The following is a 115,343-nucleotide window of genomic DNA, read 5'->3' as shown; positions in this document are numbered from 1 at the left end:
GAGCCCGTGACGCGGTGCCCCAGTTCCTTGGCCAGAATGGCCAGCGACCCCATAAAGGTGCCGCAAATGCCCAGTATATGGATATGCACGCAACAGAATCCTGTTCTACATCGGTTTGGGGCATGATACCCGTTTTACGGCCAGGGCCGCACCCGTTTAAATCTGCATAAATTTGCCGCCAAACCATGCAAATGGCCACCAAGTCCCGTATAATTTTGCGCCGAAACTCCCCTCCAGAACCCTAAAGGTTTAAGCAGAACAATGCAGCTCCTGAGCCAGTTCCTGAAACACCAGAAGACTGACGAACAACTGGTCGAATTGATCAACACGCTGATGGTCGCATGCAAGGAAATTGCATTGCAGCTGCGTGAAGGTGAACTGGCCGGTGTATTGGGCACCACCGACAACACCAATGTGCAGGGCGAAACCCAGAAAAAGCTCGATGTCATCGCCAACGATGTACTGAAAAAGCTCCTGCTGGACAACCCTCTGGTGGCGGGCCTGGCCTCTGAAGAGGAGGACGATCCTGTTCCCGGCAACCCGAATGGCCGCTTCCTGGTGACCTTCGACCCGCTGGACGGCTCGTCCAACATCGACATCGATGTATCGGTCGGCACCATCTTTTCGGTGCTGGAACTGACCCCCGGTGAAGACCCGGCGCTGCACAAAACCTACCTGCAGAGCGGCCGTCGTCAGGTCGCCGCGGGCTACGTACTTTACGGCCCCTCCGCCGTACTGGCGATGACTACCGGCCAGGGCGTGAACTTCTTCACCCTGGCCCACACGGGCGATTTCATCCTTACCCGTGAAAACGTCCAGATTCCGCCGACGACCCGCGAGTTTGCCATCAACATGTCGAACCAGCGTCACTGGGAACCGGCCATGCAGAACTACATCGGCGACCTGCTGCTGGGCAGCGATGGCCCCCGCGGCAAGAACTACAACATGCGCTGGATCGCCTCCATGGTGGCCGAAGTGCATCGCGTACTGACCCGCGGCGGCATTTTCAGCTATCCCTGGGACGCTCGCGAACCGGCCAAGCCCGGCAAGCTGCGCCTGATGTACGAAGGCAACCCCATGAGCTTGCTGATCGAACAGGCCGGCGGCATCGCCAGCACCTGTTACGCCCCTATCCTGGATGTCCAGCCGAAAGAGATACACGAACGCGTATCCATCGCCCTGGGCTCGAGTGAAGAAGTGGAAGCCCTGCTGAGCTACCACAGCACGGACAAATAACTTACCCGGATGCACAGGGCCAGGCGGCCATAAGTCGAATATAACTGACTGGCCGTCTGTGACTATAATCCCCCACTGCATTCAGTCCCGACCTTTAAACTGCTAACAGGAAGATACGCATGAGCTTTGCTAAAGTGCCTGCCGGTAAAGACCTGCCGAACGATTTGTACGTGATCATCGAAATTCCGGCCCAGAGTTCCCCGGTGAAATACGAGATCGACAAGGACGCCGACGCTGTCTTCGTTGACCGTTTCATGGCTGCTCCCATGTTTTACCCGGCCAACTACGGCTACATCAACAACACCCTGGCCGATGACGGCGATGCGCTGGACGTGCTGGTTCTGACGCCGCACCCGGTCATCACGGGCTCCGTGATTCGCTGCCGTCCTGTCGGCGTGCTGAACATGACCGACGAAGCCGGCGAAGATGCCAAGCTGATCGCCGTGCCCCACGAAAAGCTGAGCCAGGCCTACAACGACGTCAAGGACGTTGAAGACCTGCCCAAGCTGCTGCTGGATCAGATCTCCCACTTCTTCGAGAACTACAAAACTCTCGAAAAAGGCAAGTGGGTCAAGGTTGAAGGCTGGGCGAATGCCGATGCCGCCCGCGCAGCCATCGTTGAGGCCGCCGCTGCCTACGAAGCTGCCAAGTAACCCTTGCGCTTCCTCACCGGGCGGTTGCTTGCAACCGCCCGACACTGCTTTAACCGTGCTTTAAAACCCCGCCAAAAACCGACACTCAGACCAGCACCCGCCGCAGCCTCAGTCGTCAGAGCGTGCCCAGATTCAGCTCACCGCTTTCCACCACATTGACGTAGGGCAGATAAGCACCCAGATCCAGCCGTGCATTCAGCTCATAGGCCACGCTGTCACGCCTGGACTGCAGCAGATCGGTCAGTAATCTGAAACCATTCAGCAGGTCCGCCGTAGCGGTCACACTGAAGTCTGCCTCACCGTAGGCCGGCACCTCGGGCAGATCATTGGCCACGCCATTGAGCAGTTTGCGCCCTTCCAGCGACACCTGATAACTGATGCCCTGCAGGCTGATCGCCTCCCGGTTGGGGTTGATAATATGCAGCCCGATCAGAAAACGCGGCGCCATGCCCTCGGAGGGCACGGATCTAAAAGAAGTTACCGAAACCTGCGGTTTCTCGAAATCAGACTGCACCGCGGCACAGCCACCCAGCATTAGTATCCACAGCACCAGCAGTGCCCGTTTCAGGTTCAGCATTGCTTGAGTCTCCAGCGTGTTCGTTACAGGGGCCACCTCTAGCAGCCTGTCGAACTGGGCCGATCGTAGCGAGGGAAAGTCCGTTTTGAGGCAGTTTTTGAGCTCTTTTGAGGCAAATAGTGGTTCTATTTAACAAAAAAGAGGACGAAAAATGACCAAAGTCGGCTTTTTCGCAGTAGATCAGTGGTAAGTCCGACAGGCTGCTAGGGTGGCTGGTGCTGCACAGTATCGCAGCCCCCGCTCAAACACCACAGCGACACCCCAAGCTGATACCTGCTACCTACTGCGTCCAGTCGAGAATGACCTTGCCACTGAGGCCGGACTGCATGGCGGCAAAGCCCGCCTCGAACTCATCCACCTTGAAGTGATGAGTAATGACCGGCGCCAGGTTGAGTCCGCTTTGCAGCATCGCCACCATCTTGTACCAAGTTTCGAACATCTCACGCCCGTAGATCCCCTTGATCTCCAGCCCCTTGAAAATCACCTGGTTCCAGTCAATCGCCGTATTCCCCGGGGGGATGCCCAGCAGGGCGATCTTGCCGCCGTGATTCATGTGCGCCAGCATGTCGGTGAAAGCCGCCGGCACGCCGGACATCTCCAGCCCGACATCAAAGCCCTCCAGCATGTGCAGGTCCTGCATCACATCAGTCAGCGACTGGCGCTGCACATTTATCGCGCGGGTCGCCCCCATCTGGGTCGCCAACCCCAGGCGGTAGTCGTTTACATCGGTGATCACCACCGTACGTGCCCCCACATGGCGGGCGATGGCCACCGCCATGATGCCAATGGGGCCTGCCCCCGTGATCAGCACATCCTCCCCCACCAGGTTGAAGCTCAGCGCCGTATGGGTAGCATTGCCGAAAGGATCGAAGATGGCCGCCAGGTCGTCGGATACATCCGGCGGAATGCGAAACGCATTGAAGGCGGGAATCACCAGATACTCGGCAAAGGCGCCCTCGCGGTTAACCCCCACTCCCACGGAGTTGCGGCACAGATGACGCCTGCCGGCGCGACAGTTGCGACAGGCACCGCAGGTGATATGCCCCTCCCCCGACACCCGGTCACCGGTCTCGAAGCCGCGTACCTCCTGGCCGATCTTGACGATTTCCCCCACATACTCATGCCCTACGTGCATGGGCACCGGTATTGTTTTTTGCGCCCAGTCGTCCCAGTTCCAGATATGCATGTCGGTGCCGCAGATGGCCGTCTTGCGGATTTTGATCATCACATCGTTATGCCCGACCTTGGGCATGCGGGTACGGATTAAACTAAGCCCGGGGCCGGCTTCCAGCTTGGCCAGCGCTTTCATGGCTCTATCCTCGACTGTATGCTCAAGACTGTATCCTCATGACAACACCCCCAGCGCATGCCCCACCCGGGCAAAGGCGCCTATGGCGGCATCGATCTGGGTATCGGTATGGGCAGCACTCATCTGGGTGCGAATGCGCGCCTTGCCCTTGGGTACCACCGGGAAGCTAAAACCGATCACATAGACGCCTTCCTGCAAGAGTGCATCAGCCATGCGTGCCGCCAGGGCCGCATCACCCAGCATGACGGGAATGATCGGGTGACCGGCACCGCCAAGGGTAAAGCCCGCCGCCTGCAGACCTGTGCGAAAACGTGCCGTATTGCGCTGCAACTGAGCCCGCAGAGCCGCGCCCTCGGCGCTTTCAAGCAGCTGCAGCACCCGCAGTGAGGCGCTGACGATACTGGGTGCCAGGCTGTTGGAAAACAGATAGGGCCGCGACAACTGACGCAGCAGCGCGACTATTTCGCGCCGCCCGGCGGTAAAGCCACCGGACGCCCCTCCGAGCGCCTTGCCCAGGGTGCCTGTGATGATATCGACCCGCCCCTCAACGCCACTGTGCTCCACGGTGCCGCGCCCACCCTTGCCGACAAAGCCCACCGCATGGGAGTCATCCACCATCACCTGGGCACCATAGCGCTCGGCCAGATCACAGATGCCCCGCAGGTCGGCGATCACACCGTCCATGGAAAAGACCCCGTCGGTGGCGATCAGCTTGAAGCGCGCCCCCGCGGCATCGGCGGCTTGCAACTGCGCCTCCAGGTCCGCCATGTCATTGTTGCGATAGCGGTAGCGGGTCGCCTTGCACAGACGCACGCCATCAATGATGGACGCATGATTCAACTCATCGGAGATCACCGCATCCTCAGCTTCAAGCAGTGTCTCGAACAGGCCACCATTGGCATCGAAGCAGCTGGAATAGAGAATGCAGTCCTCGGTACTCAGAAAGGCCGACAGCGCGACTTCCAGATCCTTGTGCGATTGCTGGGTACCACAGATAAAGCGTACCGAGGCCATACCAAAACCCTGGCGCTCCAGCCCCCGGGCGGCAGCCTCAACCAGGCGCTCATCATTCGCGAGTCCAAGGTAGTTGTTGGCGCAGAAGTTAAGTACCTGGTCGCCGCCGGCCAGGCGGATCAGGGGCGACTGCGCACTGTCGATCACCCGCTCGGTCTTGAAAAAGCCCTCGTCACTCAGTGTATCCAGCCGACTCTGCAGCCGGCTCAGAAAGGCATTGTCCATGCTGTACTCCCGCCATAGGCGAATTTCGGGAAAAAACCTGCTGCCAAAACCATAGCAGCCCGCAACCTTAGTCACATGGCTCCCGCGCAAGGCTGGCCAAAGTTCCCGTTTAACTTTACTCTCAAGCACTATCCGTCTGCGGTTGAATAAGGAGTACCCATGGACCTGAATCTGTCGCTCTACCAGACCCGAGTCATAGGCGCGCTGATCGAGAAGGAGATCACCACACCGGATCAGTACCCGCTGTCACTGAACGCCCTCACCCTGGCCTGCAACCAGAAAAGCAACCGCGACCCGGTGCTGGACCTGGATGAAGGCACTGTGCAGCAAACCCTGGATGAACTGACCCAGATGCGCCTGGTCAAGGACGAATCCGGCTTCGGCAGCCGGGTACAAAAATACAAGCACCGCTTCTGCAATACCGAATTCGGCGTACTGCAGTTCAGCGAACAGGAACTGGGCATCCTCTGCGTCATGTTCCTGCGCGGCCCGCAAACCCCCGGCGAACTGCGCACCCGTACCAACCGACTCTGCAGTTTTGACGATGTACTGAAAGTGGAGAAGGTACTGTACAAGCTTATGACCCGGGATGACGGCCCCTTTATCGTCAAGCTTGCACGGGAACCTGGCAAACGGGAGTCGCGCTATGCCCATCTGTTCAATGGCGATATTGAGCCGGGCCAGAAGGCACCGCCTCCCCTGTCGGAGCCCGGCACTGTGCGCGAACCCGAAGACAGCGGCCGCATTGAACAACTGGAACAGGAAGTCGTTGAGCTCAAAGCCAAGGTTGCCGAGCTCGAAGCCCTGCTCGAAGAGCTGACCACCTGATAACCGCAAGCGAGGTACAAGGGGAAAGGGGAAAGGGGAAAGGGGAAATAAAAAATAACAGCTACGCCTGCGCAATAAAAAAGCCGGAAGGGTTTCCCCTTCCGGCTTTTTTATTCGGTCAATTAACAGTGACCTTTCTTGTGCTGTCCCGGCGGGCAAAAGTGCCCACCGTTATGATGATGCTTCTTGTGCTTCTTATGTTTGTGGTCGTGATCATCGTCGTCGTAGTAATAGACTTCGCGGCGCTCATAACTGGATTCACGATAATCACTGCGATGACCCTGAGTATTAATCGAGGTACCCACAGCCGCGCCGACACCGGCTCCGATGATGGCGCCATCACGACCACCCACTTCAGCCCCCAGGGCACCGCCTACTGCACCTCCCAGGGCACCACCGATGGCGGAGTCAACAGTCAGGCTGTTGCCGGCCATTGCCATGGCGGGTAGCAGCGATACAAGCACTATGGCAAACAGAGACTTTTTCATGGGAATCTCCTTCGGGATATCCAGCGTTGTGCGAAACAAAGTCATGCAAAAAAGCTTAATGGAAGCGTTGAATGAACAGCAGTCTCAAGAGTGTAAACAGTTTTAAACTGTGTAGCCTGAGCCTTATTGAAGCAAGCTTCCCTTTTAAATCAGCACCCACTTGAATAGTGCTCATCTAAATAAGACAGGTAGCAATTCGATCAAATAAAAACTGCAGCCCCTGCCTCTCAATAGCGCCTATTTAACAACAGCGACACTGAACAAAACATGAAGGCGCGCATTTTAAACCCGCCCTGCTGCAGATGCCAGACGTCTCGATATACCGACACAGAGGTCGCATACAGATGTTCGGCGACCGCTGCGGGGCTGGCCAGTTTTCCCAATCGGGTCCATGATGATGGCCGGACAGCATTGCGTGGAGCTTTTTGTAGCCAGCCGCGCCAAAGGGAACCAGTCGCCATTGGCACTGTCCCTCTAATGCTCCCGGGCAACTTCAGACCAACCTACCGAGAAGGACCTGTGACCCATGCTCAAACTTCACGGCATCGCACTCAGCAACTACTACAACATCGTCAAGCAGGCCATGCTGGAAAAAGGCATCGCCTTCGAAGAAGTCAGCGCTCCCCCCTCGCAGGACATGAGCTTTCTGGCTAAAAGCCCGATGGGCAAGATCCCCTGCATAGAAACACCCGAGGGTTTTTTGTCCGAGTCACTGGCCATTGCCGAGTACCTGGAAGAAACCCACCCGACCCCAAGCCTGTTGCCCGGCGATGCCTATCAGCGTGCCAAAACACGCGAGATCATCAAGTGTGCAGAGCTGTATCTCGATGGGCCTGCGCGGCGACTGCTGGGGCACGTGATCTTCGGCGCCCCGCTGTCACAGCAAGCCCATGAAGAGGTTCGCCCCGCCCTAGAGAAGGGCATGGCTGCCCTTAAACGCATGGCCCGCTTTGATCCCTGGGTCGCAGGCTCGGAATTCAGCCTTGCCGATATTGCCCTGCTGCATATCATGGGCCTGGTGCTCGCCATCACCAAACCCGTATACGACTGGGACATGCTGGAACAGGAACCTGAACTGGCCGACTGGATGCAACGTGCTGCTGCGCGGGAACACAGCCAGACGGTCATTGCGGCCCAGCAAAAAGTCCGCGACGCCATGGCGAAGAAAAGCTAGGTTCGCGCTGCACTGCAAAACGCCGGCCCTGGGGCCGGCGTTTTGCATTATGCGGGAGTACTCAGTCAAGCCCAGCGCACAGGCCCCCTGCTGTCAGTCACGAAAACGTGCACAGGCCGACCAGTTATTCATCAACAGGTAGTAGGTGACACCGGCTGGAATAAGGCTGGCATACCAGGAAATGGACGAGAACCAGAGCGCAATCACGGCACCGACGAGGGACGCAATGATGGCAGCATAGTTCACACCCCGGTAAGGACCCTTCTCGTCATAGAGCTTCGAAATATCCAGAGTGCGGCGACGCAGGATAAAGTAGTCCACGACCATCACCGCGAAGATCGGCCCCAGAAAAGCAGAGTAAGTCTGAACAAAGGTTTGCAGACCCGCTGAAGACTCTTCCTTCACCAATTCCCAGGGGAAGGTACCAAAGGCCGCCAGACCCACCAGAATAGTGGCAGTGCGAAACTTCAGCTTGAACACATCCATCAGGATATAGGTGGGAGGCACCACGTTGTTCAGCACGTTAGTAGTAACCTGGGCAAAGGCAATAAACAGCAAGGTGGTGATCAGCAGTGCCTGGTTGTCCACCGCACTGGCGAACACCTGAATGGGGTCGGATACACCGGTAGCACCTGAGACCATCAGGCCGATCAAACCCATGAACAGAGTACAGGGCAAAATAGACATGGCGTACAAGGTGGCTAGCAAACCGGGGCCAGTGCCCTTTTTAAGCTCGCGTGAATAGTCACTCACGTTCAGCATCATGGTGCTGTAGATGCCCAGGAACAGCATGGTGGCACCCCAGAACGGCAAGCCCCAGGTACCCTCGATATTCACCAGGTTGGTGGTGATTTCATCGCCGTAGCGATTGATCACGCTGTAGAACATGTACACCAGCGACGCCAGGATGAAAACGCTGCCGAAATTTTCCAGCCACTTGATGCCCTGGAAACCGAGCATCGACAGACCGATCTGCAGAAACTGGAATACCACAAAGTAAAACACCAGATTATCAAAGCCAAACAGACTGGCCGAAACAGCGTTAATGGCACCGGCGCCGATCCAGCTCTGAAAGCCGTACCAGACAATGGCCGGCACTGCCCTCACTAGCCCCGGGAAGCGGGTACCGGCAAAGCCAAAGGCACTGCGCGCCTGCACCATAAAGGGAATACCGTACTTGTAACCAGCAGCGCCGTTGAATGCCAGGGCGATACCGATGACGAAACAGCCGATGGCGATGGCCGCACAGGCCTGCAACAGGTTGAGCGTACCGACGATGCTGGAACCCATGGCAAAGGTACCGATGGAGACACAGCCACCGAACCAGGCTAGCAGGTAGGAAACCCGCCCCATGATTCGGGTTTGTTGCGGCGCCAGCGATTCCTCGCCGGCGGCCTTGGTGTGGGCCGGCTCATCCACCATGGCGGCTCCCGTTAATGCTTGTTCATTTTGCATGATGCTTCCTCATACAACGGGTCTTGGCCCGTATTGTTATTATATTGCAGCTAGGCTGTTTGCTTCCGCACACCCAGCACGACTCCGGTTTACTCGATCACCTTGTTACACGTCTTCTTGTACAGCGGTTGTCACTAATACTGCTTTAGCCAAAAGCTCAGCGCCCAGGCCCGGACAGATACTCGAACTGGCCACTAAAGGCCTTGGGCCGCGGGAAGGCGAGATCCCCGTGTTTGCTGGTACCCAGCCCCAGGCTGACCAGTGATTCCGCCAGTTTCATGGCCGCGGTGACACCCTCGACGATCGGCAGCCCAACTTCGCGACTGATTTGCTCGCGCAGGTCCGCCATTCCACCGCAACCCAGCACGATGGCGCCTATGTTGTCTTCCGCCTTGGCGCGCAGGCATTCCTCGATGATCCTATCCAGCGCGGCATTGCCACCGTCTTCCAGATCCAGCACCGGAATCTCCGCCGCCCGAACCCGCCGACAGTGATGGGCAAAGCCGTAGGACTGCAGCAGGTGTTCGGCGATGATGCCGGTGCGACCCAGGGTCGTGACGATGGAAAAGCGGGTGCTGATCAGCGTGGCCATGTGAAACGCAGCTTCTGCAATCCCGATCACCGGCGCCCGTGTCAGCTCCCGTGCCGCCAGCAGCCCCGGATCACCAAAGCAGGCAATGATGTAGGCGTCTGCCTGCTCGAGTTCGCCGGCTCGTACTTCCTCCAGTACGCCCACGGCGCTGATGGCCTCGTCAAAATGGCTCTCGATAGACGCAGGACCACTGCGCGGATTGGTGGCAACCACCCGGGTGCCAGGGGCCGCTATCTGCTGTGCAGCCTCACCGATTTTCTCGGTCATGCTCGCCGTTGTATTTGGATTTATTACGCGAATTTGCATCGTCACTCTCTCGCTTGGTTGAGGTGCCTGTGTAGTTTTACAAAAAAACAATTCAATACACAATATTTAAAACATAATCGTTAACAATAATGTTTTGTGATAATAAGTTCGGTATCGCAGACCGTTCAAACGCCAGGCCAGGCCGCCAGAAAGACCGTAAAGCCTTTCGCATCAGTTGGTTAAAGATAAGGAAAGAGCCTGAAAACCGGCGTAGCACCAGCGCCAGCAGCCCCATTTACATGAAGCGTCTGCATGAGAAACCACGATCTGTGATAAAAAACTCTCGCTATCGCACACGCAATACCAGGCCCCAAACCTAAGAACGCGGCACTAGGCAAGGGATGCACTGCGTTCCAAATCAACATCACCTATGCTGTGTTAAAGGCTTTGGCGCAGGCTCTCACTCAAGCCAAGAGGTTAGGTTTGAGCGATAGCAGCGGCGACCCAGGCTTAACAATCAGCATTAGCAGGAGGCGTGCGTCATGTTCCTGAAACAAAAATCCACGGGTAACATGGTGGAGGTTCTCGCCCTGACAGACCTGTTCAATCCATTTACGCTCTCCATTTCCGGCCGCTACAATCATGGCGAGGAAGCGCAGGATCCCGAGGACTTCGACAAGGGCGATCTGATTTTCCTCTCCGGTGAAAGCCTGCCGCGCTGCTGGACAGACTCCCATTACCGCGACGATGAGCTCAGGCGCTGAGGCGATTAGCAGCCTGTCGGACTTAACACTGATCTACTGCGGAAAAGCCGACTTTGGTTATTTCTTGTTCTCTTTATTGTTGAATAGAACCACTATTTGCCTCAAAAGAGCTCAAAAACTAACTCAAATCGGCCTTTCCCTCGCTACGACCGGCCAAGCCCAACAGGCTGCTAGATTCCCTTGCCTCCGCCCCTGCCAGAGGCTACCGTCTGACCACAGCTGCAGCACGCAAACGCCCCTCATGGACGCCAGGCTGCACACACATCATCAAAAACTGAACAGGAGAGCCAGATGGGTCTGGGTGCATTACTGAAAAAGATATTGGGTGCAGGCGACAGCGGCCAGGGCGAGAAAGCCGAAAGCCTCGGCGAGCCCATTGAATACAAGGGATATGAGATCTTTCTGCAGCCGCGCAGTCTGGGCGGGCAATTTGGCGTCGGCGGCCTGATTCGCAAAACAGTGGATGGCGAAGTCCGCGAGCATGTCTTTATTCGCGCAGATCAGGCCCCCAGCCGAGACCTGTGCAACGAAATCACCCTGCAAAAAGCCAGGAACGCCATCGATACCCTGGGCGACAGCCTGTTCCCGAAAAGCTGAGCCCCTGCCGGATGGACCTGCAGCAGGGTCTGCCCAGACTTCTGTCTCTATCATCACTGCCAACATTCAACAAAAGAATAAGCTTATCGCTAAATTGAATATGCGCTAAGCTGATGTCCTCCTGTCAGCCAAGTACCCGGTGCGCCATGCAACGTTATTTCCCCATACTGCAGTGGCTGCCCGGCTACAAGTGCGCGGACCTGGCCGCCGATCTGCTGGCGGCCGTTATCGTTACCATCATGCTGATTCCGCAGTCACTGGCCTACGCCCTGCTGGCGGGCCTGCCGGCCGAAGCCGGCCTTTACGCCAGCATACTGCCGCTGATCGCCTATGCCCTTTTTGGCACCAGCCGCACCCTGGCGGTGGGCCCGGTGGCCGTGGTGTCACTGATGACCGCCGCCGTGGTGGGACAGATCGCACTGCAGGGCAGCATCGGCTACCTCAACGCGGCCATCCTGCTGGCACTGATCAGCGGCCTGATGCTGTTGACCATGGGGCTGCTGCGACTCGGATTTGTCGCCAATTTTCTGAGTCATCCGGTGATATCGGGGTTTATTTCAGCATCTGGCCTGATCATCGCCGCCAGCCAGCTGCAGCACCTGCTGGGGGTTGAAGCCTCGGGGCACAACCTGTGGGAACTGCTGCAAAGCCTGTGGCAAAGCCGCCACGATATTCACACCATCACGCTCGCGCTTGGCGCCGGATCTGTGCTGTTTCTGCTGCTGGTACGACGTGGACTCAAGCCCGCACTGTTACGCCTTGGATGCCCAGTATCGCTTGCGGACCTGATCGCCAAAGCCGGCCCGATTATCACCGTGATCGGTGCCACCGCCCTGACCGCCTGGCTCAATCTGGATACCCAGGGGCTGCGTATTCTCGGCGCGGTACCGGCCGGCCTGCCCGCGCTAACAATTCCTCATGTGTCGCTGGCGCTGCTTGAGCAGCTATGGCTACCGGCACTGCTGATCAGCACCATCGGCTTTGTAGAGTCCGTTTCGGTGGCGCAAACTCTCGCCGCCAAGCGCCGCCAGCGCATAGATCCGGACCAGGAACTGATTGGCCTTGGGGCCTGCAATATTGCCTCCTCGCTGTCCGGCGGCTTCCCGGTGACCGGCGGCTTTTCCCGCTCAGTGGTAAATTTCGATGCCGGGGCCGCCACCCCTGCCGCAGGCGCCTTTACCGCGGTCGGGATTGCGCTGGCGACACTCTTTCTGACACCACTGATTTACTTCCTGCCACTCAGCGTACTGGCCGCGACCATCATGGTGGCCGTACTCAGCCTGGTGGACCTGGGTGCCATTGCACGCACCTGGCGCTACTCACGCCATGATGGCCTGGCGCTACTGGCCACCCTGTTGGCAACCTTGCTCACAGGCGTGACCTCGGGGGTTATCATCGGTGTTGTGCTGTCACTGCTGCTCTACCTGCACCGCACCAGCCGTCCCCACAGCGCCATTGTCGGCCGGGTACCCGACAGCGAACACTTTCGCAATGTACAGCGCCACGCGGTGGAAACTGACCCGGCGCTCTGTATTCTGCGCATCGATGAAGGGCTCTATTTTGCCAATACCCGCTTTCTGGAAGACCGTATCTACGCTCAGATGGCGACGCAGAAAACACTGCGGCACCTGATTCTGATGTGCCCTGCGGTGAACCATATAGACGCTTCGGCACTGGAAGCACTGGAGGCCATTAACGCCCGTCTGCAGGACGCAGGCATTGAATTGCACCTGAGCGAGGTCAAGGGGCCTGTGACGGATGCGCTGCGCAACAGTGACTTCCTGCAGCACCTGAGCGGGCGCATCTTTCTGAGCACCTACCAGGCCTGGAAAGCTCTTCACGACAGCCTGCCCGACTGACGGCTAACCGACCACTTCGTCACCGGCGGGTTCATGCTGTTTTTGCTGCTGCTGAATCTGCCACAGGTGCGCATAGCTGCCGCCTTGCGCCAGCAGCGCCTCGTGACTGCCCTGCTCAACGATACGTCCTTCCTGCATCACGACAATATGGTCCGCATCGACGATGGTGGACAGGCGATGGGCGATAACCAGGCTTGTCTGGCCGCGGGAAACCTCGCGAATGGCCTGCAGAATACTGCGCTCCGAACGGCTGTCCAGGGATGAGGTCGCCTCGTCGAACACCAGAATGGGCGGGCGCTTGAGAATGGTGCGGGCGATGGCGACGCGCTGCTTTTCACCGCCGCTGAGCTTGAGTCCACGCTCACCCACCAGGGTATCGTGCCCGTTGGGCAGGCGGGCGATAAAATCATCCAGATGCGCCAGCCGAATGGCTTCTTTCACCTCAGCTTCGGTGGCATCAATACGGCCATAGCGAATATTTTCATAGATAGAGGCGTTAAACAGAACCGTATCCTGCGGCACTATGCCGATGGCGCGGCGCAGGGAGTCCTGGCTCACCGAGCGGATATCCTGGCCGTCAATCAGCACAGTACCGGCGCCCACGTCGTAAAACCGGAACAGCAGCTTTACCAGGGTCGACTTGCCGGAGCCGCTGGCCCCCACCACCGCCACCTTCTGTCGCGGCCGCACACGCAGGTTGATGCCATCGAGTATCTGCCGCTCAGGCCCATAACCAAAATCCACCGAACGGAACTCGATCTCGCCGCGACTGATCTGCAGCGCTTTGGCTTCCGCAGCATCCTGGATCGCAGGCGCCCGGCGCATCAGGGCAAACATGCGCTCGATATTGGCCAGGGAGCCCTTCATTTCCCGATAGACGAAACCCAGAAAATTCAGCGGCATAAACAGCTGCATCATAAAGGCATTGATCAGTACGAAGTCGCCCAGCGTCATATTGCCTGCTACCACATTGCGCCCGGCCAGCACCATCATGGCGGTCATCGCCAGACCAATAATCAGCGCCTGACCGCCGTTTAGAGCAAAGAGCGTCAGGCGATTCTTGCGCCTGGCCACTTCCCACTCCTCCAGATCCCGGTCGTAGCGGCCGGCTTCGTAGCCCTCGTTGGTGAAGTACTTCACCGTTTCGTAGTTCAGCAGGCTGTCCACGGCCCGGGAGTTGCTTTGCGAATCGGCCTTGTTGGCAGCCCGCACATAACCGGTACGCCAGTCCGTGGCGACCACCGAATAGGCTACATAGGCCACCACGGCAACCAGTGTAATCAGGGCAAACCAGGCGGAATAGTTGTACAGCAGCAGGCCTATCACCAGGGCAATTTCCAGCAGTGTCGGCACTATGTTGAACACCATGAAACGCATCAGGAAACTGACGCCGGACACGCCGCGCTCGATATCCCGCGACAGGCCGCCGGTGCTGCGATTCAGGTGAAAATCCAGCTCCAGCGCATGCAGATGGTTGAATACCGCAAGGCCAATGCGACGCATGGCCCGCTCGGTTACGCGACCGAAGAGGGTGTCGCGGATCTCGCCAAAGAGCACATTCACAAACCGCACCGAGCCATAGGCCAGCAACAGGCCCAGGGGCAGCGCCACCAGGGTGCCGGCACCGGCGTCCATGGCATCCACTATATGCTTGAGAATAAAGGGCATGCCGACGCTGGCAACCTTGGCCGCCACCAGACAGCCCAGCGCCAGCAGAATGCGGCTGCGGTATTCCAGCAGATAGGGAATCAGCGCCTTGAGGGTTTGCAGATTGATGCTGGAATCGTCCGCCTCCGGATGATAGGAGCGATGTTTCATAGCGCGGCCCTGCTGATGGGTGAAAAGAGTCTGAGGTCAGCCATCATACCCGCTGCGGCGCGCAGGGTAGACGCAGGCTCAGTAATAAGTAGCAGCATGAGTCAGAGGATTCATCAGGGAGTTGAGCTCAGGACCCGTCACAGGAGCACGGCAGGGTCAGTCACTGGAGGTTGTCTCATCCTGCGGAGACTGCCAGCCAATACTCTGGCCAATCACATTCTCCAGCAGCGCGATCTCCCGCGACAGCTCGCGCGACAAGTTGATCATCATGAGGCCAAAGTCGGCGGGGAACAGCGTATGCAGATCGAAAAACAGCGCGCTGCCGATCTCCAGCACCACCACGTCCTCGCCAGCCACCGCGGTACCTGAACGGGCGTGCAGCCCAATCATGCCATCGAAACCCAGCAGCTCGCCGCGCTGAAAATGCCGCGTCAGTACATCCTGCCCCTCGGACTGCTTGTAGAAACTCAGATCCCCGTGCAGCACTACATAAAATTCGGCCGCAGGATCCCCTGCGCGGTACAGCAGGTCACCCCGATGCAACTGCAACAAACGCCCGCCGCAGAGCAGAAAGCGCACCGAGTCTTCGGACAGGGCACCAAAGGTGGAGAGTTCGTGAAAATAGGCTCGACCGAGCCATTGCGTGACAAAGTCGACATCCAGCGTTTTCATCTGCAATATCCTGCGTTGTCCTGTCTATAAAACAGCTGAGTGACAACTTTGACTATAGTGCCTCAAACGCAGGATATTCCAGCAATAACCGCGCGCCCCTGGCAATGCCCAGGCACGCAGGGAGTGTGGCAAATACGTGCTGCGCTCAGGCCCGGCGCAACTGTGCCGCCGTCAGGGTATTGCGCAGCAGGCAGGCCACCGTCATGGGACCAATGCCACCCGGCACCGGCGTCAGGGCGCCCGCTACGGCGCTGGCGGCAGCAAAATCGACATCGCCGACCAGGCGGCCGTTGCCGGCCTCGTCTTGCAGCCGATTGATGCCCACATCCAGCACAGTGGCGCCGGGCTTGATGTGATCCGCCGTAATCATGCCGGGACGTCCCACGGCCACCACCAGAATATCCGCCTGGCGACACTCCGCGGCCAGATCGCGGCTGCGCGAATGCACAGTCGTCACCGTGCAATTGGCGTTGAGCAACAACTGGCCCATGGGTTTGCCGACGATATTGGAGCGACCCACCACCACCGCCTTGAGACCGGACAGGTCACCGAGGCGGTCCTGCAGCAGCAACAGGCAGCCCAGTGGCGTACAGGGCACCAGTGACGGCTGACCGGCACTGAGGCGCCCGACATTAACGGGATGGAACCCATCCACGTCCTTGGCAGGATCTATAGCCTCGATCACTGCCGACTCGTCCAGCCCGGCGGGCAGCGGCAACTGCACCAGAATACCGTCGACGGAGTCGTCCGCATTCAGTGCGTCGATCAGGGCCAGCAGCTGCGCCTGGGTCGTGGTGACATCCAGCAGGTGCGCAAAGGACTCAATACCGGCTTCCGCGGCCTGGCGCACCTTGGTACGCACATACACCTGACTGGCGGCATCAGACCCCACCAGCACGACCGCAAGCCCGGGCCGACGCCCCTCTACAGCGCTAAATGCCTCTGCCCCGCTTTTGACTTGGCCCCGCACCTGGGCGGCAAAAGCCTTGCCATCAATCAGGGCGGCCTTAGGGCTGGTCAGTTGCTGATGCTGTGCGAGTTCGCTCATCTGTTGTTCCCTTGTTCTGCAGGTTGTCATGGGCCCGCGCAGGCCCATTAGCACCCAGCTTCTGTTCTAAAAAACGACGGTGCGCAGTCCGTTCTGAAACACGCGGCGGCGCACATGATACTTCACAGCACGGGCCAGTGTCTGGGCTTCCATATCACGACCAACCTGGGTCAGGTGCTGCGGGTCATGGCCATGGTCGACGCGCTCCACCATCTGCTCAATGATCGGGCCTTCATCCAGATCCCCGGTTACATAGTGCGCCGTGGCACCGATCAGCTTCACACCGCGCTCATAGGCCTGGTAATAGGGTTTGGCGCCCTTGAAGCCCGGCAGGAAGGAGTGGTGGATATTGATGCAGCGCCCGGCCAGTGCCGTGCACAGCGTATCGGTCAACACCTGCATGTAGCGCGCCAGCACCACCAGCTCGGTGCCGGTGTCTTCGACCAGTTGCAGCAAGGCCGCTTCCTGCTCGACCTTGCTGGCCTTGGTCACCGGCAGGTACACAAAGGGGATGCCCTCACGCTCGGCCATGTAACGCAGATCTTCGTGATTGGATACCACCGCCGTGATCTCGATATTCAGCTCGCCGGTGGCACGGCGATAGAGCAGATCACGCAGGCAATGGTCATATTTGGAAACCATGATCAGCACCTTGGCAGGCTCGGTGGCATCATGGATTTCCCACTCCATATCAAAGCGCAGTGCCGTAACCTCGAACGCCGCTTTCACCTGTTCAACACTGGGCTTCTGGCTACCTTCGAAAACGAACTCGATGGTCGAAAAAAAGCGCCCCGTGTTCAGGTCATCGTACTGATGCAGCTCCTTGATAAAACAACCGCGATCCGCCATGAAGTTACCTATGGCGGCAACGATACCAACGCGGCCGGGGCAGGATACCCGGAGGATGTAAGCGGGCTTGTCTTTCATTAGGGTTCTCTTTGTCTGGTAATACGTTGTACAGGCGCACCTATCTTACCAGCCTCCCAGGCTCGATGGTGACTGAGAGCGAAGCCATCCTTCGCCACCGCGCACAAAAAACCGGCCTGCCCACCTCATAACCACAAAAGGCCGCAATCATCCGACTCCAGCCTTATATCCAACCCCATGAGCGACACCCGCGCTCCTACCCACGACCTTCGCTGCAGCTATAAAGAGCGAGCCCGACGCTTTACACTCTTGCTGCTCACTGCTCAGCAACAAAAAAGGCCCGAAATCTTTCGACTTCAGACCTTTTTCGTTTAGCTAAAAATTACAAATATTCAGCGTCTAAATATGCTAGCGGGGACAGGATTTTAACCTGTGACCTTCGCCCGGGGTTATAAAGAGCGAGCCCGACGATTTTATTTTTTCCGTACAAACACAAAAAAGGCTCGAAGTTTCATCAACTTCGAGCCTTTTTTGTAAAGCCAATAATACTAATTACCGACTTAAAAATATGGTAGCGGGGACAGGATTTGAACCTATGACCTTCGCCCGGGGTTATAAAGAGCGAGCCCGACGATTTTATTTTTTCCGTACAAACACAAAAAAGGCTCGAAGTTTCATCAACTTCGAGCCTTTTTTGTAAAGCCAATAATACTAATTACCGACTTAAAAATATGGTAGCGGGGACAGGATTTGAACCTATGACCTTCGGGTTATGAGCCCGACGAGCTACCAGACTGCTCCACCCCGCATCAACGTGGGGCGTATAATATAGAGGCCCAACCGCAAGCGCAACCCCCTTATCGAGCCCTCACACGCTTTATTTCGAAAGAACCGCTCAAAACCAACAATTTCATGATTTTAAACGAAAAATACCTGCAGCCCTTCCGGCATCCAGCCCCTCTCCAGCCCAGGAAGCGGGGACAGGATTTGAACCTATGACCTTCGCCTTGGGTTATAAAGAGCGAGCTCGGCGTCTGCTTTGCCCCTCTACTAACGACAATCGAGTAGGAGGAGGCCTCACGGCCTCCGTCCTCTCACACCACCGTACGTACGGTTCCGTATACGGCGGTTCATGTCATACTTTTGAGCCGATGGTATTGAGCCATTAGCGATACCAGTCCGATTCGATCAAACACCTTTTTTGGCAACGCCTGATTCAGATGCGAGGCGCCTGAGTTCCACCACGGGCCCCGCCCATTGGTGGCACTGCGCCACGCGCGTTCTTCAGACAACCCCAACCGCATCAGCATCTTGGCGCGGGTGAACGGGCGCTTCCACTGACGCCACAGGATCTTGCGCAGGTGGCGGCGGATCCAGCCGTCCAGCTGCTCAAAGACCCCCTTCACGTCCGCATGTCGGAAGTAGTTCACCCAGCCCCGCAGTTTCGGGGACAGCATCTCCACCGTCCGGTAGATCTTCCGTCCCCGGCCTTTGCGGAACGCCAGCTTCAAGGCGCTCTTAAGCCGTTCAAGTGGTTTTTCGGCGACCTTCAAGCGGATATTCCGCTGGCGCGTGTCGACCGTATAACCGAGGAAGCTGCGCTTCCATGGCCGGTCCACCGCGCTCTTGGCACGGTTTACCTTGAGCTTTAGGCGCGTCTCGAGGAATCCGGTCAAAGAAGCCAGAACACGCTCGCCGGCTCGCTGACTATGCACATAGATGTTGCAGTCATCCGCGTAACGACAGAAGCGATGCCCTCTGCGCTCCAGTTCCCGATCCAGATCGGTCAACAGGATATTGGACAGCAGCGGCGAGAGCGGGCCGCCTTGCGGCGTGCCTTCCTGCCGCACTGCCACTATCCCACCCTCAAGAATGCCGGCCTGAAGATAGGCCCGGATCAGCTTCAGCACCCCTTTGTCCTTGACCCTGCGTGCAACCCGGGACATCAGGATGTCGTGGTTCACACAGTCAAAGAACTGCTCCAGGTCGACGTCGACCACCCAGCGGCGACCTTCTTCCATATAAGTACGGGCTTGCTGGACCGCTTGCGCGGCACTGCGGCCCGGACGGAAGCCGTAGCTGTGCGCCGAGAACGTCGGCTCGAACACTGGGCTCAGTACCTGATGCAATGCCTGCTGGATCAGGCGGTCGAGGACACTGGGGACGGTCATCGCGAACTGCACTGGCGCACAATGCGGTTTTGGGATCGGCCACCATCACCCACCCTTTCCATCCCTTGCACGGACGCTACCTCGAAGCCCTAAAGACCCGGCGTGTCTCCGGCATCGAGACACTCATGCTCCGGCACCCGGAGCTCGCCACCTTCGCCGTACCTCGCGAATGGACCGACTGGGGCGAGCCATCGCCCGGCGGCACGCCTGATGGACCTGCCCTGCTGGCCGAGTTCGACGCACTGCTCCAGCTTGCTGAACTTGTGGAAGCCCTGGCGCCCAACAGGAGGGTTGACGAATGAGCACAGCTGAACCAATATCAGACCAGTTAATAACGTGGTCTGATAGGCATGCAGGACAAGGCCTCGGCGAGCCTGCGCCGGCGCCGCAAGGCGCTACTACGTCAGCTTCCGCCATTGGAAGCCGTGCTGCGCGGCTCGCTCATCGAACGCTACAAACGCTGTGGCAAACCCGGCTGCAAATGCGCCAAAGGCCCCGGTCACGGCCCCAAGTATTATCTCTCCGTCAGTCGCACCGGGGCGCGGCCGCAGATGGATTACGTGCCGCAGGACTATCAAGCCCAAGTGACCGCGTACCTGGACAACTACCGGCGCATTCGCGAGATCCTCGACGAACTCTGTGCGATCAACCGCGAACTGCTCCACCGCCGCGAGGCGTTCTGAGCCATGCCGGCGAGCGACGCCCCCACGACGCTCACCGAGACCCTCGACTTGGCCCTAGCCACCACCCTCATCGCCAACATGCTCGAAGCCTGGCTCGATCAAGAGACCCCATTCTGTGCGAACGAGGAGGCCTGCGATGAGTGCAACAGTGACCGAGCAACACCGGGCGAAGCCCGCGTACATCTATATCTGCCAGTCGACGATGGGGCAGGTGCGCTTCCACCAGGAAAGCACCGAACGCCAGTACGGGCTGCGGGAGAAGGCCCAGGCACTGGGATGGCCGCCGACGGCCATTCGGATCCTCGACAAGGATCTGGGGGTGTCGGGCGCGCAGATGAGCGGACGGGACGACTTCAAGCGCCTGATCGCGGATGTCTCGATGGGCCAGGTCGGTGCCGTCTTTGCGCTGGAGGCCTCACGACTCGCCCGCTCGAACCTCGATTGGCATCGCTTGATCGAACTCTGTGCCCTGACCGCCACACTGGTCATCGACGAAGACGGCAGCTACGACCCTGCCGACTTCAACGATGGCCTCCTGCTCGGGCTCAAGGGCACACTGGCGCAGGCAGAGCTGCATTTTCTGCGCGCGCGCCTCCAGGGCGGCAAGTTAAACAAGGCCAAGAAGGGGGAGTTGCGCTTTCCACTGCCGGTCGGCTTGTGCTACGACGACCAGGGGCACATCGTGCTGGACCCGAATGAAGAAGTGCGCGGGGCGGTGCGCCTGGTGTTTCAGCTGTTTCACAAAACCGGCAGCGCCTATGCCGTGGTACAGCGCTTTGCGGATCTGGCGTTGCGTTTTCCCAAGCGCGCTTACGGCGGCGCCTGGGATGGCAAGCTCGTGTGGGGACGCCTCAGTCACAGCCGTGTGCTCGGCCTGTTGAAAAATCCGAGCTACGCCGGGACCTATGTCTTTGGCCGCTATCAGTCGCGCCGGACCGTCACCCCCGAAGGCGAGGTGCAGCAGGGCAGCCAGGCCGTACCCCATGCGGATTGGCTGATCACCTTGCCGGACCATCACCCGGGCTATATCAGCTGGCAGGAATACCAGGACAATCAAACGCGCTTGGCGCAAAACCGCACCAACCGCGAAGCGAGGGTCTTGAGCGGTCCGGCACGCGAAGGCATGGCCCTGCTCCAGGGACTTCTGCTCTGTGGCTGCTGCGGGCGTAAGCTTACCGTGCGCTACCGGGGTAACGGGGGGCGCTACCCTGCCTACGAGTGCAACTGGCGACGGCGCGAGGGACTGGCCACCGCCGCCTGCATGACACTGCGCTGCGAGGCTTTGGATACGGCGATCGCAGCACAGGTGCTGAGCGCGCTGCGGCCGGCCCAGCTCACCTTGGCAGTGTCGGCCCTCGAGCAACTGGAGGAGCGGGACGCGGCTGCGTTGCGGCAGTGGGAGATGCGCCTGGAGCGCGCCGCCTACGAGGCTCAGCTGGCCGAGCGACGCTACCAGGAGGTGGACCCAAGCAATCGTCTGGTCGCCGCGACCCTGGAACAACGCTGGAACGCCGCCCTTGAGCAGCTCGAAGCCCTCAAAGCCCAATACGCCGAGCAGCAGCGCTGTGAGGCGCGGGTGGCTACGGCTGAACAGAAGGCCAAGGTGCTGGCGCTCGCGCAAGACTTTCCCCGCCTGTGGCGCGCGCCCACTACGTCGGCGAAGGACCGCAAACGCCTGTTGCGTCTGCTTATCAAGGACATCACGGTCGAGCGGGCCCGAGGGGAGCCGCAGGCGCTGCTCCACGTGCGCTGGCAAGGGGGCGCTTGTACGGATGTGGTGGTGACCCTCCCGTCCAAGATAGCGGACCGCCTGCGTTACGGCGCCGAGACCGTTGAGCGCGTACGCGTATTGGCGCAGACGCTCAGTGACGTCGACATCGCCCAATGTCTTAACGAGGAGGGGCTGCTCAGCGCCAAGGACAAGCCTTTTACCGCCGCCATGATCAGTTGGATCCGCTATCGTTACGCGATTACGCATCCCGACCTCAAGCGGCCTGAGGAGCTATCCGTCAAGCAAGTCGCTGACCGCTTTGGCGTCAGCATCCATGTGGTCCATTATTGGATTCAGCATGCTGTAATCAAAGCACGGCAGCTCAGGCGCGGAGCGCCCTACTGGATTGTCCTGAACCCCCAGCAAGAAAACGAGCTGGAGACCTGGGTCCGCCACTCCGCCAAGATCAAAAAAGGTGAAGGCATGCAAAAGCCTACTGCAGGAGGTGCATTATGAAACCACCGTCGGAATGCCCAGCATACGGACACCGCCACCGGGCTTGGGGATCTCCACTTTGCGCACCGGTTGCGGACGGTAACGCCCGTCCAGCAGTAGCTGTTTGATCTGGGGCCAATGACGTTGCAGGTAGGGCTTGAGCGCCGCCACTGTCATGCCATCAACCCCGGGGGCGCCCTTGTTGCGGCGCACCCGATCGAAGGCCCGCAGCATATTGCCACGGGCCAGTACCGCCGACATCAGATCGACATCGGCCCCGCTCGGAAGTGGGTCTGTCTCCGCTGTGACCGGCATCGCCTCAGCCGGGGACTCTGACGGGTTCCGCCCGCCATCCGCGTCGGTGAGCAGCGCCTTTTCAGCGGCTGTATCTGCGATGTTCAGGGTCATCAAGGCACAGAGCTCCCGATTCGTATGACATGTTCAGCCCTTCAGTCTGCGGTAACAGACCTACTATGGCGTCTGCTGACATCTGCTATCCCATCCGGCCGCCTCGCGACGGCCGTAGCCAGAGGCAGGACAGCAGAGCTCCCAGGGTAAGACACGTGACCTTCACACTTATACCCGCCGCATTTACGTCCACCGTTTCCGTGCAAGAATGGGGCTTTGAAGATAATTGCCTCCTCACCCACGGCGACCGCCTCCTATGCGATTTCTGTTCGTCGGGCCAGTGCTTTGCCTTCGGCTTCCTTCAGATTCCACCTCGCGGTGGACACCCTTGCCGTTCGGCTAATCGTTCCCCTTGCCGGGCCGATAGTGGACTTTCACCACCAAGTCATCCGGCCGCCACCACGCGTACCGGAACAGCGCCAATCAAGGCGCTACGCGCCATGCCTGGCGCACAATAACAAAAAAAGCCTGAGGCTTTTCAACTTCAGACCTTTTTTTGCAAGACCAATAATCAACAATTATTGATCTCTAAATAGGGTAGCGGGAACAGGACCTGAGCCTATGACCTTCGCTTCCGTTATGAAGAGCGAGCCCGACGCTTTTTGCCCTCACTGCTCAAAAACGAAAGAAGGCTGGAATCTTTCGACTCCAGCCTTCTCTCTAAATATGGTAGCGGGGACAGGATTTGAACCTAAGACCTTCGCTGCAGTTATAAAGAGCGAGCCCGACGTCTTCTTTGCTCCTCTACTAACGACAAATAACAAAAAAGGCCTGAAGCTTTTCAACTTCAGGCCTTTTTTTTGCAGAACTGATAACTTTCGATTACCAACTCTTGAATGTGGTAGCGGGGACAGGATTTGAACCTATGACCTTCGGGTTATGAGCCCGACGAGCTACCAGACTGCTCCACCCCGCATCAACGTGGGGCGTATAGTATAGAGGGCTTCACTGATGCGCAACCCCCTTTGCCAATTTACCTGAAAAAACAGCCAATTAGCCCTATTGAAGCGAGTCGACTAGGCTTCCGGCTGCTCAATACCAACGATAACCCAGTCAGCATTCTCAACCGACATGTCACGCTGCAGATGCCAGACTTCGCTGAACTCGGTGGTCTGATCGGACTCTTCCTTCAGCCAGCCGTAGAAGTTGATACTGGCCACCACGTGATCCTTGTTATCAATAAAGCCCGCCAGCTCTGCCATCACAGACACCACCTCGGTCTTCTGCGCGCCCTCCTTGCCACGTTCGGCCTGCAGTTCGGTGAAGAGTTCGGGGGAGACGTAGCTGCGGATCTCATCCCAGTTTTGCTCATCCCAGCTCTTCTGCAGGTGGCTAAAGTGTTTCTGGGCCCCCACAACGAAAGCATCACGGTTGAACCAGTGCGGCGTTTCAATTTCAGTGCTACCAAGACCCGCACCGAAACCGCCGGCCGGCGCCGCAGCAGGTTCTGCCTGGGCATTGGTGCGCGCCATCGGCTCGCTGTAGGAGTTTGCGGCACGATCCTGTACCGGCGCACCACCCGCGCCGGCATAGGCCGGTGCGTTCTGGCGCCGGAACATGGAAAACAGCTTGAAGGCCGCAAAGGCCAGCAGCGCGATAAGCACAAAGTCCATCATCTGCATGCCGTCAAAGGCGCCGCCCATAAACAGGGATGCCAGCAGACCACCGGCCAGCAGGCCGCCGAGCATGCCGCCCAAACCGGGCTTGCGCGGTGCCGTCGCAGGCGCGGCTGCTTTTTGCTGCGTAGTTGATGAAGTGGCAGCCGGCGCTGTCGTTTTCTTGGGCATAGAGAAGCTCTTGCCAATACTGCTACCGCCGCCAAAACGCTTGGCCGCGTCGGCCCCTGGTGCCAGCAGGGTAAAACTCAGAAAAACGGCAAACATGATGGTCATCAGCTTTTGCATGAAGACTCCTGTGAATTGGTTGGTCTCAGGTTACGCAGTGTATCAGTAACCACGGCCAGAAAAATGCCCCCGAATATTAGGGCTATGCCGATAAAATGAAAAGCCTGAACCTGCTCTCCAAGGAAGATTACCGACATCAGCAACCCAAACAACGGCATTAGGTGGATAAACAGACCCGCCACCGGGGCCCCAAGTTCCGCAACGCCACGATTCCAGCACATATAGGCCAGAATCGACGGAAATATCGCCATGTAGAGCACCGTCGCCCCTGTGTGCAGCGAAAGCTCTGGCATGCGCCCCTGGCTCAGCTCCAGCAATGCCGGTAGCCAGAGTACCAGCGCCCCAAGCGTAATGGTAATGCCCAGAAAAGACATACCACTGAGCTCAGCCGGCTTGTAACGCAGCAGCACCGAGTAGAGTGCCCAGTCGGCCACGGCGGCAAATATCCACAGGTCGCCGCGGTTAAATTCAAGGCTGAGCAGGGTCTCGATACTGGCCTGACTCAACAACACCAGCACCCCGCACATCGACAGGGTGACGCCCACCCACTGCCGCCCGCTGACGGCGTGGTGCAAAAAGACCCGGCTGATAATCAGAATCAGCACAGGAATCATCGAGTGCATCAGGGTGGTGTTGGTCGCCGTCGTCGTCTGCAGACCGGTATAAATGAGGGTATTGAAGCAGGAAACGCCCAGTATCGACAGCAGCAGTATGATGGGCCAGTTGGCGCGAATCACCGGCCATTCGCGCCTGATACGCGGCAACACGAAGGGCAGCAGTATCAGCATGGCCAGGGTCCAGCGCGAGGCGGCCAGGCTTACGGGCGGGAACTCCAGATGAATCGCCCGTGCCATGACCGAATTTCCAACCCAGAACAGCACGGTAAACACCAGCAACAGATGAGCCATCAGCCTTTGGCTCCCAGATTCAGCAAGCGCGACAACAAGGTATCGTTATTTTCCCGCCCGGTAAGCAGGTATTGCAACAGATTGTAATTATTCACTGTCCACTCCATTTGATGCAGCGCTTCACTCAAGCCACAAAACAGTAATTCGTCCCCTTCCTGCAACTCGCAAAGCTCGCCCGGCAGCAGGCGTACCTCGGCGCCACGCCGGTGCATCAGCGCCAGACAGCTCAGGCTGCGGGTGCGATCCCGCGGATCCTTCATCAGGGTGCGCAGTTTCAGCGCCTGCTCTGGCTGCAACATCAGCAGCGCCGGGGTTTCTTCCGGGCACAGCCGAATGCCCCAGCTGTCCAGCTCCCGATCCCCCACTACATGACTCATGCGATTGAGCAGCACATGGGCCCAGACATCGTCGTGTTCACGCAGCATGCGCTCGATAAACACCGGCAGCAGGGGCGTCTTGATCTGCGCCAGAATGCGATTGGCGATAATCCGGCCGGGCTCCATCACAAAGTCCGCCCGCGAATTCTGAAACACCAGATCGTTCTCGCCCAGATTCTGCCGTACCACTGTAATCAGTTTCGGGTTCAGCGCCCGCGCCGTCATGATGATCGACAGGTTGTCGGCATCGTGAAAGGTCCCAGCCACTAAACCGACGGCATCGCCAACGCCGGCGTCCTGCAGCGTCACCGCCTCGGTGCCTATGCCCCGCACCCGGTGCAGCGGCTGCGCAAGCTCGTCACTGCCCTCATCGATCAGTGTCAGCTCGACACCGGCCTGGCGGAAAGCCCCACAGAGCGCGCGACCAAAACGGCCATAACCGCAGATAATCCAGCGCCCTTCACGACGCTTGCTGACCGTCGCCATATGCCGGTGCAAAGGATTCAGCAACCAATCGTACACCAGGTGGGTGTAAGGGGCGTGGGTGGTCAGCACCAGGTATTCGGCATAGGAGCGAAACGGATCCACTACCAGATCGGTGCCAAAGGAGTCGAGGTTTGAGGTCGTCACATCGGATTCGGTGCGACTGATCACCATACGCTCGGGCACCAGCACCTTGCTGGCAATGGCAATGGCCAGGTTCGCCTGATCATCATTGGTCAGCGCCAGCACACCGATACAGTGGCGATGCCGCAGCCCCGCATCGTGCAGCGTATCAGGCAAGGAAGCGTCGGCACACAGGCGCGGCACCCGAATCGACAGGCCGTCCATCTCCAGACCATCGATGCGCTCCTGTTTCAGATCCAGCACCACGGTGCGGATTTCCCGCGCCGCCAGTTTCTTCACCACCAGGGAGCCGGTAACACCGTAACCGCAGATCAGGTAAAAGGGCTCACGCAACCGGCGCACCTCGTTGACGAAGGAGCGCCGGCGCATCAGGCGCCCAAAGGCGGGTTCCTGCACCAGCGTCAGCAGGGTACCGATGCTGTAAAGCCAGGCGATGACGGTGGCGTAGATGCAGGCCATGGTCCAGAAGCGCTGGCCATCGGTAAAGGGGTAAGGCACTTCGCCAAAACCGATGGTCGAGCCCATAAAGGAGACAAAGTAAAACGCATGAAAGAAGTCCATGCGCCAGGGCTGCCCCTGGTCATCCTCTCCCGGGATCAGCACCAGCCCCAGCACGGACACCGCATAGACCACGATAAGGGTGATCAGCGGTGCCCGTAGCCGGCGCAGCAGTATATAGATGACATCGTTCATCGCAGGCGCCTGTCAGCGCCGGACCATCACGGTCTCGACCACCAGCAACACCACCGAGAGGATATTGGCCATGAGGGCACCGCCCGACAGCGAGACCACACTGGCCAGAATCAACTCGTCGACACCCCCGCCCACCTGGGCGGCATAACCCCAGATAACGGCGGCAGCCACCAGCTGCAGATCCGCCACCAGACTGGTCGCCAGCATCATGGCGCCGACATGGGTCCGATCACCGAACTTCAGCACAGTGCAGATCAGGCTGATCACCAGGGCAGCATAGAGCTCGTACACATTGTGGTGATTGGGATTACTCGTATCACCGACAAAAAACCCAAAGTTCAGCGTCAGCGCCAGCACGATAAAGAAGGCAAAAATCACTTTCTCACGGTTCATGGAATTCCCTTGCGTGATCGAAAGGCCAGGTAGATGCCCGATTGTATCGACTGTAGCCCGTCGCTGCCACGCGCGGCGCCACCCCGCGTACAGAATTCTGCCGGTGCTGCCGCCTTGGCAGTCAGACAAAGGCACGTGCGAACTTTGCGCCCGGGGCACAGTCACAAGGCTCACAACTCTGAGTGACAAGTCATCTGCAGGCTCATAGTATGTTGACCCTGTTGCCGGCACCCAAGGACTCCGAGACGCCATGAGACAAACGAACTTCGCCGCCCCCCTGCTGTTGCTGTTTTTCTGGCTGTTCAGTCTGCCGGCACTGGCCCAGAGCCAGATAAGTGTCAGCCCCAACGACAATCGCGACTACCTGAACTTCACCCTGGACAACCAGCTCAAGGTGCTGGTGATTTCAGACCCCGACACCGACAAGGCCGCCGCCTCGCTGGATGTGGACGTAGGTTCCAATGCCGATCCGAAAGCGCGCATGGGACTGGCCCACTTTCTGGAGCACATGCTGTTTCTGGGCACCGAAAAATACCCCGAGGCCGGCGCCTATCAGGCATTTATCCGCGCCAGTGGCGGCAGTCACAACGCCTACACATCCTATGAGAACACCAATTACTTCTTCGACGTCAGCGCCGAAAACCTGACGCCCGCGCTGGACCGTTTCGCCCAGTTCTTTATTGCGCCGCTGTTCGACGAAACCTACGTGGACCGCGAGCGCAATGCCGTCAACTCCGAATACCAGAGCGGCCTGCGTGACGACGGCCGCCGCATCTGGAGTACCTACAAGCGCCTGACCAACCCGCAGCACAGCTTCAGCCAGTTCAATGTTGGCAACCTGGATACCCTGTCCAACGACGAACCCGGCGTACTGCGCCAGGACCTGCTCGACTTCTACCAGCGCTACTACTCCGCCAACCTGATGACACTGGTGGTGCTGGGCCGCGAGCCCGTCACAGAGCTGCGGGCACTGGTTGAAGCCCGCTTTGCCGCCGTAAAAAACTTCGATGCCGCTCCCTTTCACGACCCAGCCCCGCTTTATACGCCCGGCACCCTACCCGCGAAACTCGATATCCGCACCCTGGACGATACCCGCGAACTGAGCCTGAGTTTCCCGTTGCCGCCGGCCAAGGACTACTGGTCCCAAAAGCCGCTGTATTACCTGTCGAGCCTGATCGGCTATGAGGGCAAGGGCAGCCTGCTGTCGGCCCTCAAGGCCCGGGGCTGGGCCAATGAACTGGGTGCATCCCAGGGTATGGATCTGCCCAACGCCTCCTCACTGGTGGTCAATATTGACCTCACCGAGCAGGGCTTTGAACACTACCAAGAGGTAACAGCGCTCTTTTTCAGCTATGTGCGCCTGCTGCGTGAGAGCGGCATCGACGAGCAACTCTACGCCGAAGAGCGCCAGCTAAACGCCACCCGCTTTCGCTTTGTCGAGCCCAGCTCCCCCGTGCACTATGTGCGCCAGCTGGCCCGCGGACTGCAAGAATACCCGGCCGCTCACGTGCTGGATGCAAACTACCTATTGGCCGACTTTGATGCCGAGCTGATCCGCCGTTTTCTGGCGCCGGTACGCCCCGATAACATGCAGCTCACGCTGCAGGCACAGGATCTGGACACCGACCAGGTCGACCCCTGGTATCAGACCGGCTATCGCATCACGCCGCTGGCCGATGCCCAGCTGTCGCAGTGGCGCCGCAATCCTGCGGGCGACGACAGGCTAAGCATCCGCGCGCTAAACCCCTACCTGGCGCAGGATCTGGAGCTCAAGCCCCTGGCACAGCCTGCCAGCCCCCGACCCAAGGCGCTGCTGTCCCAGGCCGGGCTTGAGCTGTGGCACCAGCAGGACAGTGAATTTCGCATCCCCAAGGCCGATTTCTACTTCTCGCTGCTGTCAGAGCCCGCCAATGCCGATGCCCAGGGTGCCGTACTGACGGCGCTCTATACCCGCATGGTGAACGACCAGCTCAACGAAACCCTGTACGACGCTGCGCTGGCGGGGCTCTCGGTCAGCCTGTATCCGCACATGAAAGGCCTCAGCGTGCGAGTCTCCGGCTACAACGAGCGCCAGCCGGTGCTGCTGGACGCCCTGCTGCAGGCCATGATCAAACCGCAGCTGGATGCCGACCGCTTTGAGCTGATCCGCCGCCAGTACGCCCAGGAACTGACCAACGAGCGCAACGACACGCCCTATAGCCAGACCACCGGCGAGCTTTACAACCTGCTGCTGCCACAGTGGTCCAGCGAACAGAAGCTCAGCGCACTGCAATCGATTACGCGCTCGCAGTTAGAGAAATTCGTACCCAGACTGCTGGCCAACACCCGCCTGCGCGTACTGTCCCACGGCAACCGTCAGGCCGATGAAGCCCTCGCCATGGCGCAAACCGTCAACCAGGTACTGCGCAGCAACGCAGAGCTGGCCGAGCCCGCCAGTATCAACGTCGTGCAGCTGAGTCCGCAGGATGCACTGGTGCAAACGCTGGAGCTGGAACACGAAGATTCTGCCGTCACCCTTTACCTGCAGGGGCAGGATACCGACCTGGGCACCCGCGCCGCCTATATGCTGCTGGGAGAAATGCTGTCGTCACCCTTTTACAACGAACTGCGTACCGAACAGCAGCTGGGCTATGTCGTTTTCGCCAGTTCCATGTCACTGCTGAATGTGCCCGGACTCGCCCTGGTGGTACAGTCGCCGGTCGCAGACCCGCTGACGCTGGAGCAAAAGATGGAGCAGTTCCTGCGGGATATCAAACCGCTGTTCAGCCAGCTCGACGCCGCCGCCCTGGCGGAGGTCAAGGCCAGCACCCTGTCTCGCCTGCTGCAAAAGGAAACCAGCCTGAGTCAGCGCAGCGGGCGCTACTGGCAGGAGCTGGATCGGGGAGAGCTGGGGTTTGACAGTCGTGAGCAACTTGCCGCCGCCATCGAAGCGCTCAGCGTTGCGGATCTGCAGCGCCAGTTCGCTACGCTCGCCGAACGCAGCCTGCTGGTCAGAAGTTTTGGCAAGAGCATTCGCGCCGAATTCAAGGCCCAGGAAACAAACAGGCGCGCCGACACTGCCATCAGCGCCCTCAAGGCGGCGGATGCCTTTGTGCCGGGTGCCTGATGGCGCATAGCTGTTATCTGGCAAGGAAATCGTGACTAAAAAGAATGGCGGCGGCGGAATTTGGCCGCCAACGCCAAGCGCCCTGCCCGGCTACGTTCTGAAGCCTTCAGGTTCAGTCTGACAACTGTTCCGCCGCCTCAAGGTAAGACGTGCCAGGCTCGGCCTTGATCTGCTCGAAAACACGGTCTTCACCGCTGGGCGCAGCGGGCCTTTTTACAGACCCTATCAACACTTCAGTGGCTTCAGGCACCTTGGCATAGGGCACTATATGGGGCGCCGGCAGGCCGGACCCCGCGTCCACTGGCCGGACTTCAGGCATGTCTTCACCATCAAGACTGCCACGCGCCTTGTTGTCATACACGCTTCGCCCACTCACTGTACCTGCCGAAAAGCCCCGTGGCTCGGTCAGCGCATAGGGCAGCACTTCTTCGCCCCAAAGCGACGGCGCCAGCAGGCTCAGCAGAGCGAAGCCAAGCGCCAGGGCTCTCATGCGTCCATGCCATCCATCGGGTAGATGGCTTCGGCATAGACATTCAGCTCCTCCAGAATGCGGCGCTGCTCGTCGGTGCGTTCCGGCGCCTGATAGAGTGTATTCAGCCGCTCATAAAACGCCGTCATCCCCAGATAGCCATCACTGTTGTCACCGAGTAGTTTGCGCTGGCGGTACTCTTCCCAGTGCAGTCGCTCATCATCACTGAGGCTGGCGGGGAAATTGCGCGCCTTGTAGCGCAGCAGCATTTCTTCCAGCCGCGGATCCTGAAAGGCCAGCTCCAGCGCGCCAAGCTCCTGGGGGTCGCAGGTGCGAATCCGCGCCATGGCCGACTTGTCGGCCTCGCCAAAGAAACCGCCGCTGTAGAGCATCTGATCAGGATCGGACGGCGTATCAAAATCACTCTCGCCGAATACTTCTGCCAGGGTCGACTGCAGACCGTCAAAGCTGCGCAGGATCTGCAAGTGCGTACGGCAGCTATCACCGTCAATCTGCAGCCGCTTGGCTTCAACCGCCGTCAGCATGCCCGCAGGCGCAACAATGGGGCACTTGTTGATATGTACCTGCTTGAGCGCGATACGGGGTGCACCCGGCTCAAGGTCGTCGCTGCGGGTATACATCAGGCGACGAATTTCCGCCGCCGGCAAACTCAGCAGCGGCGTCGGATCAACCCGCAGATCCCACACGATCACGCTGTTGCGATTGACCGGATGCCCCGCCAGCGGTGCGACTATGGCGCAGTTGCCCCATTCCACCGGGTAACGCGACGATACATGCAGCACCGGCTTGTGCGTGGCCACGTCGAGCAGCGCCTGCACCGAACGCTTGCCGCGATTTTTCAGTACATAGTCGTACAGTTTCGGCTGGCGCTCGCGCACGAGTTTCGCCATGGCGATGGTGGCATAGACATCGGACAGCGCATCGTGGGCATGACCGTGGTCAATGCTGTTGGCGCGGGTCAGATCCTCGAGACGCAGGCTCGGCGTACCATCATCGTAACTCGGCCACTCGATACCCTCGGGGCGCAGCGCCCGCGTCAGACGCAGCATGTCGATAATGTCCCAGCGCGAACAGTCGTTCTGCCACTCCCGCCCGTAGGGGTCGTAGAAATTGCGGTACAGAGTGTAGCGCGTGACCTCGTCATCGAAGCGGATACTGTTGTAACCCACGCCACAGGTGCCCGGGCGGGCCATTTCAGCATGAATCCTGGCGATGAACTCTGCTTCGCAGACACCGTCTACCAGCGCCTGCTGCGGCGTGATGCCCGTAATCAGGCAGGCGTCGGGATTAGGTAAAAAATCATCCGCCGGCTTGCAGAAAAACATCACCGGCTCTTCGATGATGTTCAGCTCCATATCGGTACGTATGCCGGCAAACTGAGCCGGGCGATCGCGTTTGGGGTCGGCACCAAAGGTTTCGTAATCGTGCCAGAAGAAAGTCGGCGTGGCGGAGACAGACATCGAATCGATAGCTTCCCTGATAAAAATGATCAACCCGACGGCAGACGCCACATCGGATCCTGTTTAGACTATGGGCCTGCGCCCTGAAACAGTCTGCATTAAAGCCTAACAGCTCGGGCGGCGTCGATCCATTTCAGCTGCCGGGATGGCCGCCAGCACAGGGATAACCATGTCGAAGAAGAAATCTGCCTCCGCTATAGCCGCCGAGCTACCGGCCGAAATGCCCTGCCCCTGCCAGAGCGACAGGCTGTATCGCGATTGCTGCGAGCCCGCCATTAGCGGCAAGCAGCCAGCACCGACCGCGGAAAAACTGATGCGCTCACGCTACAGCGCATTCGCTCTGGGGCTCGCCTCCTACCTGATCGATACTCTGGCACCGGAGCGGCGCCAGCCGGGCGAGCGTGCTGTACTTAAAAAACAGTTCAGATCCACCCGCTGGATAGGCCTGCGGATTATTGAAGTTCAGGCCGGTGGCGAGCAGGATAGTACCGGCACTGTGGAGTTCGAAGCCTTGTACATCAGCACTGACGAGCCCGGGCGGCTGCACGAACGCTCGCGCTTCAGGCGTGACGACAAAGGCCGTTGGTACTATGTCGATGGCGACGCCAAATTCCTGCCCGCAGCGACAGTTTAACGGCGAGGAGACAACAGGATTGCTACTCGGTTCCTGTGTTTGGCCATTTTGCACACATGTCAACTCTTTCGCTGCCATCCATGGCGTCTTAGAATAGCTAGCTTTCGCGCTGCAGCATAACGAGATCATGCTGCCCAACCCTTATGCCGGGACCCCCCTACCAATGTTTGCGAAGTTTTTCAGGCCCAAGTGGCAAAGCAACAAGGCGGACGTACGGATACGTGCAATCAGCACTCTGCTGACGGAACACCCCGATCAACTGGAAATACTCGCCAGGCTGGCTCAGATGGATCAGAGCCCTGAGGTGCGCAAGGCTGCAGTGGCACGGCTGCAAAAGCCCGAGCTGCTGCTGCGTGTCATGGCCAGCGAGCAGGACCCGTCCATCCGGCACGTCGCCACCGACCGCCTGTGCAAACTGGTGGCCAGTGAAGCCAGTACGCTGTCACCGGAGCAGCAACTGTCCTGCATTGAGGATATCCAGGATCAGGACCTGCTGACCCATATAGCATTGCACACCGGCCAGGCCGCGCTGCAACAGGCCGCCCTGTTACGGGTGCACGATGAAAGCAATCTTGAAGTACTGACGCTGAATGCCCAGAGCGCGCAGATGCGGCGCCTGGCAGCCGAGCGGCTGGAAAGCGAAGCCATACTTGAGCGCGTCGGCCGACAGATGCGCCAGCGTGACAAGGCGGTCTACCGGGTCACCCGGGACAAACTGCAGCAGCTGCGCGATCAGACCCGTGCTCAGGATGCCTTGCAGACCGACAGGCTCGAGCGCGTGGAACGCATGGAGCAACTGGCCGAAGGCGAATTGATGCCACTCTACGGCGCGCGTATCGATGCCCTGAGCCAGGAATGGCACAAGCTCGAAGTCTGCGCAGACGAACTGGAAAACCGTTTTCAGCAGGCTCTGCTGTGCTGCCGCGAACGTGCCGCTATTGTGCAGGCCGAGGCGGATGCCAAGGCACAGCAGCAGCGCGACCAGGCCGCCTACAGGGAAGCCTGCGCGCAGTTGCTGCAACAGCTCGAAGTGATCGAGCAGAGCAGCCGCGAAGCCCTGGCAGACACCCGTCTGGACACCGCCGCCCTGGATATCGAACTGACCACCTGGCAGCAGCACTGGGACGCCCTGAACCATACAGAGCGCTCCGGTGACGCGCAGGATCCCGGCAAAATTCTCAGTCGCATCAAGAGCACAGCCGGTAGCGCCACAACATTGCAGCAGTGCCAGACCGACCTGCAACGCCTGCTGTCGCAACCGATTGAAGACGCAAGCCCGGCCGTACTGCGCAAGCAGCAACAGCGCATCAGCAACCTGCTGCAGAAAATAAACTGGCCCCAGGCACTGCCGCAACCTGAAGCGCTAAAACAGGCGCAACTGCGTTTGCAGGCCATAGACGCACGCCACAAGGCGCTGCACGAGCAAGAGCAGGAACTGGCGCAAGACCTGCAGCACCAGCTCGACAAGCTGGAGCTGGCCATCAAGGACGGCCACGTCAAACAGGCGGGCAAGTGCCATGACCGTGCCGCCCAGGCGCTGGAGATGCTGAACGGCAATACTGCCGCAGCGCTGGATCTGCGATTCAGGCAACTGCATGCCCAGCTGCTGGAACTAAAAGACTGGCAGGGCTACGCCGTAACGCCGAAAAAAGAGCAACTGTGCGCCGACATGGAAGCCCTGATCGACAGCGAACTTGAGGTCACCGAACTGGCCGAAGCCATCCGCCGCCTGCAACAGCAATGGAAACTGCTCGATAGCACAGACCCTTTCCACGCCCAGGCGATTTGGCGCCGATTCAAGAAGGCTTCGGACCTGGCCTATGCGCCCTGCGAAGCCTACTTCCAGGCACAGGGCGAGCGCCGGCGCCAGAACCTGGTGCAGCGCGGCGTGATCTGCGATCAGCTGGAAAGCTACATCGCCAGCATCGACTGGGAACAGGCCGACTGGAGCGCTATCGATACCATCAGCCGCGCCGCCAAGGACGAATGGAAACATTATTCCCCGGTCGACCGCGGCCCCGGCAAGCAGGCACAGGAGCGCTTCAATCAACTGCTGCAACAACTCGATGCCCCGCTGCACGATCACTATCACAGCTGCCTGGAGTTCAAGCGTGAGCTGGTCGAACAGGTCGAGGCACTGTGCGACGCCGAAGACCCGCAACAGGCCGCTCAGCAGGCCAAGCAATTGCAGCAGCAATGGAAGGATGCGGGCAAAACCTTCCGCAGCCAGGAACAGCGACTGTGGAAGCATTTTCGCGCCCACTGCGACACCCTGTTTTCGCGTCTGGGTGACAGCCAGCAGCGCGATCGCAAGCTGCGTGTCGAACAGCGCGAAATAGCAGAACAAATTTGCCATCAACTGGAGCAGCTACTGGAAACGCCGTGCAGTCGTGCGCAGCTCGAACAACTGCTGCCAGAAAGCATCGCCCACTTCAGCGAGCTGGAGGAAGACTTCAGCCTGCCCTACCTGCGCCGTTTTGACGATGCCCGCCAGCAGCTCGAGCGCCAGCGCGCCGATCTGGCGCAGCTGCAGGATACCAGCGCCTATACAGCGCTGCGCCTGCGCATAGAGCTGTGTGATGAGCTTGAGGACCAAGTATTGGCGCAGGACTCAGACCCCGCTGTATTGGATCAGCTGCAGGCACGTTGGGAAACCCAGGACAACTGCTGCACTGACTATGTCGAGCTGATCGAACAGCGCTTTGCACTGGCCCGACAGGTGCACCAGGAACCCGAGCTACTGCCAGAGCTCACCGAGGCCGCCGGTCTGCGCCTGCGCCAGCTGTGCATTCAGCTGGAGATAGCACTGGGACTCTCGTCGCCCGAGGATGACCAGGCGCTGCGACTGGAATACCAGATGCAGCGCCTGCAGCAGGCACTGGAACAGCAGAGCGAAGCTGTCACCACAGCGGACCTGCAGCGGCTGGAATACGAGTGGCGCTGCGTGCCCATGGCACGGCGCCACCCGGATCTGGTACAGCGCTTTTACAACCCGCTGGAAGGGCTGCTGTAAGACCGCCAACCACAGGCGCTCAGACATAAAACAGCAAGGCACAAAAAATCCCGCGAGCAGCGGGATTTTTTTATTTGAGCCCAAAACACTGGCCGAAACCAGCACTCGGGCGCGTCCTGTATCAGGACATGTGCAAGCCGCCGTTCATCGACAGATCAGCACCGGTGATATAACCGGACTGCTCATCAGCGACAAAGGCCACCAGACGGCCGATCTCTTCCGGCGTACCGAAACGACCCACAGGGATAGTCGCGGTAATCTTGTCCTGAACATCCTGTGCAATGGCTGCCACCATGGCAGTCTTGATATAACCCGGCGACACAGTGTTAACCGTGACACCCTTGCGCGCCACTTCCTGCGCCAGCGCCTTGGTGAAGCCATGGATGCCGGCCTTCGCAGCCGAGTAGTTGCACTGACCGAACTGGCCTTTCTGGGCATTTACCGAGGAAATGTTGATAACTCGGCCCCAGCCCTTGTCCAGCATGCCGTTGATCACGACACGGGTCATGTGGAACATGGAGTCCAGGTTGGCGGACATGACTTCGTCCCACTGCTCCCAGGACATTTTCTTGAACTGGCCGTCACGGGTAATACCCGCATTGTTAACCAGCACATCAATGGTACCGCCGGTCTGCTTCTCCACGTTAGCAATACACTGCACGCAGGATTCAGCGTTGGTCACGTCACCGTAGGCGATCATGATTTCATAGCCGGCCTTGCGCTGTTCTTCCTGCCACGCCTGCGCTTTTTCGTGCTTGCCGCCGCTGTTGTAGCCTGCAACGACCGTAAAGCCCTGATCAACCAAAGAACGACAAATAGGCGTACCCAGACCACCGGTACCGCCGGTAACAAATGCTATTTTCTTGCTCATATACGCATCCCCATAGTGTCAATTTCCCTTTTTATAAGGCGACTTATAATTTTAGTGTCTATCGCTTAGCTCGTCCCTAAGTCAGACGACAATAATACCAACCCAGTGGCCAAATCAACTTCATTTGCTACAGGCGGATGACAATACCCGTAAAAATTTACGGATATATGACAAAAAGCAAAGTTCGCAGCCAAACCTGCACCCGGCCAGGTCTCCGACGGCCAAGCGCGCTTCTGATACAATGCGCACCCCAAGCTCCTTAAGCCCGATACTTTCTAACGCCATGAACCTGATTCTGCTGTTTGACGACGACTTTATCGCGCCTGCCAGAGTGCGCCTGAGCGACCGGCGTTACGCCCACATCCGCGCGGTGCAGCAACCCGAGGCAGGACAGACACTGAAAGTGGGGCTGCTCAACGGCGCTATCGGACGCGCCCAGGTACTGCGCGTCGATGACCAGAGCATTGAGCTGGAAACCTGTCTTGATCAGATGCCGCCGACAGCGCTGCCGCTGACACTGATCCTGGCGCTGCCAAGGCCCAAGATGCTCAAACGCACCCTGCAAACCATCGCCACCATGGGTGTTAAAAAACTCTGCCTGATCAATTCCTACCGGGTCGACAAGAGCTACTGGTCCAGCCCCTTGCTCGCCGACGCTGCCATCCGGGAGCAGCTGCTGCTGGGGCTGGAGCAGGCCGGCGACACCCAGGTACCCGACGTCTCGCTGCACAAGCGCTTCAAACCCTTTGTAGAGGACGAACTGCCTGCCATCGCTACCGATACCCGCGCACTGGTAGCTCATCCTTACGAGGCGTCTGAGTGCCCACCCGCCGAACAGACACTCACGACGCTGGCCATAGGGCCGGAGGGCGGATTTATCCGCTATGAGGTGGAAAAGCTGCAACAGGCAGGACTTGCCCCCATCCATGTCGGCCAGCGCATTCTGCGCGTTGAAACCGCCGTGCCGGTATTGCTGGCCCGGCTGTTTCCGCCGCTTTGATACACAGCGGCTTAGGGGCATGCCAGTGCATGCGCTCGCGCCGACTTTCGCTCGCGCCGGTTCCTGGTCCCGGCTTTTGTTGGCACAGCTGCGTGGCTAGACCCGGCCCCTCCAAGTGAGAATAATACTCATCCCCCTTGACAGGCCCTGGAATATTATTAAGAATTGTTCGCATTATCTTTTACACAAATTCTCCGGACAAAGTGAGTTCCCGCATGAAAAGCTCCCGCACACTCCTTGCCGCCGCTACGCTGACATTGGCCAGCACGGCGTCTATCGCCCAGGCCGCCAACGAAGTCAATATTTACTCCTACCGCCAGGCATTCCTGATTCAGCCTCTGCTGGAAGAGTTCAGCAAGGAAACCGGCATCCAGGTCAATCTGGTTACCGCTGGCAAGGGCTTGCTGGAGCGCCTGGAGCATGAAGGTCGCAACTCCCCGGCAGACATCCTGCTGACCGCAGAAGTCGGCCCGCTGTACGATGCCACTGAGAAGGGGCTGCTCAGCGCCGTAGAAAGCGACGCCCTGAACGCAGGCATCCCGCAGCACTACCGTGACCCCGAAGGCCGCTGGTTTGGTCTGACGGCCCGTTCACGCATCATTTATGCCTCCAAGGATCGTGTGCAGGAAGGTGAAATCAAGACCTACGAAGACCTGGCTGACCCGAAATGGAAAGGCCGTATCTGTACCCGCAGTGGCAAGCACACCTACAACCTGTCCCTGATCGCCTCCGTAATTGCACACCACGACGAAGCCTACGCCGAGCAGTGGCTTGAAGGCCTCAAGGCCAACCTGGCACGCAAGCCCCAGGGTAACGACCGCTCCCAGGTCAAGGCCGTGAAGGAAGGCGTCTGTGATCTGGCGCTGGGCAACTCCTACTACTTCGGCAAGATGCTGACCAACGAAGACCAGCCGGAACAGAAAGAATGGGCTCAGTCCGTCAACCTGGTGTTTCCGAACCAGGATGACCGCGGCGCGCACATGAATATCTCCGGCGCCGGTGTTACCCAGTATGCACCGAACCGCGAAAACGCCATCAAGCTGATCGAGTTCCTGGCCGACAAGAAGGCCCAGACGATTTACGCCGATGTGAACTCCGAGTTCCCGGTACGCCCTGGCACGCCCAACTCGGCCCTGATCGAAGAATACATGGGCAACTTCAAGGCCGACGAGATCGACCTGAATAAACTGGGCCCGCTGCGCGCAGTCGCATCCCGCCTGGTCGACAAGGTCGGATTTGATAACTGATCCGGCAGCGCCGAGCAGGATCGCCCCCACGGGCGGCCCGGCTCGACATTAGCAAACGAAAACGATAGCCTGCCCGGCCCTGGATCAGGAAGATTATCGATGAAGACAGCCACCGCCACCCTGGCGTACAGCCCCACACGCCAGCCACGTCCGCGCCTTGCCGGATGGTACTCGGCGGCCTGGGGTATTGCGCTGATGGTGGCGCTGCCGGTGCTGGCGGTTTTCTATCTGGCGCTCTTCCCGGACGAAAACATCTGGGCGCACCTGGCCAGCACTGTGCTGCCGGTCTACGTCATTACCACCCTGGAACTGATCATCGGGGTTGCACTGCTGTCCATTCTCGCAGGCGTCGGCAGTGCCTGGCTGGTTACCATGTACAGTTTCCCCGGCAAGCGTTTATTTGAGTGGGCGCTACTGCTGCCCTTTGCCGTGCCCGCCTACGTTATTGCCTATGTGTATACGGACCTGCTCGAATTCGCAGGCCCGGTACAGGGCGCACTGCGGGCGCTGTTTGGCTGGCAGAGCGCACGGGACTACTGGTTCCCGGAAATACGCAGCCTCGGCGGCGCTATCCTGATGCTCTCCCTGGTGCTCTACCCCTATATCTACCTGCTGACCCGCGCGGCCTTTCTGGAGCAATCCGTCAGCCTGCGCGATGCCAGCCGATTGCTGGGCTGCAATGCCTGGCAGAGCTTTTACCGCGTCTCCCTGCCCATCGCTCGTCCGGCGATTGCCGTGGGCGTCTCCCTGGTGGCCATGGAAACCATCAATGACTTTGGCACCGTGGACTATTTTGCCGTCAAGAGCCTGACCGCCGGCATCTACGACACCTGGCTGAACATGGCTAACCTGGGCGGTGCGGCCCAGATTGCCAGCCTGATGCTGGTGTTCGTGGTTATGCTGATCACCCTGGAGCGTATGGCGCGGGCCCAGCAGCGCCATTTTCACAGTGCAGACCGCTTCAGTACCCTGGAGCCCAGCCGCCTGCAGGGTGCCGGCGCCCTGGCCGCCAGCGTCTTCTGCCTGCTGCCGGTACTGTGCGGCTTTATCGTGCCCTTCGCACTGCTGAGCTGGTATGCCTCCAGTTACCTCGACCAGCTCTGGTCAGAGGACTTCCTCAGCTATGCCAGCCACAGTTTTACCCTCTCGCTGAGTGCTGCCGTGCTGTCGATCGCCCTGGCTGTAGTGCTGGCCTATGCCAAGCGCCTGTACAGCGAAAGACGCGCCCTGCTGTTCGCCGTACGCTTCTCCAGCCTGGGGTACGCCATGCCGGGCGCCGTACTGGCGCTGGGCGTGATTATCCCGCTGGCGGCGTTTGACAACGCCGTGGACGATTTCATGCGTCGCACCTTTGATATGTCCACCGGACTGCTGCTCAGCGGCACCACCTTTGCCATTATCTTTGCCTATGTGGTGCGTTTTCTGGCGGTCTCCAACGGCGCGGTGGACAGCTCGCTCAGCAAGGTAACCCCGTCCATGGACATGGCGTCCCGCTCACTCGGCCAGAGCGCTTCGGGGACATTGCTGAAGGTACACCTGCCGCTGATCCGCGGCGGTCTGATGACCGCATTGCTGGTGGTGTTTGTGGATTGCATGAAGGAACTGCCGGCAACACTGATTCTGCGCCCGTTCAACTACGATACGCTGGCAACCTTTGTCTATCAGTTTGCGTCCGACGAAATGCTTGAGCGCAGCGCCCTTGCGGCGCTGCTGATTGTGCTGGTCGGGGTCTTGCCGGTGATACTGCTGAGCCGCTCGATCACCGCCAGCCGACGCCAAAGCGAGGCCTAAAGCCCAAAGTAAAAAGTTAAAAGTTAAAAGTGGTTCGTAGCAGCCTCAGCTAACGCATTAGCCCTGGCGCTCGATCAAAGGCCAACGATCACAGGTCAAAAAAGGCGATCGGGCGGTGTACCGAAACCTGCAGATGCACCTGCTCGCCCACCTCAAAGTCCATTTTTTCACGCACCTCGGACTCAACCCTGCGCCCGTTCGGCAATTCCAGTGTATACAGGGTCATACCACCCAAAAACTCCCGCGTCAGCACCTTTGCCGGTACCGTGCCTTCCGACGCCGGCCTTATGTCGGCCGGGCGGACAAACAGCTGTACCGCACTGCCATCGGGTGAGCAGAAGGGTTCTGCGAACTCCAGCAATCCAAGCTCGGTGCGCACACAGGTGGCACTCTCACACACGCCATCAAACAGACTGCCCTTGCCGACAAAACCCGCCACCAGCGGATTCACCGGCTCATAATACAGTTTTTCGGCGCGGCCCCACTGCTGCAGCTCACCACCCGCCAGAATGCCCAGCTGATCACTGATGGCAAAGGCCTCTTCCTGGTCGTGGGTCACAACGATAGCCGCAATATTCTGATGCTTCAGAATATTGCGCACTTCCAGCGACAGCTGCTTGCGCAGCTCGGTATCCAGGTTCGAGAAAGGTTCATCCATCAGCAACAGTTGCGGCCGAGGTGCCAAGGCCCGAGCCAGCGCAACACGCTGCTGCTGCCCACCGGAAAGCTCATGCGGGTAGCGCTTCGATAAATCCGGCAGCTGCACCAGCTCGAGTACTTCGGCGACGATGCGCGCCTTTTCCCCACGCGAAGCCGATAGCAGCCCAAAACTGATATTTTCAAGTACATTCAGATGCGGGAAGAGTGCGTAGTCCTGGAATACCATGCCCATCTGGCGCTTTTCCGGCTCCAGCACAAAGTCCGCTGTAGAAACGGGCATGCCATCAATCCGGATGCAACCCGAACGCAGCCGGTTAAAACCGGCCAGCGCCCGCAACACCGTCGTTTTGCCGCAACCACTGGGGCCCAGCAGACAGGCGATCTCGCCGGCAGCCACCTCGAACGACAGGTCCTTGACCACGACATTGTCCTGATAGGCACAACTGACCGATTCGACTTCCAGCAACTGACTCATGCAAATCCATATTGGTTCGGGTTTCAAACAGGCGCGGTGCTCGCCGGCATTACAAACGTCGCCGAAAAACCGGGCATTCAAAATTGTGCTCGCAAATGATAAATGAAAACAATTCTCAATACAGCCTGATTTCGAGCCCTGCCATGGCAAGCGCGGCAATTATCAGCAACCAAAGCACCAGAGCCCGACCCACCAGACGCCGTAACGCGCCCATTTCCTCGGCGCCGCGCTGCGCCAGGTTGCCAGCCAGATCGCGACTGCCCGCATAGTCACCAATGGCACCAAGCCCAACCCGGAACAGCCATTGAATATCGTTGCGTCTATGGGACAGGCGCAAGAGCGCAAACCAGGCACCGCTTCCACTGCCTACTACGAAGAAACTAAAACCCAGCAACCGGACCGGAAGCCACTGCACCCAGTAAGCCCATGCGACAGGCCTGATCGTTTCGAGCTGCGGCTGTACCAGTACCGCCAGCAACAGGCCGGGAATACCTGCCAGCCAGAACCAGAACAGCGGTACAAAGAGCGTCAGCAGCAACTGCTGCAGGTAACACTGGCAAATACGGTAATGCAGACGCTGCGGCCGCTCAGGCGAAACATGGCCATGAAAGCGAATTTGCTCCGCTGCATGGGCAGAAGCCGCACTGTAATCCCCACGGACCCAGAGATCCGCATATTCCAGCAACAGGTTGCCAGGGGTCGAGCGCCCCAGCCAGTAACTCAGTAGCGCTGTTTCCAGCAGCAGTACCGGCAGGCCATAGGCGAACTCCAGACTCAACAGCAGCAGCGCCTCGAGGCACAGCGACAGAAACAGCCAGACAATCAGCCGGTCCCGACTGGAACCTGCGGCCGGCTGGTAAGGCTGGCTGTGCGGCTGGAACAACAGCCGGCTGAAGAGTAGCGCGCCCAACAGTGCCAGAAATTTCATCGCCGCACCCCTTGCTGCGATTGAGCATGCAGCAACTGGGCGCGAAACCGGGCCCAGTCAAACGCAGGCCCAGGATCCGTCTTGCGCCCGGGCGCTATATCGGAGTGCCCCACAATGCGGGCGTCGGTGATGCCCGGGAACCTTTGCTGCAACTGACGCGTTACCTCCACCAGAGATGCATACTGGGCATCGCTGTAGGGCTGATCGTCGGTGCCCTCCAGCTCAATGCCGATGGAGAAATCATTACAGTTTTCCCGCTCCTCGAAGCAGGACCGGCCGGCGTGCCAGGCGCGCTGATGCAGCGGCACGAACTGAATCAGGGCACCGCTGCGCTCAATCAGCAGATGGGCCGACACCTCCATACCTTCAATACTCTGGAAGTAAGGGTGGGCCTGCCAGTCGAGCCGGTTACAGAAAAACTGCTCAACAGCGCCTGTGCCAAACTGCCCGGGCGGCAGGCTGATATTGTGTATAACCAGCAGCGACACCTCGCTGCCTTCAGGGCGCGCATTATGATTTGGGCTCGCCACAAAACGTGCGTTCGAGAGCAGCCCTGCAGGCTGCGGCTGCGCATTCGCCATCAATTACCCCTATTAGCAGCATCCGGATTGGGCTAAAATTCTGCCTAGTTTAGCACCACTCGCCTTTCCATTGCTGTTGCAGATCAAACACCTATGCTGACCCAACAAGACCTGAAAGACACTATTATTCAAAGCGTTGCCCTGGCCCTGGCCGAAGATATCGGTGACGGCGACATTACCGCCCGCCTGATACCGGCAACCCAATCCGGACACGCCCGCGTGATTACGCGCCAGAATGCCGTGGTCTGCGGTACCGACTGGGTTAATGAGGTATTTCGCCAGGTTGATCCCGCCGTGCAACTTAGCTGGCATGTGCGCGATGGCCAGAGCGTTGTGGGCGACCAACTGCTGTTTGAAGCCAGAGGTGCTGCCCGCTCCCTGCTCACAGCCGAGCGTGCGGCGCTGAACTTCCTGCAGACCCTGTCCGGCACGGCCAGCATCAGCCGCCACTATGCAGATCTTGTAAAGGATACCGGTGTGCGCCTGCTGGATACCCGCAAGACGCTGCCGGGCCTGCGCAGGGCACAGAAATACGCTGTCAGCTGCGGTGGCTGCTTCAACCATCGCATAGGCCTGTACGACGCTTTCCTGATCAAGGAAAACCATATTCTGGCCTGTGGCGGCATAGACGCGGCCATCCGCACTGCGCGCGCCAATGAGCCCGGCAAGCCGGTTGAGCTGGAAGTGGAAACCCTGGCACAGCTGGAAGAAGCCCTGGCTGCCGGTGCTGATATAGTGATGCTGGATAACTTTAGCCTGGACGACATGCGCACCGCGGTAAAAATCACTGCAGGCAAAGCCAAGCTGGAAGCCTCAGGCGGCATCAGTGAAGATACCCTCTACGCCATCGCTGAAACCGGCGTCGATTACATCTCCATCGGCGCCCTGACCAAGCATTGTCAGGCGGTGGACCTGTCGCTGCGGCTGGTTTAAAAAACAGAGAAAGGATAAAGGGGAAAGCCGCGGTCAATATTTGGCGGCGCAGTTATTCGCCCACAGAGCGATCCAACATCACCAACAGGTTTAAACTCAGCCCGTAGGTCGGGTTAGCCCGCAGGGCGTAACCCGACATGATGGGGATGGCAAGTCGCCGCAGGGCGTTGGGTTACGCTGCGCTAACCCAACCTACAGGCTGCCAAATCAACCCCGCCAGGTGCCTACGGCTTGCAAGACGCCCTGCCAATCAAATCCCAGTTATCGCTCTGGCGGATTTTGTCCAGATCATAGACTTCCACCGACGTGCCGGTAATGCCCTGCTGCTGCAGCAGGTTGCAGACATCGGCCGCCGCGCTGTCTTTGGGCTGGCCGTCCGCCAGCATCCCCACCGCCAGTATGGCCCCGTCCTGCCACCAGACCGGGCGGGCAGGAAAGCGGGGATCCTCGGTCAGCTGCGCTTCCAGTGCAACACGTACACTCTCAGGCACGGGTTCGGCCTGCCGGTTCAGGTAGAGGGTTACGCCCACGGATAACGCTATAAGTACAAGCAGAATTATTCTTTTCATAACACCAAAGCCTGAACTGAATTTGAAAAATAGGAAATTATACTTTGGTGGACAAATCGGCAGCCATACATTCAGAACTTAAAATCAAGATAGAACTCGATTTGAGCATCGAAATAAAAACATCGTTGGCAAATAAAAAAGCGAAGCGGCAATTACCGTACTGGGCAGATGCAAGGTAAACCACCCCAGCACAATCGTATGCGCTATTGCGGTAGATACCTTCCCCCTCAAACCTGATAAATGAAACAGCTGTACAGCAAAAACCCCGGACGATGCCGGGGTTCTTGGGATGGGGTCAACCCCATATGCTTAATACTTTATTACGGCCTGCAGGCGCTTGGCGCGACTTCAGGGTTATCCTGAACCAGCATCCCTGCAGCAGCAACAGGTCCCATCGACTGATCACACACCCAATCAACTTCAGAGCCGGCATCCATATTACCGGCTACAGTGAGCGTTTTCCCTTGGATCTTCTTGGCTACACCGGTAGCTTTATATGTTGCTGTAAACAAACAAACCGCAGGTGAAGTGGTATCTCCAATAACAGTCACTTGAGCAACATAGCTACCATCAAGATCCGTATTGAGATCAATAGCAGCATCACCAGCAGAAGTACTATTTGTATTGAGGGGACAAACACCATTGTCCGCATAATATTCCTGCGCCGCCACTTTCAACCCATCCGTAATCGTCAGCGCTTCAGACGCCTGGCTGCGTGCCACATAGTCCTGGTAGGCCGGGATTGCCAGCGCCGCCAGGATGCCGATGATCGCAATTACGATCATCAACTCAATCAGGGTAAAACCCTTTTGCACCATTTTGATCGATCTGTTCATTATATTTTTCTCCAGCGAGTTTTCCATTTCGATCGACTGCCGCGACCCAGGATTCATATCAGATCCCGATCCGACCGACTGTGCGACCCATCCACCTGACCCAGCATTCCAATGAGCCTGAGACCCTATTTCCAGACCCGAGTTACCCCCAAGCGTCTCCAAGCCCCAGACCACCGACAGCGTACTCTCAGATCGTATCATATCTGTTACAGTACGGTGATCTTGGAACAAGTATAGTCTGCATTTTCAAAGAGTCACGCAAGTGCTATGTTACATCCTGATCGTGCTCAATAACGGACTGGTCAGCTAGTCAGCAGGTACTAGGGAGTCAAGGTGAACGCTTTTCAACCTCTCAGCGGTCTCGCCAAGCGACTGGTAAATGACGGCGTGTTCTCAGCCGAAGTCGCGGTCGATGCCATTGCCCAGGCAAGGGCCGCGCAAAAGCCCTTTATCAGCCATATTATTGAGCAGCGCCTGGTAAGTGCACACCGGGCGGCCTGCGCCGCATCCGATGAATTCGGCCTGCCATTGCTTGATCTGGATGTCATCAGCCGCGAAGCCCTGCCCCAGGGCCTGGTATCCGAAGCCCTGATCAGCAAGCATCACGCACTGCCGTTAATGAAGCGTGAAAATCGGCTCTTTATTGCCATCGCCGACCCCACCAATATCCAGGCGCTGGATGAGATAAAATTTCATACAGGCACCACAACCGAAGGCGTCATTGTCGAAGAAGACAAGCTGCGCCGGCTGATTGATGCCTTTCTCGACAACCAGCACAGCGCGCTGGACGATCTGGCGGATACCGACCTAGACCACCTGGATGTCGGTGATCGCCCGGAAGTCGACATTGCCGAAACGGCGGAAGAAGCCGCCAACGATGCCCCCATCGTGCGCTTTGTTAACAAGATACTGCTGGATGCCATCAAGAATGGCGCATCCGATATCCACTTTGAGCCCTACGAGAAAAATTACCGCATCCGCAGCCGCATTGACGGCATATTGCAGGAGGTTGCCAAACCTCCAGCCAACCTGGCACCTCGCCTGGCAGCACGCCTGAAGGTTATGTCCCGCATGGATATCTCCGAGCGGCGCATGCCTCAGGATGGCCGCATCAAGATGAAGATCTCGGCCAAGCGCGCCATCGACTTTCGTGTCAACAGCCTGCCAACCCTGTGGGGGGAAAAAATCGTACTGCGAATTCTGGATCCTGCCAGTGCCAAGATGGGTGTCGATGCCCTGGGTTTCGAGCCTGACCAGAAGGAAATATTCCTGGCAACGCTGTCCAAGCCCCAGGGCATGATCCTGGTGACAGGCCCCACCGGCAGCGGCAAGACGGTGACACTCTATACCGGCCTGAATATTCTGAATGACGCAGAGCGCAACATCTCCACCGCCGAGGATCCGGTGGAGATCAATATGGAGGGCATCAACCAGGTTCATGTGAACACCAAGGTTGGCCTCACCTTCGCCGAAGCACTGCGCGCCTTTTTGCGCCAGGATCCCGATATTGTCATGGTCGGCGAGATACGTGACCTGGAAACCGCCGAGATTGGTATCAAGGCCGCCCAAACCGGCCATATGGTGCTCTCTACCCTGCACACCAACAGCTCTCCCGAAACCCTGACGCGCCTGCGCAACATGGGCGTGCCTGCGTTCAACATCGCGACCTCGGTCACGCTGATCATTGCCCAGCGACTGGCGCGGCGACTGTGCGAATCCTGCAAGCGACCAGCAGACATTCCCGAGACCGCCCTGCTGGAAGCAGGCTTTAGCGCCGAACAATTGGAAACGACTACACTGTTTGAAGCCAACTCCGAGGGCTGCTCCAAATGCAACCGGGGCTACAAGGGCCGGGTCGGGATTTACGAAATGCTGCCGATGAGTAACGAAGTGGCCAACGTCATCATGAACAACGGCAACTCACTCGATATTCTTCGTGTCGCCCAGGCCGAGGGGTTTCGCACTCTGCGACTGTCCGGGCTGATCAAGGTTGGCAAGGGCCTTACCAGCCTGGAAGAAATGAACCGGGTTATCGTTACCTGAGCCTAAGTCATTACAGGGATTACTATGGCCACAAAACAAGTCAAACTGCAGACATTTGTCTGGCAGGGGCGAGACAAGAGCGGCAACGTTACCAAAGGCAAGCTCGATGCTGCCAATGTCGCCACCGCACGGGCCCAATTGCGTCGCCAGGGCATTACGCCCAAAAAGGTTGGCAAAGAAAGCATTTCCATATTCAGCAACCGCAGTAAAGCCATCAAACCGCTGGATATTGCGTTCTTTACACGCCAGATGGCCACCATGCTGAAATCCGGCGTGCCGCTGCTGCAGTCCCTGGAGATTGTCGCCGGTGGCTCTGAAAAAGACAAAATGAAAAAAATGCTCTATGACATTCGCAATGATGTCAGTGGCGGCTCGGACTTCTCCACCGCGCTCTCCAAGTTTCCGATATTCTTTGATGACCTCTACTGCAACCTGGTCAAGGCCGGTGAGCAATCCGGCGCCCTGGATGCCATGCTGGATCGCATTGCCACCTACAAGGAAAAAATCGAAGCCCTCAAAGCCAAGATCCGCAAAGCCATGACCTATCCGATAGCGGTCGTGGTGGTTGGTATTATTGTCACCGCCATACTGCTGGTTAAGGTGGTGCCTGTATTTGAAGAGCTGTTCACCAGCTTTGGCGCCGACCTGCCCGCTTTTACCCGTTTTGTCGTCACACTGTCGGAGGCGGCGCAGAAGTGGTGGTTTGTGGTTCTGCTGGGAATTGCTCTCTTTGGTTACCTGTTCCAGAGCACGCACCGAAAATCACAGAAATTTCGTGATTTTATCGACCGTGCTATCTTGAAGATCCCAGTACTTGGCAAGATATTGCACAAGGCGGCTATCGCCCGCTTCGCCCGCACCCTGGCAACCACCTTCTCCGCCGGTGTACCTCTGGTTGAGGCGCTCGACTCGGCCGCAGGCGCCGTTGGCAACGTGGTCTATCGCAACGCCATCATCCAGATTCGTAACGGTGTCTCCACCGGCCAATCCCTGAAAAATGCCATAGAGATGACCGGTATCTTCCCCAATATGACCATTCAGATGATCGGCATCGGTGAAGAAGCGGGCTCCCTTGAGATGATGCTCGACAAGGTCGCTGAATTTTACGAGCGGGAGGTGGATGATGCGGTAGACTCGCTCTCCAGCCTGATGGAACCCATGATCATGGTCGTGCTGGGCACCCTGGTGGGCGGCCTGGTTATTGCGATGTATCTGCCCATATTCCAGCTGGGTAATGTTGTCGGTTAAACTTGCAAGCCTGCAAGTTTAACCGTAAACCCGAAACTCTCCCGCAGTGTCTGCGTTTAATGCCAGGCACTGCGGGCCTGTCAGAATCCATTTATGCAGATTGAGTTATTCAATACACAGGGCCTGGAGCTTACGCTTCTCGGGGTCACACTGGCGTTTGTATTTTCACTGCTGGTCGGCAGTTTCCTTAATGTCGTTATCCATCGCCTGCCCCTGATGATGGAGCGTGAATGGCAGGCCATGGCGGCAGGCGCCGACTGTAGCGCCGAGGAAACGAGCGCTAGCAGCTTTAATCTGGCGACTCCCGCATCCCGCTGCCCCCACTGCCAGCACCATATCCGCTGGTATGAAAATATTCCACTGATCAGCTATATGGCGCTGCTGGGCAAATGCTCCGCCTGCTCGGCGCCGATCTCGCTACGTTACCCGGTGGTCGAACTGCTAACCGCCCTGATCAGCACCTTTGTGCTCTGGCACTTCGGCTTTAATTCCGTCGGCTACAGTCTGGTGGCACTGAGCTGGGCCCTGATCACTCTGACGTTTATCGATATTGACCACCAGTTGCTGCCGGACCGCATCACCCTGCCACTCATCTGGCTGGGGCTGATCCTCAACAGCTTTACACTCTTCACAACACTGGAATCGGCCCTCTGGGGCGCGGTGATTGGCTACCTCGCGCTCTGGTCTATCTACTGGCTGTTCAAGCTCATGACCGGCAAGGAAGGCATGGGCTATGGCGACTTCAAGCTGCTGGCGGCACTCGGCGCCTGGTGCGGCGTGGAACAGCTGCCACTGATTATTCTGATGTCCTCGGTAGTAGGCATCCTGCTGGCCATAGTGCTGATGCTGCTGCGCAAGCACCAGATGGCCAACCCATTGCCCTTTGGCCCCTACCTCGCGATTGCCGGCTGGGTCGCCATCATCTGGGGCCGCCCTATCACCGAAGCCTACCTGCAACTATTCAGGCTCTAAGGCATGAAATTGACTAAGTACAACAGGAGACACCCGCTATGTTCGTTGCAGGCCTGACCGGCGGCATTGGCAGCGGCAAAAGCGCTGTCGCCAGGCTGATTCAAGAACAGGGTATTGTGGCGGTTGATGCCGACCAGGTAGCACGGGATCTTGTAGCACCGGGCGAGCCTGCACTGGCGCAGATCGCAGAACGATTTGGCGCCGACATATTGCAGCCCGACGGTGCACTGGATCGCGCCGGCCTGCGTCAGATCGTTTTTGCCACACCGGAAGCACGTCTCTGGCTCGAAGCGCTGCTCCACCCGCTGATTCGCCAGCGCATTCTGGCATCACTGCAGGAGGCAACATCCGCCTACAGCCTGCTGGTGTCGCCACTGCTGCTGGAGACCGACCAGCACAGGCTGGTGGATTACGTCGTAGTGGTGGATGTACCCGAAGAAACCCAGCTGCAGCGGACCATCGAGCGGGATCAAAACAGTACGGATCAGGTGAGACGTATCATGGCGGCGCAAATGGATCGCCAGGCAAGGCTTGCCAGAGCCGACAGCATCATCGACAATTCAGGCAACCTTCAATCCCTGCGCGCCGCAACACTGCAACTCCACAAGACGTTGCTGCAGCGGGCGCAAGACGCGAGAGATTCATGACGATTAGCCAGCCAAAAACCAGCGGCAAGCCAAAGACCATCAAGTGCCCGCAGTGCGGCAAGCCCAGTGTATGGAGCCCCGAAAACAGTTTCCGGCCGTTTTGCAGCGAGCGCTGCAAGCTGATCGACCTTGGCACCTGGGCTAACGAGGAATACCGCATTCCCACCGCGCCCTCGGAAGACGACTACAGCACCGGCATGGACGATGACGAGCGCCCCCATACGCCTACACGGCACTAGTCTTCGCTTAGGCTAGCAGCCCCACCATTCGCTGATGGCCGCCACGCCCTGGGCTCCTCGAGCCCAGGCTGCATCCAGATCCTTATCGCCCATTCCGCCCAGCGCATAGACCGGCAAGGTCGCCTCGCCACACAGGTCGGCAAAGCCCTGCCAGCCAAGCGGTCGGGTATCAGGATGTGAATCCGTGTGCGCCACCGGCGACAGGGTCACAAAATCCAGCTGCAATTCAGCGGCACGCGCAAGCTCTGCAGCGTCGTGGCAGGAGGCACTGAGCCACTCGCCTTTAAACGCATCACGCGTACCCAGTTGCGCCAGACGATGACGATTCAGATGTAGCGCCTGAGCTCCCAGGCGGTTCGCCAGCGCCAGATCACAATTCACGCCAAGCGTTGCCCCCGCAGCATCACAGAGCGGCAGCAGCTGCCGATACAGCTCGCAGAAGTCCGCCTCAGCCAGTTCCGGTGCCCGCAACATGACCCAGCGCAGCCCACAGGCCAGCGCACGCTCGGTACGGGCCAGATAGTCTGCAGCATCCGTAGCGGTACCGGTAATCAACATGCGAGCAGGCAGCTGGGCCGCCGCAACTATAGGTCTGTTGGCAGCCGGGAAGCTGTAATCGGACAACTGCTGCGCACTGACCCAGCGCACCGGCTGGCCTTCGCGGCCATGGGCCTGGCCATCAAATCGATCCACCACAAATACATCCAGCAGCACCGACTTGTCGGCGTAATGGTGCGGAATCTGAATCAGAGGACGGGCGCTGCGCACGCGAATGCCGAGCTCCTCAAAGAGTTCGCGATCCAGCGCATCGCGCACCGGCTCTCCCGCTTCAACCTTGCCACCGGGAAACTCCCAGAGCCCGCCCTGGTGCTTGTCGTCGGGCCGGCGGGCCAGCAGGATACGCTGATCCCCATCCAGAATCACAGCCGCGGCAACGTGAATCAGACGCCGTTCTGTTTTGCTCATGCAGGGAGGCCTTCGATATGCACGCGTGTTTGCAGCCTGCTAGACAGGCTGCCAAAGTACCCAGAACGGGCACCCTGGCGCGAGTCAGTCAGTTAGCTGCGGTAGTCCGCATTGATACGCACGTATTCTTCAGAAAAGTCTGTCGTCCAGACCGTTTCCGTCGCCTCGCCGCGGGCCAGCAGCACGCGGATCAGGATCTCTTCCTGCTGCATGACGCGCTGCCCGGCCGCTTCCGTATAGCCCGGGGAACGGCCGCCGTTCTCGACGATACAGACATCACCCAGGTACAGGCGCAGCGCATCCAGATCAAGGTCTTCGATACCTGCACGTCCGACGGCCGCCAGAATACGGCCCCAGTTCGGGTCGCTGGCAAAGAGTGCGGTTTTCACCAGCGGCGAATGGGCGATGGTATAGGCGGTCTGCAGGGCTTCGGCGCTGTTACGCGCGCCTTCCACCTGCACAGTGACAAACTTGGTCGCACCCTCGCCGTCACGCACTATGGCGTGGGACAGCTGCAGCAGTACCAATTCCACCGCCGCCGTGAACTGTGCCAGCAGATCTGCGTCCTGCTCATCTACTACCACGCCACTCTGGCCGGTCGCGACCAGCATGCAGCTGTCATTGGTCGAGGTGTCACCATCAATGGTAATGCGGTTGAATGACTTGTCCGCCGCAACGCCGAGAATGCGCTGCAGCAGCGGTGCAGCTACAGCCGCATCAGTACCTATATAGGCCAGCATGGTGGCCATGTTCGGCATGATCATGCCGGCACCCTTGGAGATGCCGGTCAGGCTTACGGTCTTGCCACCAAACTCAAACTGGTTCGAGGCTGCCTTGGGGCGGGTATCGGTGGTCATGATGCCGCTGGCAGCATCTTCCCAGCCATTGTCATCCAGTGCCGCCAGTGCCGCCGGCAACGCCGCCTCTATTTTTTCCACCGGCAGTTTTTCACCGATAACGCCGGTGGAAAACGGCAGCACGCGCTCAACCGGCAAAGAGACCAGCTGTGCCAGGGCTTCGCAGCAGCGGGTTGCATCCTGCATGCCTTCGCTGCCGGTGCCGGCGTTGGCATTGCCGGTGTTGGTCAGCAGATAGCGCGGGGCGCAGGCGAGATGGCGCTTGGCGATCTGCACCGGTGCTGCGCAAAAGGCGTTGAGGGTAAAAACGCCAGCGACAGTGGCGCCCTCGCACAGCTCCATCAGTACCAGATCCCTGCGGCCTGGTTTCTTGATGCCCGCCGACGCAGTGCCAATACGCATACCCTTGATGGGGTGCAACCTGGGTAAAGTTCCGGGACCTACAGCCATAACCACCTAATCCTCAATAGACGCCAGACAGGCAGTACCGGAAACCTTGTTTTTACCGGAACCGCCTGCGGGTGCTTAGCTCAATTGACCGTGACACTGCTTGAATTTTTTGCCTGAACCACAGGGGCAGGGATCGTTGCGTCCGACCTTGGGTGCTTCGCGCACGAAAGTCTCAACCTGGGCATCATCTTCCACCTCGGTACCCGCCTCGCCCGCATTAGCCTGCTGCGGCGCATCTTCCTGCATGGCGCTGCTCGCGGCATGCTGGTAGCTCATCTGCTGATTCTTTGCCTGCTCGCGACGCTGCTGCTCGACCACATCCACTTCTTCGGGCTGGCGCACCTGTACATGGCTCAGCACCTTGATCAGATCGCGCTTGATATGCTCAAGCAGCTCCTGGAACAGCTGGAAGGCTTCGCGCTTGTATTCCTGCTTGGGATTCTTCTGGGCATAACCGCGCAGGTGAATGCCCTGGCGCAGCTGATCCATGGTCTGCAGATGCTCTTTCCACAGCGTATCCAGTACCTGCAGCATGACCTGCTTCTCGAAGGTGCGCATGCCCTCGGCACCCACCAGAGCTTCCTTTTGCGCATAGCTTTCGCTGATGGCGGTCATGATCTTCTCGCGCAGGCCGTCTTCGTGCAGACTATCGTCTTCGTCCAGCCACTGCTGCAGCGGCAGCGCTATGGCGAACTCGCTCTGCAGGGACTTCTCCAGCCCCTCGACATCCCACTGCTCGGCCAGGCTTTGCGGTGCTATACATTCGCTGATGGCAGCGTCGACCACCTCGGCCCGTACTTCGGCCACGATATCGGAAATATCATCACTGGCCATCAGTTCATTGCGCTGACGGTAAACCACGCTGCGCTGATCGTTCGCCACATCGTCGTATTCCAGCAGCGATTTGCGGATATCGAAGTTGCGGCCTTCGACCTTGCGCTGTGCCTTCTCGATGGCGTTGCTGACCATCTTGTGCTCGATCGCCTCACCGCGCTCCATCCCCAGCGCCTGCATGAACTGGCGCACCCGCTCGGAGGCGAAGATACGCATCAGGTCATCTTCCAGCGACAGGAAGAAACGCGAGGAACCCGGGTCACCCTGGCGACCGGCGCGGCCACGCAGCTGGTTGTCGATACGGCGCGACTCATGCCGTTCGGTACCCAGAATATGCAGACCACCGGCCGCGACCACCTGATCATGACGCGCCTGCCAGGCCAGCTTGACCGCCGCCAGCTCCGCGTCTGTCGGGCTGTCCAGGTCGGCAATTTCCGCATCCAGCTTGCCGCCCAGCATGATGTCGGTACCACGCCCTGCCATGTTGGTGGCGATAGTCACGGCACCTGGGCGACCGGCATCGGCGATGATGCCCGCTTCCATAACGTGGTTTTTGGCGTTAAGCACGCTGTGCTTGAGGCTCTGCTTGTTAAGCAGCGCCGAGATCAGTTCGGAGGATTCAATCGAGGCCGTACCCACCAGTACCGGCTGGCCCTTTTCCTGGCACGACTTGATTTCCTCGATGATGGCTTCGTACTTTTCTTCCATGGTCAGGAAGACGATATCGTTCTGGTCCAGACGCGACACAGCACGGTTGGTCGGAATGACCACCACATCCAGACCATAGATCTGGTTCAGCTCGAAGGCTTCTGTATCGGCGGTGCCGGTCATGCCGGACAGCTTGCCGTACAGGCGGAAATAGTTCTGGAAGGTGGTGGACGCCAGGGTCTGGCTTTCAAGCTGAACCTGAACGCCTTCCTTGGCTTCAACGGCCTGGTGCAGACCTTCAGACCAGCGTCGCCCTGGCATGATGCGCCCGGTGTGCTCGTCGACGATGACCACCTGATTGTCCTGCACTATGTAATCGATATCGCGCTGGAACAGGTTGTGCGCCCGCAGTGCCGCCAGCACATGGTGCAGCAGGCTCAGGTTGCCAGGCGCATAGAGGCTCTCGCCTTCGCCCAGCAGCTTGTTGCTGACCAGAATATCCTCCACCAGCTGGTGACCGGCTTCAGTCAGCTCAACCGTGCGGTTCTTTTCGTCAACGACAAAGTGTTCGTTGATGACCTGAGTATCGTCCTTGGGGTCGATCTCGCCTTCAAAACGCTTGAGTTCGGGAATCAGGGTATTGATGGTGCGGTACATCGCCGAGCTGTCTTCGGCGGGGCCGGAAATGATCAGCGGGGTACGGGCTTCGTCGATCAGGATGGAATCGACCTCGTCGACCACGGCGAAGTTGAAGTCGCGCTGCGCCTTGTCGGCCAGGCTGAAGGCCATATTGTCGCGCAGGTAGTCAAAGCCGAATTCGTTGTTGGTACCGTAGGTAATGTCGCTGGCGTAGGCATCACGCTTGACCTGCTGATCCTGCCCCGACAGCACCACGCCGACACTCATGCCCAGGCCTTCATAGAGCGGACGCATCCAGTCGGCGTCGCGACGCGCCAGATAGTCGTTGACCGTAACCACGTGCACGCCTTTGCCACTGAGGGCATTGAGGTAGACCGCCAGGGTTGCCACCAGCGTCTTGCCCTCGCCGGTGCGCATTTCAGCCACCTTGCCTTCATGCAGGGCGATACCGCCGACCATCTGCACATCGAAGTGGCGCAGGCCCAGCGTACGTTTTGAGACTTCCCGCACTACGGCAAACGCCTGCGGCAGTATCTGTTCCAGGCTTTCGCCCTGCTCCAGCCGCTGACGAAACGCGACTGTCAGGTCCCGCAGTGCCTCGTCACTGAGCGGTTCCATTTCGGGCTCAAACGCGTTGATCTGTTCGACGATCTTGCCCATGCGCTTGAGTTCCCGGTCGTTCTTGCTCCCGAAAACCTTCTTCAATAGTGATGTCAGCATAATCCGAATTTCAACCAGTTGAATACAAAGACTTTTACGCGCGTGCCACGAAAAACGACTCGACATTCTACCCATATTGGGGCGCCGAGTAGAATTTTAAACGTAATTATTTTGCGACAGTGCGCAAACCTCGCCGCCAGAAAACAGTCAGGCCGGGCAAGAGCCCGGCCTGACTGAGTGCCGCCCGATGCAAAAACTGCCCCGCTCAGACCGCCTGCGCCGCCTTGGCGTAGGCGATCGGCGCCTGGGCATCGTCGCCCTCGAAGGTCACGATATCCCAGGCATCCTGGTTTTCCAGTAACTTGCGCACCAGCATATTGTTCAGATAATGACCTGACTTGTGACCCACAAATTCACCGATCAGGCTCTTGCCCAGCAGGTACAGATCACCCACCGCATCCAGAATCTTGTGTTTGACGAACTCATCATCGTAGCGCAGACCCTCGCTATTCAGAATGCGATGATCATCCACCACTATCGCATTGTCGAAGCTGCCGCCCAGGGCCAGGTTTTTCGAGCGCAGGTACTCGATATCACGCATAAAACCAAAGGTACGGGCCCGGCTCACCTCGCGCACGAAGCTGGTGCTGGAAAAGTCCAGGCAGGCTTCCATATTGCGATCGCTGAAGGCCGGGTGATCGAACTCAATGGTAAAACCGACCTTGAAGCCATCGAAGGGTTTGAAGGTGGCGACCTTGTCGTCGGCGCTAAAGCTGATCTCGCGCTTGATGCGGATAAACTGCTTGGGCGCATCCTGCTCCACAATGCCGGCGGACTGTATCAGGAACACGAAGGGCGCGGCACTGCCATCCATGATCGGCACTTCCTCCGCACTCAGCTCCACACAGGCGTTGTCGATCCCAAGACCCGACAGGGCCGACATCAGGTGCTCGACGGTCGCAACCCGCGCGCCACCAAATGACAGATTACTCGACAGCGTGGTATCCACCACCAGGTCCGCACGGGCCTCGATTTCCACCACCGGATCAAGATCGACGCGCCGAAACAGAATACCGGTATCCACCGCAGCAGGCTTGAGCGTCAGGTACACCTTCTCCCCGGTGTGCAGCCCGATCCCCGACGCCTTGATGCTGGTCTTCAAAGTACGCTGTCTGATCATGCTCGTAGCCAGTTCCGCCCGCAGAGGCGGCGAATAGTAACAAAGGTGAGTTGAGCGAGGCAAACCAGCGCCGGCCTGTATGGCCCGGCACACCGGCTTCGTTCACCCACCCGGGTAGCCTGCATCAATCTGCCTGACGGCGCAGGAAGGTCGGGATATCCAGTGCGCTGTATTCAGACTGCGCATTGTTGCCACCCTGGCGCAGCGATCCGCGGGGCGACTCGCCATCGGCGGGAGCGGCGGGATCATCCAGCATGGCTTCCTGACGCTTGCGACGCAGTACCGTCGGCAGTTCGATATCGTGCATGTTCAGGGCAGCATCGGGCTTGTAATTGCTGTTGCTGCTAACCACGCGAATTTCATCGGGACGCTTGTCCAGACCCGTCGCCACCACGGTCACCTTGAGGTCGTCCTTCATTTCCGGATCTATAACAGTACCCACCACTATGGTGGCGTTATCGGAGGCGTATTCCTCAACGATGTTACCCACTTCGGTAAATTCGCCCAGGCTCAGATCCAGACCCGCGGTGATGTTTACCAGAATGCCGCTGGCCCCCTTGAGGTCCACATCCTCCAGCAACGGGCTCTTGATGGCCGCTTCCGCCGCCAGGGTTGCACGGTCTTCGCCGCGGGCAATGCCGGTCCCCATCATCGCCATACCCATTTCGGACATGACAGTGCGCACGTCGGCGAAATCGACGTTGATCATGCCAGGGCGGGTGATCAGATCGGCGATGCCCTGCACGGCGCCCTTGAGCACATCATTCGCCGTATTGAAGGCGTTCAGCAGGCTGCAGTTGCGACCCAGCACCTGCATCAGCTTCTCATTGGGAATAATGATCAGGGAGTCGACCGAGTCACGCAGTTCACGAATGCCCTCTTCGGCAATCTTCATGCGTTTTTTGCCTTCAAACGGGAACGGCTTGGTCACCACCGCCACGGTCAGAATGCCCAGTTCACGCGCAACTTCGGCAACGATAGGCGCCGCACCTGTGCCCGTGCCGCCCCCCATGCCGGCGGTAATAAACACCATGTCGGCGCCACGGATCATATCCGCAATCCGCTCGCGGTCTTCGATGGCAGCCTGACGGCCGACTTCCGGATTGGCTCCGGCACCCAGGCCCTTGGTCAGCTCATTGCCAATCTGCAGCACCGAGCGCGAAGCGGAGTTGCTTAACGCCTGGGCATCAGTATTGGCACAGATAAACTCAACGCCATCAACGTCGCTGTTCAGCATGTGATGTACGGCATTGCCGCCACCGCCGCCCACACCAACAACCTTGATTATTGCGCTTTGTGGTACGTTATCGAGTAATTCAAACATATCCCCTTCCTCCGTTATAGCGCCTGCCAACTACATTCCGGCACCGTCAAAATACTAATAAGTTGTGATTCCGAGGCCGTCTGGCGCCTCAGAAATTTCCCTGAAACCATGTTTTCATGCGACCCAGCATCGAACCCACGCTGGGCAGTTCGGGCATCTGGATCTGGCGGCGCCGTGATGGCAGTTCCTGCATGGAACTGCGGGGCGACACTGCCGGTAACCTGTTCGTCGGCGACTGGTACTGGTGCTCCTGACGGGCGTAGTGCAGCAGACCGGTACCGGTGGCATAAATCGGGTTTTTCAGCACGTCTTCCATGCCGAAGACACCACTGGGTACCGCCAGGCGTACCGGCATATGGAAAATTTCCTCCGCCAGCTCCACCGCGCCTTCCATCTTGGCGCTGCCGCCTGTCATCACCAGACCCGCCGCCACCAGATCCTCAAAGCCGCTGCGGCGCAGCTCGGTCTGAATCAGCGAGAACAGCTCGTCGTAACGCGGTTCCACCACCTCAGCCAGTGCCTGACGGGACAGATCTCGCGCCGGGCGATCCCCCACGCTCGGCACCTTGATGGTTTCATTCACGCCGGCCAGCTGGGCCAGGGCGCAGGCATACTTGATCTTGATCTGCTCCGCGTGCGGCGTCGGCGTACGCAGTGCCATGGCGATGTCATTGGTCACCTGATCACCGGCAATCGGAATCACCGCTGTATGCCGAATGGCGCCGCCGATAAAGATGGCGATATCGGTGGTACCACCGCCGATGTCCACCATGCAGACACCCAGTTCCTTCTCGTCGTCGGTCAGCACCGCATAGCTCGAAGCAAGCTGTTCAAGCACCACGTGATCAACTTCGAGCCCGCAGCGGCGGATGCATTTTTCGATATTCTGCACCGCGTTGATGGCTCCGCTGACCAGATGCACCCGCGCTTCCAGCCGCACGCCGGACATGCCCAGGGGCTCGCGAATACCTTCCTGGTTATCGATCAGGTATTCCTGCGGCAGTATGTGCAGGATTTTCTGATCCGCCGGAATCGCCACTGCCCGCGCCGCATCAATGACCCGCTCCAGGTCGTGTTCGGTCACTTCCCGATCCTTGACCGCGACTATGCCGTGGGAATTCATGCTGCTGATATGGCTGCCGGCAATTCCTACGGTCACCGAGTGAATCTTGCAGCCGGCCATCAGCTCCGCTTCTTCCACCGCCCGCTGGATCGAGCTGACGGTGGATTCAATGTTTACCACCACGCCACGCTTGAGACCGCGGGAGGGCTGAGAGCCGACACCGATAATTTCAATGCGTCCGTCCGGGCCGACTTCGCCCACCAGGCAAACCACCTTGGAGGTGCCAATATCGAGCACCACGATCATGTTGCTGTCGGACATAGTTCTAACCCGCTTTCTCGTCTGTATCCGGTTTGGGCCGCCATTTGACGGCCACACCGTTGGTATACCGAATATCTACCTGTTCGATCTGCGTCGCGTGCTCCGCAAGCCCCTGACGGTAGATCTGAATAAATCGTGCCAGCCGCTCGGTTACCCGTTCACGGCCGACAACCACCCGCATGCCGTTGTCCAGCTCCAGCGTCCAGGCGCCCCGCGCCTCCAGCGACAGGCCACTGAGCTTCAGCCCGGCGCTCTGGAACATGCGGTTAAGATCATGAAACTGTGCCATCACCCGACCGGTATCACTGGCGGGCCCGTTGAGCCGTGGCAGCGCCACGTACTCAGGTTTCAGTTCGGGCCAGAAAATATCGCCCTCATGATTCAGCAACCCCTTGTCACCCCAGCGCGCCACCGGCACTTCCTCGTCGATGCGTACCTCGATCGCCGGTGGCCAGTCCCGCCGTACCTTGGCACCGCGCACCCAGGGCTCATCCAGCAATCGCTCCTGCACCCGGTTCAGATCCAGCTGCAGCAGCGGTGCATTCAGCCCCGCCGCCAGACGCTGGGCCAGCTCCGCCTTGTTCAGATGACGCGCATCGCCGAGCACCCGCACCTCGGTCACCGGCTGGTCCAGCCAGCGCCACACCTGCTGTGCCAGCGCAGTGCACAGACCGGCAAAGATCGCCAGCGACACCAGCACCAGCATCGAGCGCAGCAGTCCGCGCCTGGCGCCGGCAGACACCGCAAGCACCTGGGCATCCGGCACCGCACTGCGCGATGCCTGCCGCCCCTGCATCATCGCTGTCACTCAGCGCCTCGCAGTATCCGCACCACCAGCTCCTCAAAGCTGATGCCGGCCCGCTGCGCCGCCATGGGCACCAGGCTGTGATCGGTCATGCCGGGGGCGGTATTCACCTCCAGCAGATGGAACTGACCCGCAGCATCCTGCATCACGTCGATGCGCCCCCAGCCGCGGCAGCCGATCACCGCGAAGGCTTCGCAGGCCAGCGCTGCCAGCGCCTCGCTCTGGGTATCATCCAGACCGTGCTCAAACAGGTAACGGGTGTCATTGGCCTGATACTTGGCGTCGTAGTCATAAAACTCGTGCGGTGTTTCAAGGCGGATCACCGGCAGCGCGGTGCCATCCAGCACCGCCACCGTGAATTCGGCGCCGGTCAGCCACTGTTCGGCGATAACACTGCGGTCGTAGCGCAGCGCCTCGCCCAGGGCACTTTCGAACTGTGCCCGGTCGCGCACCTTGCTCATGCCCAGGCTCGAACCTTCATGGGCCGGCTTCACCATCACCGGGTAACCAAGGCGACGTTCGGCTTCATCCAGCATCTGAACCGAGGACAAGACCGCAAAGGGGGCTGTCGGCAGACCCGCACCGACAAACAGCTGCTTGCTGCGCAGCTTGTCCATGCCCAGCGCCGACGCTTCAACGCCACTGCCGGTATAGGCAATGCCGAGCATTTCCAGTACACCCTGGATCACGCCGTCTTCGCCGCCGCGCCCGTGCAGAATCAGAAAGGCCCGATCAATGGGCTGCGCCTGCAGCTGGGTTACCGGACAAAGGTCCTGGCTTTCACCATAGAGATCGATACCAAAGGCATCGACGCCGGCCCGGCCCAGCGCACTCAGCACCGCCGCACCGCTTTTCAGCGACACCGCGCGCTCGGCGGAATTCCCACCCATGATGACCGCCACCCGCCCAAGCTCTGCGGCCTCGGCGGCGGAAATCTGAAAATCGGCGACATTCGCCATAGTGCTTCCCCCGTCAGTCATGGGTCAGGCTCAGTGATTTAAGGTCATGCGCCAGGGCGGTGATATTGCCAGCACCCTGAGTCAGCAGCAGATCGCCGGGGCGCAGAATATCGCGCAGCACCTCGGCCACCTGCTCGTTGTTCTCGATATAAACCGGGTCGACGCGGCCACGCTGGCGGATACTGCGACACAGGCTGCGACTGTCGGCACCGGTCACCGGCTCTTCGCCAGCAGCGTAGACTTCCATCAGCAACAGGGTGTCGACCTCGGTCAGCACCTGCACGAAGTCCTCATACAGATCCCGGGTACGGCTGTAGCGGTGCGGCTGGTAGATCATCACCAGCCGGCGCTCGGGCCAGCCGTCACGCACGGCGCGGATGGTGGCCTGGACTTCACGCGGATGGTGGCCGTAGTCATCCACCAGCATGGCGCTGCCGCCATTGACCGGTACATCACCCAGCACCTGAAAGCGCCGACCGACACCCTCGAACTGTTCCAGTGCCCGGCAGATGGCGGCATCGCCGATGCCCTCGTCTGTCGCCACGGCGATGGTCGCCAGGGCATTGAGCACATTGTGCCGACCCGGCATGTTCAGGCTGATCTCAAGCTCGGCATGACCGTCCGGGCGCTGCACCCGAAAGCGCGTGCACATGCCGTTCTGACGCACATCGAAGGCCCGATAGTCGGCATCATCATTAAAACCGTAGGTCAGCATGGGGCGACCAATGTCGGGAATGATGTCGCGCACCACCTCGTCATCCGTACAGAGCACCGCCAGACCATAGAACGGCAGATTATGCAGAAAATCGACAAAGGTCTTTTTCAGGCGATTGAAGTCGCCCTCATAGGTATCCATGTGGTCGGCGTCGATGTTGGTGACTATGGCCACCATGGGCTGCAAGTGCAGGAAGGACGCGTCGCTTTCATCCGCTTCAGCCACCAGATAGCGGCTGCCGCCCATCTTGGCGTTGGTGCCGGCGCTGTTGAGACGGCCACCGATCACAAAGGTCGGATCCAGCCCGCCCTCGGCCAGCACTGAGGCGATCAGACTGGTGGTGGTGGTCTTGCCATGGGTGCCGGCCACGGCGATACCGTGGCGATAGCGCATCAGCTCGGCCAGCATTTCGGCGCGGGGAATGACCGGTATCCGGCGTTCGCGCGCGGCCATGACTTCAGGGTTCTGTTCATTGACTGCGGTGGAGGTCACCACCACATCGGCCCGTTCAACATGCTCCGCCGCATGGCCGATAAAGACCCCCGCGCCCAAGGATTCCAGCCGCTGCGTGGTGGCAGACGAGCGAATGTCGGAGCCAGTAACGGCATAGCCCTGGTTCAGCAACACTTCGGCAATGCCACACATGCCCACACCGCCGATGCCGACAAAGTGGATGCTGCGGATACGCCGCATTTCGGGTACTTCAAACACTGTCGGGCTCTTGTGCATTCGGTTACTCACTTTCAAACACTGTCAGGCTTTTACGCATTAAATGACTCACTTCTCGATGTCCTGACAGATTCGCACCACAGGCTCGGGTACTTCAAACTCTGTCGGACTCTTGTGCATCTGGTTACTCACTCTCAAACACTGTCAGGCTTTTGTGCATCTGGTTCATTTCATGGTTTCCAGGCAGATGCGCGCCACGTCGCGGCTGGCGTCCGGCCGGCCCTGGGCACGCGCAATCGTTGCCATGCCAAGCAGCGTGTCCCGGCTGCTCAGCTGTTCAAGTAGACTTTTCAGCGCCGTCTCATCCAGATCCCGCTGCTGAATCAGACGCGCAGCCCCCGGGCCCGCCAGGTAAGCGGCATTGCCGGTCTGATGGTCATCGACTGCAAACGGGAAAGGCACCAGCACCGCGGCGACGCCTGCGATGGACAGCTCGCTCACCGTCAGAGCTCCGGCCCGGCACAGCACCAGATCAGCCCAGCCATAGGCCTCATCCATGCGATCAATAAAGGGCACAACCTCGGCCTCGACACCACATTCCCGATACAGCGCCTGGGTCTCATCCAGCAGTTTCCTGCCGGTCTGATGCCGCACCAGCGGCCGCTGCTCGGGCGCAAGGGATGCCAGCACTCTGGGCAGCAGGTCGTTAATGGCACGGGCCCCCAGACTGCCACCCACCACCAGCAGACGCAGTGGCCCGGTGCGCCCCTGCATGCGTTCTTGCGGCGGTGCCAGCTCAAGGATGGCACCGCGTACCGGGTTGCCGGTCAGGGTAACGTCACGGCCGGCACCGAAAGCGCCACCGAAGGCTTCGAGCACTCGTGTCGCCATGCGCGCCAGAATGCGATTGGTCATGCCGGCGGTAGCGTTCTGTTCGTGTATCACCAGCGGGCGCCCCTGCAAGCGCGCCGCCAGTCCGCCGGGGCCTGCGGCAAAGCCGCCCATGCCCAGCACCAGGTCCGGCTGGTAGCGACGCAGCAGACACCAGGCCTGCCATAACGCCCGCACCAATCGCAGCGGCGCCAGCACAAGGCTCAGCCGGCCCTTGCCGCGCAGGCCGGCCACATCGATATAGTGCAGCTCAATGCCGGCCGCCGGTACCAGCTCAGACTCGATGCCCCGCCTGGTACCCAGCCACTCCACCTGTACGCCTTCACGCTGCAGCTCCTGCGCCGTGGCCAGCGCCGGGAACACATGGCCGCCCGTACCGCCGGCCATAACCAGCACCTTTTTACCCTGCCAGGCCGTCATGCCACGGACTCCGTTACTTGCGCACCCGTACCGGCACGACGACGCCTGCGCGAACGCGGCGCCTCGGCCGCCAGACGCTTGGTTTTAAGCTCAAAATCGATTCGCAGCACTATGGCAATCATGGCGCAGCACACCAGCAAGCTGCTGCCGCCGTAGCTCAGCAGCGGCAGTGTCAGCCCCTTGGTGGGCAAGGCGCCGACATTCACGCCTATATTGATCAGCGCCTGGCCTGCGAAGATAAAGCCAAATCCATAGGCGGCGTACGCCATGAAAAACTCTTTCTGTTTCTCCGCCTGACGCCCGATCAGGAAGACCCGCGTCACCAGCACCACATAAAGACAGATCACCAGCAGCGCGCCTATCAGGCCAAACTCCTCCGCCAGCACCGAGAACACGAAATCGGTATGGGCTTCCGGCAGGTAGAAGAGTTTTTGCACACTGCTGCCAAGGCCGGTACCGAACCAGTCACCACGACCAAAAGCGATCTGTGCCTGGGACAGCTGATAGCCGGCACCAAAGGGATCGGACCAGGGGTCCTGGAAGGATTTCAGGCGTTCCATACGATACGGCTGGGCGATGGCCAGCACAGCAATCAGCGAACCGGCGCCGCAGGTAACAATCAGAAACTGCCCAAAACGCATGCCGCCCAGAAAGATCATGCCCATGACCGTACCCATCAGCACCACCGCCGCACCGTAGTCGGGTTCCATGATCAGCAGGAACACCAGGATACCCAGCGGCAGCGCAGGCTTGGCCACGCCGGTCCAGCTGCTGCGCACCTCGGTCAGGCGCCGTACCAGATAACCGCTGAGGTAGAGCACCATAAAGAACTTGGCAATTTCCGACGCCTGCAGGTTGATCGGGCCCAGGCCGATCCAGCGCCGGCTGCCGTTCACCTCACGGCCGACACCGGGAATCAGCACCAGCAACAGCAGCAGCAGCGCCACCAGCAGCAGTATCGGCCCCATGCGGTGCCAGAAAGCCAGCGGGATGCGCGACACCACCAGTGCCAGCACCAGCCCCATGATCATGAAAATGCCGTGGCGGATACTGAAGAAAAAAGCCCCGCCAAAACGCTCAGCCGCCACGTCCATCGACGCCGAGGTGATCATGACAAAACCGGTCAGTACCAGGCTGACGGCGGCCAGCAGCAGCCAGGGGTCGAACGGTAGCGCCCCCTGCTGCAGTGGCTGCAATGCCTGCCAGTACTTTTTGATCATGCCAGGGCCCTCACTGCGGTCACAAAGCTGCGACCGCGCTCCGGATAGCCACTGAACATGTCAAAGCTGGCGCAGGCCGGCGACAGCAGCACTATGTCACCGGGCCGGGCCAGGCTAGCAGCCTGCTGTACCGCATCATCCATGGACTGGGCATAGACACGGGGGACGGTACTGATAGCGGCATCAATGCGCGCTGCGTCGCGACCGATCAGCACCAGCGCGCGGGCATAGCGATCGAGCGGCCCATCCAGTTCGGTAAACTCGGCGCCCTTGCCATCGCCACCGGCGATCAGCACAAGACCTGCGCCCGTAGCCAGGGTCGGCCCCAGCCCGTTCAAGGCAGCCACAGTGGCGCCAACATTGGTGCCCTTGGAATCATTGACGTAGGCGACACCGGCGACATCCGCGACCCATTCACAGCGGTGCTCCAGGCCACCAAAGGTGCGCAGCGCCTGCAGCATGGCGGCCATCGGCAGACCGGCCGCCTGACCGATGGCCAGTGCCGCCAGCGCATTGCTGACATTATGGGTACCGCGGATACGCAGCTCGCTCACCGCCAGCAAGCGCTCGCGGCCCAGCGCCAGCCAGTCCTGCCCCGCGTCATCCTGCAGCAAGCCAAAGCGCTTCAGGTCAGGCGTGCCCAGGTGATACAGCCAGGTTTCCACACCCTTGGGCAACAGCGGGTGGGTCAATGGATCGTCCTTGTTCTCCACCACCTTGCGGGCTCCGCGAAAGATGCGGTGCTTGGCGCGGTAGTAGTCCTGCACGCTGTCGTAGCGATCCAGATGATCGGGGCTGATATTCAGCACAGTAGCGACTTCGGCACGCAGGTCGGAGGTCGTTTCCAGCTGAAAGCTCGACAGTTCCAGCACATAGAGCGCCTGCTCACCGCCGGCCAGCATGTCCAGCACCGGTGTTCCCAGGTTGCCGCCGACACCCACATCAATGCCCGCCGCCACCGCCATATCACCCACCAGGGTCGTGACGGTACTCTTGGCATTGGAACCGGTGATGGCAATGACCGGAGCGCTGATCGCGCGACAAAACAGATCAATATCACCGGTCAGGCGCACCCCGGCCGCAACCGCCTGGCGGATCGCCGGGTGACTCTGGGCCACACCGGGGCTCAGCACCAGCTCGTCGGCGCGCGCCAGAAAATCACCATCCAGCTCACCGCAATGCACGTCCACATCCGGTGCAAGCGCGCGCAGCTCGTCGAGTCCCGGCGGCGCCTGGCGGGTATCCACCACGGCAAAGCGACGGCCAAGACGCTGCAAATGCCGCGCACAGGAGAGCCCGGTCTTGCCCAGACCGATCACCACTGTTAGCCGATCACTCGAAATCAGACTCATCTATCTCTCATTCCCTGTTGCACCATTATCAAGAACCGCATCACCGGTGATACCCAACTCGCCACCTTTCACCTTTCACCTTTCACCTTTTACCTCGCACCTTTTACCTGATCTTCAGCGTCGCCAGGCCGATCAACACCAGCACCACGGTAATGATCCAGAAGCGCACTATCACCCGTGGCTCCGGCCAGCCTTTGAGCTCAAAGTGGTGATGAATCGGTGCCATCCTGAAGATCCGCCGGCCGGTCAGCTTGAACGAGGCCACCTGCAGGATCACCGACACGGTTTCCATCACGAAGACGCCGCCCATGATCACCAGCACCAGTTCCTGGCGCACGATCACCGCCACTGTGCCCAGCGCAGCCCCCAGGGCCAGAGCACCGACATCACCCATGAATACCTGGGCCGGATAGGTGTTGAACCAGAGAAATCCCAGTCCCGCGCCGACGATGGCACCGCAGAAAATAATCACCTCACCGGCACCGGCGATATAGGGAATATTCAGATAATTGGCGAACTGACTGTGACCGGTCAGGTAGGCGAAAACCGCCAGCGCGCCGGCCACCATGACCGTGGGCATGATGGCCAGCCCATCCAGACCGTCGGTGAGGTTGACCGCATTGGAGCTGCCTACAATGACGAAATAGGTAAAGACGATAAAGAAAATGCCAAGATCCAGCGCCACTTCCTTGAAGAAGGGCACGATAAGCGTGGTTTCGGCCACACCCGGCGCCGTGCTATAGAGGGCGATGGCAGCGCCCAGACCACCGACGGACTGCCAGAAATATTTCCAGCGTGCCGGCAGACCACGGGAGTTTTTCTCCACCACCTTGCGCCAGTCATCGACCCAGCCCACGGCGCCGAAAATGAAAGTCACACCCATCAGAATCCAGACGTAGCGGTTACCCAGATCACTCCACAAAAAGGTACTGATGCCGATCGCCAGCAGAATCAGGCCGCCGCCCATGGTCGGCGTGCCGGCCTTGCTAAGGTGAGACTGGGGGCCGTCATTGCGCACCGACTGACCGATCTGGCGAGTCTTCAGCAGGCTGATCAGGCGCGGACCGGCGAACAGCGAGATCGCCAGCGCCGTCAGCACACCCAGAATGCCGCGCAGCGTAATGTATTGAAACACAGCAAAGCCTTTAAAATACTGCGTCATAAACTCGGCAAAAATAACCAGCATCTAGTGAAATTCCCCTTGCGCCAGGCCAGATACGACCTGATCCATAGCGGCGCTGCGCGACCCTTTGACCAGCAGGGTCAGCTGCGCATGCGCCAGTGTATTAAGTGTGCCGATCAACTCGGCTCTGCTAGCAAAATTCTGCCCATCGCTGCCGCCCTGACTGCAATAGGCCGCAACCGCGTGACGACACAGGGGGCCGGTGGCATAAAAGTGATCCAGCCCCGCCGCCGCCGCATAGGCACCGATATCGGCGTGCTGCTGTGCGGCATCAGGACCGAGTTCCGCCATGTCACCGAGCACCAGTACGCGTTCACCCGGCAGGCTCGCCAGGACATCAATGGCGGCCTTGACCGACGCCGGATTGGCGTTATAGCTGTCATCAATCAGCCGACAGCCGGCTACGCCCGCTATCGGTTTCATGCGCCCGGCCACCGCCTCGAAACGCTCCAGCCCCTGCACGATCAGGCTCAGATCCAGACCCGCGGCAAAGGCCGCCGCCGCCGCCGCCAGGGCATTGGCGACGTTGTGACGTCCCAGCACCCGCAAGCGCACCGCAGCACGCTGCTCACCGACAACCAGCTCAAAGCCATGACAGCCATTGGGCTGGTAATACAGATCCCTGGCCGTCACATCCACATCGCTGCGCTCTAACCCGAAACTCAGTACCCGGCGTTGCTCCAGCTGTCGCAGCCAGGTATCCGCATGGGGATCATCGGCATTGACCACCGCCGTGCCACCGGCATTGAGACCATTGAAGATCTCGCCCTTGGCCCGCACGACCCCCTCCAGCGATCCGAAACCTTCGAGGTGCGCGCCAAAGGCATTGTTCAGCACCGCCACATCGGGCCTGGCCAGTCCCGACACATAGTCGATCTCGCCGGGGCCACTGGCGCCCATCTCGATCACGGCATAACGGTGCTGCTGTTCCAGCTCGAACAGCGTCAGCGGCACGCCGATGTCGTTGTTCAGGTTGCCACGGGTTGCCAGCGTAGGGCCTGCGCCGGCCAGTATGGTAGCAAGCATTTCCTTAACAGAAGTTTTACCGCTGCTGCCTGTGACCGCTATTAGTGGGCCTGCGAAAAAGGTGCGATTGTATTGCGCAATGGCACCGAGCGCGAGTCGTGTATCGGCGACAACCAGCTGCGGTATCGCCAGTGGCAGCAGGCGTTCGACCACCGCCGCTACCGCGCCCTGGCTTTGGGCCTGGGCGACAAAGTCGTGAGCATCAAAATTTTCACCGCGCAACGCCACAAACAGGTCACCCGGCTGAATCCTGCGGGTATCCGTACTGACACGACCAATGCTGATGGCACCGCCAGTGCCACCTTCAAGACGCCCATCCAGTACCGGTACCAGCTCGGCAAGACTGAAACTTCCGATCATGACAGCGCCCCCTGTTTGCGCCTGTCCAGCGCCTGCTGCGCGATCAACTGATCGCTGAACGGACGGCGCTGGCCGTTAACTTCCTGATAATCCTCATGCCCCTTGCCCGCAATCAGCACTATATCGCCCGTACCCGCACGGGCCAGGGTCTGCTGGATCGCCCTTGCACGGTCAGGCTCCACCTCGCAGACAGTGGCACTGTCGATACCGTCCTGAATCATGCCGATGATGCGTGCCGGGTCTTCGCTGCGCGGATTGTCGCTGGTGATCACCAGCCGATCCGCCAGGCGCGCGGCAATGCTGCCCATCTGGGCGCGCTTGCCGGTGTCGCGATCACCGCCGCAGCCAAACAGACACCAGAGCTGACCTTCAACATGATCGGCCAGCGCCTGCAGCGCCTTTTCCAGCGCATCCGGCGTATGGGCATAATCGATAACCACCAGCGGCAGGGCGCCGCCGCCAAAGCACTCCATGCGACCGCACACCGGCGTCAGGCCATTGAGGCCACGCTGCAGCTGGTCACGGTCAAGCCCGGCCAGCTGCAGCACCGCGGCGCTGAGCAGCAGGTTGCTGAGATTGAAGTGCCCCAGCAGGCGGTTTTCTATATCCATCTCGCCCAGCTGTGTGTGCAGTCGCAACTGCATGCCGCTGCTGTTGAGCTGACTGCTGAGCGGGTAAATATCTGCGCTCGCCGTAGTACCAAAAGCCAGTACCTGGCGTGCATCGACAAAAGAGCGCTGCAGCAAGCTGCGCCCAAAAGCATCATCGGCATTAATTGCCAGCAGCGGTACCGCCATGGCATCGAACAGCCGCGCCTTGGCGGCGCCGTACGCCTCCATGGAACCGTGATAGTCCAGATGGTCGCGGCTCAGGTTGCTGAATGCCGCCACATCAAAAGCAATGCCCTGGACCCGCCCCTGTTCCAGCGCGTGGGACGATACTTCCATCACCACCGTATCTGCGCCCTGGCGGCGGAAATCTGCCAGCAGGCGCTGCAGTGCGATGGGATCAGGCGTGGTGTGGCTGGCACTTGCCAGAGCATCAATAAAGCCGTTGCCCACGGTGCCGATCAGCGCCGTACGCCGCCCGGCAAGGTTCAGCGCCTGGGCAATGTAATGACTGCAGGAGGTCTTGCCGTTGGTGCCGGTCACGCCAATCATCTGCATGGCTCGGCTCGGCTCGCCATAGAACAGGGATGCCATGGGGCCAATACGCCCCGCCAGATGCGAAATGGCCAGCACCGGCACACCAAAATCAGCCTCGGCGATCGCTGCCACTTCAGCCGCATCCACCAGCACGGCGACGGCACCAAGGGCGACCGCCGCAGGAATGAAATCGACACCCCTATGGGTCAATCCCGGCCGGGCGAAAAACAGCTCACCGGCCTGTAACGTGCGGCTGTCCTGGGACAGCCCCCCGATAACGAGCGAAGCCAGAGGGGTGTTAACCGCCTCTGGCAGGAGCTGTTGCAATCTAACTTGCGCGATTGGAGTCATGCTATTTCATTGCCACCCGCTTGGTATCCTTCTCCGGCCAGTCATCCGGCGCCACGTTCAACAACCGCAGAGCACCGGCCGCAATACGCGAAAATACCGGCGCCGCCACCAGGCCCCCGAAATATTCCTGCCCCTTGGGATTATCGATCATCACCACCATGACCAGCTCCGGATTTTCCACCGGCGCTACGCCGGCAAAGACCGACACATACTGATCGGCGATATAACCCCCGGCACCGATCTTGTGGGTCGTACCCGTCTTGCCGGCAACGCGATACCCCGGCACCTGGGCACGGGTGCCGGTACCGCCGCTGTTGGTTACCGTTTCCATCATCGCCAGTACCTCTTTTGCCACCTGCTCCGGCATCACCCGCACCATCGGTGATGGTTCACTCTGCTTCAGCAGGGAAACCGGGCGAATCATGCCGCCACTGGCAAAAGGCGTATAAGCGTGCGCGAGCTGCAGCGGTGTTACCGAAAGCCCGTAGCCGTATGACATGGTTGCCCGCTCCACCACTTGCTTTTCCGTCACATAGGGCAGAGAGCCTGACTGTTCGCCCGGGAAGCCCGTACCCGGCACCTGCCCCAGACCCACATTGACCATCAGATTGCGTACTGCATCGCCGTGCATACTGAGGGCCAGCTTGGTCACGCCAACGTTGCTGGACTTGGTAATAATGCCGGTGAGATCCAGGATGCCATAATTTCGGTGATCCCGAATGGTATGCCCTTTGAGTCGAATGTAACCGGGGGAGACATCCACCGGCGTATCGGCCTGGTACTGACCACTCATCAGCGCGGCCGCCACGGTAAGGGACTTCATGGGTGAGCCGGGCTCGAACAGGTCCGTCAGGGCACGGTTGCGCAATGCGCTGCTGCTGAGCTTGCTGCGATCATTGGGGTTGTAGGATGGCTGGTTTACCATCGCCAGCACCTCGCCGGTGTGGGCATTGAGCACCACCGCCGCCGCGCCGTCGGCCTTGTGAACCTGCACCGCGGCCTTGAGTTCGCGATACGCCAGATACTGCAACCGCAGATCGATGCTCAGCTGCAGATTGCGGCCCGGGTCAGATTCCTCCACCGAACGAATATGCTTGATGGTGCGACCCAGCCGATCCTTGAGTACCAGCTTGCTGCCAGGATCACCGCGCAGCCAGTCGTTGTAGGCCAGCTCCATGCCCTCCTGACCTTCGCCGTCGACATTGGTAAAGCCCACCAGGTGGCTGGTGACTTCGGCCGCCGGATAGTAGCGCTTGTACTCCCGATCCACATGGATGCCAGGCACCCGCAACGCCGCGACCTGCTGGGACAGCTCCGGTGACACCTGCCGCCGCAGATAGATGAACTGGCGTGACTTGAATTCGTTGAGGCGATCCAGCAGCTCGGTACGATCCATCTCCAGCAGCTGAGCCAGACGCCCGAGGGACGGGTGGTTCAGGTCGGCCTTGCCGGGATCGGCCCAGATGGTCGCCACAGGTGCGCTCACCGCCAAAGGCTCACCGTTGCGGTCGGTAATCTGACCACGGTGCGCCGGAATCAGCATGGTACGCAGGGTACGGGCATCCCCCTGGCTCTGCAGAAACGCCTGATCCTGGCCATAGAGGGAGAACAGTTTGAACAGGATGGCCGTGGCGATGATCGCCAGCAACCCAAACAGCAGCATCAGCCGCCAGCTTTTGGCCGCCTGATTATCGACTTTGCCCGACTCAGCGCTCATGACGCACAATCTCAATCATGCCAGGCTCCGGCACCAGCATGGCCAGGCGCTTGCTGGCAATCTGCTCGATACGGTTGTTCGCCGCCCAGGCGCTTTCTTCCAGCACCAGCTGGCCCCACTCCACCTGGAGTTCATCCCAGTTGGCAACCAGATTCTGATGCTGGTTAAACAGAATACGGTACTGATAGGCACTGAAAATCACCGCCATGGCGCTGCCAACCAGCAACAGCACCAGCACCAGCAACACCATCGCCGGACGTGCCAGCTCTGCGGCGCGGAACAGACGCAACGACGCCGCAGGGGCAGATTGGGTATCTGTCACTGCGGCGTCGGCGGATTTCCAGACCTGCAACCGGTGCAAGAGCGGGAACTGGCGCCAATCCATGGCTGGCAATTTCATTTGATACGCACCGCGACTCGCATGACCGCGCTGCGCGCACGGGGATTCTGCTGAACTTCGCCGGGGCTGGCCTTGATCGCCTTGCCGGCAGATTTAAGACGCTGCTGCAACATATCCTGGGTTACAGGAATGCCACGCGGCAGATGCTCGTCACCCTTCACGTGCTTGCGAATGAAGCGTTTGACGATGCGATCTTCCAGCGAATGAAAGCTGATCACCACCAGGCGACCTCCTATCGACAGCAAATCCAGTGCCTGGTCCAGGCAACGCTCAAGGTCTTCCAGTTCCCGGTTTATATGAATCCGGATAGCCTGAAAGGCTCGCGTCGCCGGATGTTTCCCCTTCTCCCAGGCAGGGTTCGCTTCCGCGATAATCTTGGCCAACTGCGCCGTGGTGGTGATCTGCACCTCTTGGCGCGCCGCAACAACGGCGCGCGCCATACGTCGGGCGAAGCGCTCTTCACCATAGGTGAAGATCACATCCGCTATTTCCTTTTCATCGGCCGTCGCGATCCACTGCGCCGCGCTCTGACCCACATCGGGATTCATCCGCATATCCAGCGGACCTTCATTCAGAAAACTAAAACCGCGCGTGGCATCGTCCAGCTGGGGCGAACTCACGCCCAGATCCAGCAGAATGCCGCCGACCTTGCCGGCGAGCTGACGTGCACGCACATACTGATCCATATCCGCAAAAGAGCCGCGTTCGATCTCAAAACGGGGCTCTTCGCCAAAGCGCTCAGCGGCGTAGGTGATCGCCTCGGGGTCCTTGTCGATCGCCAGCACGCGGCCATTTGACTGCAGCTGTTCCAGAATCAGCCCGCTGTGACCGCCTCGCCCAAAGGTGCCGTCTATATAGAAGGCATCCGGGTCCTGCACCAGGGCCTCGACGGCCTCGTGCAGCAATACGGTGGTGTGACTGAAATCCTGTATCATTCGCGCTCGACAACCTGTTTGCTGTAATCATTTGGCTTACAGTGACAGCGTCTGCAACTCATCCGGCAGCGCCATACCACCCTCTACATCCTTCAGATACTGCTCGCGGGTCTGGTTCCAGAGATCTTCACTCCAGATCTCGAACTTGCGACCCTGTCCCAGCAATATCACCTTCTTGTCGAGTCCCGCGTATTCGCGCAACGGCGCCGTCAGCAGCAATCGGCCGCTGCCATCCATCTCCAGATCCGTGGCATGGCCAATCAGGAGTCGCTGGATACGCCGCGCAGCCGGGTTAAAACTCGGCAAGGCCTCGATTTTCTGCTGAATCTGTTCCCATTCGGGCAGTGGGTAGAGCAACAGACAACGCTCTTCGGTATCAATGGTGGCAACCAGACAACCCTCGCATCCCGCCTGAATCTGCTGGCGATAGCGTGCCGGAATGGCCATGCGGCCCTTGGCATCGAGATTGATCGGGTTCACACCACGAAACATGGGGCTGTCATCCTCTGCTTAGAGCACTTTTCACCACAAAATTCCCATAATTACCCACATCTGCCCACTTTACCCCACTTGCGCATACTATAGAAACTAACCACAGGCAATGCAAGGCAGCCGCAGTGGCACCTTCCATGGAGATAAGCGAACGCATTAGCTAATTTAAAGCCACTGACAGGGCGTCTAAGGTGGCTGGAAAATAACTGATATAGGAATCAGTCAATTAGGACAAAAACGCGGGGAAATCTGACACGCAGAATACAGCTTTTGCATGAGTAAATTAGTTGGATGAGCTCGCCTGTAAGCCGGGTTCTGTCGAGGACAGTCATTCATCTACGATGCATGTCACCATACACCTTTAGCGACCTACCCGGACCCAGCGCGGGCCGCGCCTAGTGGGTCCCTATTTGGTCTTGCTCCGAGTGGGGTTTACCGTGCCGTGGAATGTTGCCACCCACGCGGTGCGCTCTTACCGCACCCTTTCACCCTTACCGTCATGCAGCTCCGAAGAACTCCATGCTTAGGCGGTCTACTCTCTGTTGCACTGGCCGTCGGCTTGCGCCGCCCAGACGTTATCTGGCACTCCGCCCTATGGAGCCCGGACTTTCCTCCCCTGCGCAAGCGCAGCGACGACTGTCCGGCGAACTCATCCGGGCGCAAGAATACCAGTATTCACACAAAGCGCAACCCAGGATAGTTAGCCTTTTATAACCGACCTTTATCAGGCGTCGCGTCGCGCCAGCGCTGCCTGATACAGGAAGTTCTTTTTCAGACCCGTCAGCTTGGCTGCCAGCGCCGCAGCCTGCTTGATCGGCAGCTCTTCCAGCAGCACGTCAAGTACCCGCATGGCCTCGACATTGACGTCATCCGCCGCCGCCGCGGGCGCGCCCTGCACCAGCACCACAAACTCACCTTTCTGCTGATTGGCATCCTGGCGCATCCACTCCAGCAGCTCGGATACCGGCGCACCCTTTATAGTCTCAAAGGTTTTGGTTAGCTCACGCGCGGCCACCACCATGCGCTCAGACCCAAAGCAGGCCTGCATGTCCTCCAGGGATGCCAGAATCCGGTGAGTCGATTCATAGAAGATAAGCGTGCGCTCTTCCCGGGCCAGCGCATCGAGGCGCTGGCGCCGCGCCAGGCTCTTGGCCGGCAGGAAACCTTCGAACACAAAACGATCAGATGGCAGGCCCGCGGCACAAAGTGCCGTGACCAGTGCACTGCAACCCGGCACCGGCACAACCCTGAACTGCGCCTCGCGCACAGCCCGCACCAGCACGAAACCGGGGTCTGAAATCAGCGGTGTACCGGCATCGGAAATCAGCGCAATGCTTTCGCCGGCCGACAGGCGTTCAATAATTCGTTCGATTCGCTGCCGTTCGTTGTGATCATGCACTGAAATCATGGGCGTTTTAATGTTAAAGTGCGCCATCAAACGTGCACTGTGACGGGTATCTTCCGCCGCGATCAGTGACACTGTCTGCAGCACCTCAATTGCACGCGCAGTCATATCTGCGAGATTGCCTATAGGTGTTGCGACAACATACAAAACCGCTTCCGACATCGTGAATCCATCCGTCTTTTGGGGTGACAGAGTATATGATGAATCCGCTGCGCCTGTCTCTGACCGCCAGCCTGCTGGCCCTATTGCTTGTTGGCTGCAGTACGCCGACATCCAGAGCACCCGCACCCGCTGCCAACGCTATCGAACGCGAGCAAAACGCCATTGCGGCCCTGCTCGATGAAGCCAGCCGCGCTCAACCTATCCGCTCGGCCGAACTGCGCGCGCAAGCTGCCCGCAAACTGATCGATATCGATCAGCGCGACCAGGCCATTGCCATTCTGGAGCGCATCGACACCGCACTGCTGCCGCCAATCCTGCGCTTTGATATCGCCAAGCTCAAGGCGGGCACCGCGCTGGAACGCCAGGACAGCAGCCAGGCCCTGCTCTATCTGGCCGAAATGCCCAGCAGCGAACCCCTGCCTACCGCCCAGGCCATTGAGCTGGGCGAGCTGAGAGCGCAAGCCTATCAGCAACAGCAGGACAACCCGGGCGAACTGAAAGAGCTGATCAAGGTGGCGCAACTGCGCCAGGATCCAGCCCTGCGTCAAACACTGCATGAGCGTATCTGGGCACTGCTGGGCGAATTGCCCCGCGCCGGCCTTGAACGCCTGGCAAGCAGCGGCGATGCTTCCTATTACGAGCAGGGCTGGTACGAGCTGGCCATCAACCTGCGCACCAGCACTGATCTGGCCGGGCAGTACAACAGCCTGTCAGCATGGCGCACCCTGTGGCAATCCCACCCCGCCCTGCAACTGCCTCCCCAGGCGGTAGCTGCACTGCTCGACTCCAGCGTCACACCCACCCGACGCATCGGCCTGCTACTGCCCCAGAGCGGCTCGCTCGCCAAGGCCGCCAGCGCCATCAGCGACGGTTTCATGGCCGCCTACTATCAGGCGCAGCGCGAAGGCCAGCCTGTACCGGAAATACAGCTGCTGGACTCAACCCTGGTCAATACGCCCGAGCAACTGCTGAACCTGGCCCGCACCATGCAGCTGGACCTGGTGGTCGGCCCGCTCGACAAGAACTATGTTAACCAGATCGCCCTCGCCACCGAACTGCCCATACCTGTGCTGGCGCTGAACAATACCAACATCCAGACCCCCGGGAACCTCTACCAGCTGGGCCTTGCCGCCGAAGATGAGGCGCAGGCGGCCGCCCAGCGCGCCTGGCAGGACGGCCGGCGCCGGATGCTGATGATGATTCCGGAAACCGACTGGGGCTCACGCGTAGGCCAGGCCTTTATCCACGAGTTCGAGAGCCTCGGCGGCCAGGTTGTTGGTGCCGTCACCTTTGCCGAACAGGCCGACCTGGCAGGCCAGGTCAAGTCACTGCTCAATACTGATAGCAGCGCAGCCCGCGCCAAGCGCGTGCGCAAGGTCACTGGTAATCGCATCGAGTCCGAATCCCAGCCACGTAACGACGCTGACGCCCTCTTCCTCAGCGCCCTGCCGACCGACGCCCGCCAGATCAAACCCCTGCTGGCCTTCAATTACGCCGCCAGCCTGCCGGTCTATGCCACCTCACACCTGTATGACGGCAGCCCCAACAGCATCAGCGATATTGACCTGAACGGCATAGTCTTCTGCGACCTGCCCTGGGTGATAGGCCCGCCCAGCACACTGAAGCTGGCGATGAGCCAGCAACGCGATGATACCGACACCCGCTTTGGCCGCCTCTACGCCCTGGGCGCCGATGCCTTCACGCTGCATCCCTATCTTGAGCAGCTGCGGGCAAGCCCGCAGGCCCGCATCAGCGGTGAAACCGGCCAACTACACCTGACATCCGGCTCGCGCATCGCCAGAGACCTGCCCTGGGCCCGGTTTGATAATGGCGTCCCCAGCCTGCTGACACCCGCGAGCAATTGATGAACAGGCGCGCCAGCGGGCAGCTTGCCGAAGACCAGGCCCTGCACTGGCTGGAACAGCAGGGCCTGGTGCTGCTGACGCGCAACTACCACTGCCGCCTGGGTGAAATCGACCTCATCATGCAGCATGCCGACTGCCTGGTCTTTGTTGAGGTACGCAAGCGCGGCCGCAGCAGCCTGGCCAGCGCCGCCGCATCGGTCGACGCCCGCAAACAGCAAAAAATCATCCTTACCGCCAACCATTACCTGAGCCAATACCCCCAGCGGGCCACCCAGCCCTGCCGCTTTGATGTGATCGCATTCGAATCAGATTCACCGACGGCCACCCCGCTATGGTATAAAGACGCCTTCAGGCCCTGAGATCGGAAACACCGCTGAATGGAACTCGAAGACCGCATTGTCAGCCAGTTTCACAGTTCGATGGATATCAATGCCCATACCATCGAACACTACACTCCCATGATCGCCAGCGCCGGCGAACAACTGCTGCATTGCCTGGTAAATGAAAACAAGATCCTGTGCGTTGGCAACGGCGGCTCCGCCGCGCTGGTACAGCATTTTTGCGCCTTGCTGCTGAACCGCTACCGCCATGAGCGCCCGGGACTGCCTGCGCTCGCCCTGTCCGCCGACAGCGCCACCCTGACCGCCATCAGTGAAGACAGTGGCTTTAGCGACATCTACTCCAAGCAGATTCGCGCCCTCGGCCAACCCGGCGACATCCTGCTGATGGTCTCGACCCACGGTCGCGCCAACAATCTCGTGCAGGCCATTCAGGCCGCCCACGACAGGGACATGAGCGTGATTGCACTGACCGGCTACGATGGCGGCAATACCACGGCACTTTTACGCCCCGATGAGATCGAAATCTGCGTTCCAGCCGATGATGATGTACTGATACACGACGCCCATCTGCTGGTCCTGCACTGCCTGTGCGATCTGATCGACTACCAACTGTTTGGAGCCTGAAACCGATGAAAAAACTGTTAATTGCCACCAGCCTCGCCAGCCTCGCCAGCCTCGTCGTCCTGTCTGGCTGCTCGTCACTGATTAGCGCTACACGGGAAGAACCTATCCAGGAAGACAAAGGACACCGGACGCTCGGCAACTACCTGGAAGACGAAGTCATCGAGACCAAGACCCTGGTCAACATCAACAAGGGCTCAGTGGGCCTGCGCAATGCCCACGTCGGCGCCACCAGTTATAACGGCCTGGTACTACTCACCGGCCAGGTTCCCAGCGCCGCCACCCGCGACGAAGCCGAGCGCATCGCCAGCCAGATTCGCGAAGTGCGCAAGGTTCACAACGAACTGGAGATCGCCGGCCCGACATCCGGCATAGTACGCAGCAATGATGCCTACCTGACCAGCCGCGTCAAACTGCAGCTACTGGCTGAGCGCAATATCAATGGCAGCCGCATCAAGGTTGTCACGGAAAACAGCACAGTATTTCTGATGGGCCTGGTGTCCCAGAAGGAAGCGGATATAGCGGTACGCCTGGTCCGCACTATTACCGGCGTGCAGAAAATCGTCAAGGCGTTTGAATACATCTGATGGAACCGGACAGGCTACGCCACGCGCAGTCTGTCCGACACAACAGCAACCATCACAGCTGCTGTTTATAGCTACTATTTCACGAACAACTATTTTACGACCTTGAGATTCGGGCGCCCCGGCTTCGGTCTTTTTGGCGCGACCGCCTGAACAGGCTCCGCCCCCTTCTCAGCGCCCTCATCTGCCGGCCCATCGACCTGCTCTTGCCCTTCATCTTCCCCCGCAACAGCATCCACCGGCTGCAGGCGCTCGTAATAGTCGGCACCGGGCTCCATGCCAAAGCCCATGCCCATGGCATTCTCCTTGGCGAAGATGGCCATCAGCGCCGCGTAAGGCACCCGCACCTGCATGGGCACGCCACCAAAGCGGGCGCTGAACGAAATCTCGCTCTCCCCCATAAAGAAGTCACGCACGGCCGAGGGCAGCACATTCAGCACTATCTGACCGTCCTGCACAAACTGGCGCGGCACCACCACATGGGGCGCCTCTGCATCCACCACCAGATGGGGTGTACAGTCATTATCGAGGATCCATTCATACAGACCTCGAGCGATATAGGGACGACTAGGATTCATTACTCTGCCTCCGCAGGCACAGCCGCACATCCCTGACGCGGCGCCCTGCTTTCTGTAATTCAACATGACGGATATCGCCGTCTTTACCTGCGCCAGCAGCCCTATCGACAGCCAGAACGCACGCGGGCATCGCCCATAAAAAAGGGACAGAGTCGCCTCCATCCCTTGATTCGTACCACTAGAACCCGGAGGCTATCAGTCGCGCATCTCACGCTCAGCTTCCGACAGACTCTCCTGGAAAGCCTCACGCTCAAAAATGCGCTTCATGTAACGTACCAGCATCTTGCACTGCGCTTCCGGCAGCTCGATACCCATGGCGGGCAAACGCCACAACAGCGGCGCCAGACAGCAGTCTACCAGGGAAAACTCTTCACTCATGAAGAAGTCCTTTTCTCCAAAAATCGGAGAAATGGCGACCAGACCATCGCGCAATTCCTTGCGGCAGCGCTCGATCTCGGGTGCATCAGCCTTGCCAGCCAGAATAGTGTCCGCCAGACCACACCAGTCGTGCTGGATGCGGTACATGTACAAACGGCTTTCTGCACGCGCTACCGGGTAAACCGGCAACAGTGGCGGATGTGGAAAACGCTCATCGAGATATTCCATCATCACATTCGGCTCGTACAACACCAGCTCCCGATCCAGCAGGGTCGGCAGGCTGTTGTAGGGATTCAGTGACGACAAATCCTCGGGCAAGTCACTTTCGGTGCAGTCGACAATATCGACTGCGACCCCTTTTTCCGCCAGCACGATACGCACGCGGTGGCTGTAATGGTCTGCACCATTGGAAAAGAAGGTCATGGAAGAACGCTTAGCCACTACTCCCATCGGATAATCCCCGTCAGTCTTCATTTAAAAAAATAAATGCGGCCCGATCCTTCAGGCCGCATACGATCGTTGTTCGAACACAAGAACCTTAGTGTACGTCTTTCCAGTACTCTTTCTTCAGCGCAAATGCGAACAGGAAGAAAATAAACAGGAAGATAAGTACCTTGGTGCCGATGCGCTCGGATTCAAGACGGTACGGCTCACCCATGTAGGTCAGGAAGTTGGTCAGGTCGTAGACCGTCTTGTCGAACTCTTCGACTGTCTGGCTACCACTGTCTGCAACCGTCAGACACTTGGACATGCGGGTGTTGGTCAGCGGATCTATCTCGCCGGAAGCTGCATGAGCAAACTCTTCCGCCGTGCAGTGATTGACCTGCAAACCCTGCAGATCCTGCAGCACGTTGGGCATGCCCACGTCCTTGAAGACCACGTTGTTCACACCCCAGGGGCGCGACTCATCCTGGTAGAAGCTGCGCAGGTAAGTGTAGATCCAGTCCGGCCCGCGCAGACGCGCTTCCAGAGACAGATCCGGCGGCGGGTTACCAAACCAGTTCGCCGCATCACCCTTGTCCATGGCGATTCTCATCTGCTCGCCAACCTTCTGATCCCCCAGCAGCAGGTATTGCTCTGCCAGCTCCGTAGGAATCTCAAGATCAATGGCGGCACGCTCGTAACGCTGATAGTCCGCCGAGTGACAGCCCATGCAACGGTTAACGAAAGTGCCCATACCGCGCTGCAAAGAGGCCTGATTCTCGAGGTCCACTTCGATAGAGTCGAGTTGAACACCCCCGACCGAGGCCTGTACCGATACCGGCAGCAGGACCATCATCAATGCAATCAGATACTTTTTCATTAGCCTGTAACCCTTTCCGGAACCGGTTTAGTGCTCTCCATCCTGGTGTAGATCGGCATCAGAAAGAAATACGCGAAATACAGCGCAGTACAGATCTGGGAAACCAGCGTACGGGTCGGGTTGGACGCAACCACACCCAGATAACCCAGAATCACAAAGCTGACCGCGAAGATCACCAGTGTCACCTTGCTGATCATGCCCTTGTAGCGCATGGACTTGACCGGACTACGGTCCAGCCAGGGCAGTACGAACAGAACAGCAATGGCACCACCCATGACAACAACACCCGGGAACTGGGAGCCGGCGATGGGCGGAATGGCACGCAACATGGCGTAGAAGGGCGTGAAATACCACACCGGCGCTATGTGCTCAGGCGTTTTCAGCGAGTTGGCAGGCTCGAAGTTCGGCGCTTCAATAAAGTAACCGCCGCCTTCAGGGAAGAAGAAGACCACGATGCTGAACACGAACAGGAACACGACCACACCAACAATATCCTTGACGGTGTAGTAAGGGTGGAACGGAATACCGTCAAGCGGCACGCCATTTTCATCCTTGTTGGCCTTGATCTCGATACCGTCGGGGTTATTGGAACCCACTTCGTGCAGCGCGATGATGTGCAGCACCACCAGCGCCAGCAACACGATCGGCAGCGCTATGACATGCAGCGAGAAGAAGCGCGTCAGGGTAATACCCGATATCAGGTAGTCACCACGAATCCACAGCGACAGGTCTTCACCGATAAAGGGCACGGCAGAGAACAGGGACACGATAACCTGGGCACCCCAGTAGGACATCTGGCCCCAGGGCAGCAGATAACCCATGAAGGCTTCCGCCATCAGCGCCAGGTAGATGGTCATGCCGAACAGCCACACCAGCTCGCGCGGCTTGCGGTAGGAACCGTACAAGATGCCACGGAACATGTGCAGGTACACCACCAGGAAGAAGGCCGAAGCACCGGTGGAGTGCATGTAGCGCAGCAGCCAGCCATATTCGACGTCGCGCATGATGTACTCAACAGACGCAAAGGCGCCTTCTGCGGACGGGTTGTAGCTCATGGTCAGCCAGATGCCGGTAAGGATCTGGTTAACCAGAACCAGCATCGCCAGCGAGCCGAAGAAATACCAGAAGTTGAAGTTCTTCGGAGCATAGTATTTGGAAAGGTGATCTTCCCACATCTGCGTCGCCGGAAAACGATCGTCGATCCAGCGCATCAGACCACTTTCGGCCTTGCTCTTGTTTGGATTAGCCATTATGCAGTCTCCTGATCCACACCGACGACGAGGATATTTTCTTCCGGGTAGTTATGCGGAGGAATAACCAGATTCGAGGGCGCCGGGGAGCCTTTCAGTACGCGACCGGACAGGTCGAAGCGCGAACCGTGACAGGGGCAGTAGAAGCCGCCGACCCAGTCAGGACCCAGATCTTCAGGTGCAATTTCCGGACGGTAGGTCGGAGAGCAGCCCAGGTGCGTGCAGATACCCACCAGCACCGAAATATCCGGACGCAGGGAGCGGCTAGAATCATGCGGAATGTAAGCCGGCTGCTGCGGCACTTCTGACTTGGGGTCCGTCAGGCGACTATCAAGACCTGCCAGATCGCTCAGTGTCTTCTCGTTACGCTTGACCAGCCAGACCGGCTTGCCACGCCACTTGACGACCATCTGCTGACCCGGTTCCAGTTTACTCACATCGACCGTTACCGGAGCACCCGCGGAACGTGCCTTGGCACTGGGCATCCATGAGGCCACGAAGGGAACAGCAACCCCCACTGCACCGACAGCCCCTACCGCAGAGGTCGCGCCGACCAGGAGTCGACGCCGCCCCTTGTTCACGCCGTCATTACTCATTAACTCTCTCTCCCTTGTTCGATCTGCAATTTAACGCCCAGCAAGAACGCAAATAACCCGATCGCTCAACTAAAAATCATCAAATAACGGATTTTTAAAATGGCCCAAATGGTAATGAAAATACCCTTCGCTTACAAGGACATTGGCGGGCTAATAGCCTGACATCCGTACGACTTTTGATCTAGCCCAAACAAAAAAACGCCCAAGCCAAAAAGGCTTGAGCGTTTTTCTTGCCACAGTCTTCGACCGAAGCCGAAAGCGAATTAACGCTTGGAGAACTGAGGACGCTTACGTGCTTTGCGCAGGCCGACTTTCTTACGCTCAACCATGCGGGAGTCGCGGGTTACGAAACCAGCGCTACGCAGTGACGGACGCAGAGTTTCATCATAAACCATCAGTGCACGGGTGATACCGTGACGGATAGCGCCTGCCTGACCGAAACCACCACCACCGGCGACAGTAACGAAAACGTCGAATTTTTCGACAGAGTCAGTCAATTCCAGCGGCTGACGCACGATCATGCGTGCAGTTTCGCGACCGAAGTAGTTTTCGATCGTGCGGTCATTGATAGTGATAACACCTGTACCCGGGCGCAGGAAGACGCGAGCAGTAGAGGTTTTACGACGGCCGGTACCGTAATACTGAGTAGTGGACATAGTCTGCCTTCCCTTAAATGTTCAGTTCTTTGGGCTGCTGAGCCTGATGCGGATGTTCGGTGCCAGCGTAAACTTTCAGTTTGCTGTTCATGGCACGGCCCAGCGGGCCCTTGGGCAGCATACCCTTGACCGCGATCTCAAGAACCCGCTCCGGGTGAGAGTCGATCATTGTCTGGAAAGAAGCTTCGCGCAGACCGCCCGGGTAACCGGTGTGGCGGTAGTAGATCTTGTCTTTGCGCTTATTACCGGTAACACCGATTTTCTCAGCGTTAACAACAACGATGTAATCGCCGGTATCAACGTGAGGAGTGAATTCCGGCTTATGCTTGCCGCGCAGGCGACGTGCAATCTCAGTAGCCAGACGCCCCAGGGTTTTACCCTCGGCATCAACAACGTACCAGTCGCGTTTTACTTCGGCTGGTTTAGCAACAAAAGTCTTCATCTGTATATTGCCTTTATTTAACTCAGTTCTCGCCACACATTTCAGATGTGCCACCGAACTGACTTATAATTCTTGGTTGTGTTCGGGAGCATCCCGACCACAACAGTAACAACCCATAGAAATAGGTGGCGCGAATTATAGACAAGTCGCACTGCAAATGCGATAGCCAAGAAGCAGTTTCCCATCCGAATCCGGATATTTTTTTCAGGCCCGATGTGCCCGCGCCAGGTACTCATGGGACTGCATTTCCAGCAGGCGGCTCTGGGTACGCTGAATCTCGAACTCCAGACGACCTTCGCTGTAGATCCCGTGAATCGGTGCCGCCGCCGACAGGATCAGCTTGACGCCGCTGTCGTAGAATTCATCCACCATATTGATAAAGCGGCGCGCCGCATCATCATTGCTGCGCCCAAGCTGCGGCACATTGGAGACCAGCACCGCATGGTAGAGCTTGGCCAGCTCTATATAGTCGTTCTGCGAGCGCGGCCCCTGGCACAGATCGGCGAAATCAAACCAGACCACATCCTCGCAGCAGCGCCGCGAACGGATGCCGCGACCATTGACCTGCAGCACTTCAGCTTCCACCACTTCCACCAGATCGGGCGCCAGCGACTCGAAGCTGGCATTCAGGCTTTCATCGGCCTTTGCATCCAGTGGCGAGTGATACAGCTCGGCCTGCTCCAGGGCCCGCAGACGGTAGTCGATGCCCCCATCCACGTTAACCACTTCGGTGAACCTGTTCAGCAGCGCGATGGCCGGCATAAAGCGCGCGCGCTGCAGGCCATCCTTATAGAGACCGTCGGGCACTATATTGGAGGTCGCCACCAGGGATACGCCATTGGCGAACAGCTGCTCCAGCAGACTGCTCAGAATCATGGCATCGGCAATATCGGAGACAAAGAACTCATCGAAGCAGATGATGCGCGTTTCCTGCGCGTAGCGCCTTGCCAGCTCCACCAGCGGATTCTTTTCCCCGGCCAGGGTTTTGAGATCCTGATGTACGCGCTGCATGAAGCGATGAAAATGGGTGCGGGTTTTCTGCTCGAACGGCAGACTGTCATAGAAGGTGTCCATCAGGTAGGTCTTGCCTCGCCCCACGCCACCCCAGAAGTAGAGCCCGCGTAGCGGCTCCTTCGGCTCCTTTTTCCAGCCGCTGGCCAGACGCTGCATCAGGCCAGGCTTTGGCGGCGGTGCCGCAACCAGGTCATCAAACAGGCGTTGCAGATGCTTTACCGCCATTTCCTGCGCCGGATCATAGGAAAAATCATCCCGCTCTAGATCTTGCTTGTAGCGTCCTAACGGAGTCATACCGGCCCCAGCCCCTGCCATCTGTTCGTCGATCAAAAAGTGCCGGCACTTTACCTAGCTAGACCGGCATTGGCAATCGCGACCTTGGAACAACAAGAGGCACCACAAGCCCCAAAACGCACCATTCACAGCCGGCCTTGCACCTGAACGCCCGTCAGGACACACCACACACATGAACAATCCCTAGCGGCGCCCGCCCAGAATGGACCCCAGCAACCCGCGTACGATCTGGCGTCCAAGCTGGGTGCCAATCGCACGCATCGCGCTTTTCGCCAGGCTGCCAAACAGACCACTGCTGGCCCGCCCACTCGACTTGCGCGACTTTTTTTCATCCACAGGCGCATCCGCCAGCGCTGCAGCCTCGCTCGAGAGTACCTTTTCACTGCGCGCTTTCAGCAGCTCGAAGGCCGACTCCCGATCCACCATTTCATCGTAGCGGGCTCCCATGGGCGAACGGGACAGAAGCTGCACCCGCTCAACATCCTCCAGCGGCCCCAGGCGCGACTCCGGCGGGCGCACCAGGGTGTGCGCCACCTCCGTCGGCACACTGGAGGTATCCAGCACCGACACCAGCGCCTCACCCACACCCAGCGCAGTTATCAGCTGCTCGGTGTCCACTCCCGGGGCGGCACGGAACGTCTGGGCCGCCGCCTTGACCACCTTGCGATCTTTAGGCGTGAAGGCCCGCAGCGCATGCTGCACCCGGTGCCCCAGCTGACCCAGAATGTCCTGCGGTATATCACCCGGGCTCTGACTGACAAAATAGATCCCGACGCCCTTGGAACGAATCAGCCGTACCACCTGCTCCACCTTGTCGAGCAGCGCGCGGGGCGCGCGATCAAACAGCAAATGTGCTTCGTCGAAAAAAAACACCAGTTTTGGCTCGGCCTTGTCACCGACTTCCGGCAACTGCTCAAACAGCTCAGACAGCAACCAGAGTAAAAAAGTGGAGTAGAGCCTTGGCCTTGTCATCAGCGCCGTTGCATCCAGCACGCTGATCACACCATTGCCGGAAAAATCCCGTTGCATCAGATCCGCCATCTGCAGCGCGGGTTCGCCAAAGAACTGCGCCGCGCCCTCGGACTCCAGCATCAGCAGACGCCGCTGGATAGCCCCTATACTGGCGCTGGCGATATTGCCGTAGCGACTGCCCAGCGCGCTGCGATTCTCGCCCATCCAGGCCAGCATCGCCTGCAGGTCTTTCAGATCCAGCAGCAAAAGCCCTTCATCGTCGGCAATGCGAAAACAGGCATAGAGCACGCCGGACTGAGTCTCGTTGAGCTCCAGCAGGTGACTCAGCAACAGCGGCCCCATGTCCGACACAGTCGTACGCACCGGGTGCCCCCTGACCCCCAGCAGGTCCCAGAACACCACCGGCGCCGACCTTGGACGATAATCATCAAGCCCCAGCAGCGCCACTCGTTCGGCGATCTTCGGGTGCCCACGCCCCTCTGCGGCCAGGCCCGACAGGTCCCCCTTTACGTCCGTCATGAACACAGGCACACCGCTGCGGGCAAAGCCTTCCGCCATGGTCTGCAAACTGACGGTCTTGCCGGTACCGGTAGCGCCTGCGATCAAGCCATGGCGGTTCGCCATAATCAGCGGCAACTCAACATCCTTACCCGCAACGCTGCGCCCCAGCGCCAGATTCCCTGATGACATACGCAACTCCTCCGCTCTTTCCCGTTGGGCAAACACCGTCGCACAGCACGCCCTGAATACTCTCGCCACAGTGTAACAGCCCACTCGCCAGGCGCACTTTGCCAACAAGGGAGAATACGCAGGGCCCAGACCGCCTGCAGATTTCCCCTATAAATGACGCTACAGGTGCGCCGTAGAACTATGCATAATCAACGCCAAGGCTACGCTATACTGACAGCGCCATAGCCAAGCCGCCTACCGGAGTTACTGAATGAAAAGGACTTTCCCGCTTTTCGTGCTGCTGTTACTCAGCGCCGCCCCTGGCCGAGCCGAAGAGCCTGCAAGCGCACAAAACCTCAAGGATGGCATCTATGCCGCCTGCTTTCGTCTCAACATTGAAGCCAAGAATACCTACAAGCGTATCGTCGCCAACGACAAACGCAGCCTGACGATCAGCCAGGACCACCGCAGCGGCCAAATCAGCGTCGAGGAAGCCCTGACCGAAGCCGAGCAGATCCTCAAGCAGCAGCGCGTGGCTTATGATCATCTGGCCAATGTTCTGGTCGCCACCGATCGCCTGGCCTGCCCGGAAACCGCCAACCGCCTCGGCGAAGTTGAAATGCAATAATACGCAACTGATGCCTAAGCGCTTGTTTTATAAAACAGCCTTGACATCATCCGAGCCCGGATTATAATTTCGCCCTGTTCACAGCAGACCTGTCCAAAGGCCTGCTGAGGGCATAGGTTCGGGATATAGCTCAGCCTGGTAGAGCACTGTCTTCGGGAGGCAGGGGTCGTAGGTTCAAATCCTGTTATCCCGACCAAACTTTCCCGCTTCAACAACTGTTTCGCAGTTGGGTCTTAGACCACCGCAGCCTTGGCTGCAGCAGCACGTCAGATACGTCGGGGTATAGCTCAGCCTGGTAGAGCACTGTCTTCGGGAGGCAGGGGTCGTAGGTTCAAATCCTGTTACCCCGACCAAATCTGATATCGCTTCTTCTGATACAGCTCCTTCTAGATAAGCAAGATCCGTCCCAAGCAGCGCTCATATCAACTGCTGTTTTTTATACCCTCTCTTTATATAGTCCTTTGCAACATCTTCCGTTCACCCTTATGCAGCCCCAATACACCCCCAATACAGCTCCTGCACATTGCCACACCTGCCGGCAAGCCCGCGGTATCGCTGCGCCCTCCGATCCAGACGCAACACTCACTTAACAACACCCGCTTAAATTCAAAAATCATGCGCAGCCCACTGAATTTGCTGTGACTTTTATTGCGCGCCCGATCACGCACAAGCCCGCCACTGCTACACTGTATCGGCTGAGTCACTCGCCGATCCGTCTCTGCAGCCTGCATTCTGGCCTGCAAATTGCTGCATGAACGGTATCAGAGTAGCAAGATGCGACTTTTCGACAGCCCTCCCGGTCAGGCATCACCATAACGGGGCACTGTGCCCGTTAATGGATTGAAACATGCCTCACTTTGGTGAGTTGGAATGCAACAGGGATCAGCAGAAGGCATAAACCATGAGTATCGATTGGAAGCAGTACGACAGCGGTGGTTTCTTCGATGAATTGATCAGCTCCCCTGGCAACGCCAGAGCACCGGCTCGCAAGCTTGCCAACTACCTTGCCAGTCTCGATGAAGAAGAGCTTGAGAAACGCCGCCTTATGGCCGAGGCGACCATCCAGGAAATGGGGGTCAGCTTTACGGTATATACCGAGGAAGGAAACATCGACCGGGCCTGGCCCTTTGACCTTATTCCCCGCACCATCTCCCGCAAGCAGTGGGACAAGACCGCCGCCGGGCTGAAACAGCGTCTGCGCGTACTGAACATGTTCATCAACGATCTGTACCACGATCAGAATGTTATCAACGACGGCATTATTCCACGCCACCTGATCGAGAACTCCGTCAACTTTCGCCCCGAGTGCGTCGGCGTATCGCCGCCCCATGGCGTCTGGGCCCATATCTGCGGCACCGACCTGGTGCGTGATGGCGACGGCGAATTCTATGTGCTGGAAGACAACCTGCGGGTGCCGTCCGGCGTGTCTTACATGCTGGAAAATCGCGCCATCACCAAACGGGTACTGCCGGAGCTGTTCGAAAACGACAATATCATGCCGATCGATGACTACCCGGCCCAGCTGTTCGACACCCTGGCCGCCCTGTCACCGCGCAAGGTCAAGCAACCCGAAATCGTGGTGCTGACCCCGGGCATCTTCAACTCGGCCTATTTTGAGCACGCCTTTCTGGCCCAGCAGATGGGCGCAGAACTGGTGGAGGGCAGCGACCTGGTGGTCAGTGAAGACGATCTGGTCTTCATGCGCACCATCGACGGCCTCACCCGGGTGGATGTGATCTACCGCCGCATCGACGATCTCTTCCTCGATCCCGAAGTCTTTGACAAGAGTTCGGTGCTGGGCGTGCCCGGCCTCATGCGCGCCTGGAAAGCCGGCAACGTGGCCCTGGCCAATGCACCGGGCGCAGGCGTTGCCGATGACAAGGTCATCTACGCCTATGTACCCCAGCTCATCAAGTACTACCTCGATGAGGAGCCACTGCTGCGCAACGTCAAGACCTTCCTGTGCGAGAACGACAAGGACCGCGCCTACGTGCTGGAGAACCTGGACAAGCTGGTGGTCAAGCCGGCCAATGAATCCGGCGGTTATGGCATGCTGGTTGGCCCCCACTCCACCAAGAAGGATCAGGCCAAATTTGCCGAACTGATCAAGTCCAACCCGCGCAACTATATCGCCCAGCCCACCCTGGCGCTCTCAACTGCGCCCACCCTGGTGGACAACAACAAGCTTGAGCCGCGTCACCTGGACCTGCGCCCCTTTATTCTGCAGGGCAAGGACGTCTATGTGACCACCGGCGGGCTGACCCGCGTGGCCATGAAAAAGGGCTCTCTGGTGGTGAACTCATCCCAGGGTGGCGGCAGCAAGGATACCTGGATCGTTGATACGGAGGCCAAATGATGCTGTCCCGTGTAGCTGAGAGAATTTACTGGGCGGCGCGCTATCTGGAGCGCGTCGAAAATACCGCACGCCTGGTCAGCGTCTACGACAACCTGCTGTTCGACCTGCCCCGCAGTGTCAATATCGGCTGGTTCAATCTGGTCATCATCAACAGCGGTACCGAGCTGTTTTTTGAACGCTACAAGGTACAGGACGAGCGCAATGTGGTGAAATTCACCCTCGCCGACGACACCAACCCCAGCTCCATGCTGTCGTCCCTTACCATGCTGCGCGAAAACATCCGCACGGCCCGCGACGTACTGCCAGCCGAAGCCTGGGAACTGGTCAACGAACTGCTGCTGTTCGCCCGCAACGATATCCAGCAGGGCATCAACCGCAACGGCCGCCACGCCTTTCTTAACGGCATCATCGAGGGGTGCCAGGGCATCAATGGCCTGCTGCTCGGCACCATGAGCCGCGATGCGGCCTGGCACTTCATGCGCCTGGGCTGCAACCTGGAGCGCGCCGACATGACCACCCGCCTGCTGGACGCCGGCGCCGCCGTACTGCAGCTGTCCGAGGACAACGACACCACCAACCTGTCGCAGATTGTATGGGGCAATGTACTGCGCTCCGGCAGCGCCTACATGGCCTACCGTCGCACCATGCGCACAGCGGTCAATGGTTCCGATGTGGCGCGCTTTCTGCTCAGTGACGAACACTTCCCGCGCTCGGTGGGTTTCTGCCTCGATCAGATCAGCTCCGCCACCGCCAGGCTGCCCACCGCCGGCAAGCGCTACGCGTCCATCAAGCCACAGCTGCCGAAACACGATATCCGCGACGGCTTCTGCCTGAGTCCCGATTTTCGTGACTACCTGAACGATCAGCAATTAGTGCTGGCCGAGGCCCACAACCATATTGCAAGCAACTGGTTTGCTCACGACTAGGGGTCAAGATGACTATTCGGACCAAGATTCACCACCTGACGCGGTACAAGTTTGACCGTCACGTGAACCTGGCGCCCCACGTGTTGCGCCTGCGCCCGGCGGCCCATTCAAGAACCCAGATTCACAGCTACTCGCTCAAGGTCACGCCGGAAAACCACTTTATCAACTGGCAGCAGGACCCGTTCGGCAACTTTCTGGCCCGGCTGGTCTTCCCGGAAAAGACCACTGAGCTGTGCATAGAAGTTGAAGTTATCGCCGATATGACGGTGATCAACCCGTTCGACTTCTTCGTCGAAAAGTACGCCGAGCAGTTCCCGTTCGAGTACGACGCAAGCCAGCAGAAGGAACTGGCGCCCTACCTCGAGTGCACCGAACCTGACAGCCCGCTGCTGCAGGAATGGGTTGCTTCTGTGCCGCGCGAGAAAACGCCGATCAATGATTTCATGGTGTCGCTCAATCAGCGCCTGCAACAGGAAATCGGCTACGGCCTGCGCTTTGAAGCCGGCATTCAGAGCTGCCAGGAAACCCTGGAACTGAAAAAGGGCTCATGCCGCGACAGCGCCTGGCTGATGGTACAGATCCTGCGCAGCCTCGGGCTGGCCGCGCGCTTTGCTTCCGGCTATCTGATTCAGCTGAGCTCCGACGTAAAATCCCTCGACGGCCCCAGCGGTCCGGAGGCTGACTTTACCGACCTGCACGCCTGGTGCGAAGTTTATATCCCTGGCGCCGGCTGGATCGGACTGGATCCCACCTCGGGCCTGATGACCGGCGAAGGCCATATTCCCCTCGCCTGCACCCCGGACCCGGCTTCTGCCGCACCCATCAGCGGCGCCATGGACGAGTGCGAAGTCGAGTTCGAGTACAGCAACAAGGTCTACCGCATCCATGAAGACCCCCGGGTCACCAAACCCTACGCCGAGGAACAGTGGCAGGCAATCCAGGCCCTGGGCGAAGCCGTAGACGCGGACCTGGATGCGCTGGACGTGCGCCTGACCATGGGCGGCGAGCCGACCTTCGTCTCCATCGATGATATGGAGTCCGCCCAGTGGAACACCGAAGCCCTTGGCGCCGACAAGCTGCGCCTCGCCAAAACACTGCTGCTGCGCCTGCGTGACCGTTTCGCACCCGGCGCCGTGCTGCATTACGGCCAGGGCAAGTGGTACCCCGGCGAGGAAACACCGCGCTGGGCGCTGGGCTGTTTCTGGCGCCAGGACGGCGAACCCCTGTGGCACAATCCCAAACTGCTGGCCCGGGTGGATCAGAACCTGGGGCACAAGCTGGAGGATGCCCAGCGTTTTATCGACCGCCTGTGCGCCAATCTGGAGGTGTCCGACAAGCACATACACCCGGCCTACGAAGACGCCCTCTATTACCTCGACAAGGAACAGCAACTGCCGGCCAACCTGGACCCGCTCAAGGCGGACCTGTCGGACGACCTCGAACGCCAGCGCCTGGCCAGGCTGCTGCAACGCGGCCTCAACACCCCCAGCGGCTATGTGCTGCCACTGGGGCGGGACGAACTGGGTTCAAGCTGGCGCAGCTGTAGCTGGGAGATGCGACGCGGTGCCCTGGTGCTGATTCCGGGCGATGCGCCGCTGGGCTTTCGCCTGCCGCTCAACTCCCTGCCCTGGGTGAGCAAGGAAGAGCGCGAGGTTGAACCTGATCCCGATCCCTTTGCCGAACATCCGCCGCTGAAAAGCACCGTCTACGACATCAACCGCTTTACCGCAGGCCATGCCCAGACCCGCATGAAGGCCGCGCCTGAGCCCGCCAGCACCCAGGAGGCAACAGCCGCCAGCAAGGTGCTGCACACAGCCCTGTGCATAGAGGCACGCAATGGTCGCCTGCACCTGTTCCTGCCGCCCATCAAGGCACTGGAATCCTATGTGCTGCTGATCAGCGCCATTGAGCGCACCGCCGCCGAACTCGAATTGCCGGTGGTGCTGGAGGGCTATGAACCGCCCAAAGACGCCCGCCTGCTGCGCCTGCTGGTCACACCGGACCCCGGCGTTATCGAGGTCAATATTCACCCGGCCAACAACTGGCGCGAACTGACCGACAACATGATCACCCTCTACGAGGAGGCGCATCAGTCCCGCCTTGGCACCGAGTCCTTTATGGTGGATGGCCGCCACAGCGGTACCGGCGGCGGCAACCATATCACCCTGGGTGGCGCCACACCCCAGGACAGCCCACTGCTGCGCAGGCCCGACATACTGCGCAGTCTGGTGACCTACTGGCAGCATCATCCCAGCCTGTCGTACCTGTTTTCCGGCATGTTTATCGGCCCCACCAGCCAGGCTCCCCGGGTCGACGAGGGCCGTGATGAGGCGCTCTATGAACTCGAGATTGCCTTCCAGCAGATGCCTGAGGGACTGGTCGATCAGCCCTGGCTGATCGACCGCCTGATGCGCAACCTGCTGGTCGACATCACCGGTAACACCCATCGCTCGGAGTTCTGCATCGACAAGCTCTATGCCCCCGGCAGCGCCACCGGTCGCCTGGGCATCCTGGAATTCCGCGGCTTTGAAATGCCGCCCCATCCGCGCATGGCGCTGGTGCAGGCGCTGCTGATTCGCGCCCTGCTGGTGCGCTTCTGGAAAGAGCCGTATCACAAGCCCCTGGTGCGCTGGGGCACCGAGCTGCACGATCGCTTCATGCTGCCGCACTATACCTGGGCCGATGTACAGGATGTGGTGAAGGACCTGCAACAGCATGGCTGCCCGTTCCAGCTCTCCTGGCTGGCACCCTTCGAAGAGTTCCGCTACCCGCACTATGGTCGCGTGAACATCGACGATATCAAGCTGGAGCTGCGCTGGGCCATCGAACCCTGGCACGTACTGGGCGAGGAAATCAGCAGCTTCGGCACCTCCCGCTATGTCGACTCGTCACTGGAGCGTCTGCAGGTAAAAGTCAGCGGCCTGACCGAAGGCCGCTACGTGCTGGCCTGCAATGGTCGTCGGGTACCGCTGTGCAACACCGGCCGCACCGGCGAGTATGTCGCCGGCGTGCGCTACCGTGCCTGGCAGCCTCCCTCGGCACTGCACCCCACCATAGGCGTGCATGCGCCCCTGGTGTTCGACCTGATCGATACCTGGAACGGCCAGTCCATTGGCGGCTGCACCTACCATGTACGCCATCCGGGTGGGCGCAGTTATGACAGCTTCCCGGTCAACGGCTTTGAAGCCGAAGCCAGGCGCGTCAACCGCTTCTGGGAATTCGGCCATACGCCCGGCCCCCAGGAGCCGCTGTCGCAGTTCGACGCCATTCGCGATTTCTTTCCTCACCAGAAAGCACCGCACCCGATGGCACCTCCCCCGGAAGAGCCCACCAACGAGTATCCCCACACCCTGGACCTGCGCCGCCAGCCGTAACGGAAGCACGGCTTGGCCCCGGTCTCGGGTATACTATGCTGAACCTTCCTGACAACACCTCTCGACGAGACAGGTTCACGCCGAATGAGCTTTTCCCAACAGCAACAATCAAACCAGGGCAATGCCCTGGTTTACCCGCGTCCGGCGGGGCTCATGGATGAGGTTTATGCTCCCGATGGCAGCATGCGCAGCCACTGGGAATACTTACTGGAGAGCCTGAATGTTCTGGGCCCCGACGCCCTGAATGATCGCCAGCGCAAGGCCGAACGCATCCTGCGGGATGACGGCGCCACCTATACGCTGTCCAGCGCGTCCCTGGCCAGTCACACCTGGGGGCTGGACCCGGTTCCACTGCTGATCGCCAGCGAGGAATGGAACCAGATTGAAACCGGCCTGAGCGAGCGCGCTGAACTGCTCGATCTGCTGCTCAAGGATATCTACGGCCCTCGCGAGCTGCTGCGCTGCGGCATACTGCCGGCAGAGCTGATATACAGCCACGGCGGCTTTCTGCGCCCGTGCCAGGATATCAAGCTGCAGGGCGACCACCAGCTGATACTGCACAGCGCCGATATGGTGCGCGGTGCCGACGGCAACATGGTCATCATCGGTGACCGCACCCAGACGCCAAGCGGAGCGGGCTATGCGCTGGAAAACCGCACCGTTATGCGGCGTGTTTTCCCCAGCCTGTTCCGCGACAGCCACGTACACCGGCTGTCACTGTTCTTTACCACCTTGCGCCACACCCTGACCCGCCTCGCTCCGCCGGGCAACCTGGCCGGCGGTGAGCTGCCCAGCATCGTCATACTGACGCCCGGCGCCTACAGCGAGACTTACTTCGAACACACTTACCTGGCCAACTACCTTGGCTACCCCCTGGTACAGGGCGGCGACCTGACGGTGCGCAACGGCTACGTCTGGATGAAGTCCCTCGATGGCCTCACCCGGGTGGATGTCATACTGCGCCGCGTCGATGACAACTTCTGTGATCCGGTCGAGCTCAAGAGCGATTCGCGCCTGGGCGTGCCGGGGCTACTGGAAGTGGTACGTTCAGGCCGGGTCGTGGTGGCCAACCCCATGGGCAGCGGCGTACTGGAAAACACCGCGCTGCTGAAATACATGCCGCAAATCAGCCAGTTTTTCCTCGGCCACGAACTGCAGCTGGCCTCGGTCAAGACTTACTGGTGCGGCGATGCCGGCGATCTTGCCCATGTGCTGGCGAATATCGACAAGCTGGTCATCAAGCGCTGTGCGCGCCGCGCCGGCGAGTTCAGTATCTTTGGCTGCGACCTGCCCGCTTCTGAGCGCCAAGAGCTGATCGAGCGCATCCGGCTTAATCCGCTGCACTATACGGCACAGGAATACATAGCCCCGTCCTCGGCGCCCAGCTGGCACAAGGGCGCCATGCACTCGCGCCCCTCGGTGCTGCGCAGTTTCTCGGTCGCAGGCGAAGGCTCCTATTCGGTGATGCCAGGCGGCATGACCCGAGTGGGCATCGCTAACGACAGTCGCCTGATTTCCAACCAGCTCGGTTCCCTCAGCAAGGACACCTGGGTACTGGCCTCGGAACCGGAAAAACAGCTGACCCTGCAGGCTGGCCCTGGCGGCGAAAGCCTCAGCCATATCCACCAGTACACCACCCTGCCAAGCCGCATGGTGGAAAACCTGTTCTGGATGGGCCGCTATTCCGAACGCGCCGACGCCGCCATCCGCGTACTGCGTACCGTCTTCGTCCAGCTCAACAGCGCCGTTATTTTGCCCAAGGGCGCCGAACGGCTGCTGCTGCGGGCCGTCTCCGAGGTAACACTGACCCTGCCTGGCTTCACCCGGGACAACCTGGAGCTGCTGCGCAAGCCAGAACCTGAACTGCTGTCAGTGATCAGCGATGCCCGGCGTACCGGCAGCGTCAAGGCCTCACTGATTGCCATGCTCAACTGCGCCGAGGAGGTCAAGGAACTGCTCTCGGCCGATATTCAGCGCATTATCAACGACATACGCGATGAGCTGAACGGCCTCGAAGACGCCGTGACCCGTGGCATGGCATCGGCACCGGAAGAAACACTGGATCCGCTGATCTCCGCCCTGCTGGCCCTGAGCGGCCTGTACCAGGACAGCATGTTCCGCGGCCTGGGCTGGCGCTTCCTGCAGATCGGCCGCCGGCTTGAAAAGGCCCAGCAGGTGGCCTCACTGCTGCGCCACCTGCTGGTGCCGGTCAACGTCGACCCCAGCGAGCCGCTGGCACTGGAATCGGCACTGCTGTCGACCGAAGCCCTGAATACCTACCGCCGCCGCTTCCGGGCTGAAACCAACATTGTCAGTGGCCTGGGCCTGCTGCTGATTGATCGCAGCAACCCGCGCTCCCTGATCTATCAGCTCGACAAGCTGTTCAAGGATCTGAGCGAGCTGCCCAATCGCGGCAAGGGGCCGGAACTGCCGCGCAATCAGCGGCTGGTACTGGAAATATCGGCGGCGGTGCGCCTGGCTGACATGCGCGCCCTGGCGGTAGTGGATGAAAAACTGCAAAGCCGCGTCCAGCTCGACAAGCTGCTGCAGCAGGTACAGCAGCGCCTGAACGAAACCGCCGTGGCGGTCAGTGAAGACTTCTTCGATCACACCGGCGGCCCTCAGCAGCTGGTGAACACCGGGTGGAATGGCGAACTATGATCTACCGCATCCGACATCTGACCGAGTACGAATACCAGCACCCGGTCAGCCTGTGCTACAACCTGGCCCATCTGCAGCCGCGCAACACCAGCTACCAGAACTGCCTGAGCAGCAAGCTGCAGATAAGCCCCATGCCGGCCTACAGCCGCAAGCGCAAGGACTACTTCGGCAACAACATAGTACACTTCTCCATTGAGGTGCCCCACCGCAAGCTGTCGGTCGAGATCACCAGCGATATTCGCATTGACGAGGGCCGCGCCAGCCCCGAGCTGAACCTGGATCTGGGCAGTACCTGCGCCCAGGCACTGGAAGCGCTGAAGACCAACCAGACAAAATCCACCCTGGTGGCGCGCGAGTTCGTGCTCGACTCGCCGATGATCAAGGCCATGGATGCACTGCGCGACTATGCGGCGCCCTCCTTCACCCCCGACCGGCCGCTACTCTCGGCTGCCCGCGACTTGACGCACCGCATCTTCACCGATTTCACCTATGATCCAGCCTTCACCACAGTAGCTACGCCACTGTCCGATGTGCTGGAGCACCGCCGTGGCGTCTGTCAGGACTTTGCCCATCTGGCCATCGGCTGCCTGCGGGCCCTGGGTTACCCGGCGCGCTATGTCAGCGGTTATCTCGAAACCCTGCCGCCGCCCGGACAGGTGAAAATGGTGGGTTCAGACGCCTCCCACGCCTGGTTCTCGCTCTATTCGCCGGAGGAAGGCTGGTTCGAATTCGACCCCACCAACGACAACATGCCGGCCGAACAGCACATTACCACGGCCTGGGGCCGGGATTACTCCGATGTGGCGCCGCTGCGCGGCGTGCTGTTTGACGGCGGCAAACCCCAGGCGCCCCGGGTCGCGGTGGACGTGCAGCGCCTGGAGGCTTGACGCGAAATCACCGGCCTGCGTTTAAATCAGTATCGCGGCGCGGCGGTTTTCTCCTAAAATGCCAATCCCGGAGCCTGTAGCAGAGCGTCGCCCGCTAAAGGGTCGAGCCGCCAGTCTCCCAATTTTGTGATCACGAGGTTTTATTCGATGCCCAAAGCATCCGAACTCAAGCGGGGCCATGTCGTCGAGCTCAATGGACATGTCTATGTGGTGCAACATGTCGATGTGCGCAACCCCACCTCCCGTGGTGCCAGCACCCTGTACAAGGTGCGTTTCAATTTGCTGCCCGAAGGTGGCAAGCACGAAGTCACTTTCACCGGTGATGACCTGGTCAAGAACGTCTCGCTGGAACGGCGCAAGGTGTCCTACCTATACCGCGAAGACGACCTCTTCACCTTCATGGATACCGAAGACTACAGCCAGTACTACCTCAACGGCAGCAGCATCGAAAGCCAGCTGCCGTTTCTGAGTGACGGACTTGAAGGCATAGTCGCGCTGCTGATCGAAGGCGAGATCGTCACTGTCGAATTGCCCGCCACCGTTATCATGGAAGTGGCCGAGTGCGTGCCCGGCATGCAGGCGGCAAGCGCCACCGGGCGCACCAAGCCCGCCATCATGACCAACGGGCTTGAGCTGCAGGTACCGGAGTACATCAAGCAGGGCGAGAAGATCAAGATCAATACGGAAACCGGGAAGTTCATGACCCGCGCCTGATATTGCCTGCTATAAATCACCGCACCGGATGACGCTGTGTCATCCGATTGCACCAGGAAATTAAAACATCAAAGAGCCCCATCACCGATGCGTAAAGTGACCAAAGCCATAATCCCCGTTGCCGGACTCGGCACCCGTGTTTTGCCCGCCAGCAAGGCCATCCCCAAGGAAATGCTGCCGGTCGGCGACAAGCCGGTCATCCAGCGCGTGGTGGAAGAAGCCGTCGCGGCAGGCATTACCAAGATTATTCTGGTGACGCGCTCCGGCAAGGAAGCCATTGAAAACCACTTCGATGCCCACTACGAGCTCGAAGCCCAGCTAGAGATCAAGGGCAAAATCGCGGAACTTGCCTCAGTGCGCAACATCCAGCCGCCTGATGTGGAAATCATCTCGGTACGCCAGCCCAGCGCCCAGGGCCTTGGCCACGCCGTCCTCTGCGCCGCCGGCATTATCGGTGACGAACCCTTCGCGGTCATGCTGCCGGACGTACTGATCAACAACCGCACCGCCGATAGCGGCCACGTTGACATGGCCGGCATGATGGCTGCCTTCAGCCGCAACGAGCACCCGCAGATCATGGTGGAGCCGGTGCCGCACGAGCACGCCGAGCGCTACGGCATTGTCGATTGCGCCGGTGCCGTCCTGCAGGGTGGCGATGCGCACCCGATTCAGGGCATGGTGGAAAAACCGGCTCCCGGCACGGCGCCCTCAAACCTGGCGATCGTGGGACGTTACATACTGCCGGCGCGCATTATGCAGCTGCTTAAATCCACCCCGCGCGGAGCCGGCGGTGAAATCCAGCTGACCGACGCCATGGCCGCCCTGCTCAAGGAAACGCCGATGGAGGCCTACCATATGGAGGGCAAGTCCTATGACTGCGGCAACAAGCTGGGTTACCTGCAGGCCAACATGGTCTTCGGCCTGCAAAGCCCGCACACAGGCCCTGAGCTGCGTGAATTTCTCAAGCAGCAGCTCGACGAGCTGGATCAGGCCTGATCCAGCCTGACTAAAAAGGGGCAGCGTGCCATGCACGCTGCCCCCTTTTTAATTCTGTCGCGCTCCCCTCAAACCGACGGGCCGTAATAGGCTCTGTACCAGTCAACGAACTTGCCGACACCTTCCTCCAGCCCCACCGCAGGACTAAATCCGGTCTGTTGCCGCAGTGCTTCAGTTGAGGCCCAGGTACGGGCCACATCGCCAGGCTGCATCGGCAGGAAGTTCTTACGAGCCTGTACACCTAACGCCGCTTCCAGTGTCTGAATAAAGTCCAGCAGCCCCACCGGCTGACCCGCACCTATATTGAAGATCCGATACGGCGCCGAGCTCTGGCCGCGGCTGCCCTGCTCCGGCGTCCAGCCCGGCTGCGCTGCGGGAATCTGATCCAGCACCTGCACCACACCCTCGACGATATCATCGATATAGGTGAAGTCGCGGCTCATGTCCCCCTGGTTGTAGACATCAATCGCCTCGCCGGCACTGATGGCGCGGGCAAACTTGATCGGCGCCATATCCGGACGCCCCCAGGGGCCGTAGACGGTAAAAAAGCGCAGCCCGGTGGCCGGCAGACCATAGAGGTGGGAGTAGGAGTGGGCCAGCAACTCTCCGGATTTCTTGGTGGCGGCGTAAAGAGACACCGGGTGATCAACCGCATCCGACTCGGCAAAGGGGACCTGGGTATTGAGCCCGTAAACCGAACTCGACGAAGCATAGACCAGATGCGCCACCTGCTGAGCCCGGCAGCCTTCGAGCACGTTCAGCAGGCCCGCCAGATTGGCATCCACATAGGCATGGGGGTTTTCCAGCGAATAACGCACCCCCGCCTGGGCCGCAAGATGGATAACGCGATCAAACGGCTGGTCGGCAAAGAGCGCCTCCATCGCAGACCTGTCCGCCAGATCCGCGCCTGCAAAGCGAAAACCGGCCTGGGGCCTCAGTAACGCGAGACGTGCCTGTTTCAGTGCCGGGTCATAGTAGTCATTCAGGCTGTCCAGCCCCAGTACCTGCCAGCCTTCAGACAGCAGGCGCCTGGCCACATGGAACCCGATAAAACCCGCAACTCCGGTAATGAGTACCTTCATCTGCCAACCCTTGACTCAGCCCATGCAGCAGAAGCACCCATGCCCCTGTCGTTAAGACCGCACTATATCATTAACTGCCAGTCCGACTCAGGCAGCATCAAGAAACTGTAATCAAAACCCGACAGACTCTGGGCATCAGGCTGCACTAGAGTTAGTCTTCAGAACATCTCTGTTTCAACGCGGGAAAGCTATGAAAATCACGGTATTTGGCAGTGGCTATGTCGGCCTGGTCACGGGAACCTGCCTGGCGGACGTTGGCCATGATGTTCTGTGCATCGATATTGATCAGACCAAGATTGATGGCCTGAATCAGGGCCGCCTGCCGATCTACGAGCCTGGCCTTGAATCCATGCTCAAGCGCAACCACAGCGAAGGCCGGCTGCAGTTCAGCACCTCGGCAGAGCGCGGTGTCGCCCACGGCCAGCTGCAATTTATAGCCGTGGGTACGCCCCCCGATGACGACGGCTCCGCGGACCTGCGTCACGTGCTGACGGTGGCCCGCACCATCGGCAGCCACATGACGGACTACAAGGTGGTGGTCGACAAATCCACCGTGCCCGTGGGCACCGCAGACCGGGTACGCGAGGAAATCAGCAGTGTATTGTCAGCACGCCAGACCCGCCCCGAGTTTGATGTCTGCTCCAATCCTGAGTTTCTCAAGGAAGGTGCCGCCATTGAGGACTTCACCAAGGCGGCCCGCATTGTCATCGGCACCGACAGCGAGCGGGTGCGCGGCCTGATGCGCGAGTGCTACGGCCCCTATAACCGTAACCGCGACAAACTGATGTTCATGGATCTGCGCGCCGCCGAGCTGACCAAGTACGCCGCCAATGCCATGCTCGCCACCAAGATCAGCTTCATGAACGAGCTGGCCCAGCTGGCCGAACGTCTGGGGGTCGACATAGAACAGGTGCGCAAGGGCATCGGCTCGGATCCGCGCATTGGCTATCACTTCATCTACCCCGGCTGTGGTTATGGCGGCTCCTGCTTCCCCAAGGACGTCAAGGCGCTCACCCGCACGGCGCTGGATGTCGGCCACGAGGCACCGTTGCTCAATGCGGTGGAGCGGGTCAACCAGCAGCAGAAACAGACCCTGTTCCACAAGCTGCAACAGGGCCTGGGCAAGGACCTGCGCGGCAAGCGCATCGCTATCTGGGGATTGGCCTTCAAGCCCAATACCGACGATATGCGCGAGGCGCCGAGTCGCACCCTGATGGAAGCCCTGTGGGAGGCCGGCGCCAGCGTCAGCGCCTACGACCCCGAAGCCCTCAACGAGTGCCACCGCATCTACGGCACGCGCGCCGACCTCAGCCTGGCCGCCACCCGTGAACTGGCGGTGGTAGATGCCGATGCCCTGGTGATCTGTACTGAATGGAAAGCCTTTCGCACCCTGGATTTCGCCTGGCTCAAAACCCAGCTACGCACCCCCCTGATCGTGGATGGCCGCAACCTCTACTCGCCGCAGGATGTCGCCAGGGCGGGCCTGGCCTACTACGCCGTCGGCCGCGGGGATTCACTGCAGGCCATGCCCCGCGACTAAACTGCGATGGGTAGCTACGGAGCCCTGCTCCTCGGCTTTGGCTCCTGCGCCGCCCTATCTCCTACATCCCTGTAGTCGTGTGCATCCATTGCACCCGCAGGATGACCGCCAGGGACGGCGGGAACTCTGGCTTTGCAGGAGCAAAAGGCAGGGACCGCCAAGGATGGCGGAAATGGCATTTTTGCAGGAGCAAAAAATGCCAACATACGTCCCTGTATAAAAAAGGCCACTCGATTGAGTGGCCTTTTGTTTGTATTGGTTAAATACATGAGTCTGTAGCTGTGTAAAAACGCTTCCCTTTCCCGGGCACGGCTTGCAGAGCAGACCGGTAAAAAATCAGGACCCCAAACAGGGCCCTGACGCCAAGGTTTTGGAAGTGGGTCTTTCCAAAGTGCTACAGCACCAAGCGACGGATATCGCTCAGCAGACTGTTCAGGTAGGTCAGGAAGCGTCCTGCATCCCCGCCATTAATCGCCCGGTGGTCATAGGACAGACACAGCGGCAGCATCAGGCGCGGCTCGAACTCCTTGCCATTCCAGCGCGGCTCTATGTCTGCCTTGGATACACCCAGGATGCCAACTTCCGGCGCCGGTACTATAGGCGTAAAGCCAGTACCGCCAATGCCACCCAGGCTCGAGATAGTAAAGCAGCAGCCCTGCATCTCGTTGGGTTTCAGCTTGCGATCCTTGGCCTTGCCAGCCAGTTCGTTCGCTTCCCGGGACAGCTCGTAGATGGACTTCTTGTCCGCATCCTTGATCACCGGCACCATCAGGCCGTTTGGCGTATCCACCGCCAGACCGACGTTGATGTATTTCTTCAGCACTATGTGCTCGCCATCAGCATGCAGAGAGGCGTTGAACTTGGGGTTCTCCTTCAGCGCCTGAGCCACCGCCTTGATGATGAACGGCAGCGGCGTGAGCTTGACGCCCTCTTTCGCTGCGGCGTCCTTCATTTCCTTGCGGAAGGCTTCCAGCTCGGTGATGTCCGCCTTGTCGAACTGGGTCACGTGCGGCACATTGAGCCAGCAACGGGTCATGTTCGCCGCCGTCACCTTGGCAATCTTGCTCATCTTCTGCAGTTCAATCTCGCCAAACTGGCTGAAATCGATCGCAGGGACGGCCGGAATACCGGAGCCGGTGGCAACACCAGCAGCAGGCTTCTCGGCCAGCGCCTTGAGCGAGACCTTGACGTAGTTCTGCACGTCTTCCTTGACGACACGACCACGACGGCCTGAACCTGCCACCAGCGACAGATCAACCCCGAACTCGCGGGCGATGGCGCGAACGGCCGGGCCTGCGTGCACGGCACGGTTCTTCTGCTCCAGTGCCTGGTTAACGGTCGCGCCTGGCGCCGCCTTGGCAGGCGCAGCAGGTGCCGCCACGGGTGCAGCTGCAGCAGCGGGAGCCGCAGCAGGTGCAGCAGCGGGCGCCGCGACCGCAGCACTACCGGCCACTTCCAGCGTGATGATCAGATCACCTTCGTTGCAGGTACCACCGGCACTGATGCTGACGGACTTGACGGTACCGCCCTTGGGCGCCGGCACTTCCATCGAGGCCTTGTCGGTCTCAACCGCGATCAGGCTGTCGCCCTCGGCAATGACATCACCGACCTTGACCAGGACTTCAATCACGTCCACATCGGTGGCACCGCTGAGATCCGGCACCCGAACCTCTTCGATACCACCGGCTACAGCCGGAGCTGCTGCAGGGGCCGGGGCTGCTGCAGGCGCAGCGGCCGGAGCCTGCGCCTGAGCCTGGGGCGCCGATGCTGCACTGCCTGCAACCTCCAGCGTCAGGATCAGGTCACCTTCATTGCAGGTGCCGCCGGCCACAATCTTGACTTCCTTGACCGTGCCGCCCATCGGGGCCGGCACTTCCATGGACGCCTTGTCGGTTTCGACCGCGATCAGGCTGTCGCCCTCGGCAATCACATCACCAGCCTTGACCAGGACTTCAACCACGTCAACATCGGAGGCACCGCTGAGATCCGGCACCCGGACTTCTTCAACACTTGCCGCAGCAGCAGCTGCAGCAGGTGCCGCAGGTGCCGCCGCGGGGGCTGGAGCAGGAGCCGCAGCAGCCGGAGCTGCTGTTGCGGAAGCTTCGGGGGCCGCTGCCGCGCCCGTTTCCAGAATCAGAATCTGGTCACCTTCGTTGCAGGTGCCACCCTCCTTGATAATCACTTCCTTGACTGTACCGCCATGGGTGGACGGTACTTCCATTGAGGCCTTGTCGGTCTCAACGGCAATCAGGCTGTCGCCCTCGGCGATAACATCGCCCGCCTTGACCAGTACCTCAACGACATCGACATCCGAGGCGCCACTGAGGTCTGGAACGCTAATTGTGATTGTGCTCACGATAATGTCCTCTACTAATTCTCAACCGTTACGAAGTTCACAGGAGCCTTAAACGGTCCAGGGCGCCGGTTTTTCCGGGTTCAGATTGAACTTCTGCATCGCCTTGGCAACATCGGTTGCAGGCACCTTGCCTTCTTCCTGCAGCGCCTTGAGCGCAGCCAGAACGACGTAGTAACGGTTAACTTCGAAGAACTCACGCAGCTTGGTGCGCGTATCGGAACGGCCGAAACCATCGGTACCCAGCACCTTGTAGCGGTGCGGGATAAATTCGCGCAGCTGATCGGCGAACATGCGCATGTAGTCGGTCGAGGCGATAACCGGACCCTGACGGTCCTGCAGGCACTCGGTCACGTAGGGTACGCGCGGCTCGTCGGTCGGGTGCATCATGTTCCAGCGATCAACTTCCTGTGCCTCGCGGCGCAGCTCATTGATCGAGGTGGTGCTCCAGACATCGGATTCAATACCGTATTCTTCACGCAGAATGATCGCGGCTTCACGCACTTCACGCAGGATGGTGCCACAGCCCATAAGCTGTACCTTGAGGTCGGCGCTCTTGCCTTCTTCAAGCAGGTACATGCCCTTGATGATGGCGTCCTCTGCACCCACCGGCATTTCCGGATGGGTGTAGTTTTCGTTCATCGTGGTGATGTAGTAGAAGCGGTTTTCCTGCTTCTTGTACATGCGCTCAAGGCCGTCCTGGACGATGACGGTCACTTCATAGGCGTAGGTCGGATCGTAGCTGACGCAGTTCGGGATCATCTGCGCCATCAGGTGGCTGTGACCATCCTGGTGCTGCAGGCCTTCGCCGTTCAGGGTAGTACGACCAGAGGTGGCGCCGATCAGGAAACCGCGCGCCTGGCTGTCGCCGGCCGCCCAGATCAGATCCATGACACGCTGGAAGCCGAACATCGAGTAGAAGATGTAGAACGGCACCATCGGGCAGTTGTTGTTGCTGTAGGAGGTGGCACAGGCCAGCCAGGCAGAGAATGCACCGGCTTCATTGATACCCTCTTCCAGCACCTGACCGGTCTTGGATTCCTTGTAGAACATGATCTGGTCAGAGTCATGGGGTACATAACGCTGGCCGGCCGAGGTGTAGATACCCAGCTGACGGAACATGCCTTCCATACCAAAGGTACGGGCTTCGTCCGGAACGATCGGCACTATGCGGTTGCCAATCTGCTTGTCCTTGACCAGCACGTTCAAGACACGGTTCAGACCCATCTGGGTCGAGAGCTCACGCTCACCGCTGGACTTGAGCTGGCTGGCAAAGGCATCCAGTGCCGGCGTTTCCAGCACGTCAAACTCGGTGCGACGGGTCGGGTAGAAGCCGCCGAGCTGCTTGCGGCGCTCGAACATGTACTTCATTTCCGGCGAATCAGGCGACGGACGGTAGTACGGAACGTCGTTCAGCTGCTCATCGGTCAACGGAATATTGAAGCGGTCGCGGAAGTCTTTCAGGTCGTCGACAGCCACTTTCTTGATGGAGTGGGTGTCATTCTTGGCTTCGCCTGAGGTGCCTGTACCGTAACCCTTGACGGTTTGCGCCAGGATAACGGTGGGCTGACCCTTGTGCTGATAGGCAGACTGGTAAGCCGCATAGACCTTGTACGGGTCATGACCACCGCGGTTCAGGTTCATGATGTCCTGATCGGACATATCCTTCACCATCTCAAGCAGTTCCGGGTACTTGCCGAAGAAATGCTCGCGGGTGTAAGCACCGCCGTTGGCCTTGTAGTTCTGCAGCTCGCCGTCACAGACTTCGTCCATGCGCTTTTGCAGCAAGCCAGTTGTGTCTTTTTCCAGCAGCGGATCCCAGTGGCGGCCCCACAGGCACTTGACCACGTTCCAGCCGGCGCCACGGAAGATGCCTTCGAGCTCCTGCACAATCTTGCCGTTACCGCGTACCGGCCCGTCGAGGCGCTGCAGGTTGCAGTTGATAACGAAGATCAGGTTTTCGAGATGTTCACGGCCGGCCAGGGAAATGGCACCCAGGGTTTCCGGCTCATCGCACTCACCGTCGCCCAGGAAAGCCCAGATCTTGCGATCACCGCGATTGATCAGGCTACGGGCAGACAGGTAGCGCATGACGTGCGCCTGGTAGATCGCCTGAATCGGCCCCAGACCCATGGACACGGTCGGGAACTGCCAGAAGTTCGGCATCAGCCAGGGATGGGGATAGGACGACAGACCATTGCCGTCCACTTCGCGGCGGAAGTTGTCGAGCTGCTCTTCGGTCAGACGACCTTCAAGATAGGCGCGGGCGTAAATACCGGGGGAAATATGCCCCTGGAAGAACACCATGTCGGCATCCTGCTCGCCTTCATTGCCGCGGAAAAAGTAGTTAAAGCCAATATCGTACAGCGTGGCGGACGACGAGAAGCTGGAGATGTGACCACCCAGGCCTTCCTTGTTGTCGTTGGCGCGCATGACCATCGCCATCGCGTTCCAGCGAATAAAGGAACGGATACGACGCTCAACAAACAAATCGCCCGGCATGCGACTTTCGTCTTTGGGGGCGATAGTGTTGCGGTATGGGGTCGTAGTGGCACCGACGCTACCTACGCCGATATCAGCGGCCTTGCGCCCCAGCTGTTTGAGAATAAACCGTGCACGATCATCGCCGTCGCTTTTGGCAACAGACTCCAGTGCATCCAACCATTCATGGGTTTCTATCGGATCAATATCTTCAACGAATTCTTGCACTTTGCTTTCTCCACTCATTCTTATTCGAGCAGTCAATCCCACGTAAGCGTTAAGACGGAACAGCCTGTTGTTCAGGCTTCCCGCGCCCTGCCATCTTCTCGTTCTTATTATCCTGTAGTATTACTACAGAATGGCGTCAATATTATGCACATATTGGATATTGATGGCAACAAAACCGTCTCCAGACTACATTTTTGTAGTAATAATACCAAACTGAAATCTACGTTTTCTCAGCCCTGGCGGGCATGCTGCGACTGCGGGCTCCAGCACTGACCTGAGTTACACGCCAATCTCGGCCAAATTGCGACATCGCGTCTCAAAAGTACCATTAAACACCGGCATTAGCCCGGCGCAGCGCCCGTTCCTGACGGGTATTTTCCCGTTCCCCTTCCAGCAAGGCCTCTTCAACATAGGCAATATGGTGGTGGGCAGCCTTGCGCGCGTTGTCCGGCTCACCGGCAAGGATAGCAGTCATCAGCACCCGGTGCTGGTCATGGATCTTTTCCCGGTAGCCGGGCCTGGGGTAAATATTCAACAGGTTGTCGGTGATGTGCTGGCGCAGCAAACTGAAGAGCGCGCGCATCATGTGCAACAGCACCATGTTGTGGGTCGCTGCGGCGATGGCGAGATGGAACTCAACATCGGCGTCCACCTCCTTGCTGAACTCCTTGCAGCTGTGAAAGTGCTGCAGCTCATCATAGCGCGTCTGGATCTCTTCCCGGTCGGCGGCCGTACTGCGCAGCGCTGCATAGTAGGCCGAGACACCCTCAAGGGCGTGGCGAAACTCCAGCAGATCATACTGCGCTTCCGGATGCGTCTTGAACAGCTCCAGCAACGGATCGGAAAAGGAAGCACCCAGCTCTTCGGAAACATAGGTGCCGCCGCCCTGGCGGCTCACCAGCAAACCACGGGCCGCCAGTTTCTGCACCGCTTCACGCAGCGATGGACGTGAAACATCAAACTGCTTGGCCAGCTCCCGCTCGGGCAGCAACTTCTGACCCGGCTTAAGCGTACCTTCGAGAATCATTTCCTCTATCTGCTGCACTATGACATCGGAAATTTTGGGTTGTTTTACCCGCTGATAGGCCACCTTAATCCCTCCCGCTGTACCAACAGCATGATAAAACCCTAATAAAACCGTCATGTTACGGCGCTTTTTAACTGGGCGCCTATAGTTGTAATTCACCGGGTCAGCACAGGCCAGCGCAATAATTGGTAATACCAGTTTTCTACCTTATCAGATCGTTGATATCAAGACCCTCCCCTGAAACGCTAACAAATACGGGAGCTTTGGTTTTAATGGTGAAAAAGTTGACAAGCGTTGTACAGAAAAAATACAGTAACAACACTGGAGAGGTAAATTGGTAAGACCAATAAAAACAGTGGCCATCCGGTCGCATGCGAAAGCACAGAATTCCAACAAAAATAATCAGCTCCACCCCGAGGACACTTCATGAAGAAATTCTCCAAAAGCCTCATGTCCGCTGCCGTCATCAGCGCCATTTTCACCGGCAGCGCCTTCATGGTCGCCAGCCCCCGGGCACTGGCAGCCGAAAAAATACTGCTGAAAACCCCCATCGCCTTTGCAACCAATCTGCCGGCGCTGGGCACCACCATCACCTGGGTCGCAGATCGGCTTGACAAGGTCAGCGACGGTAACATCCGCATGAAGGTCTATGAGCCCGGCAAACTGGTCAGCCCGCCGGAGATCCTCGATGCGGTATCGTCCGGCAAGGTGAACTCCGGCTATGCCACCGCCGGTTACTGGCAGGGCAAAATTCCGGCCGCCGCCCTGTTCTCCGCCGTCCCCTTTGGCCCCGAGGCGGGTGAATACATGGCCTGGATGTACTACGGCAACGGCCTGAGCCTGTACCAGGAGATGTACGACAGCGCCGGATTTAACGTCAAGGTACTGCCCTGCGCCATCCTGTCTCCGGAAACCTCGGGCTGGTTCGCCAAGCCGATCGACAAGCCTGAAGACCTGAAGGGCCTGAACATGCGCTTCTTCGGCCTGGGTGCCTCGGTGATGGAAAAACTCGGCGTGGGTACAGTGCAGCTGCCGGGCGGCGAGATTTTCGGAGCACTGGAGAAAGGCGCCATAGACGCCACCGAGTTCTCCCAGCCGGCCATCGATCAGCGCCTGGGCCTGAGCAAGATCGTCAAGTACAACTACTTCCCGGGCTGGCATCAGCAGGCCACCATCTTCGAGTTGCTGGTCAACAAGGACGCCTGGAACGGCATGAGCGAAGGCCAGCAGGCAACGATTGAAACCATCTGCATGGCATCCATGACCAACTCGGTGGCCGAAGGCGAGGCCATGCAGTTCCCGGTGATGGCCAAGGCCAAGGAAGATGGCGTGCATATCCGTTACTGGAACCAGACCATGCTGGATACCTTCAAGAGCACCTGGGATGAAGTCGCCGTGGAAAAATCCGCCGAAGACCCTTTCTTCAAGAAAGTCTGGGATGACCTGAGCACCTTCCGCGCAGGCTATGACCTGTGGGAAGCCAACGCCTTCCTGCCGCGCAGCCGCACCGAGTAACACCTTCGCCGGGGCGTCATGCCCCGGCTTTTTTTACGCCTCCCGTCCTTATCCTGAACTCGAAGGTCGTTCCCGGTGACTCACAAAGACCCCCCCTCTCCTGACACCGTACCCCTGGCGGATCGCATCGACCGCCTGATTCAGCGCCTTACCCTGGCCATTGGCTGGAGCTATGTGCTGCTGGTGCTGGTAATTATCCTGCAGGTCACGCTGCGCAAGGGTTTTTCCCATGGCCTGATCGCGCTGGAAGAACTGCAGTGGCACCTCTATGCCCTGGGCGTGATGTTTGGCCTGGCCTACGCCCAGACCACCGATGCCCATATCCGCGTGGATCTGTTCCACAGCCGTTTCAAAACCCGCAGCAAGCGCCTGGTCGAGATCCTCGGCATTCTGTGCCTGTTGTTGCCCTTTATTACGGTGATTTTTCTGCACAGCCTGGATTTTCTGTACGACTCCTACCGCATCAACGAAAGCTCCTCGGCGCCCTCGGGCCTGCCCTGGCGTTGGCTGATCAAGGGCGTGATTCCGGCCAGTTTCGCGTTGCTGGCCCTGGCGGTACTGTCGCGCCTTTTTCGTGAGTCTGTTTTGCTGCTGCGCGGAGAATAAGAAACATGGATATCAATGCAATTCTTGTGATCGCGATGTTTCTGTCCTTTATCGCGCTGCTGTTTACCGGCTTTCCGGTGGCCTGGGTGCTGGGTGGCCTGGGCATCCTGTTCGCCTTTATCGGCCAGCTGGCCGACACCTATTTCGATACGATTACCGGGCTCGACTACCTGACCCTGGGCCTGGTGGTGAACAGGCTCTACAAGATCATGGACAACTGGATCCTGGTGGCGCTGCCGATGTTTATCTTTATGGGCATCATGCTCGACAAGTCCGGTGTGGCCGAGCGCCTGATGCACTCCATGCAGGAGCTGTTCGGCCGTGTGCGTGGCGGCCTGGCGATCACCGTCACCGCCATCGGCATTATCCTCGCGGCCTCCACCGGCATCATCGGTGCCTCTGTCGTGCTGCTGGCGGTGATGTCACTGCCGGCCATGACCAAGCAGGGTTATTCGATGCCACTGGCACTGGGCACCATCGCCTCGGCCGGCACCCTCGGCATTCTGATTCCGCCCAGCATCATGCTGGTGATCATGGCCGACCAGCTGGCGCTGTCCGTGGGTGATCTGTTCATGGGCGCCGTGATCCCCGGGCTCATGCTCGGCGGGCTCTATATCGTTTATATCCTGATCTACGGCCTGGTAAAACCCGCCGCCGCGCCGGTGCCGGTGGATGCCAAGCCCGTGACCTGGCCCATCGTACTCAACGTGCTGCGGGCGGTGCTGCCGACCCTGCTGCTGATTTTCGTCGTGCTGGGGTCGATCTTTGGCGGCATCGCCACCCCCACCGAAGCCTCGGGCGTAGGTGCGCTCGGCGCCACCCTGCTGGCGATGTACAACCGCAAGTTCAGCCTCAGGGTGCTGCACGATGTGGTGCGCGGCACCACCAACACCACGGCCTATATCTTCGCCATCTTTATCGGAGCGACCTGCTTTGCCCTGGTGCTGCGCGAGCTCGGCGGTGACGAACTGATCGAATCCTTCCTTACCGGGCTGCCCTTTGGTCCCTACGGCATCATCTTCTTCATCCTGGGGGTGATCTTCCTGCTCGGGTTCTTCCTCGACTGGATCGAGATCACCCTGATCATCCTGCCGCTGCTGGCGCCGGTGATCTCGGCGCTGGGTATCGAGATCGATGGCTACGGCGTGGTGGATAACCCGGAGCTGGTGTGGTTCGTGATGCTGGTCGCCATGACATTGCAGACCTCCTTCCTGACGCCACCGGTGGGCTTTGCGCTGTTTTACCTCAAGGGCGTCTGTCCACCCGAGGTGCGCCTGGGCGATATCTACCGCGGCGTGATGCCGTTCATCGCCCTGCAGCTCATCGCCCTGCTGATCCTGGTATTCTGGCCCCAGCTGGTGCTCTGGCTGCCGGCCAATGCCTACGGCTAACAGGCAGATTCCGGGCTGACCCGGCTGCCCGTTTAACTGAGTAGCGATACAACTTTTTATCTTTTCACCCTTGTGAACAATGTCCTGCGCGGTCATGCCGCCCAGGTGAGGCTATCAACAGATGAAACCGGCTTACTCCGCATTCCTGCAGGAAGTTGCAGCCTTTATCCCGCAGACACGACTGATCACAGACCCGCTGCGTACCCTCGCCTACGGCACGGATGCAAGCTTCTATCGCCTGCAGCCCAAGATAGTGGTGCGGATTGAGTCCGAACAGGAGGTTATCCAGCTGATACGCCTGGCGGGCGCGCAGCAAATCCCCCTCACCTTCAGAGCGGCGGGCACCAGTTTGTCAGGCCAGGCCATTACCGACTCGGTACTGGTACAACTTGGCGATGGCTGGAAGGGCCATCGGCTGCACGATCATGCCCTGGCCATCAGCCTGCAACCGGGGGTTATCGGTGGCCATGCCAACCGCTACCTGGCGCCCTTTAACAAGAAGATAGGCCCTGACCCTGCATCCATTAACAGCGCCATGATCGGCGGCATCGCCGCCAACAATGCCAGTGGCATGTGCTGCGGCACGGCGCAGAACAGCTTCAATACCCTGGCCAGCATGCGCCTGATTCTGGCCGATGGCACTCTGCTCGACACCGCAAGACCCGAATCGGTAACGGCCTTTCGCAAAAGCCACCGCATACTGCTGGAAACCCTCGCAGGCCTGGCTCGCCAGACGCGGGAAAACGCAACGCTACGCCGGCGCATTGCGCACAAGTATCGCCTTAAAAATACCACCGGTTACGCGCTCAATGCCCTCACCGAATACCAGGACCCGATCGAAATCTTGCAGCACCTGATGATCGGCTCCGAAGGCACTCTGGGTTTTATGGCCGAGATCACCTATAACACCGTCGATGATCACCCCCACAAAGCCTCGGCACTGATTTTCTTCGAACAGCTACACAGCTGCTGTGAGGCCGTGGCTTTGCTCAAGCCCACGCCCGTGGCGGCGGTGGAGCTGATCGACAGGGCCGGTCTGCGCTCGGTCGAGAACAAACCCGGCATGCCCGACTTTATAAAGCAGCTACCGGATGGTGTCACCGCCCTGCTGGTTGAAACCCGCGCCGCCAGCACCGATGCCCTGGCGCAACAGGTCAGTGCCATTAGTGCTGCCATCGAGCACCTGCCCACGCTACAGCCAGCACGCTTTAGCACCGAGACGGCCGAATGCGCCCAGTACTGGGCCATCCGCAAGGGGCTTTTCCCCGCCGTGGGCGCGGTACGCGAAACCGGTACGACCGTCATTATTGAAGATGTCGCCTTCCCGGTAGAACGCCTGGCAGACGCAGTAGCCGACCTGCACCTTATCTTCCAGAAATGGGATTACACCGATGCGCTGATTTTTGGCCATGCACTGGAGGGCAATCTGCACTTTGTTTTCACCCAGGCTTTTGACACTGACGATGCCTTGAGGCGCTATGAAGGCCTGATGGATGATGTGGCACAGATGGTAGTTGGGCGCTACGACGGTTCGCTCAAGGCGGAACACGGCACCGGACGCAACATGGCGCCCTACGTGGAGCTCGAATGGGGCAAGGATGCCTATCAGTTGATGTGGCAACTCAAGGAACTGCTCGACCCGCTCAACATTCTGAACCCTGGCGTGCTGCTCAACCGTGATCCGCGGGTACATCTGGCCAACCTTAAACCCATGCCTGCAGCCGATGCAATTATCGACAAATGTATCGAATGCGGCTTTTGCGAAGCGAGCTGCCCGTCCCGGGCCCTGACCCTGACGCCGCGCCAGCGCATCGTTATCTGGCGTGAAATAGCCCGTCTGGAAGCCAGCAACGAAGACCCCGAGCGCCTCGCCCTCATGCGCGAGGAATATCGCTACCAGGGCACCGATACCTGTGCAGGCTGCGGCCTTTGCTCCACCAGCTGCCCGGTGGGCATCAATACCGGCGACCTGACCCGTTCGATCCGCAGCCGCGACAACGAAAACCAGACCCGGCTCGCCCAGTGGCTGGCCGAACATTACGGCGGCCTCAATCGCACCAGCAAAGCCGTCTTTCGCCTGGCCGATGGCGCCCACGGCCTGCTCGGCAGCACTGCCATGAAAAGCATCACCGGCAATCTGCGCAAGCTCAGCGGCGAGCGCATTCCGCTCTGGACCGAGGCCATGCCAAGACCCGCCGCCAAAATTCACAACAAGACAGCAAGGCCCGACAGCGACAGACCCAGGGTGGTCTATCTGCCCAGCTGTGCCAGCCGGACCATGGGGCCCGCCCGGGGCAGCGCCGACAACCGCTCCTTGGTCCAAGTGACCGA

97 protein-coding genes, 4 tRNA genes and 1 other RNA gene (2 of these 102 cut by a window edge) are annotated in these 115,343 nt (G+C 59.3%); 41 read left to right on the top strand and 61 right to left on the bottom strand.

Annotation, left to right across the window (positions count from 1 at the left end):
* Positions 1-89, bottom strand: the start of a protein-coding gene (gene mpl, locus A8C75_RS05560) for a UDP-N-acetylmuramate:L-alanyl-gamma-D-glutamyl-meso-diaminopimelate ligase (RefSeq protein ID WP_067379254.1). Its footprint begins 1,321 nt before the window's first position; 89 of the gene's 1,410 nt are visible here — the first part of the coding sequence; its start codon is at positions 87-89; the stop codon falls past the left edge of the window.
* A 172-nt stretch (positions 90-261) separates the two neighbouring features.
* Between mpl and A8C75_RS05555 the strand changes: the two genes are divergently transcribed.
* Together A8C75_RS05555 and ppa are read left to right on the top strand one after the other, a co-directional pair.
* The gene (locus A8C75_RS05555; RefSeq protein ID WP_067379251.1) at positions 262-1,236 is read left to right on the top strand and encodes a class 1 fructose-bisphosphatase; all 975 of its coding nucleotides are present in this window, start codon (positions 262-264) and stop codon (positions 1,234-1,236) included.
* A gap of 119 nt (positions 1,237-1,355) precedes the next feature.
* Positions 1,356-1,889 carry an inorganic diphosphatase gene (gene ppa / locus A8C75_RS05550; RefSeq protein ID WP_067298721.1) on the top strand — a complete coding sequence of 178 codons (534 nt, stop codon included), beginning with the start codon at positions 1,356-1,358 and terminating at the stop codon, positions 1,887-1,889.
* Positions 1,890-2,004: 115 nt separating this feature from the next.
* Here ppa and A8C75_RS05545 read toward each other — a convergent pair whose 3' ends face one another.
* From A8C75_RS05545 to A8C75_RS05535, 3 genes are all read right to left on the bottom strand, one after another.
* Positions 2,005-2,466: an LEA/WHy family protein gene (locus A8C75_RS05545; RefSeq protein WP_067379248.1), complete on the bottom strand. Its 462-nt coding sequence runs from the start codon at positions 2,464-2,466 to the stop codon at positions 2,005-2,007.
* A 280-nt stretch (positions 2,467-2,746) separates the two neighbouring features.
* Positions 2,747-3,775: an L-threonine 3-dehydrogenase gene (gene tdh, locus A8C75_RS05540; protein WP_067379245.1), complete on the bottom strand. Its 1,029-nt coding sequence runs from the start codon at positions 3,773-3,775 to the stop codon at positions 2,747-2,749.
* A 36-nt stretch (positions 3,776-3,811) separates the two neighbouring features.
* Positions 3,812-5,014: a glycine C-acetyltransferase gene (locus A8C75_RS05535; protein WP_067379243.1), complete on the bottom strand. Its 1,203-nt coding sequence runs from the start codon at positions 5,012-5,014 to the stop codon at positions 3,812-3,814.
* Between the two features lie 159 nt (positions 5,015-5,173).
* Between A8C75_RS05535 and A8C75_RS05530 the strand changes: the two genes are divergently transcribed.
* On the top strand, positions 5,174-5,842 hold the full coding sequence (locus A8C75_RS05530) for a YceH family protein (protein ID WP_067379240.1): 669 nt from the start codon (positions 5,174-5,176) through the stop codon (positions 5,840-5,842).
* Positions 5,843-5,964: 122 nt separating this feature from the next.
* Here A8C75_RS05530 and A8C75_RS05525 read toward each other — a convergent pair whose 3' ends face one another.
* Entirely contained in the window at positions 5,965-6,330 is a 366-nt protein-coding gene (locus tag A8C75_RS05525) for a glycine zipper domain-containing protein (RefSeq protein ID WP_067379239.1), read from the bottom strand.
* A gap of 526 nt (positions 6,331-6,856) precedes the next feature.
* On the opposite strand from A8C75_RS05525, the gene A8C75_RS05520 reads away from it, so the two are divergent.
* Positions 6,857-7,504, top strand: coding sequence for a glutathione S-transferase family protein (locus A8C75_RS05520; protein ID WP_067379236.1), 648 nt, complete (start codon positions 6,857-6,859; stop codon positions 7,502-7,504).
* Between the two features lie 93 nt (positions 7,505-7,597).
* Here the strand turns inward: A8C75_RS05520 and A8C75_RS05515 are convergent, their stop codons facing one another.
* Complete coding sequence (locus tag A8C75_RS05515; RefSeq protein WP_067379234.1) at positions 7,598-8,959, bottom strand: NCS1 family transporter; 1,362 nt, start codon at positions 8,957-8,959, stop codon at positions 7,598-7,600.
* A 157-nt stretch (positions 8,960-9,116) separates the two neighbouring features.
* Positions 9,117-9,857 carry an aspartate/glutamate racemase family protein gene (locus A8C75_RS05510; protein ID WP_067379232.1) on the bottom strand — a complete coding sequence of 247 codons (741 nt, stop codon included), beginning with the start codon at positions 9,855-9,857 and terminating at the stop codon, positions 9,117-9,119.
* A gap of 482 nt (positions 9,858-10,339) precedes the next feature.
* Between A8C75_RS05510 and A8C75_RS05505 the strand changes: the two genes are divergently transcribed.
* From A8C75_RS05505 to A8C75_RS05495, 3 genes are all read left to right on the top strand, one after another.
* On the top strand, positions 10,340-10,561 hold the full coding sequence (locus A8C75_RS05505) for an acetyltransferase (protein WP_067379229.1): 222 nt from the start codon (positions 10,340-10,342) through the stop codon (positions 10,559-10,561).
* Between the two features lie 291 nt (positions 10,562-10,852).
* Entirely contained in the window at positions 10,853-11,158 is a 306-nt protein-coding gene (locus A8C75_RS05500) for an HlyU family transcriptional regulator (RefSeq protein ID WP_067379225.1), read from the top strand.
* 146 nt (positions 11,159-11,304) lie between these two features.
* Positions 11,305-13,017 carry a SulP family inorganic anion transporter gene (locus A8C75_RS05495; RefSeq protein ID WP_067379223.1) on the top strand — a complete coding sequence of 571 codons (1,713 nt, stop codon included), beginning with the start codon at positions 11,305-11,307 and terminating at the stop codon, positions 13,015-13,017.
* A gap of 3 nt (positions 13,018-13,020) precedes the next feature.
* Here the strand turns inward: A8C75_RS05495 and A8C75_RS05490 are convergent, their stop codons facing one another.
* The 6 genes from A8C75_RS05490 to ltrA form a co-directional block, all read right to left on the bottom strand.
* Positions 13,021-14,835, bottom strand: a complete 1,815-nt coding sequence (locus A8C75_RS05490; RefSeq protein ID WP_067379222.1) for an ABCB family ABC transporter ATP-binding protein/permease — start codon at positions 14,833-14,835, stop codon at positions 13,021-13,023.
* Between the two features lie 156 nt (positions 14,836-14,991).
* On the bottom strand, positions 14,992-15,507 hold the full coding sequence (locus tag A8C75_RS05485) for a Crp/Fnr family transcriptional regulator (protein ID WP_067379219.1): 516 nt from the start codon (positions 15,505-15,507) through the stop codon (positions 14,992-14,994).
* Positions 15,508-15,652: 145 nt separating this feature from the next.
* Positions 15,653-16,555 carry a bifunctional methylenetetrahydrofolate dehydrogenase/methenyltetrahydrofolate cyclohydrolase FolD gene (gene folD / locus A8C75_RS05480; protein ID WP_067379216.1) on the bottom strand — a complete coding sequence of 301 codons (903 nt, stop codon included), beginning with the start codon at positions 16,553-16,555 and terminating at the stop codon, positions 15,653-15,655.
* 66 nt (positions 16,556-16,621) lie between these two features.
* Positions 16,622-17,482, bottom strand: a complete 861-nt coding sequence (gene purU, locus A8C75_RS05475) for a formyltetrahydrofolate deformylase (protein WP_067379214.1) — start codon at positions 17,480-17,482, stop codon at positions 16,622-16,624.
* 672 nt (positions 17,483-18,154) lie between these two features.
* A tRNA-Met gene (locus tag A8C75_RS05470) sits at positions 18,155-18,231 on the bottom strand.
* A gap of 321 nt (positions 18,232-18,552) precedes the next feature.
* Positions 18,553-19,629 (bottom strand): group II intron reverse transcriptase/maturase, encoded by a 1,077-nt coding sequence (gene ltrA, locus A8C75_RS05465; protein ID WP_227820002.1) that lies wholly within the window; start codon positions 19,627-19,629, stop codon positions 18,553-18,555.
* Here ltrA and A8C75_RS05460 point away from each other — a divergent pair.
* The 3 genes from A8C75_RS05460 (at position 19,551) to A8C75_RS05450 (ending at position 22,503) form a co-directional block, all read left to right on the top strand.
* On the top strand, positions 19,551-19,895 hold the full coding sequence (locus tag A8C75_RS05460) for a DUF5372 family protein (protein ID WP_227819839.1): 345 nt from the start codon (positions 19,551-19,553) through the stop codon (positions 19,893-19,895). The genes ltrA and A8C75_RS05460 overlap by 79 nt on opposite strands.
* A gap of 48 nt (positions 19,896-19,943) precedes the next feature.
* A complete protein-coding gene (locus A8C75_RS05455; protein WP_067379202.1) occupies positions 19,944-20,276 on the top strand; it encodes a DUF6788 family protein in 333 nt (110 codons plus the stop codon).
* A 136-nt stretch (positions 20,277-20,412) separates the two neighbouring features.
* Entirely contained in the window at positions 20,413-22,503 is a 2,091-nt protein-coding gene (locus A8C75_RS05450; RefSeq protein ID WP_067379199.1) for a recombinase family protein, read from the top strand.
* On the opposite strand, the gene A8C75_RS05445 is transcribed toward A8C75_RS05450, so the two are convergent.
* The 6 genes from A8C75_RS05445 to A8C75_RS05420 form a co-directional block, all read right to left on the bottom strand.
* Positions 22,498-22,890, bottom strand: coding sequence for a reverse transcriptase family protein (locus A8C75_RS05445; RefSeq protein ID WP_067379197.1), 393 nt, complete (start codon positions 22,888-22,890; stop codon positions 22,498-22,500). The two genes, A8C75_RS05450 and A8C75_RS05445, sit on opposite strands and share 6 nt — an antisense overlap.
* 839 nt (positions 22,891-23,729) lie before the next feature.
* Positions 23,730-23,806: transfer RNA gene (locus tag A8C75_RS05440), tRNA-Met, on the bottom strand.
* Positions 23,807-23,906: 100 nt separating this feature from the next.
* Positions 23,907-24,794: a Tim44 domain-containing protein gene (locus A8C75_RS05435; RefSeq protein ID WP_067379194.1), complete on the bottom strand. Its 888-nt coding sequence runs from the start codon at positions 24,792-24,794 to the stop codon at positions 23,907-23,909.
* Complete coding sequence (locus A8C75_RS05430; protein ID WP_067379192.1) at positions 24,782-25,702, bottom strand: DMT family transporter; 921 nt, start codon at positions 25,700-25,702, stop codon at positions 24,782-24,784. The genes A8C75_RS05435 and A8C75_RS05430 overlap by 13 nt, the downstream gene beginning before the upstream one ends.
* On the bottom strand, positions 25,702-27,399 hold the full coding sequence (locus tag A8C75_RS05425) for a potassium channel family protein (protein WP_067379190.1): 1,698 nt from the start codon (positions 27,397-27,399) through the stop codon (positions 25,702-25,704). Before A8C75_RS05425 ends, A8C75_RS05430 begins: the two co-directional genes overlap by 1 nt.
* A gap of 12 nt (positions 27,400-27,411) precedes the next feature.
* A complete protein-coding gene (locus tag A8C75_RS05420; RefSeq protein ID WP_067379188.1) occupies positions 27,412-27,792 on the bottom strand; it encodes a DUF6394 family protein in 381 nt (126 codons plus the stop codon).
* 250 nt (positions 27,793-28,042) lie between these two features.
* On the opposite strand from A8C75_RS05420, the gene A8C75_RS05415 reads away from it, so the two are divergent.
* Positions 28,043-30,898, top strand: a complete 2,856-nt coding sequence (locus tag A8C75_RS05415) for an insulinase family protein (protein WP_067379185.1) — start codon at positions 28,043-28,045, stop codon at positions 30,896-30,898.
* A gap of 112 nt (positions 30,899-31,010) precedes the next feature.
* Here A8C75_RS05415 and A8C75_RS05410 read toward each other — a convergent pair whose 3' ends face one another.
* Positions 31,011-31,388, bottom strand: coding sequence for a hypothetical protein (locus A8C75_RS05410; RefSeq protein ID WP_067379180.1), 378 nt, complete (start codon positions 31,386-31,388; stop codon positions 31,011-31,013).
* Entirely contained in the window at positions 31,385-32,848 is a 1,464-nt protein-coding gene (gene sbcB, locus A8C75_RS05405; RefSeq protein WP_067387007.1) for an exodeoxyribonuclease I, read from the bottom strand. Before sbcB ends, A8C75_RS05410 begins: the two co-directional genes overlap by 4 nt.
* Before the next feature lie 169 nt (positions 32,849-33,017).
* Between sbcB and A8C75_RS05400 the strand changes: the two genes are divergently transcribed.
* Together A8C75_RS05400 and A8C75_RS05395 are read left to right on the top strand one after the other, a co-directional pair.
* A complete protein-coding gene (locus A8C75_RS05400; RefSeq protein WP_067379174.1) occupies positions 33,018-33,482 on the top strand; it encodes a YchJ family protein in 465 nt (154 codons plus the stop codon).
* Positions 33,483-33,645: 163 nt separating this feature from the next.
* A complete protein-coding gene (locus A8C75_RS05395) occupies positions 33,646-36,495 on the top strand; it encodes a DUF349 domain-containing protein (protein ID WP_067379172.1) in 2,850 nt (949 codons plus the stop codon).
* A 121-nt stretch (positions 36,496-36,616) separates the two neighbouring features.
* On the opposite strand, the gene phbB is transcribed toward A8C75_RS05395, so the two are convergent.
* Positions 36,617-37,366 (bottom strand): acetoacetyl-CoA reductase, encoded by a 750-nt coding sequence (phbB, locus tag A8C75_RS05390; protein WP_067379169.1) that lies wholly within the window; start codon positions 37,364-37,366, stop codon positions 36,617-36,619.
* Between the two features lie 283 nt (positions 37,367-37,649).
* Here phbB and A8C75_RS05385 point away from each other — a divergent pair, with 283 nt between their 5' ends.
* From A8C75_RS05385 to A8C75_RS05375, 3 genes are all read left to right on the top strand, one after another.
* Complete coding sequence (locus A8C75_RS05385) at positions 37,650-38,366, top strand: 16S rRNA (uracil(1498)-N(3))-methyltransferase (protein WP_067379166.1); 717 nt, start codon at positions 37,650-37,652, stop codon at positions 38,364-38,366.
* 215 nt (positions 38,367-38,581) lie between these two features.
* Complete coding sequence (locus tag A8C75_RS05380) at positions 38,582-39,613, top strand: Fe(3+) ABC transporter substrate-binding protein (RefSeq protein ID WP_067379163.1); 1,032 nt, start codon at positions 38,582-38,584, stop codon at positions 39,611-39,613.
* A gap of 99 nt (positions 39,614-39,712) precedes the next feature.
* The gene (locus A8C75_RS05375) at positions 39,713-41,404 is read left to right on the top strand and encodes an ABC transporter permease (RefSeq protein WP_067379160.1); all 1,692 of its coding nucleotides are present in this window, start codon (positions 39,713-39,715) and stop codon (positions 41,402-41,404) included.
* An 88-nt stretch (positions 41,405-41,492) separates the two neighbouring features.
* Here the strand turns inward: A8C75_RS05375 and A8C75_RS05370 are convergent, their stop codons facing one another.
* From A8C75_RS05370 to ampD, 3 genes are all read right to left on the bottom strand, one after another.
* Positions 41,493-42,539 (bottom strand): ABC transporter ATP-binding protein, encoded by a 1,047-nt coding sequence (locus tag A8C75_RS05370; RefSeq protein ID WP_067379158.1) that lies wholly within the window; start codon positions 42,537-42,539, stop codon positions 41,493-41,495.
* A 115-nt stretch (positions 42,540-42,654) separates the two neighbouring features.
* The gene (locus A8C75_RS05365; RefSeq protein WP_067379155.1) at positions 42,655-43,467 is read right to left on the bottom strand and encodes a hypothetical protein; all 813 of its coding nucleotides are present in this window, start codon (positions 43,465-43,467) and stop codon (positions 42,655-42,657) included.
* The gene (gene ampD, locus A8C75_RS05360; RefSeq protein ID WP_067379154.1) at positions 43,464-44,048 is read right to left on the bottom strand and encodes a 1,6-anhydro-N-acetylmuramyl-L-alanine amidase AmpD; all 585 of its coding nucleotides are present in this window, start codon (positions 44,046-44,048) and stop codon (positions 43,464-43,466) included. Before ampD ends, A8C75_RS05365 begins: the two co-directional genes overlap by 4 nt.
* 93 nt (positions 44,049-44,141) lie before the next feature.
* Here ampD and nadC point away from each other — a divergent pair, with 93 nt between their 5' ends.
* Positions 44,142-44,981, top strand: coding sequence for a carboxylating nicotinate-nucleotide diphosphorylase (gene nadC, locus A8C75_RS05355; protein ID WP_067379151.1), 840 nt, complete (start codon positions 44,142-44,144; stop codon positions 44,979-44,981).
* Positions 44,982-45,205: 224 nt separating this feature from the next.
* On the opposite strand, the gene A8C75_RS05350 is transcribed toward nadC, so the two are convergent.
* Complete coding sequence (locus tag A8C75_RS05350; RefSeq protein WP_067379148.1) at positions 45,206-45,550, bottom strand: hypothetical protein; 345 nt, start codon at positions 45,548-45,550, stop codon at positions 45,206-45,208.
* 320 nt (positions 45,551-45,870) lie between these two features.
* Positions 45,871-46,386, bottom strand: coding sequence for a pilin (locus A8C75_RS05345; RefSeq protein WP_157890226.1), 516 nt, complete (start codon positions 46,384-46,386; stop codon positions 45,871-45,873).
* 333 nt (positions 46,387-46,719) lie between these two features.
* On the opposite strand from A8C75_RS05345, the gene pilB reads away from it, so the two are divergent.
* From pilB to yacG, 5 genes are all read left to right on the top strand, one after another.
* On the top strand, positions 46,720-48,429 hold the full coding sequence (pilB, locus tag A8C75_RS05340; RefSeq protein WP_067379145.1) for a type IV-A pilus assembly ATPase PilB: 1,710 nt from the start codon (positions 46,720-46,722) through the stop codon (positions 48,427-48,429).
* Between the two features lie 24 nt (positions 48,430-48,453).
* A complete protein-coding gene (locus tag A8C75_RS05335; protein ID WP_067379142.1) occupies positions 48,454-49,677 on the top strand; it encodes a type II secretion system F family protein in 1,224 nt (407 codons plus the stop codon).
* A gap of 93 nt (positions 49,678-49,770) precedes the next feature.
* Positions 49,771-50,649 carry a prepilin peptidase gene (locus A8C75_RS05330; RefSeq protein ID WP_067379139.1) on the top strand — a complete coding sequence of 293 codons (879 nt, stop codon included), beginning with the start codon at positions 49,771-49,773 and terminating at the stop codon, positions 50,647-50,649.
* A 38-nt stretch (positions 50,650-50,687) separates the two neighbouring features.
* The gene (coaE, locus tag A8C75_RS05325; protein ID WP_067379136.1) at positions 50,688-51,296 is read left to right on the top strand and encodes a dephospho-CoA kinase; all 609 of its coding nucleotides are present in this window, start codon (positions 50,688-50,690) and stop codon (positions 51,294-51,296) included.
* Positions 51,293-51,535, top strand: a complete 243-nt coding sequence (gene yacG, locus A8C75_RS05320) for a DNA gyrase inhibitor YacG (protein WP_067379133.1) — start codon at positions 51,293-51,295, stop codon at positions 51,533-51,535. Before coaE ends, yacG begins: the two co-directional genes overlap by 4 nt.
* A gap of 12 nt (positions 51,536-51,547) precedes the next feature.
* Here the strand turns inward: yacG and A8C75_RS05315 are convergent, their stop codons facing one another.
* From A8C75_RS05315 to rsmI, 21 genes are all read right to left on the bottom strand, one after another.
* On the bottom strand, positions 51,548-52,501 hold the full coding sequence (locus A8C75_RS05315) for a Nudix family hydrolase (protein WP_067379130.1): 954 nt from the start codon (positions 52,499-52,501) through the stop codon (positions 51,548-51,550).
* 92 nt (positions 52,502-52,593) lie between these two features.
* On the bottom strand, positions 52,594-53,808 hold the full coding sequence (argJ, locus tag A8C75_RS05310) for a bifunctional glutamate N-acetyltransferase/amino-acid acetyltransferase ArgJ (RefSeq protein ID WP_067379127.1): 1,215 nt from the start codon (positions 53,806-53,808) through the stop codon (positions 52,594-52,596).
* A 75-nt stretch (positions 53,809-53,883) separates the two neighbouring features.
* Positions 53,884-56,649: a preprotein translocase subunit SecA gene (gene secA / locus A8C75_RS05305; protein WP_067379124.1), complete on the bottom strand. Its 2,766-nt coding sequence runs from the start codon at positions 56,647-56,649 to the stop codon at positions 53,884-53,886.
* 205 nt (positions 56,650-56,854) lie between these two features.
* Entirely contained in the window at positions 56,855-57,769 is a 915-nt protein-coding gene (gene lpxC / locus A8C75_RS05300; RefSeq protein WP_067379122.1) for a UDP-3-O-acyl-N-acetylglucosamine deacetylase, read from the bottom strand.
* Between the two features lie 124 nt (positions 57,770-57,893).
* The gene (ftsZ, locus tag A8C75_RS05295; RefSeq protein ID WP_067379121.1) at positions 57,894-59,093 is read right to left on the bottom strand and encodes a cell division protein FtsZ; all 1,200 of its coding nucleotides are present in this window, start codon (positions 59,091-59,093) and stop codon (positions 57,894-57,896) included.
* Between the two features lie 88 nt (positions 59,094-59,181).
* Complete coding sequence (gene ftsA, locus A8C75_RS05290; protein WP_067379118.1) at positions 59,182-60,477, bottom strand: cell division protein FtsA; 1,296 nt, start codon at positions 60,475-60,477, stop codon at positions 59,182-59,184.
* 4 nt (positions 60,478-60,481) lie between these two features.
* Entirely contained in the window at positions 60,482-61,276 is a 795-nt protein-coding gene (locus tag A8C75_RS05285; protein WP_227820000.1) for a cell division protein FtsQ/DivIB, read from the bottom strand.
* Positions 61,277-61,281: 5 nt separating this feature from the next.
* Positions 61,282-62,241, bottom strand: a complete 960-nt coding sequence (locus tag A8C75_RS05280) for a D-alanine--D-alanine ligase (RefSeq protein ID WP_067379115.1) — start codon at positions 62,239-62,241, stop codon at positions 61,282-61,284.
* A 13-nt stretch (positions 62,242-62,254) separates the two neighbouring features.
* Complete coding sequence (gene murC / locus A8C75_RS05275; RefSeq protein WP_067379112.1) at positions 62,255-63,685, bottom strand: UDP-N-acetylmuramate--L-alanine ligase; 1,431 nt, start codon at positions 63,683-63,685, stop codon at positions 62,255-62,257.
* Between the two features lie 165 nt (positions 63,686-63,850).
* Positions 63,851-64,936 (bottom strand): undecaprenyldiphospho-muramoylpentapeptide beta-N-acetylglucosaminyltransferase, encoded by a 1,086-nt coding sequence (gene murG / locus A8C75_RS05270; protein ID WP_067379110.1) that lies wholly within the window; start codon positions 64,934-64,936, stop codon positions 63,851-63,853.
* Positions 64,933-66,156, bottom strand: coding sequence for a putative lipid II flippase FtsW (gene ftsW / locus A8C75_RS05265; protein WP_067379108.1), 1,224 nt, complete (start codon positions 66,154-66,156; stop codon positions 64,933-64,935). Before ftsW ends, murG begins: the two co-directional genes overlap by 4 nt.
* On the bottom strand, positions 66,153-67,508 hold the full coding sequence (gene murD / locus A8C75_RS05260) for a UDP-N-acetylmuramoyl-L-alanine--D-glutamate ligase (protein WP_067379106.1): 1,356 nt from the start codon (positions 67,506-67,508) through the stop codon (positions 66,153-66,155). Before murD ends, ftsW begins: the two co-directional genes overlap by 4 nt.
* 103 nt (positions 67,509-67,611) lie before the next feature.
* The gene (gene mraY / locus A8C75_RS05255; protein WP_067379104.1) at positions 67,612-68,694 is read right to left on the bottom strand and encodes a phospho-N-acetylmuramoyl-pentapeptide-transferase; all 1,083 of its coding nucleotides are present in this window, start codon (positions 68,692-68,694) and stop codon (positions 67,612-67,614) included.
* On the bottom strand, positions 68,695-70,077 hold the full coding sequence (locus A8C75_RS05250; protein WP_067379102.1) for a UDP-N-acetylmuramoyl-tripeptide--D-alanyl-D-alanine ligase: 1,383 nt from the start codon (positions 70,075-70,077) through the stop codon (positions 68,695-68,697).
* Complete coding sequence (locus A8C75_RS05245) at positions 70,074-71,573, bottom strand: UDP-N-acetylmuramoyl-L-alanyl-D-glutamate--2,6-diaminopimelate ligase (protein ID WP_067379100.1); 1,500 nt, start codon at positions 71,571-71,573, stop codon at positions 70,074-70,076. The genes A8C75_RS05250 and A8C75_RS05245 overlap by 4 nt, the downstream gene beginning before the upstream one ends.
* Position 71,574: 1 nt before the next feature.
* Positions 71,575-73,290, bottom strand: coding sequence for a peptidoglycan D,D-transpeptidase FtsI family protein (locus tag A8C75_RS05240; protein WP_067379097.1), 1,716 nt, complete (start codon positions 73,288-73,290; stop codon positions 71,575-71,577).
* A complete protein-coding gene (gene ftsL, locus A8C75_RS05235) occupies positions 73,280-73,690 on the bottom strand; it encodes a cell division protein FtsL (protein ID WP_227819838.1) in 411 nt (136 codons plus the stop codon). Before ftsL ends, A8C75_RS05240 begins: the two co-directional genes overlap by 11 nt.
* A complete protein-coding gene (gene rsmH / locus A8C75_RS05230; protein WP_067379095.1) occupies positions 73,687-74,625 on the bottom strand; it encodes a 16S rRNA (cytosine(1402)-N(4))-methyltransferase RsmH in 939 nt (312 codons plus the stop codon). Before rsmH ends, ftsL begins: the two co-directional genes overlap by 4 nt.
* A gap of 36 nt (positions 74,626-74,661) precedes the next feature.
* Positions 74,662-75,117, bottom strand: coding sequence for a division/cell wall cluster transcriptional repressor MraZ (gene mraZ / locus A8C75_RS05225; protein WP_067379093.1), 456 nt, complete (start codon positions 75,115-75,117; stop codon positions 74,662-74,664).
* A 288-nt stretch (positions 75,118-75,405) separates the two neighbouring features.
* Positions 75,406-75,769: RNase P RNA component class A (rnpB, locus tag A8C75_RS05220), an RNA gene on the bottom strand.
* A gap of 72 nt (positions 75,770-75,841) precedes the next feature.
* Entirely contained in the window at positions 75,842-76,684 is an 843-nt protein-coding gene (gene rsmI, locus A8C75_RS05215; protein WP_067379091.1) for a 16S rRNA (cytidine(1402)-2'-O)-methyltransferase, read from the bottom strand.
* Positions 76,685-76,719: 35 nt separating this feature from the next.
* Between rsmI and A8C75_RS05210 the strand changes: the two genes are divergently transcribed.
* Genes A8C75_RS05210 through A8C75_RS05195 form a run of 4 tightly spaced genes read left to right on the top strand, consistent with a single transcriptional unit; the run spans position 76,720 to position 80,098 of the window.
* Positions 76,720-78,549, top strand: a complete 1,830-nt coding sequence (locus A8C75_RS05210) for a penicillin-binding protein activator (RefSeq protein ID WP_067379088.1) — start codon at positions 76,720-76,722, stop codon at positions 78,547-78,549.
* Positions 78,549-78,908: a YraN family protein gene (locus tag A8C75_RS05205; protein WP_067379086.1), complete on the top strand. Its 360-nt coding sequence runs from the start codon at positions 78,549-78,551 to the stop codon at positions 78,906-78,908. Before A8C75_RS05210 ends, A8C75_RS05205 begins: the two co-directional genes overlap by 1 nt.
* Before the next feature lie 18 nt (positions 78,909-78,926).
* Positions 78,927-79,514 (top strand): SIS domain-containing protein, encoded by a 588-nt coding sequence (locus A8C75_RS05200; RefSeq protein ID WP_067379084.1) that lies wholly within the window; start codon positions 78,927-78,929, stop codon positions 79,512-79,514.
* 5 nt (positions 79,515-79,519) lie between these two features.
* Positions 79,520-80,098, top strand: coding sequence for a BON domain-containing protein (locus A8C75_RS05195; RefSeq protein WP_067379082.1), 579 nt, complete (start codon positions 79,520-79,522; stop codon positions 80,096-80,098).
* Between the two features lie 89 nt (positions 80,099-80,187).
* Here A8C75_RS05195 and A8C75_RS05190 read toward each other — a convergent pair whose 3' ends face one another.
* The 9 genes from A8C75_RS05190 to A8C75_RS05150 form a co-directional block, all read right to left on the bottom strand.
* Positions 80,188-80,673, bottom strand: coding sequence for a ClpXP protease specificity-enhancing factor (locus A8C75_RS05190; protein WP_067379080.1), 486 nt, complete (start codon positions 80,671-80,673; stop codon positions 80,188-80,190).
* Between the two features lie 195 nt (positions 80,674-80,868).
* On the bottom strand, positions 80,869-81,501 hold the full coding sequence (gene sspA, locus A8C75_RS05185; protein ID WP_067386999.1) for a stringent starvation protein SspA: 633 nt from the start codon (positions 81,499-81,501) through the stop codon (positions 80,869-80,871).
* An 88-nt stretch (positions 81,502-81,589) separates the two neighbouring features.
* On the bottom strand, positions 81,590-82,354 hold the full coding sequence (locus tag A8C75_RS05180; RefSeq protein ID WP_067379078.1) for a cytochrome c1: 765 nt from the start codon (positions 82,352-82,354) through the stop codon (positions 81,590-81,592).
* The gene (locus tag A8C75_RS05175; protein WP_067379076.1) at positions 82,354-83,604 is read right to left on the bottom strand and encodes a cytochrome b; all 1,251 of its coding nucleotides are present in this window, start codon (positions 83,602-83,604) and stop codon (positions 82,354-82,356) included. Before A8C75_RS05175 ends, A8C75_RS05180 begins: the two co-directional genes overlap by 1 nt.
* Positions 83,604-84,200, bottom strand: coding sequence for a ubiquinol-cytochrome c reductase iron-sulfur subunit (petA, locus tag A8C75_RS05170; protein ID WP_067379075.1), 597 nt, complete (start codon positions 84,198-84,200; stop codon positions 83,604-83,606). The genes A8C75_RS05175 and petA overlap by 1 nt, the downstream gene beginning before the upstream one ends.
* A 263-nt stretch (positions 84,201-84,463) precedes the next feature.
* Positions 84,464-84,856, bottom strand: coding sequence for a 30S ribosomal protein S9 (gene rpsI, locus A8C75_RS05165; protein WP_067298787.1), 393 nt, complete (start codon positions 84,854-84,856; stop codon positions 84,464-84,466).
* A 13-nt stretch (positions 84,857-84,869) separates the two neighbouring features.
* The gene (rplM, locus tag A8C75_RS05160; RefSeq protein ID WP_067298788.1) at positions 84,870-85,298 is read right to left on the bottom strand and encodes a 50S ribosomal protein L13; all 429 of its coding nucleotides are present in this window, start codon (positions 85,296-85,298) and stop codon (positions 84,870-84,872) included.
* A 204-nt stretch (positions 85,299-85,502) separates the two neighbouring features.
* The gene (gene zapE, locus A8C75_RS05155) at positions 85,503-86,606 is read right to left on the bottom strand and encodes a cell division protein ZapE (RefSeq protein ID WP_067379073.1); all 1,104 of its coding nucleotides are present in this window, start codon (positions 86,604-86,606) and stop codon (positions 85,503-85,505) included.
* Between the two features lie 183 nt (positions 86,607-86,789).
* Positions 86,790-88,304 carry a helicase HerA-like domain-containing protein gene (locus A8C75_RS05150; protein ID WP_227819999.1) on the bottom strand — a complete coding sequence of 505 codons (1,515 nt, stop codon included), beginning with the start codon at positions 88,302-88,304 and terminating at the stop codon, positions 86,790-86,792.
* A 214-nt stretch (positions 88,305-88,518) separates the two neighbouring features.
* On the opposite strand from A8C75_RS05150, the gene A8C75_RS05145 reads away from it, so the two are divergent.
* From A8C75_RS05145 to galU, 10 genes are all read left to right on the top strand, one after another.
* Positions 88,519-88,875 carry a hypothetical protein gene (locus A8C75_RS05145; RefSeq protein WP_067379069.1) on the top strand — a complete coding sequence of 119 codons (357 nt, stop codon included), beginning with the start codon at positions 88,519-88,521 and terminating at the stop codon, positions 88,873-88,875.
* 119 nt (positions 88,876-88,994) lie between these two features.
* A tRNA-Pro gene (locus tag A8C75_RS05140) sits at positions 88,995-89,071 on the top strand.
* A gap of 80 nt (positions 89,072-89,151) precedes the next feature.
* Positions 89,152-89,228: transfer RNA gene (locus tag A8C75_RS05135), tRNA-Pro, on the top strand.
* A 548-nt stretch (positions 89,229-89,776) separates the two neighbouring features.
* Entirely contained in the window at positions 89,777-91,231 is a 1,455-nt protein-coding gene (locus tag A8C75_RS05130) for a circularly permuted type 2 ATP-grasp protein (protein ID WP_067379068.1), read from the top strand.
* Positions 91,228-92,157: an alpha-E domain-containing protein gene (locus A8C75_RS05125; protein ID WP_227819837.1), complete on the top strand. Its 930-nt coding sequence runs from the start codon at positions 91,228-91,230 to the stop codon at positions 92,155-92,157. Before A8C75_RS05130 ends, A8C75_RS05125 begins: the two co-directional genes overlap by 4 nt.
* Positions 92,158-92,165: 8 nt before the next feature.
* Positions 92,166-95,531, top strand: coding sequence for a transglutaminase family protein (locus A8C75_RS05120; RefSeq protein ID WP_067379066.1), 3,366 nt, complete (start codon positions 92,166-92,168; stop codon positions 95,529-95,531).
* Between the two features lie 84 nt (positions 95,532-95,615).
* Positions 95,616-98,192: a circularly permuted type 2 ATP-grasp protein gene (locus A8C75_RS05115; RefSeq protein WP_067379064.1), complete on the top strand. Its 2,577-nt coding sequence runs from the start codon at positions 95,616-95,618 to the stop codon at positions 98,190-98,192.
* Entirely contained in the window at positions 98,189-99,079 is an 891-nt protein-coding gene (locus A8C75_RS05110) for a transglutaminase family protein (protein WP_067379061.1), read from the top strand. The genes A8C75_RS05115 and A8C75_RS05110 overlap by 4 nt, the downstream gene beginning before the upstream one ends.
* Before the next feature lie 147 nt (positions 99,080-99,226).
* A complete protein-coding gene (gene efpL / locus A8C75_RS05105; RefSeq protein ID WP_067379059.1) occupies positions 99,227-99,793 on the top strand; it encodes an elongation factor P-like protein EfpL in 567 nt (188 codons plus the stop codon).
* A gap of 87 nt (positions 99,794-99,880) precedes the next feature.
* Complete coding sequence (gene galU, locus A8C75_RS05100; RefSeq protein WP_067379057.1) at positions 99,881-100,789, top strand: UTP--glucose-1-phosphate uridylyltransferase GalU; 909 nt, start codon at positions 99,881-99,883, stop codon at positions 100,787-100,789.
* 68 nt (positions 100,790-100,857) lie between these two features.
* Here the strand turns inward: galU and A8C75_RS05095 are convergent, their stop codons facing one another.
* A complete protein-coding gene (locus A8C75_RS05095; RefSeq protein WP_067379051.1) occupies positions 100,858-101,871 on the bottom strand; it encodes an NAD-dependent epimerase in 1,014 nt (337 codons plus the stop codon).
* Between the two features lie 190 nt (positions 101,872-102,061).
* On the opposite strand from A8C75_RS05095, the gene A8C75_RS05090 reads away from it, so the two are divergent.
* A complete protein-coding gene (locus A8C75_RS05090) occupies positions 102,062-103,411 on the top strand; it encodes a UDP-glucose dehydrogenase family protein (RefSeq protein WP_067379050.1) in 1,350 nt (449 codons plus the stop codon).
* A gap of 394 nt (positions 103,412-103,805) precedes the next feature.
* Here the strand turns inward: A8C75_RS05090 and aceF are convergent, their stop codons facing one another.
* The 3 genes from aceF to pdhR all read right to left on the bottom strand — a co-directional run bounded on the left by aceF (position 103,806) and on the right by pdhR (position 109,563).
* Positions 103,806-105,767, bottom strand: a complete 1,962-nt coding sequence (gene aceF, locus A8C75_RS05085) for a dihydrolipoyllysine-residue acetyltransferase (RefSeq protein ID WP_067379048.1) — start codon at positions 105,765-105,767, stop codon at positions 103,806-103,808.
* A gap of 48 nt (positions 105,768-105,815) precedes the next feature.
* The gene (gene aceE / locus A8C75_RS05080) at positions 105,816-108,491 is read right to left on the bottom strand and encodes a pyruvate dehydrogenase (acetyl-transferring), homodimeric type (protein WP_067379042.1); all 2,676 of its coding nucleotides are present in this window, start codon (positions 108,489-108,491) and stop codon (positions 105,816-105,818) included.
* 310 nt (positions 108,492-108,801) lie between these two features.
* On the bottom strand, positions 108,802-109,563 hold the full coding sequence (pdhR, locus tag A8C75_RS05075) for a pyruvate dehydrogenase complex transcriptional repressor PdhR (RefSeq protein WP_067379040.1): 762 nt from the start codon (positions 109,561-109,563) through the stop codon (positions 108,802-108,804).
* Positions 109,564-109,926: 363 nt separating this feature from the next.
* Between pdhR and A8C75_RS05070 the strand changes: the two genes are divergently transcribed.
* The 4 genes from A8C75_RS05070 to A8C75_RS05055 all read left to right on the top strand — a co-directional run.
* Positions 109,927-111,015, top strand: a complete 1,089-nt coding sequence (locus A8C75_RS05070; protein ID WP_067379035.1) for a TRAP transporter substrate-binding protein — start codon at positions 109,927-109,929, stop codon at positions 111,013-111,015.
* A gap of 75 nt (positions 111,016-111,090) precedes the next feature.
* Positions 111,091-111,621: a TRAP transporter small permease subunit gene (locus A8C75_RS05065; protein ID WP_067379032.1), complete on the top strand. Its 531-nt coding sequence runs from the start codon at positions 111,091-111,093 to the stop codon at positions 111,619-111,621.
* A gap of 5 nt (positions 111,622-111,626) precedes the next feature.
* Positions 111,627-113,012, top strand: a complete 1,386-nt coding sequence (locus tag A8C75_RS05060) for a TRAP transporter large permease (RefSeq protein ID WP_067379030.1) — start codon at positions 111,627-111,629, stop codon at positions 113,010-113,012.
* Positions 113,013-113,133: 121 nt separating this feature from the next.
* Positions 113,134-115,343 carry the 5' portion of an FAD-binding and (Fe-S)-binding domain-containing protein gene (locus tag A8C75_RS05055; RefSeq protein WP_067379027.1) on the top strand. 664 nt of this gene lie beyond the right edge of the window, so the window shows 2,210 of its 2,874 coding nt (coding positions 1-2,210); the start codon lies at positions 113,134-113,136; its stop codon lies off the right edge, out of view.

It is taken from the genome of Marinobacterium aestuarii, assembly GCF_001651805.1.
In the GTDB taxonomy this organism is placed as follows: Bacteria; Pseudomonadota; Gammaproteobacteria; order Pseudomonadales; family Balneatricaceae; genus Marinobacterium_A; species Marinobacterium_A aestuarii.
The sequence above is the reverse complement of the archived record's forward strand: the minus strand, read 5'-3'. Positions and strand labels throughout refer to the sequence as shown.

What these genes read in the sequence shown, in the direction of transcription:
- A8C75_RS05555 (WP_067379251.1), top strand. Translation starts at nt 262, where the DNA reads ATGCAGCTCCTGAGCCAGTTCCTGAAACACCAGAAGACTGACGAACAA.
- ppa (WP_067298721.1), top strand. Translation starts at nt 1,356, where the DNA reads ATGAGCTTTGCTAAAGTGCCTGCCGGTAAAGACCTGCCGAACGATTTG.
- A8C75_RS05545 (WP_067379248.1), bottom strand. Translation starts at nt 2,466, where the DNA reads ATGCTGAACCTGAAACGGGCACTGCTGGTGCTGTGGATACTAATGCTG.
- tdh (WP_067379245.1), bottom strand. Translation starts at nt 3,775, where the DNA reads ATGAAAGCGCTGGCCAAGCTGGAAGCCGGCCCCGGGCTTAGTTTAATC.
- A8C75_RS05535 (WP_067379243.1), bottom strand. Translation starts at nt 5,014, where the DNA reads ATGGACAATGCCTTTCTGAGCCGGCTGCAGAGTCGGCTGGATACACTG.
- A8C75_RS05530 (WP_067379240.1), top strand. Translation starts at nt 5,174, where the DNA reads ATGGACCTGAATCTGTCGCTCTACCAGACCCGAGTCATAGGCGCGCTG.
- A8C75_RS05525 (WP_067379239.1), bottom strand. Translation starts at nt 6,330, where the DNA reads ATGAAAAAGTCTCTGTTTGCCATAGTGCTTGTATCGCTGCTACCCGCC.
- A8C75_RS05520 (WP_067379236.1), top strand. Translation starts at nt 6,857, where the DNA reads ATGCTCAAACTTCACGGCATCGCACTCAGCAACTACTACAACATCGTC.
- A8C75_RS05515 (WP_067379234.1), bottom strand. Translation starts at nt 8,959, where the DNA reads ATGCAAAATGAACAAGCATTAACGGGAGCCGCCATGGTGGATGAGCCG.
- A8C75_RS05510 (WP_067379232.1), bottom strand. Translation starts at nt 9,857, where the DNA reads ATGCAAATTCGCGTAATAAATCCAAATACAACGGCGAGCATGACCGAG.
- A8C75_RS05505 (WP_067379229.1), top strand. Translation starts at nt 10,340, where the DNA reads ATGTTCCTGAAACAAAAATCCACGGGTAACATGGTGGAGGTTCTCGCC.
- A8C75_RS05500 (WP_067379225.1), top strand. Translation starts at nt 10,853, where the DNA reads ATGGGTCTGGGTGCATTACTGAAAAAGATATTGGGTGCAGGCGACAGC.
- A8C75_RS05495 (WP_067379223.1), top strand. Translation starts at nt 11,305, where the DNA reads ATGCAACGTTATTTCCCCATACTGCAGTGGCTGCCCGGCTACAAGTGC.
- A8C75_RS05490 (WP_067379222.1), bottom strand. Translation starts at nt 14,835, where the DNA reads ATGAAACATCGCTCCTATCATCCGGAGGCGGACGATTCCAGCATCAAT.
- A8C75_RS05485 (WP_067379219.1), bottom strand. Translation starts at nt 15,507, where the DNA reads ATGAAAACGCTGGATGTCGACTTTGTCACGCAATGGCTCGGTCGAGCC.
- folD (WP_067379216.1), bottom strand. Translation starts at nt 16,555, where the DNA reads ATGAGCGAACTCGCACAGCATCAGCAACTGACCAGCCCTAAGGCCGCC.
- purU (WP_067379214.1), bottom strand. Translation starts at nt 17,482, where the DNA reads ATGAAAGACAAGCCCGCTTACATCCTCCGGGTATCCTGCCCCGGCCGC.
- A8C75_RS05460 (WP_227819839.1), top strand. Translation starts at nt 19,551, where the DNA reads ATGCCTGCTGGATCAGGCGGTCGAGGACACTGGGGACGGTCATCGCGA.
- A8C75_RS05455 (WP_067379202.1), top strand. Translation starts at nt 19,944, where the DNA reads ATGCAGGACAAGGCCTCGGCGAGCCTGCGCCGGCGCCGCAAGGCGCTA.
- A8C75_RS05450 (WP_067379199.1), top strand. Translation starts at nt 20,413, where the DNA reads ATGAGTGCAACAGTGACCGAGCAACACCGGGCGAAGCCCGCGTACATC.
- A8C75_RS05445 (WP_067379197.1), bottom strand. Translation starts at nt 22,890, where the DNA reads ATGACCCTGAACATCGCAGATACAGCCGCTGAAAAGGCGCTGCTCACC.
- A8C75_RS05435 (WP_067379194.1), bottom strand. Translation starts at nt 24,794, where the DNA reads ATGCAAAAGCTGATGACCATCATGTTTGCCGTTTTTCTGAGTTTTACC.
- A8C75_RS05430 (WP_067379192.1), bottom strand. Translation starts at nt 25,702, where the DNA reads ATGGCTCATCTGTTGCTGGTGTTTACCGTGCTGTTCTGGGTTGGAAAT.
- A8C75_RS05425 (WP_067379190.1), bottom strand. Translation starts at nt 27,399, where the DNA reads ATGAACGATGTCATCTATATACTGCTGCGCCGGCTACGGGCACCGCTG.
- A8C75_RS05420 (WP_067379188.1), bottom strand. Translation starts at nt 27,792, where the DNA reads ATGAACCGTGAGAAAGTGATTTTTGCCTTCTTTATCGTGCTGGCGCTG.
- A8C75_RS05415 (WP_067379185.1), top strand. Translation starts at nt 28,043, where the DNA reads ATGAGACAAACGAACTTCGCCGCCCCCCTGCTGTTGCTGTTTTTCTGG.
- A8C75_RS05410 (WP_067379180.1), bottom strand. Translation starts at nt 31,388, where the DNA reads ATGAGAGCCCTGGCGCTTGGCTTCGCTCTGCTGAGCCTGCTGGCGCCG.
- sbcB (WP_067387007.1), bottom strand. Translation starts at nt 32,848, where the DNA reads ATGTCTGTCTCCGCCACGCCGACTTTCTTCTGGCACGATTACGAAACC.
- A8C75_RS05400 (WP_067379174.1), top strand. Translation starts at nt 33,018, where the DNA reads ATGTCGAAGAAGAAATCTGCCTCCGCTATAGCCGCCGAGCTACCGGCC.
- A8C75_RS05395 (WP_067379172.1), top strand. Translation starts at nt 33,646, where the DNA reads ATGTTTGCGAAGTTTTTCAGGCCCAAGTGGCAAAGCAACAAGGCGGAC.
- phbB (WP_067379169.1), bottom strand. Translation starts at nt 37,366, where the DNA reads ATGAGCAAGAAAATAGCATTTGTTACCGGCGGTACCGGTGGTCTGGGT.
- A8C75_RS05385 (WP_067379166.1), top strand. Translation starts at nt 37,650, where the DNA reads ATGAACCTGATTCTGCTGTTTGACGACGACTTTATCGCGCCTGCCAGA.
- A8C75_RS05380 (WP_067379163.1), top strand. Translation starts at nt 38,582, where the DNA reads ATGAAAAGCTCCCGCACACTCCTTGCCGCCGCTACGCTGACATTGGCC.
- A8C75_RS05375 (WP_067379160.1), top strand. Translation starts at nt 39,713, where the DNA reads ATGAAGACAGCCACCGCCACCCTGGCGTACAGCCCCACACGCCAGCCA.
- A8C75_RS05370 (WP_067379158.1), bottom strand. Translation starts at nt 42,539, where the DNA reads ATGAGTCAGTTGCTGGAAGTCGAATCGGTCAGTTGTGCCTATCAGGAC.
- A8C75_RS05365 (WP_067379155.1), bottom strand. Translation starts at nt 43,467, where the DNA reads ATGAAATTTCTGGCACTGTTGGGCGCGCTACTCTTCAGCCGGCTGTTG.
- ampD (WP_067379154.1), bottom strand. Translation starts at nt 44,048, where the DNA reads ATGGCGAATGCGCAGCCGCAGCCTGCAGGGCTGCTCTCGAACGCACGT.
- nadC (WP_067379151.1), top strand. Translation starts at nt 44,142, where the DNA reads ATGCTGACCCAACAAGACCTGAAAGACACTATTATTCAAAGCGTTGCC.
- A8C75_RS05350 (WP_067379148.1), bottom strand. Translation starts at nt 45,550, where the DNA reads ATGAAAAGAATAATTCTGCTTGTACTTATAGCGTTATCCGTGGGCGTA.
- A8C75_RS05345 (WP_157890226.1), bottom strand. Translation starts at nt 46,386, where the DNA reads ATGAACAGATCGATCAAAATGGTGCAAAAGGGTTTTACCCTGATTGAG.
- A8C75_RS05335 (WP_067379142.1), top strand. Translation starts at nt 48,454, where the DNA reads ATGGCCACAAAACAAGTCAAACTGCAGACATTTGTCTGGCAGGGGCGA.
- A8C75_RS05330 (WP_067379139.1), top strand. Translation starts at nt 49,771, where the DNA reads ATGCAGATTGAGTTATTCAATACACAGGGCCTGGAGCTTACGCTTCTC.
- coaE (WP_067379136.1), top strand. Translation starts at nt 50,688, where the DNA reads ATGTTCGTTGCAGGCCTGACCGGCGGCATTGGCAGCGGCAAAAGCGCT.
- yacG (WP_067379133.1), top strand. Translation starts at nt 51,293, where the DNA reads ATGACGATTAGCCAGCCAAAAACCAGCGGCAAGCCAAAGACCATCAAG.
- A8C75_RS05315 (WP_067379130.1), bottom strand. Translation starts at nt 52,501, where the DNA reads ATGAGCAAAACAGAACGGCGTCTGATTCACGTTGCCGCGGCTGTGATT.
- argJ (WP_067379127.1), bottom strand. Translation starts at nt 53,808, where the DNA reads ATGGCTGTAGGTCCCGGAACTTTACCCAGGTTGCACCCCATCAAGGGT.
- secA (WP_067379124.1), bottom strand. Translation starts at nt 56,649, where the DNA reads ATGCTGACATCACTATTGAAGAAGGTTTTCGGGAGCAAGAACGACCGG.
- lpxC (WP_067379122.1), bottom strand. Translation starts at nt 57,769, where the DNA reads ATGATCAGACAGCGTACTTTGAAGACCAGCATCAAGGCGTCGGGGATC.
- ftsZ (WP_067379121.1), bottom strand. Translation starts at nt 59,093, where the DNA reads ATGTTTGAATTACTCGATAACGTACCACAAAGCGCAATAATCAAGGTT.
- ftsA (WP_067379118.1), bottom strand. Translation starts at nt 60,477, where the DNA reads ATGTCCGACAGCAACATGATCGTGGTGCTCGATATTGGCACCTCCAAG.
- A8C75_RS05285 (WP_227820000.1), bottom strand. Translation starts at nt 61,276, where the DNA reads ATGATGCAGGGGCGGCAGGCATCGCGCAGTGCGGTGCCGGATGCCCAG.
- A8C75_RS05280 (WP_067379115.1), bottom strand. Translation starts at nt 62,241, where the DNA reads ATGGCGAATGTCGCCGATTTTCAGATTTCCGCCGCCGAGGCCGCAGAG.
- murC (WP_067379112.1), bottom strand. Translation starts at nt 63,685, where the DNA reads ATGCACAAGAGCCCGACAGTGTTTGAAGTACCCGAAATGCGGCGTATC.
- murG (WP_067379110.1), bottom strand. Translation starts at nt 64,936, where the DNA reads ATGACGGCCTGGCAGGGTAAAAAGGTGCTGGTTATGGCCGGCGGTACG.
- ftsW (WP_067379108.1), bottom strand. Translation starts at nt 66,156, where the DNA reads ATGATCAAAAAGTACTGGCAGGCATTGCAGCCACTGCAGCAGGGGGCG.
- murD (WP_067379106.1), bottom strand. Translation starts at nt 67,508, where the DNA reads ATGAGTCTGATTTCGAGTGATCGGCTAACAGTGGTGATCGGTCTGGGC.
- mraY (WP_067379104.1), bottom strand. Translation starts at nt 68,694, where the DNA reads ATGCTGGTTATTTTTGCCGAGTTTATGACGCAGTATTTTAAAGGCTTT.
- A8C75_RS05250 (WP_067379102.1), bottom strand. Translation starts at nt 70,077, where the DNA reads ATGATCGGAAGTTTCAGTCTTGCCGAGCTGGTACCGGTACTGGATGGG.
- A8C75_RS05245 (WP_067379100.1), bottom strand. Translation starts at nt 71,573, where the DNA reads ATGACTCCAATCGCGCAAGTTAGATTGCAACAGCTCCTGCCAGAGGCG.
- A8C75_RS05240 (WP_067379097.1), bottom strand. Translation starts at nt 73,290, where the DNA reads ATGAGCGCTGAGTCGGGCAAAGTCGATAATCAGGCGGCCAAAAGCTGG.
- ftsL (WP_227819838.1), bottom strand. Translation starts at nt 73,690, where the DNA reads ATGAAATTGCCAGCCATGGATTGGCGCCAGTTCCCGCTCTTGCACCGG.
- rsmH (WP_067379095.1), bottom strand. Translation starts at nt 74,625, where the DNA reads ATGATACAGGATTTCAGTCACACCACCGTATTGCTGCACGAGGCCGTC.
- mraZ (WP_067379093.1), bottom strand. Translation starts at nt 75,117, where the DNA reads ATGTTTCGTGGTGTGAACCCGATCAATCTCGATGCCAAGGGCCGCATG.
- rsmI (WP_067379091.1), bottom strand. Translation starts at nt 76,684, where the DNA reads ATGTCGGAAGCGGTTTTGTATGTTGTCGCAACACCTATAGGCAATCTC.
- A8C75_RS05210 (WP_067379088.1), top strand. Translation starts at nt 76,720, where the DNA reads ATGATGAATCCGCTGCGCCTGTCTCTGACCGCCAGCCTGCTGGCCCTA.
- A8C75_RS05205 (WP_067379086.1), top strand. Translation starts at nt 78,549, where the DNA reads ATGAACAGGCGCGCCAGCGGGCAGCTTGCCGAAGACCAGGCCCTGCAC.
- A8C75_RS05200 (WP_067379084.1), top strand. Translation starts at nt 78,927, where the DNA reads ATGGAACTCGAAGACCGCATTGTCAGCCAGTTTCACAGTTCGATGGAT.
- A8C75_RS05195 (WP_067379082.1), top strand. Translation starts at nt 79,520, where the DNA reads ATGAAAAAACTGTTAATTGCCACCAGCCTCGCCAGCCTCGCCAGCCTC.
- A8C75_RS05190 (WP_067379080.1), bottom strand. Translation starts at nt 80,673, where the DNA reads ATGAATCCTAGTCGTCCCTATATCGCTCGAGGTCTGTATGAATGGATC.
- sspA (WP_067386999.1), bottom strand. Translation starts at nt 81,501, where the DNA reads ATGGGAGTAGTGGCTAAGCGTTCTTCCATGACCTTCTTTTCCAATGGT.
- A8C75_RS05180 (WP_067379078.1), bottom strand. Translation starts at nt 82,354, where the DNA reads ATGAAAAAGTATCTGATTGCATTGATGATGGTCCTGCTGCCGGTATCG.
- A8C75_RS05175 (WP_067379076.1), bottom strand. Translation starts at nt 83,604, where the DNA reads ATGGCTAATCCAAACAAGAGCAAGGCCGAAAGTGGTCTGATGCGCTGG.
- petA (WP_067379075.1), bottom strand. Translation starts at nt 84,200, where the DNA reads ATGAGTAATGACGGCGTGAACAAGGGGCGGCGTCGACTCCTGGTCGGC.
- rpsI (WP_067298787.1), bottom strand. Translation starts at nt 84,856, where the DNA reads ATGTCCACTACTCAGTATTACGGTACCGGCCGTCGTAAAACCTCTACT.
- rplM (WP_067298788.1), bottom strand. Translation starts at nt 85,298, where the DNA reads ATGAAGACTTTTGTTGCTAAACCAGCCGAAGTAAAACGCGACTGGTAC.
- zapE (WP_067379073.1), bottom strand. Translation starts at nt 86,606, where the DNA reads ATGACTCCGTTAGGACGCTACAAGCAAGATCTAGAGCGGGATGATTTT.
- A8C75_RS05145 (WP_067379069.1), top strand. Translation starts at nt 88,519, where the DNA reads ATGAAAAGGACTTTCCCGCTTTTCGTGCTGCTGTTACTCAGCGCCGCC.
- A8C75_RS05130 (WP_067379068.1), top strand. Translation starts at nt 89,777, where the DNA reads ATGAGTATCGATTGGAAGCAGTACGACAGCGGTGGTTTCTTCGATGAA.
- A8C75_RS05125 (WP_227819837.1), top strand. Translation starts at nt 91,228, where the DNA reads ATGATGCTGTCCCGTGTAGCTGAGAGAATTTACTGGGCGGCGCGCTAT.
- A8C75_RS05120 (WP_067379066.1), top strand. Translation starts at nt 92,166, where the DNA reads ATGACTATTCGGACCAAGATTCACCACCTGACGCGGTACAAGTTTGAC.
- A8C75_RS05115 (WP_067379064.1), top strand. Translation starts at nt 95,616, where the DNA reads ATGAGCTTTTCCCAACAGCAACAATCAAACCAGGGCAATGCCCTGGTT.
- A8C75_RS05110 (WP_067379061.1), top strand. Translation starts at nt 98,189, where the DNA reads ATGATCTACCGCATCCGACATCTGACCGAGTACGAATACCAGCACCCG.
- efpL (WP_067379059.1), top strand. Translation starts at nt 99,227, where the DNA reads ATGCCCAAAGCATCCGAACTCAAGCGGGGCCATGTCGTCGAGCTCAAT.
- galU (WP_067379057.1), top strand. Translation starts at nt 99,881, where the DNA reads ATGCGTAAAGTGACCAAAGCCATAATCCCCGTTGCCGGACTCGGCACC.
- A8C75_RS05095 (WP_067379051.1), bottom strand. Translation starts at nt 101,871, where the DNA reads ATGAAGGTACTCATTACCGGAGTTGCGGGTTTTATCGGGTTCCATGTG.
- A8C75_RS05090 (WP_067379050.1), top strand. Translation starts at nt 102,062, where the DNA reads ATGAAAATCACGGTATTTGGCAGTGGCTATGTCGGCCTGGTCACGGGA.
- aceE (WP_067379042.1), bottom strand. Translation starts at nt 108,491, where the DNA reads ATGAGTGGAGAAAGCAAAGTGCAAGAATTCGTTGAAGATATTGATCCG.
- A8C75_RS05070 (WP_067379035.1), top strand. Translation starts at nt 109,927, where the DNA reads ATGAAGAAATTCTCCAAAAGCCTCATGTCCGCTGCCGTCATCAGCGCC.
- A8C75_RS05060 (WP_067379030.1), top strand. Translation starts at nt 111,627, where the DNA reads ATGGATATCAATGCAATTCTTGTGATCGCGATGTTTCTGTCCTTTATC.